The 115,343-nt window shown below is 70.5% G+C and carries 69 protein-coding genes, 1 tRNA gene and 2 pseudogenes (1 of these 72 only partly in view); 37 read left to right on the top strand and 35 right to left on the bottom strand.

The genetic code is table 11. From position 1 onward, the window contains the following. The 4 genes from ACFYXF_RS28485 to ACFYXF_RS28470 form a co-directional block, all read left to right on the top strand. Positions 1-373, top strand: the 3' portion of a protein-coding gene (locus ACFYXF_RS28485; protein ID WP_105973205.1) for a roadblock/LC7 domain-containing protein. The gene continues 29 nt to the left of window position 1, outside the view; the window shows 373 of its 402 coding nt (coding positions 30-402); the start codon falls outside the window, past its left edge; the stop codon is at positions 371-373. Further along, positions 370-750, top strand: coding sequence for a DUF742 domain-containing protein (locus ACFYXF_RS28480; protein WP_318323840.1), 381 nt, complete (start codon positions 370-372; stop codon positions 748-750). The genes ACFYXF_RS28485 and ACFYXF_RS28480 overlap by 4 nt, the downstream gene beginning before the upstream one ends. Beyond that, on the top strand, positions 725-1,318 hold the full coding sequence (locus ACFYXF_RS28475; RefSeq protein WP_389353613.1) for an ATP/GTP-binding protein: 594 nt from the start codon (positions 725-727) through the stop codon (positions 1,316-1,318). Before ACFYXF_RS28480 ends, ACFYXF_RS28475 begins: the two co-directional genes overlap by 26 nt. A 221-nt stretch (positions 1,319-1,539) precedes the next feature. Beyond that, the gene (locus ACFYXF_RS28470; RefSeq protein WP_389353920.1) at positions 1,540-2,862 is read left to right on the top strand and encodes a cytochrome P450; all 1,323 of its coding nucleotides are present in this window, start codon (positions 1,540-1,542) and stop codon (positions 2,860-2,862) included. A gap of 105 nt (positions 2,863-2,967) precedes the next feature. On the opposite strand, the gene ACFYXF_RS28465 is transcribed toward ACFYXF_RS28470, so the two are convergent. After that, complete coding sequence (locus tag ACFYXF_RS28465) at positions 2,968-3,600, bottom strand: TetR/AcrR family transcriptional regulator (RefSeq protein ID WP_389353612.1); 633 nt, start codon at positions 3,598-3,600, stop codon at positions 2,968-2,970. A gap of 95 nt (positions 3,601-3,695) precedes the next feature. On the opposite strand from ACFYXF_RS28465, the gene ACFYXF_RS28460 reads away from it, so the two are divergent. Further along, complete coding sequence (locus ACFYXF_RS28460) at positions 3,696-4,727, top strand: medium chain dehydrogenase/reductase family protein (protein ID WP_389353611.1); 1,032 nt, start codon at positions 3,696-3,698, stop codon at positions 4,725-4,727. On the opposite strand, the gene ACFYXF_RS28455 is transcribed toward ACFYXF_RS28460, so the two are convergent. Beyond that, positions 4,717-5,271, bottom strand: coding sequence for a PadR family transcriptional regulator (locus ACFYXF_RS28455; RefSeq protein WP_389353610.1), 555 nt, complete (start codon positions 5,269-5,271; stop codon positions 4,717-4,719). The genes ACFYXF_RS28460 and ACFYXF_RS28455 overlap by 11 nt on opposite strands. A 10-nt stretch (positions 5,272-5,281) precedes the next feature. Beyond that, a complete protein-coding gene (locus ACFYXF_RS28450) occupies positions 5,282-7,300 on the bottom strand; it encodes an FAD-dependent oxidoreductase (RefSeq protein ID WP_389353608.1) in 2,019 nt (672 codons plus the stop codon). Positions 7,301-7,596: 296 nt separating this feature from the next. Here ACFYXF_RS28450 and icmF point away from each other — a divergent pair, with 296 nt between their 5' ends. From icmF to ACFYXF_RS28420, 6 genes are all read left to right on the top strand, one after another. Continuing rightward, positions 7,597-10,824, top strand: coding sequence for a fused isobutyryl-CoA mutase/GTPase IcmF (gene icmF / locus ACFYXF_RS28445; protein WP_389353918.1), 3,228 nt, complete (start codon positions 7,597-7,599; stop codon positions 10,822-10,824). A gap of 123 nt (positions 10,825-10,947) precedes the next feature. Further along, positions 10,948-12,033: an S-(hydroxymethyl)mycothiol dehydrogenase gene (locus tag ACFYXF_RS28440; protein ID WP_389353606.1), complete on the top strand. Its 1,086-nt coding sequence runs from the start codon at positions 10,948-10,950 to the stop codon at positions 12,031-12,033. Next, a complete protein-coding gene (locus tag ACFYXF_RS28435; RefSeq protein WP_389353604.1) occupies positions 12,033-12,680 on the top strand; it encodes an MBL fold metallo-hydrolase in 648 nt (215 codons plus the stop codon). Before ACFYXF_RS28440 ends, ACFYXF_RS28435 begins: the two co-directional genes overlap by 1 nt. 260 nt (positions 12,681-12,940) lie before the next feature. Beyond that, entirely contained in the window at positions 12,941-13,303 is a 363-nt protein-coding gene (locus tag ACFYXF_RS28430) for a bifunctional 3-phenylpropionate/cinnamic acid dioxygenase ferredoxin subunit (protein ID WP_389353602.1), read from the top strand. Next, positions 13,300-14,466, top strand: a complete 1,167-nt coding sequence (locus ACFYXF_RS28425; RefSeq protein ID WP_389353600.1) for an NAD(P)/FAD-dependent oxidoreductase — start codon at positions 13,300-13,302, stop codon at positions 14,464-14,466. Before ACFYXF_RS28430 ends, ACFYXF_RS28425 begins: the two co-directional genes overlap by 4 nt. 133 nt (positions 14,467-14,599) lie before the next feature. Next, a complete protein-coding gene (locus tag ACFYXF_RS28420; RefSeq protein ID WP_389353599.1) occupies positions 14,600-15,721 on the top strand; it encodes an aromatic ring-hydroxylating dioxygenase subunit alpha in 1,122 nt (373 codons plus the stop codon). A 75-nt stretch (positions 15,722-15,796) separates the two neighbouring features. Here the strand turns inward: ACFYXF_RS28420 and ACFYXF_RS28415 are convergent, their stop codons facing one another. After that, entirely contained in the window at positions 15,797-16,543 is a 747-nt protein-coding gene (locus tag ACFYXF_RS28415) for an IclR family transcriptional regulator (RefSeq protein ID WP_389353916.1), read from the bottom strand. Between the two features lie 201 nt (positions 16,544-16,744). Between ACFYXF_RS28415 and betA the strand changes: the two genes are divergently transcribed. The 3 genes and pseudogenes from betA to ACFYXF_RS28400 form a co-directional block, all read left to right on the top strand. After that, positions 16,745-18,418, top strand: a complete 1,674-nt coding sequence (gene betA, locus ACFYXF_RS28410; RefSeq protein ID WP_389353598.1) for a choline dehydrogenase — start codon at positions 16,745-16,747, stop codon at positions 18,416-18,418. Positions 18,419-18,421: 3 nt separating this feature from the next. After that, a complete protein-coding gene (locus tag ACFYXF_RS28405; RefSeq protein ID WP_389353596.1) occupies positions 18,422-19,267 on the top strand; it encodes a 5,10-methylenetetrahydrofolate reductase in 846 nt (281 codons plus the stop codon). Further along, positions 19,224-19,378, top strand: a pseudogene (locus tag ACFYXF_RS28400) (cobyrinic acid a,c-diamide synthase); the annotation flags it as partial. The gene ACFYXF_RS28405 and the pseudogene ACFYXF_RS28400, both read left to right, overlap by 44 nt. A gap of 288 nt (positions 19,379-19,666) precedes the next feature. On the opposite strand, the gene purU reads toward ACFYXF_RS28400, so the two are convergent. Continuing rightward, on the bottom strand, positions 19,667-20,548 hold the full coding sequence (gene purU / locus ACFYXF_RS28395; protein WP_389353594.1) for a formyltetrahydrofolate deformylase: 882 nt from the start codon (positions 20,546-20,548) through the stop codon (positions 19,667-19,669). A 242-nt stretch (positions 20,549-20,790) separates the two neighbouring features. On the opposite strand from purU, the gene ACFYXF_RS28390 reads away from it, so the two are divergent. The 8 genes from ACFYXF_RS28390 to ACFYXF_RS28355 all read left to right on the top strand — a co-directional run bounded on the left by ACFYXF_RS28390 (position 20,791) and on the right by ACFYXF_RS28355 (position 34,376). Beyond that, the gene (locus ACFYXF_RS28390; RefSeq protein WP_389353592.1) at positions 20,791-22,263 is read left to right on the top strand and encodes an aldehyde dehydrogenase family protein; all 1,473 of its coding nucleotides are present in this window, start codon (positions 20,791-20,793) and stop codon (positions 22,261-22,263) included. 20 nt (positions 22,264-22,283) lie between these two features. Next, the gene (locus ACFYXF_RS28385; protein ID WP_358803244.1) at positions 22,284-23,396 is read left to right on the top strand and encodes a glycine betaine/L-proline ABC transporter ATP-binding protein; all 1,113 of its coding nucleotides are present in this window, start codon (positions 22,284-22,286) and stop codon (positions 23,394-23,396) included. Then, positions 23,393-25,411, top strand: a complete 2,019-nt coding sequence (locus tag ACFYXF_RS28380) for an ABC transporter permease (protein WP_389353590.1) — start codon at positions 23,393-23,395, stop codon at positions 25,409-25,411. The genes ACFYXF_RS28385 and ACFYXF_RS28380 overlap by 4 nt, the downstream gene beginning before the upstream one ends. A gap of 13 nt (positions 25,412-25,424) precedes the next feature. Beyond that, positions 25,425-26,408, top strand: coding sequence for an ABC transporter substrate-binding protein (locus ACFYXF_RS28375; protein WP_389353588.1), 984 nt, complete (start codon positions 25,425-25,427; stop codon positions 26,406-26,408). Between the two features lie 385 nt (positions 26,409-26,793). Next, positions 26,794-29,241 (top strand): FAD-dependent oxidoreductase, encoded by a 2,448-nt coding sequence (locus ACFYXF_RS28370; protein WP_389353586.1) that lies wholly within the window; start codon positions 26,794-26,796, stop codon positions 29,239-29,241. A gap of 40 nt (positions 29,242-29,281) precedes the next feature. Next, the gene (locus ACFYXF_RS28365; protein ID WP_389353584.1) at positions 29,282-30,514 is read left to right on the top strand and encodes a sarcosine oxidase subunit beta family protein; all 1,233 of its coding nucleotides are present in this window, start codon (positions 29,282-29,284) and stop codon (positions 30,512-30,514) included. Positions 30,515-30,538: 24 nt separating this feature from the next. Continuing rightward, entirely contained in the window at positions 30,539-33,775 is a 3,237-nt protein-coding gene (locus ACFYXF_RS28360) for a sarcosine oxidase subunit alpha family protein (protein ID WP_389353582.1), read from the top strand. Then, entirely contained in the window at positions 33,768-34,376 is a 609-nt protein-coding gene (locus ACFYXF_RS28355; RefSeq protein WP_389353580.1) for a sarcosine oxidase subunit gamma, read from the top strand. The genes ACFYXF_RS28360 and ACFYXF_RS28355 overlap by 8 nt, the downstream gene beginning before the upstream one ends. 263 nt (positions 34,377-34,639) lie before the next feature. On the opposite strand, the gene ACFYXF_RS28350 is transcribed toward ACFYXF_RS28355, so the two are convergent. Both ACFYXF_RS28350 and ACFYXF_RS28345 read right to left on the bottom strand, forming a co-directional pair. After that, positions 34,640-34,723, bottom strand: a complete 84-nt coding sequence (locus ACFYXF_RS28350) for a hypothetical protein (RefSeq protein ID WP_389353914.1) — start codon at positions 34,721-34,723, stop codon at positions 34,640-34,642. A gap of 103 nt (positions 34,724-34,826) precedes the next feature. Further along, positions 34,827-34,937 (bottom strand): annotated as a pseudogene (locus tag ACFYXF_RS28345) (S-adenosylmethionine--2-demethylmenaquinone methyltransferase); the annotation flags it as partial. A 332-nt stretch (positions 34,938-35,269) separates the two neighbouring features. On the opposite strand from ACFYXF_RS28345, the gene ACFYXF_RS28340 reads away from it, so the two are divergent. From ACFYXF_RS28340 to ACFYXF_RS28330, 3 genes are all read left to right on the top strand, one after another. Next, positions 35,270-38,152 carry a glycosyl hydrolase 115 family protein gene (locus ACFYXF_RS28340; protein ID WP_389353912.1) on the top strand — a complete coding sequence of 961 codons (2,883 nt, stop codon included), beginning with the start codon at positions 35,270-35,272 and terminating at the stop codon, positions 38,150-38,152. 134 nt (positions 38,153-38,286) lie between these two features. After that, complete coding sequence (locus tag ACFYXF_RS28335) at positions 38,287-38,964, top strand: cinnamyl alcohol dehydrogenase (RefSeq protein WP_389353578.1); 678 nt, start codon at positions 38,287-38,289, stop codon at positions 38,962-38,964. Between the two features lie 7 nt (positions 38,965-38,971). Beyond that, positions 38,972-41,269, top strand: a complete 2,298-nt coding sequence (locus tag ACFYXF_RS28330; RefSeq protein ID WP_389353576.1) for a Tat pathway signal sequence domain protein — start codon at positions 38,972-38,974, stop codon at positions 41,267-41,269. Between the two features lie 98 nt (positions 41,270-41,367). Here the strand turns inward: ACFYXF_RS28330 and ACFYXF_RS28325 are convergent, their stop codons facing one another. The 11 genes from ACFYXF_RS28325 to eccD all read right to left on the bottom strand — a co-directional run bounded on the left by ACFYXF_RS28325 (position 41,368) and on the right by eccD (position 72,794). Then, the gene (locus tag ACFYXF_RS28325; RefSeq protein WP_389353574.1) at positions 41,368-42,489 is read right to left on the bottom strand and encodes a mannose-binding protein; all 1,122 of its coding nucleotides are present in this window, start codon (positions 42,487-42,489) and stop codon (positions 41,368-41,370) included. A gap of 200 nt (positions 42,490-42,689) precedes the next feature. Beyond that, complete coding sequence (locus tag ACFYXF_RS28320; protein WP_389353573.1) at positions 42,690-46,175, bottom strand: hypothetical protein; 3,486 nt, start codon at positions 46,173-46,175, stop codon at positions 42,690-42,692. 403 nt (positions 46,176-46,578) lie between these two features. After that, on the bottom strand, positions 46,579-64,110 hold the full coding sequence (locus ACFYXF_RS28315) for a hypothetical protein (protein WP_389353571.1): 17,532 nt from the start codon (positions 64,108-64,110) through the stop codon (positions 46,579-46,581). Then, complete coding sequence (locus ACFYXF_RS28310; protein WP_389353569.1) at positions 64,111-64,461, bottom strand: hypothetical protein; 351 nt, start codon at positions 64,459-64,461, stop codon at positions 64,111-64,113. A gap of 2 nt (positions 64,462-64,463) precedes the next feature. Then, a complete protein-coding gene (locus tag ACFYXF_RS28305; protein WP_389353567.1) occupies positions 64,464-64,922 on the bottom strand; it encodes a YbaB/EbfC family nucleoid-associated protein in 459 nt (152 codons plus the stop codon). Positions 64,923-65,031: 109 nt separating this feature from the next. After that, complete coding sequence (locus ACFYXF_RS28300; RefSeq protein ID WP_389353565.1) at positions 65,032-68,331, bottom strand: AAWKG family protein; 3,300 nt, start codon at positions 68,329-68,331, stop codon at positions 65,032-65,034. 79 nt (positions 68,332-68,410) lie between these two features. After that, positions 68,411-68,905: a type VII secretion system-associated protein gene (locus tag ACFYXF_RS28295; RefSeq protein WP_389353563.1), complete on the bottom strand. Its 495-nt coding sequence runs from the start codon at positions 68,903-68,905 to the stop codon at positions 68,411-68,413. A gap of 124 nt (positions 68,906-69,029) precedes the next feature. Then, entirely contained in the window at positions 69,030-69,353 is a 324-nt protein-coding gene (locus ACFYXF_RS28290; RefSeq protein WP_389353562.1) for a WXG100 family type VII secretion target, read from the bottom strand. Between the two features lie 51 nt (positions 69,354-69,404). Beyond that, positions 69,405-69,746, bottom strand: a complete 342-nt coding sequence (locus ACFYXF_RS28285) for a WXG100 family type VII secretion target (RefSeq protein ID WP_389353560.1) — start codon at positions 69,744-69,746, stop codon at positions 69,405-69,407. A gap of 162 nt (positions 69,747-69,908) precedes the next feature. Beyond that, positions 69,909-71,357 (bottom strand): type VII secretion protein EccB, encoded by a 1,449-nt coding sequence (gene eccB / locus ACFYXF_RS28280; protein ID WP_389353558.1) that lies wholly within the window; start codon positions 71,355-71,357, stop codon positions 69,909-69,911. Positions 71,358-71,393: 36 nt separating this feature from the next. After that, positions 71,394-72,794: a type VII secretion integral membrane protein EccD gene (gene eccD, locus ACFYXF_RS28275; RefSeq protein ID WP_389353557.1), complete on the bottom strand. Its 1,401-nt coding sequence runs from the start codon at positions 72,792-72,794 to the stop codon at positions 71,394-71,396. A 262-nt stretch (positions 72,795-73,056) separates the two neighbouring features. Here eccD and eccCa point away from each other — a divergent pair, with 262 nt between their 5' ends. Beyond that, on the top strand, positions 73,057-77,031 hold the full coding sequence (gene eccCa / locus ACFYXF_RS28270) for a type VII secretion protein EccCa (RefSeq protein ID WP_389353910.1): 3,975 nt from the start codon (positions 73,057-73,059) through the stop codon (positions 77,029-77,031). Positions 77,032-77,962: 931 nt separating this feature from the next. Here the strand turns inward: eccCa and ACFYXF_RS28265 are convergent. Next, complete coding sequence (locus ACFYXF_RS28265) at positions 77,963-79,138, bottom strand: S8 family serine peptidase (RefSeq protein ID WP_389353554.1); 1,176 nt, start codon at positions 79,136-79,138, stop codon at positions 77,963-77,965. A gap of 179 nt (positions 79,139-79,317) precedes the next feature. Between ACFYXF_RS28265 and ACFYXF_RS28260 the strand changes: the two genes are divergently transcribed. Further along, positions 79,318-82,611, top strand: coding sequence for a right-handed parallel beta-helix repeat-containing protein (locus tag ACFYXF_RS28260; protein WP_389353552.1), 3,294 nt, complete (start codon positions 79,318-79,320; stop codon positions 82,609-82,611). Between the two features lie 542 nt (positions 82,612-83,153). Here the strand turns inward: ACFYXF_RS28260 and ACFYXF_RS28255 are convergent. Beyond that, complete coding sequence (locus tag ACFYXF_RS28255; protein WP_389353550.1) at positions 83,154-85,067, bottom strand: TerD family protein; 1,914 nt, start codon at positions 85,065-85,067, stop codon at positions 83,154-83,156. A gap of 125 nt (positions 85,068-85,192) precedes the next feature. Here ACFYXF_RS28255 and ACFYXF_RS28250 point away from each other — a divergent pair, with 125 nt between their 5' ends. Continuing rightward, positions 85,193-85,489, top strand: a complete 297-nt coding sequence (locus ACFYXF_RS28250; RefSeq protein ID WP_389353548.1) for a hypothetical protein — start codon at positions 85,193-85,195, stop codon at positions 85,487-85,489. After that, entirely contained in the window at positions 85,486-86,262 is a 777-nt protein-coding gene (locus ACFYXF_RS28245) for a hypothetical protein (protein ID WP_389353547.1), read from the top strand. Before ACFYXF_RS28250 ends, ACFYXF_RS28245 begins: the two co-directional genes overlap by 4 nt. An 87-nt stretch (positions 86,263-86,349) precedes the next feature. Here ACFYXF_RS28245 and ACFYXF_RS28240 read toward each other — a convergent pair. Continuing rightward, positions 86,350-86,422 (bottom strand) — tRNA-Arg (locus ACFYXF_RS28240). Between the two features lie 324 nt (positions 86,423-86,746). Between ACFYXF_RS28240 and ACFYXF_RS28235 the strand changes: the two genes are divergently transcribed. From ACFYXF_RS28235 to ACFYXF_RS28205, 7 genes are all read left to right on the top strand, one after another. Then, positions 86,747-88,366 (top strand): dynamin family protein, encoded by a 1,620-nt coding sequence (locus tag ACFYXF_RS28235; protein ID WP_389353545.1) that lies wholly within the window; start codon positions 86,747-86,749, stop codon positions 88,364-88,366. Between the two features lie 5 nt (positions 88,367-88,371). Further along, positions 88,372-90,369, top strand: coding sequence for a GTPase (locus tag ACFYXF_RS28230; protein WP_389353543.1), 1,998 nt, complete (start codon positions 88,372-88,374; stop codon positions 90,367-90,369). A 305-nt stretch (positions 90,370-90,674) separates the two neighbouring features. Next, on the top strand, positions 90,675-91,154 hold the full coding sequence (locus tag ACFYXF_RS28225) for a single-stranded DNA-binding protein (protein WP_389353542.1): 480 nt from the start codon (positions 90,675-90,677) through the stop codon (positions 91,152-91,154). Positions 91,155-91,389: 235 nt separating this feature from the next. Beyond that, positions 91,390-92,814 carry a Cys-Gln thioester bond-forming surface protein gene (locus ACFYXF_RS28220; RefSeq protein WP_389353540.1) on the top strand — a complete coding sequence of 475 codons (1,425 nt, stop codon included), beginning with the start codon at positions 91,390-91,392 and terminating at the stop codon, positions 92,812-92,814. A 191-nt stretch (positions 92,815-93,005) separates the two neighbouring features. Continuing rightward, on the top strand, positions 93,006-94,670 hold the full coding sequence (gene ettA / locus ACFYXF_RS28215; RefSeq protein WP_389353539.1) for an energy-dependent translational throttle protein EttA: 1,665 nt from the start codon (positions 93,006-93,008) through the stop codon (positions 94,668-94,670). A 2-nt stretch (positions 94,671-94,672) separates the two neighbouring features. Beyond that, positions 94,673-95,098 carry an acyl-CoA thioesterase gene (locus tag ACFYXF_RS28210; protein WP_389353538.1) on the top strand — a complete coding sequence of 142 codons (426 nt, stop codon included), beginning with the start codon at positions 94,673-94,675 and terminating at the stop codon, positions 95,096-95,098. Further along, entirely contained in the window at positions 95,095-95,775 is a 681-nt protein-coding gene (locus ACFYXF_RS28205; protein ID WP_389353536.1) for a hypothetical protein, read from the top strand. The genes ACFYXF_RS28210 and ACFYXF_RS28205 overlap by 4 nt, the downstream gene beginning before the upstream one ends. A gap of 16 nt (positions 95,776-95,791) precedes the next feature. Here ACFYXF_RS28205 and ACFYXF_RS28200 read toward each other — a convergent pair whose 3' ends face one another. Next, complete coding sequence (locus ACFYXF_RS28200; RefSeq protein WP_369033295.1) at positions 95,792-96,196, bottom strand: globin; 405 nt, start codon at positions 96,194-96,196, stop codon at positions 95,792-95,794. A 114-nt stretch (positions 96,197-96,310) separates the two neighbouring features. Here ACFYXF_RS28200 and ACFYXF_RS28195 point away from each other — a divergent pair, with 114 nt between their 5' ends. Continuing rightward, a complete protein-coding gene (locus ACFYXF_RS28195; RefSeq protein ID WP_389353534.1) occupies positions 96,311-97,306 on the top strand; it encodes a methyltransferase domain-containing protein in 996 nt (331 codons plus the stop codon). 16 nt (positions 97,307-97,322) lie between these two features. Here ACFYXF_RS28195 and ACFYXF_RS28190 read toward each other — a convergent pair whose 3' ends face one another. The 13 genes from ACFYXF_RS28190 to ACFYXF_RS28130 all read right to left on the bottom strand — a co-directional run bounded on the left by ACFYXF_RS28190 (position 97,323) and on the right by ACFYXF_RS28130 (position 115,048). Further along, positions 97,323-98,636 carry an FHA domain-containing protein gene (locus tag ACFYXF_RS28190; RefSeq protein ID WP_389353532.1) on the bottom strand — a complete coding sequence of 438 codons (1,314 nt, stop codon included), beginning with the start codon at positions 98,634-98,636 and terminating at the stop codon, positions 97,323-97,325. 41 nt (positions 98,637-98,677) lie between these two features. After that, complete coding sequence (locus ACFYXF_RS28185; protein WP_389353531.1) at positions 98,678-100,024, bottom strand: VWA domain-containing protein; 1,347 nt, start codon at positions 100,022-100,024, stop codon at positions 98,678-98,680. Between the two features lie 103 nt (positions 100,025-100,127). Next, on the bottom strand, positions 100,128-101,495 hold the full coding sequence (locus tag ACFYXF_RS28180; RefSeq protein WP_389353529.1) for a protein phosphatase 2C domain-containing protein: 1,368 nt from the start codon (positions 101,493-101,495) through the stop codon (positions 100,128-100,130). After that, positions 101,496-104,036, bottom strand: a complete 2,541-nt coding sequence (locus ACFYXF_RS28175; RefSeq protein WP_389353528.1) for a tetratricopeptide repeat protein — start codon at positions 104,034-104,036, stop codon at positions 101,496-101,498. Then, on the bottom strand, positions 104,036-105,361 hold the full coding sequence (locus ACFYXF_RS28170) for a hypothetical protein (protein WP_389353526.1): 1,326 nt from the start codon (positions 105,359-105,361) through the stop codon (positions 104,036-104,038). The genes ACFYXF_RS28175 and ACFYXF_RS28170 overlap by 1 nt, the downstream gene beginning before the upstream one ends. Positions 105,362-105,412: 51 nt before the next feature. Continuing rightward, entirely contained in the window at positions 105,413-106,387 is a 975-nt protein-coding gene (locus ACFYXF_RS28165; protein WP_389353908.1) for a glutamate ABC transporter substrate-binding protein, read from the bottom strand. A 196-nt stretch (positions 106,388-106,583) separates the two neighbouring features. Then, positions 106,584-108,065: a hypothetical protein gene (locus ACFYXF_RS28160; RefSeq protein WP_389353524.1), complete on the bottom strand. Its 1,482-nt coding sequence runs from the start codon at positions 108,063-108,065 to the stop codon at positions 106,584-106,586. 250 nt (positions 108,066-108,315) lie between these two features. After that, positions 108,316-109,287 carry an N-acetylglucosamine kinase gene (locus ACFYXF_RS28155; RefSeq protein ID WP_389353522.1) on the bottom strand — a complete coding sequence of 324 codons (972 nt, stop codon included), beginning with the start codon at positions 109,285-109,287 and terminating at the stop codon, positions 108,316-108,318. After that, a complete protein-coding gene (locus ACFYXF_RS28150; RefSeq protein WP_389353520.1) occupies positions 109,278-110,543 on the bottom strand; it encodes a 6-phospho-beta-glucosidase in 1,266 nt (421 codons plus the stop codon). Before ACFYXF_RS28150 ends, ACFYXF_RS28155 begins: the two co-directional genes overlap by 10 nt. Positions 110,544-110,550: 7 nt before the next feature. Beyond that, positions 110,551-111,444: a carbohydrate ABC transporter permease gene (locus ACFYXF_RS28145; protein ID WP_389353518.1), complete on the bottom strand. Its 894-nt coding sequence runs from the start codon at positions 111,442-111,444 to the stop codon at positions 110,551-110,553. A 1-nt stretch (position 111,445) separates the two neighbouring features. Next, positions 111,446-112,390 carry a carbohydrate ABC transporter permease gene (locus ACFYXF_RS28140; RefSeq protein WP_369033284.1) on the bottom strand — a complete coding sequence of 315 codons (945 nt, stop codon included), beginning with the start codon at positions 112,388-112,390 and terminating at the stop codon, positions 111,446-111,448. Between the two features lie 2 nt (positions 112,391-112,392). Beyond that, positions 112,393-113,736 (bottom strand): ABC transporter substrate-binding protein, encoded by a 1,344-nt coding sequence (locus ACFYXF_RS28135; RefSeq protein WP_389353516.1) that lies wholly within the window; start codon positions 113,734-113,736, stop codon positions 112,393-112,395. Between the two features lie 100 nt (positions 113,737-113,836). Continuing rightward, positions 113,837-115,048 (bottom strand): ROK family transcriptional regulator, encoded by a 1,212-nt coding sequence (locus ACFYXF_RS28130; protein WP_389353514.1) that lies wholly within the window; start codon positions 115,046-115,048, stop codon positions 113,837-113,839. Positions 115,049-115,343: the final 295 nt, after the last annotated feature.

The raw sequence follows: 115,343 nt of genomic DNA, 5'->3' as shown, positions 1-115,343 counted from the left end.
CGATGTGCTGCAAGTGCGCGGCGCCCGTCACGCGATCCTCGTCTCGGCCGACGGCCTCCTGCTGGAGCGGTCCAGTGACATCGAGCGCGACGAGGCGGAGACCAACGCCGCCGCGATGAGCTCGATGCAGTCCCTCAGCCGGGCCGTCGCCCCCTTCGTCGGCTCCGGACGCGGTCTGTGGAAGCAGACCCTGATCGAGTACGACGGCGGCTGGATCTTCCTGATAGCCGCGGGCAGCGGCGCCTACCTCGCCGTGTCGGCCGCGCTGGACGTCGACATGGAGGCCATGTCCTTCCGGATGCAGCAGCAGGTGGGCGCGCTCGGCAAGGCGATGACCACCCCGCCGCGTCAGAACGCCGGTGCGGACGCATGAACGCCCACGGCGAGGAAGCTCCGGTCACGGTCACCAGCGACTTCGTCCGCTCGTACGTCATCACGGGCGGACGGCGGCTGCCGACCGCCGATGACCTGTCCCTGCACACCCTGGTCACCCTGGCCCCCGACCGGGAGGTGCCGCTCGGCGCCAGCCCCGAGGTCCGGGCCATCTGGGACCTGTGCGGCGGCGGCTACCTCTCCGTCGCGGAGGTCGCCGCGCACCTGACGCTCCCGGTGGGCGTCGCCCGTCTCCTGCTGACCGATTTATTCGAACAAGGTCATCTCCTGCGCCGTGCCGCGCCCCCACGCGCCCAGTCCGTCGACAGAGGAATCATCGAAAAGGTGCTGCATGGACTCGAATCCCTCTACGGCTGAGACGATCTACGTCTCAGACGCGGTGACCACCACCGCGAAGATCCTTGTCGTAGGGCACTTCGCGGTGGGCAAGACCACGTACATCGGTTCGCTGTCGGAGATCACCCCGCTGCGCACCGAGGAGAAGATGACCCAGGCGTCCGCCCACGTGGACGATCTGAAGGGTGCCCCGGACAAGGTGACGACCACGGTCGCGCTGGACTTCGGCCGGCTCACACTGAGCGACGAACTGGTGCTGTACCTCTTCGGTACGCCCGGTCAGCAGCGCTTCATGCAGCTGTGGGAGGACATGGCCCGCGGCGCGCTCGGAGCCCTGCTCCTGGTCGACCCGTCCCGGCTGGCCGAAACGTTTCCGGTGATCGACCTGGTCGAGAAGTACGGCCTGGAGTACGCCATCGCCGTCAACACCTTCGACCCGCAGGGCGGCGAGTTCGACGAGGACGAGATCCGCGAGGCCCTCGACCTGCTGCCCGACACCCCGGTCGTCTACTGCGACGCCCGGGACCAGACGTCGTCGGCGAGGGCACTGATCGCCCTCGTGCAGCACCTGCTCGCCCGCGCGGCCTGAGCCCCGGTCCCCCTCCCGTCCGGCCCCTGCCCGCACAAGGGGCCCGGACACGGGGCCCGGGCAGGGACGTCAGGGCAGGGGCCCGGACCGTTCGGACCAGGGCCCCGCACAAGGTTTTTCCTCACCTCCGTCCCCCGCCCCCGAGGCGCGGGGAACCCAAAGGAACCTCCATGGACATACAGCACGCGGGTGCCACGTCGAGCGCTCCCGCCAGATGCCCCATGCACGGCGCCGACTTCGCCGCCGATCCGCAGGGCATCTACGACAAGTTGCGCGCCCACGGCCCGGCCGCACCGGTCGAGCTCGCACCGGGCGTGGACGCCACGCTCGTCGTCCAGCACGAGATGGCCCTCAGGGTGCTCCAGAACACCACCCTGTTCGCCCGTGACTCGCGCCGCTGGGCCGCCCTGAACGAGGGCCGGATCTCCCTCGACAGCCCCGTCCTGCCGATGATGATGTACCGGCCCAACGTCCTGTTCACGGACGGCGCGGTGCATCTGCGGCTGCGCAAGGCCGTCACCGAGAGCCTCGCCAAGCTGAACATCAGCCGGATCCGGCGGGACGTCGAGCCCATCGCCGACTATCTGATCGACCAGTTCAGCGAGCGGGGCCGGGCCGACCTCCTCAACGACTACGCCAAGCTGATCCCGCTGCTGCTGTTCAACAAGATGTTCGGCTGCCCGGCCGACATCGGCGACCGCCTCAACACCGGTATGTCCGCCATGTTCGACAGCCAGGACGATGCCATCAAGGGCATCGAGATCGTCGCCACCTGCCTCCAGGAGCTGATCACGCTCAAGCGCCGCGAGCCCGGCGACGACGTGACCTCCTGGCTGATCCAGCACTCGGCGGGCCTCAACGACGAGGAACTCCGGGACCAGCTGATCGTGCTGATGGGCGCGGGCCTTGAGCCCCAGCGCAACCTCATCGCCAGCTCCCTGCTCCTGCTGCTGTCCGACGACAGCCGCTCGGAGCGCGGCAGCGGCATGCTGGTCGAGGAAGCCATCGACCATGTGCTGTGGAACAACCCGCCCATCGCCAACTACGCGACGCACTACCCCTTGCAGGACGTCGACCTCGGCGGCGTCCCGGTCGACGCGAACACCCCGGTCGTCATCAGCTTCGCCGCCGCCAACAGCGACCCGTCCCTCAACGAGGCCCGGCAGATGGCCAGCAAGGGCGCCCACCTGGCCTTCGGCGCGGGTCCGCACGCCTGCCCCGCCAAGGACCCGGCCCTGGTCATCGCGCTCACGGCGATCGAGAAGATCCTCAACGCGCTGCCCGACCTGACCCTCTCGGTCCCGCAGGACAGCCTGCTGTGGCGACCCGGCCCCTTCCACCGCGCGCTCGCCTCGCTGCCGGTGCGGTTCAGCCCGACGCCGGCCACCCGGGTCGCGGCGGCCATGCGCAACCAGGCCCCGATGCCCGCGGCGACGGACCCGGCACACCGTCCGGCCCCGCAGCCGGCGGCGGCTCCGGCGGCCCGTCAGGAACAGCGCAAGAAGGGATTCTGGAGCTCCTTCCTCGATGTCTTCCGGCTCTGAGGCCCAACCGCCCACTCACTTAGGCCGGTTGGGCCGACCGGCGCGAGCGCCCTGTGACCGAGGTTCCCCCTCGGGCACAGGGCGCTCTGCCGTTCCCGCCCGTCCTCAGGCGAGCAGTTCGTCCACCTCGGCCGCGAACAGCAGGGCCGGGTCGAACTCCATCCCGGTGAAGTGGCCGGCGAGTTCCAGGGACAGGACGCCGTGCAGCCGGGTCCAGCAGGCCAGGGCCCGGCGCAGGGCCGCGGGCGGTGCGGGGTGGCCGGCCGCCCACTTCCGGTGGTCCTCGATATGGGCGTCGAACGGGGTCCCGGGGCCGGCGGGGGGCAGTGCGGCGCAGGCGTCGAGCAGAGTCGCCATGATCTCGGACGCGATCCCGGTGATGTCGTCGGGCGCGTGGTAGCCGGGCACGGGCGTGCCGTACACGAGGAAGTACCGATGGGGGTCGGCCAGTGCCCACTCGCGCAGGGCGTGGGCGAGCACGGTCAGGTCGGGGCCGGGCTCGGCGGCCGTACGGAGGGCGTCGGCGAGGCTTCGGTACGCGTCCCTGATCAGCTCGGTGATCAGCTCGTCGCGGCCGGCGAAGTACCGGTAGAGCGCGGGTCCGCTCATGCCCATCTGCTTGGCGACGGCGTTGAGGGAGAGCGCGGACGCGCCCGCCGCGGCGATCTGCTCCCACGCCCGTTCCTTGATCTCCGTACGCACCTGGGCGCGGTATCGCTCGCGCGGGGTCTCGGTCATGGTTAGAGGTTATCACTCAAGTTATTGACACTCGCACTCGTCGAGTTATAGCTTCTAACCAACGCGACAACAGGAAACTGGTCATGGAGGCCGTCATGGGCACAGAAGAACTCGTCGAGGTCGTTCTGCCGGGCAAGGTGGAGCCGGAAGGGCTGGAGGTCCGGCACGGAGCCGTGCCCACCGCCGGTCCCGGGCAGGTCGTGGTCCGGATGGAGGCGACCGGCGTCTCCTTCGCCGAGCAGCAGATGCGCCGCGGCCGGTACTACGACCAGCCGGCGTTCCCCTTCGTGCCCGGTTACGACCTTGTCGGCACCGTCATCGCCACCGGCGAGGGCGTCGGGCCGGACCTGGCCGGCACCCGGGTGGCCGCGCTGCTCAAGGTCGGCGGCTGGGCCAGTCATGTGCTCGTCGACGCGGCCGACGTGGTGCCGGTGCCCGACGGGATCGGCGCGGCGGAGGCGGAGACGGTGGTGCTCAACGGCATCACCGCCTGGCAGATGCTGCACCGCAAGGCCCGGGTCCGCGCCGGGCAGACCGTCCTGGTGCACGGTGCCAACGGCGGCGTCGGCACGGTCCTGGTCCAGCTCGCCCACGCGGCCGGCGCGAAGGTGATCGGTACGGCGTCCGTACGGCACCACGACGCGCTGCGGGAGCGGGGCGTCGTCCCCGTCGACTACCGCGCCGGGGATGTCGCCGCCCGGGTCCGTGAACTCGCCCCCGGGGGAGTGGATGCCGTCTTCGACCACGTCGGCGGACGCAGCGTGACCGACTCCTGGCGCCTCCTCGCACCCGGCGGCACGCTCGTCTCGTACGGCAGCGCCTCCACCCGGGACGCCGAGGGCTCCAAGCAGTGGCCGGTGCTCAAGCTGCTCGGCCGGGTGTGGGTGTGGAACGCGCTGCCCAACCGCCGCCGCGCCTACTTCTACAACGTCTGGGCCGGGAAGGCCCTGGCCCCGAACCGATTCCGGGCCCGGCTGCGCGCCGACCTCGCCCAGGTCCTCGCCGCCCTCCGCAGCGGCGACGTGACCGCCCAGGTCGCCGCCCGGCTGCCCCTCGTCCGCGCCGCCGACGCGATGCGGCTCGCCGAGTCGGGGACGGTCACCGGGAAGGTCGTGCTCACTCCGTAGGGCGGTCGCCGGGCAGTTCCGCGAACTCCGTCAGGGCGTGCGTGAGCCACTGGGTCCAGAAGGTCTCCAGGTCGATGCCCGCGCGCAGGACCAGGTGCTGGAGCCGGTCCTGGGGGTCGGCCGTACCGGGTGGGAAGTCCCGCTTCTCGATCTCCTGATATTCCGTCAGTTGTCGCTGGTGCAGGGCGAGATGGCGGCGCAGGTCGGTCTCGATGCCCTCCGTGCCGACGACCGCCGAGGCACGCAGGCGCAGCAGCAGGGTGTCGCGGTACGGCTTGGGGTCCTGGGGTGCGGCGGTCCAGCGGGCCAGTTCGGCGCGGCCCGCGGGGAGGACCTCGTAGCTCTTCTTCTGGCCGCGGGTCGGCTGCTCGGCGGGCAGGGCGCGGATGTGCCCGTCGGCCTCCAGTCTGCCCAGCTCGCGGTAGATCTGCTGATGTGTCGCCGACCAGAAATAGCCGATCGACCTGTCGAACCGGCGCGTCAACTCCAGCCCCGAGGACGGTTTTTCGAGCAGGGCGGTGAGGATCGCGTGCGGGAGGGACATGCCACGGCTCCTAGAGGGTCGCTGCCAGTTCGGTGCCCTGCTTGATGGCGCGTTTGGCGTCCAGCTCGGCGGCCACGTCGGCGCCGCCGATCAGGTGCACGCTGTGTCCGGCGGCCAGCAGGTCGTCGTACAGGTCTCGGCGCGGGTCCTGGCCGGTGCACAGGACGACGGTGTCGACCGGGAGGACGGTGCTGGTGCCGTCGACGGTGACGTGGAGTCCGGCGTCGTCGATACGGTCGTACCGGACGCCCGGGGTCATGGTGACACCCCGGTGCTTGAGTTCGGCGCGGTGGATCCAGCCGGTGGTCTTTCCGAGGCCCGCGCCGACCTTGGTGGTCTTGCGCTGGAGCAGGTGGACGGTGCGCGACGGGGCGGTCCGCTCGGGGGCGGTGAGGCCGCCGGGGGTGCGGTGGTCCATGTCGACGCCCCAGGCGCGGAAGTACGCCGCCGGGTCCTCGTGCGTCTTGTCGCCGGTGTCGGTGAGGTACTCGGCGACGTCGAAGCCGATACCGCCGGCGCCGAGGATCGCGACGCGGTCACCGACAGGGGCGTTGTCGCGCAGGACCTCCAGGTAGCCGACGACGCTGGGGTGGTCGACGCCGGGGATGTCGGGGGTGCGGGGGGTTACGCCGGTGGCCACCACGACCTCGTCGTAGTCCGCCGTCAAGTCGTCTGCGGTCGCTCGGGTGTTGAGGCGTACGTCCACGGCGTGGGCGTCGAGCTGGTGGCGGAAGTAGCGGATCGTCTCGTCGAACTCCTGCTTGCCGGGGACCTTGCGGGCGACGTTCAGCTGGCCGCCTATCTCGGGGGCGGCGTCGAAGAGGGTGACCTGGTGGCCGCGTTCGGCGGCGGAGACGGCGCAGGCGAGTCCGGCGGGTCCGGCACCGACGACCGCAATTCGCTTGCGTCGCCTGGTCGGTGAGAGGACCAGTTCTGTTTCGTGGCAGGCGCGCGGGTTGACCAGGCAGGAGGTGATCTGCCCGCTGAAGGTGTGGTCCAGGCAGGCCTGGTTGCAGCCGATGCAGGTGTTGATCGCCTCGGGTGTCCCGGCGGCGGCCTTGTTCACGAAGTCCGGGTCGGCGAGCATCGGGCGGGCCACGGAGATCATGTCCGCGCACCCTTCGGCGAGCAACTGCTCGGCCAGGTCAGGGGTGTTGATGCGGTTGGTGGTGACGAGGGGGATGCCGACCTCGCCCATGAGCCTCTTCGTCACCCAGGTGTACGCGCCGCGTGGCACCGAGGTGGCGATGGTGGGGATACGGGCCTCGTGCCAGCCGATGCCGGTGTTGATGATCGTGGCTCCGGCCTCCTCGACCGCCTTGGCGAGTGTGATCACCTCGTCGAGGGTGGAGCCGCCTGGGACCAGGTCCAGCATCGACAGGCGGTAGATCAGGATGAAGTCCTCGCCCACGGCCTCGCGTACTCGGCGGACGATCTCGACCGGGAAGCGCATGCGGTTCTCGTAGGAGCCGCCCCAGCGGTCGGTGCGGTGGTTGGTCCGGGGGGCGATGAACTCGTTGATGAGGTAGCCCTCGGAGCCCATGATCTCCACGCCGTCGTAGCCGGCGCGGCGGGCGAGGACGGCGGTGCGGGTGTAGTCGTCGATGGTCTGTTCGATCTCGGCGTCGGTGAGTTCGTGTGGGGGGAAGGGGCTGATCGGGGCCTGGAGGGGGCTGGGGGCCGCGAGGTTCTGGTGGTAGGCGTATCGGCCGAAGTGGAGGATCTGGAGCGCGATCTTTCCGCCCTCGCGGTGTACGGCGGTGGTGATGGCTCGGTGTTGTTCGGCTTCGGTGTCGGTGGTGAGTTTGGCTCCGCCTTCGTAGGGGCGGCCGGCGTCGTTGGGGGCTATGCCGCCGGTGACGATGAGGGCGACGCCGCCTCGGGCTCGGGTGGCGTAGAACTCGGCCATGCGGGTGAAGCCGTTTTCGGCTTCTTCCAGGCCGATGTGCATGGAGCCCATGAGGATGCGGTTGGGGAGGGTGGTGAAGCCGAGGTCCAGGGGGGTCAGGAGGTGGGGGTATGGGCTCATGGGGGCCTCCGGGGGTGGGGTTGGGTCTGTTCTTTTGTAGGGGACGTGGGGGTGGTTTTGCAACTAGTTGCATAATGGCGTGCGGCACATGGGGGTGGTTTTTTCGCCCCCGCCGCCCCTACCCGTTCCCATCCTCTGGGGGCTGCGCCCCCAGACCCCCCTTTCGGCCTGGACGGCCTCGTCCTCAAGCGTCGGACGGGCTGAAAGGGGCTGTGGGGTGCGTCACCTCGCCCATTTACTTGGACGTCCTAGTATCCTGATTACTAGGACGTCCAAGTAAATGGGAAGGCATGACCGTGAACGATCTCCACCGTCCCGTGCACCCCGTCCGGCTGGTCACCGCCTCGGCGCTGTTCGACGGGCATGACGCCTCGATCAACATCATGCGGCGGATCTTCCAGTCCCAGGGCGCCGAGGTGATCCACCTGGGGCACAACCGGTCGGTGCGGGAGGTCGTGGACGCGGCGCTCGAAGAGGATGCGCACGGTGTCGCCGTGTCGTCCTATCAGGGCGGGCATGTGGAGTACTTCGAGTACCTCGTCGAGTCGTTGCGGGGGCAGGGGGCCGAGCACATCCAGGTCGTGGGTGGTGGGGGCGGCGTCATCGTGCCCGACGAGATCGCTCGGCTGCGGCGGAGCGGTGTCACCATCTTCTCGCCCGAGGACGGGCAGCGGATGGGGCTTGCCGGGATGGTCAACTCGGTCGTCAAGGACTGTGATTTCGATCTTTGGGACAGTAAGGCCGTCGATGCCGCCGCCGTGCTCACCGGTGATCGGTTCGCCATCGCCCGTGCCATCACCGGTGCCGAGCTGGGCAAGCTGCCCGACGAGCTGCTGGAGCAGGTGCGTGCCGCCGCTGCCGCTCGGGTCACGCCCGTTCTCGGGATTACTGGTACAGGTGGCTCCGGGAAGTCCTCGCTCACCGACGAACTCGTACGGCGGTTCCGTGTCGACCAGCAGGACAAGCTGCGGATCGCTGTGATCGCCGTTGACCCCACCCGGCGTCGGGGTGGCGGGGCGTTGCTCGGCGACCGGATTCGGATGAACTCCCTGGACGGCAGCCGGGTCTTCTTCCGGAGTCTGGCCACGCGTGGGAGTCGTGAGCTGCCCGAGCATCTGTCCGACGTGATTGATGTGATCAAGGCCGCCGGGTTCGATCTCGTGATCGTGGAGACGCCCGGTATCGGCCAGGGCGACGCGGCGATCGTGCCGTACGTCGACACCTCCATGTATGTGATGACGCCCGAGTTCGGCGCCGCCTCGCAGCTGGAGAAGATCGACATGCTCGACTTCGCCGATGTCGTGGCTATTAATAAGTTCGAGCGGCGTGGTGCCAAGGACGCTATGCGCGATGTGGGGCGTCAGCTTGTGCGGAACCGCGAGGCGTTCGGGAAGAAGCCCGAGGACATGCCGGTGTTCGGCACCTCCGCCGCCACCTTCAACGACGACGGGGTCACCGCGCTCTACCAGCATCTGAAGGCCGATCTGGGTGAGCGGGGGCTGCCCCTGTCCGACGGTGCTCTGGCACCGGTCGCCGTGCGGTACTCCTCCGGTATCCGGCGGGTCGTGCCCGCCGAGCGGGTGCGCTATCTCGCCGAGATCACCGAGGCGGTGCGCGCCTATCACGCAGGGACGGAGACGCTTGCCGACGCGGCCCGGCGCGTGCAGCGGCTGGACGCCGTCCGGGGTGAGCTGGTCGAGGCCGGGGCCGAGGTGCAGGGTGTCGAGTCGTTGCTCGCCGACGCCTGCCGGGGGCTGCCGCACGACATCAGCGACCAGATCCGGGACTGGCCCGCCGTCGTGGCCTCGTACTCCGGTGACGAGCAGGTCGTGAAGGTGCGGGACCGGGAGATCCGTACCCAGCTGAACCGTGAGTCGCTCTCCGGTAACAAGATCCCCCGGGTCGCGCTGCCCGCCTTCACCGATCACGGGGAGCTGGTGCGGTTCTGGCGGCGGGAGAACCTGCCCGGGCTCTTCCCGTTCACCGCCGGGGTGTTCCCCTTCAAGCGTGACGGCGAGGACCCGGCGCGGATGTTCGCGGGGGAGGGCGATCCGTTCCGTACGAACCGGCGCTTCAAGCTGCTCTCCGAGGGGCAGTCGGCCACCCGGCTGTCCACCGCGTTCGACTCCGTCACCCTCTACGGCCGTGACCCCGACGAACGCCCCGACATCTACGGCAAGGTCGGTACGTCCGGGGTCTCCGTGGCCACCCTCGACGACATGAAGGCGCTCTACGACGGGTTCGACCTCGTCGCTCCCACCACCTCCGTGTCCATGACGATCAACGGGCCCGCGCCGACCGTCCTCGCCTTCTTCCTCAACACCGTCATCGATCAGCAGATTGAGAAGTTCGCTGTTGCGGAGGGGCGTCAGCCGTCGGCGGAGGAGGTTGCCGAGTTGCGGGCGCATGCCCTCGCGAACGTGCGCGGCACCGTGCAGGCCGACATTCTCAAGGAGGACCAGGGGCAGAACACCTGTCTCTTCTCCACCGAGTTCTCGCTGCGGATGATGGCCGACATCCAGGAGTGGTTCATCGAGCAGAAGGTCCGCAACTTCTACTCCGTGTCCATCTCCGGCTACCACATCGCCGAGGCCGGGGCGAACCCGATCAGCCAGCTCGCCTTCACCCTCGCCAACGGGTTCACGTACGTCGAGGCCTATCTGGCGAGGGGTATGCGCATCGACGACTTCGCCCCCAATCTGTCCTTCTTCTTCTCCAACGGGATGGATCCGGAGTACTCCGTGCTGGGGCGGGTGGCGCGGCGGATCTGGGCCGTCGCGATGAGGGAGCGGTACGGGGCCAACGAGCGCAGCCAGAAGCTGAAGTACCACGTCCAGACCTCGGGCCGCTCCCTGCACGCCCAGGAGATGGACTTCAACGACATCCGCACCACCCTCCAGGGGCTCATCGCCATTTACGACAACGCCAACTCCCTGCACACCAACGCCTACGACGAGGCCGTCACCACCCCGTCCGAGGAGTCCGTGCGGCGGGCGCTCGCCATCCAGCTGATCATCAACCGGGAGTGGGGGCTCGCCATGAACGAGAACCCGCTCCAGGGGTCGTTCATCATCGACCAGCTCACCGATCTGGTCGAGGAGGCCGTGCTCGCCGAGTTCGATCGCATCAACGAGCGGGGTGGTGTGCTGGGCGCGATGGAGACGGGGTACCAGCGCGGGCGCATCCAGGACGAGTCGATGCTGTACGAGCAGCGCAAGCACGACGGCTCGCTGCCGATCATCGGGGTCAACACCTTCCGTCGGCCCGGCGGCGAGGGCACGCCCCACGAGGTCGAGCTGGCCCGCGCCACGGAGACGGAGAAGGAGTCCCAGCTCACGCGCGTCCACGACTTCCAGAACGCGCACGGAGCGGAGGCCGCGCAGGCGCTCGCCCGGCTGAAGGAGGCCGCGGTGGGCGGCGAGAACGCCTTCGAGGCGCTGATGGCCGCCGCCAGGGTGTGCACGCTCCGCCAGGTCACCGAGGCGTTCTTCGAGATCGGCGGGCAGTACCGGAGGAACGTCTGAGGAGCGGCTGGGGAACCTCCAGCATTCTTGACCGCTGCTTGGCGCTCCACGATGCTGTGTTGCGGCACATGAGATGTGTGCCGCAATGAGCAACATCGAGGTTGTACCAGCCGAGGAGTGGCCATGACTCATCAGGTCCGTGCTGTCGTCGCCCGGGGGAAGGGCGCCCCCGTCAGCCTGGAGACGATCCTCGTGCCGGATCCCGGTCCGGGCGAGGCGCTGGTGCAGATCCAGGCCTGCGGGGTCTGCCACACCGACCTGCACTACCGCGAGGGCGGGATCAACGACGACTTCCCCTTCCTGCTCGGGCATGAGGCGGCGGGCGTCGTGGAGTCGGTCGGGGAGGGCGTCACGGACGTCGCCCCCGGTGACTTCGTGATCCTCAACTGGCGTGCTGTCTGCGGGAGTTGTCGCGCCTGTCTGCGCGGGCGCCCGTGGTACTGCTTCAACACGCACAACGCCAAGCAGAAGATGACCCTCACCGACGGGACGGAACTCTCCCCGGCGCTCGGTATCGGTGCCTTCGCCGAGAAGACTCTTGTCGCGGCCGGGCAGTGCACCAAGGTCGACCCCGCCGCCTCGGCCGCTGTCGCCGGGCTGCTGGGGTGCGGGGTCATGGCCGGTATCGGTGCCGCCATCAACACCGGCAACGTGGGGCGCGGTGACACGGTCGCCGTCATCGGCTGTGGTGGGGTCGGGGACGCTGCGGTCGTCGGGGCCAACCTCGCCGGTGCCGCGAAGATCATCGCCGTCGACATCGACGACCGGAAGCTCGCCACCGCCCGCACGCTGGGGGCCACCCACACGGTCAACTCCAAGGAGACCGACGCCGTCGAGGCGATCCAGGAACTGACCGGCGGCTTCGGCGCCGACGTCGTCATCGAGGCGGTCGGCCGGCCGGAGACGTACAAGCAGGCCTTCTACGCCCGTGACCTCGCGGGGACTGTTGTGCTGGTCGGGGTGCCGACGCCGGAGATGAAGCTGGAGCTTCCGCTGATCGACGTCTTCGGGCGTGGCGGCTCGCTGAAGTCGTCCTGGTACGGGGACTGCCTGCCCTCCCGTGACTTCCCGATGCTCATCGACCTTCACCTCCAGGGTCGCCTCCCGCTGGACGCCTTCGTGACCGAGACCATCGCGCTCGACGACGTCGAGAAGGCGTTCGAGCGGATGCACGGCGGCGACGTGCTGCGTTCCGTGGTGGTGCTGTGATGGCCGCGCGAGTCCAGCAGCCCGCCCGGATCGAGCGGCTCGTCACCTCGGGCACGTTCTCGCTCGACGGCGGTACCTGGGACGTCGACAACAACGTGTGGATCGTCGGCGACGACCACGAGGCGATCGTCATCGACGCCGCTCATGACGCCGACGCCATCGCGGTGGCTCTCGGTGGCCGTACGCTCCGGGCCGTCGTGTGCACGCACGCCCACAACGACCACATCGACGCGGCCCCCGCACTCGCCGCGCTCACCGGCGCCCCGATCCTGCTCCACGGCGACGACCTGCCGCTGTGGAAGCAGACCCACCCGGACCGCGCGCCCGACGGCGAGCTGGCCGACGGTCAGGTCCTCGCCGTGGCCGGGGTCGAGCTGACCGTGCTGCACACGCCCGGTCATGCGCCGGGCGCGGTCTGCCTGTACGCGCCCGCCCTGACCGCCCTCTTCAGCGGTGACACCCTGTTCGCGGGCGGTCCGGGGGCGACGGGACGGTCGTACAGCCATTTCCCGACCATCGTCGACTCGATCCGGGACCGGCTGCTGACCCTGCCGGGCGACACGGTCGTATACACCGGGCACGGAGATACGACCACCGTCGCCGCCGAGGCGCCGCACCTCCAGGAGTGGATCGACCGCGGTTTCTGACCGCACGGCCCGTCCGACGATCCGTACTCCCCGCCCCCTGGGGTCCATTGCTGCCCGATGTCCGTCTGAGCTGCGCCGACGCGCTCGTTTCGGCATCGGGCTCGCTTGGTTTCAGGTTGTGCAATGTGAGGAGTGTTGTCCATTGCGCAACTCGTGAGTTGGCTCATCCCGGTCCCTGGACTTCTTGACAAGGGTTCTGGGCGCCCTCAAACTGACGTTGCGCTTACCGCAATCCGTTTCGCTATACGCACCGAGGTGTCATGATGATTCCCGCGTGCCGTCTCGCGGATCTCCCGCGAGGTGAGGCCTTCCGGCTCGACATCGATCCGCCCGTCTCGGTGTTCCACACCGACGACGGCGAGGTCTTCGCCATCGACGACACCTGCACCCACCAGGATGCCTCGCTCGCCGACGGCTGGCTGGAGGGCTGCGAGGTGGAATGCCCGCTGCACGCCTCCAAGTTCGACCTGCGCACCGGCGCGGTGGACTCCCCGCCGGCCAAGCTGCCGGTGCGGACCCACGAGGTCGTCGTCGAGGACGGCATGATCTACGTACGGGTGTCCACGGACGCCCCCAACCTGCCGCCGTGCGTCGCGTCCCGGCTCGCCGGGGGTCCCGCGTGAGGACAGTGGCCGTGGTGGGCGCCTCGCTGGCCGGACTGTCGGCGGCGCGCTCCCTCCGGAAGCAGGGCTACGACGGACGGCTGGTCGTCATCGGCGACGAGGCGCACCGCCCGTACGACAGACCGCCGTTGTCCAAGGAGTTCCTGGCCGGAACCCTCGGCGAGGCGGACCTCGGGCTGGAGACGGACGGCGAGGACCTCGGCGCGGAGTGGCTGCTCGGCACCCGCGCCACCGGCCTCGACCGCACCGACCGGTCCGTCCGCCTCGCCGACGGCCGGGCGGTGCGCGCCGACGGCATCGTCATCGCGACCGGCGCCGCCGCCCGCACCCTGCCCGGCGCCGAGGGCCTCACCGGCGTGCACACCCTGCGCACCCTCGACGACGCCCGCGCCCTGCGCGACGAACTGGCCCGCGGTGGACGCCTGGTGGTGATCGGCGGCGGCTTCATCGGCGCGGAGGTCGCCTCCACGGCGTACGCCCTCGGGCTCGACGTCACCGTCATCGAGGCCGCCCCGACACCGCTGGCCGGTCCCCTGGGCGAGACCATGGGCGCCGTCGTCTCCGGCCTCCACGCCGACCACGGCGTACGGCTGTTGTGCGGGGTGGGAGTGAAGGGGCTCAGCGGGGAGCGGCAGGTGGATGCTGTTCTGCTGGACGACGGGCGCAGTGTTCCCGCCGACATCGTCGTCGTCGGGGTGGGGGCGCGGCCGTGTGTCGAGTGGCTTGAGGGGTCCGGGGTCGTTCTCGACAACGGGGTCAAGTGCGGGGCGGACGGGCGTAGCAGTCTGGCGGGAGTTGTGGCAGTTGGTGACTGTGCCAACTGGTACGACCCGCGGGCCGGCGTTCATCGGCGGGTCGAGCACTGGACCGGGGCGGTGGAACGGCCTGCTGCGGCGGTGGCGGTGTTGTTGGCGGGTGGGGCGGTGGAGTCGGGGGTGCCTCGGCCGCCCTATTTCTGGTCGGATCAGTACGGGGTGAAGATTCAGTTCGCCGGGTTCGCGGGTGTCGCTGACAGTGTGACGGTTGAGGAAGGGGCTGTTGGTGACCGTAATGTCCTTGCCGTTTATCGGCGGGGTGGGGAGCCGGTGGCTGTGCTGGGGATGAATCAGCCTCGGTTGTTTGTGCGGTGGCGCAAGCAGTTGGCTCTGCCGGTTGTGCGGTGAATTTGGCTGCGGGCCGGTGGGGGCTTGTCGCGCAGTTCCCCGCGCCCCTGTCGGGTGCGCCCCTGGCGGGGCGCTACCCGACATCACGTTGACCGAACTTTTGTGATCACTACGTTTCTCCGAGGAGTGCCCTGTGACCTCGACCAGTCTGCCCGACAGTCTGATCGCCACCCTCCCCGGCTCCTCCTATACGGACGCGGGGATCTTCGCGCAGGAGCAGGAGCGCATATTCGAGACCATGTGGTTCTGTGTCGCGCGTGCGTCCGAGCTGGCGAAGCCCGGTGCGTTCCGGACCGTCGACGTGGGCCGCGAGAGCATCCTCGTGACGCGGGCGCGGGACAACTCGATCCGCGCCTACTTCAACGTGTGCCGGCATCGGGGTGCCAAGCTGTGCACCGAGGAGACCGGCGAGGTCAAGCGGGCCTTCCAGTGTCCGTACCACGCCTGGACGTACGGCCTCGACGGCAAGCTCGTCGCCGCGCCCAACCTGACCAAGATGCCGGACGTCGGGCGTACCGAGTACGGCCTGGTGAGTGTGGCCGTGCGGGAGTGGCTCGGCTATGTCTGGGTCTGTCTCGCGGAGAACCCGCCCTCCTTCGAGGAGGACGTGATCGGCGAGGTCATCGGCCGGCTCGGTGACGTCGAGTCGATCGAGCACTACGACATCGACAACCTCTCGGTCGGCAAGCGGATCGTCTATGACGTGAAGGCCAACTGGAAGCTCATCATCGAGAACTTCATGGAGTGCTACCACTGCGCCACGATCCACCCCGAACTCACCGAGGTGCTCCCCGAGTTCGCCGACGGCTACGCCGCCCAGTACTACGTCGGCCACGGCGCCGAGTTCGGCGGGGAGGTCCAGGGGTTCACGATCGACGGCTCCGAGGGGCTGGACCGCATCCCGGGCGTCGCCGAGGAGCAGGACCGCCGCTACTACGCGATCACCGTCAAACCGCAGGTCTTCATCAACCTCGTACCCGACCATGTGATCTTCCACCGTATGTACCCGGTGGCCGCCGACCGCACGATCGTCGAGTGCGACTGGCTCTACCTCCCGCACGTCGTCGAGAGCGGCAAGGACGTCAGCCGGTCCGTGGAACTCTTCGACCGCGTCAACCGCCAGGACTTCGAGGCCTGCGAACGCACCCAGCCAGGGATGAGTTCCCGGCTCTATGCGAAGGGTGGCGTGCTGGTGCCGAGCGAGCACCACATCGGCGCGTTCCACGACTGGGTCAACGAACGGCTCGTTCAGTAGAGGGGCGCGGGCATCGGCTTTCAGGGGCGCGGGGAACTGCGCGACAAGCCCCCACCGGGCCCGCAGCCAGCAAACTCACCCCAGATACCCCATACGGTGACTGATCTCCGCAGCCCCCTTCACCAGCAGCGGCGCCAACTCATGCAACCGCTCCGTGGTGAACCGATACGACGGCCCCGACGCACTCACCGCCGCGACAACCACCCCGTCCCGGTCCCGGATCGGCGCAGCCATCGCGTGCAGGCCGACCTCCAGCTCCTCCTGCGTCCACGCATACCCCCGCTCCCGAGCCTCCGCAAGATCCTTCTCCAGCTTCGACTTCGCCGTGATCGTGTGCGGGGTGACCTTCTTCAGGCCCGCCCCGTTCAGCAACGCGCCCCGCTCCTTCGCGGGCAGGTGGGCCAGCAGGATCTTGCCGCTGGACGTGGCGTGCAGCGGGGTCAGCTGGCCGACCCAGTTGTACGCGCTGACCGCTCCGGGGCCGCGTGCCTCGAACAGGTTGACGGCGTAGTGCTCCTGAAGCACGGCGATGTTGACGGTCTCGCCGATCTCCTCGGCGAGCTGCTCGCAGACCGGGCGGCCCTGCTGGGTGATGTCGATACTCCCCGTGACCGCACCCGCCAGCCGCACGATGCCGAAGCCGAGGCGGTACTTGCCGCGCTCGCCCGCCTGCTCCACCAGACCACGCGCCTCCAGCGCGCCTAGCAGCCGGAACGCGGTCGATTTGTGAACATCGATCTCGGCAGCGACCTCGCTGACGCCTGCCTCGCCGCGTTGGGCGAGGATCTCCAGAACGCTGATCGCGCGGTCGACCGACTGCACTCCGCCGGCCGGTGAATTGGACGTTTCGGTGTCTGTGCTGTGGTTGCTCACAACGAAACTATACGCGCAGTAAAAAACGCCCCTTCCGGTAACAGCTACGAAACCAAGACCTTGCATGTTGCGTGTCCCGCAACCTGGTGCGTATAGCGCTACTGGATTAGCATGCGTCGCGTATCTACGGCGCGAGCGAGACGAGAGATCATGGCTCCCCTGCAATACGACTTCGTCATCGTCGGCGGCGGATCGGCCGGCAGCGCACTGGCCAACAGGCTCTCGGCGGATCCGGCGAACCGGGTACTGGTCCTGGAGGCCGGCCGGTCCGACTACCCGTGGGACGTCTTCATCCAGATGCCCGCGGCCCTGACCTATCCCATCGGCAGCCGCTTCTACGACTGGAAGTACGAGTCCGAGCCCGAACCCCACATGGGCGGCCGGCGCATCTACCACGCGCGCGGCAAGGTCCTCGGCGGCTCCAGCAGCATCAACGGCATGATCTTCCAGCGCGGAAACCCCATGGACTACGAGCGCTGGGCGGCCGACCCCGGCATGGAGAAGTGGGACTACGCGCACTGTCTTCCCTACTTCCGGCGCATGGAGAACTGTCTCGCCGCCGACCCCGACGACGAGTTCCGCGGCCACGACGGCCCCCTCGTCCTCGAACGCGGCCCGGCCACCAACCCCCTCTTCGGCGCCTTCCTCAAGGCCACAGTGGAGGCGGGGTACCCGGCGACGGACGACGTCAACGGATACCGGCAGGAGGGCTTCGCCAAGTTCGACCGGAACGTCCACCGGGGACGCCGGCTGTCGGCGTCCAAGGCCTACCTCAAGCCCGTCCGCAAGCGGCCCAACCTCACCGTGAAGACGCGTGCGCTGGTCACCCGTGTCCTCTTCGAGGGCAAGAAGGCCGTCGGCGTCGAGTACCAGCGTGGCAAGGGGGCGCCCCAGCAGGTCCGCGCCAAGGAGGTCATCCTCTGCGGCGGCGCGATCAACTCCCCGCAGCTGCTCCAGCTGTCGGGAGTCGGCAACGCCGAGGAGCTGAGCGCCCTGGGCGTCGACGTCGTCCACGACCTTCCGGGCGTCGGCGAGAACATGCAGGACCACCTGGAGGTGTACGTCCAGTACGCCTGCAAGCAGCCGGTGTCCATGCAGCCGTACATGGCGAAGTGGCGCGCCCCCTTCATCGGGCTCCAGTGGCTGTTCCGCAAGGGGCCCGCCGCCACGAACCACTTCGAGGCCGGGGGCTTCGCCCGCAGCAACGAGGACGTCGACTACCCCAACCTGATGTTCCACTTCCTGCCCATCGCGGTCCGTTACGACGGCTCCTCACCGGCCGGCGGTCACGGATACCAGGTGCACGTGGGCCCCATGTACTCCGACGCCATCGGCTCGGTGAAGATCAAGAGCAAGGACCCGCGCGAACATCCCGCGCTGCGCTTCAACTACCTCTCCACCGAGCAGGACCGGCGTGAGTGGGTCGAGGCGATCCGGGTGGCGCGCAGGCTGCTCAACCAGCCCGCGATGGCCCCGTACAACGACGGGGAGGTCTCGCCCGGGCCCCAGGTGGAGACCGACGAGCAGATCCTCGACTGGGTCGCCAAGGAGGGCGAGACGGCTCTGCATCCGTCCTGCACCTGCAAGATGGGGCCCGCGGCGGACGAGATGGCGGTCGTCGACCCGGAGAGCCTGCGGGTGCACGGGGTGGAGGGGCTGCGGGTCGTGGACGCGTCGGTGATGCCGTACGTCACCAACGGGAACATCTACGCGCCGGTGATGATGATCGCCGAGAAGGCCGCCGATCTGATCCTCGGCAAGCAGCCGCTGCCAGCTTCGGAGGCGGCGTATTACCGCCTCCGTGACGAAGAGCAGGCCGGGTAGACGTTGGCCGCGTCTGGGCTTCGAGGGCTCCGGGAGCTGCTGGAGCGCGTCCGGTACGAGGTGCTGCCCGCCAAGGCCACCGAGGACAAGGTTCTGGCCCATGTTCCGCGCGAGGTCGTCGTCACGGTGACGGCCTCGCCGGTCAAGGGGCTGGAACCGACCCTCGACCTGGCCGGGCGGCTGGCGGGGCACGGCTATCGCGTCGTCCCGCATGTGCCGGCCCGGCTACTGCGGGACGACACGCATCTGAAGGACGTCGTCGACCGGCTGCGCGAGGTGGGGGTCGACGACGTCTTCGTGCCGGCGGGGGACTCGGATCCGCCGGCCGGGGTGTACGAGGGTGCGCTGCCGGTGCTGCGGCGGCTGGGCGAGCTGGGCAGGCCGTTCACGCATGTCGGCGTGACCGGGTACCCCGAGAGCCATCCGCTCATCCACGACGACGTCACCATCCAGGCGATGTGGGACAAGCGGGAGCATGCGACGTACATCGTGAGCAATCTGTGCTTCGACGCGCGCGTGCTGGGGGAGTGGGTGGGTCGTATACGGCGGCGGGATGTGTCCCTGCCGGTGTACGTGGGTGTCGCCGGGCCTGTGGAGCGGGCGAAGCTGCTGTCCATGGCGACGAAGATCGGGGTGGGGGAGTCGACGCGGTTTCTGGCTCGGCATCCGGCGTGGTTTCTGCGGTTCGCGGCGCCTGGGGGGTATGTGCCGGAGCGGTTGCTGTCGCGGGTGGAGGGGGTGCTGGGGGAGCCTGGTGCGGGGGTGGCGGGGTTGCACGTGTTCACGTTCAACCAGGTCGCGGAGACGGAGAGGTGGCGCTGCGCGCTGCTTGAGCGGTTGGGGGGCTGAGGCGTTTGTCTCGCCCCCGCCGCCCCTACCCGTCCCATCCTTCTGGGGGCTGCGCCCCCAGACCCCCACTGTCGGCCTGAACGGCCTCGTCCTCAAACGCCGGACGGGCTGGAATGCCTGGGCTGGGCTGAATGATCAAGCCCCGACGGCCACACCTCCAGCGACGGCCAGCGCCATCCAGCCCGGTCGGCACCTTCCAGCCGCGGCTGGCACCACCCAGCCCGTCCGGCGTTTGAGGACGAGCGCGTTCAGCGCGACTCTCCCACCCACCCGCACGCATCTCCACTCAGCCCGTCCGGCGTTTGAGGACAAGGCCCGTTCAGGGCCGTAGGGGGGTCTGGGGGCGCAGCCCCCAGGGATGGGAATGGGTAGGGGCGGCGGGGGCGAGGAAAGGCTGGTTCAGCGGAAGACCACCGTCCTGTTTCCCTCCACCATCACCCTGCTCTCGCTGTGCCATTTCACCGCGTGGGCGAGTACCTGCGCCTCCACGTCCCGGCCCACCGTCACCAGCTCCCCGGGATCCAGCGAGTGGTCCACCCGGACCACGTCCTGCTCGATGATCTGGCCCTCGTCCAGCTCGGGCGTGACGTAATGCGCCGTCGCGCCTACGAGTTTCACGCCACGGTCGTACGCCTGCTCGTACGGGCGCGCGCCCTTGAAGCTCGGCAGGAAGGAGTGGTGGATGTTGATCGCCATGCCCTCCAGCTCCTTGCACAGGTCGTCGGAGAGGACCTGCATATAGCGGGCCAGGACCACCAGGTCGACTTCCAGTTCGCGAACCAGCTCCAGCAGCCTCGCCTCCGCCTCCGGCTTCGTCTCCCTCGTCACCGGGATGTGGTGGAAGGGGACTCCGTAACTCTCCGCCAGGCCCTCGAAGTCGCGGTGGTTCGAGACGATCGCCGGGATCTCGATGTTCAGGCCGCCCGTGCGGCGGCGGAACAGGAGGTCGTTCAGGCAGTGGCCGAACTTCGACACCATGATCAGGGTGCGGGTCGGCGTCGACGCTTCCCGCAGGGTCCAGGAGATGCCGTACGCCTCCGCGACCGGACCGAATCGGTAACGCAGATTTTCCAGGTCCGCGTTTGGATCGGAAACATCGAAGTGGACCCTCATGAAGAAACGGCCCTGCAGTCGATCATCGAACTGCTGGCTCTCCAGGATGTTTCCCGAGTTACGGACGAGAAAGCCGCTCACGGCGTGCACCAGCCCCGAGCTGTCGGGGCACGAGAGGGTGAGGACGTACTCGCTGCCGGTCTGCGGTCGAGGGAACTTAGGGGACACGTCGGCCTCCGTCGGTGCGTATTGCACAACATGGTGAGCGATACGCAACATGGTCGGCTCGGTGGCCGGTCGCGTCAAGGGCGGTCGGGCGCGTGTGAGTACAGTCGCGCGCGCAACCGTCACGCATGTCGAAATCGTCATCCGCCAACTACTTGACGTATGTCTGCACATTCGCCAAGGTGTTCCACCACAAGCAATTGGGTGCACGATGCGCAACGAATTCCTGCGGAAAGGCTTGGCGCGTGGCAGACCTGTATGTGGACGGTGAATGGCGGGAGCCGGTGGCCGGCGGCCGTCGGGAAATCCGATGTCCCGCCGACGGCAGGCTTGCCGCGACCGTCTCGGAGGGGACCCGTCCCGACACCGAGGCCGCGATCGGCGCCGCCCGCCGCGCCTTCGACACAGGACCCTGGCCGCGTACCCCCGAACGGGAGCGCGGCGCGCTGCTGCTGCGCACCGCCGACATCATCGAGCGCGACGCCAAGGAGTTCGCCCGCGCCGAGTCCCTCGACACCGGCAAGCGGCTGGTGGAGAGCGAGTACGACATCGCCGATGTCGTTTCGTGTTTTCGGCACTACGGCGGGATCGGGGGCACGGACGCCGGGCGGGTCATCGACACCGGGCGCGACGATGCCGTAAGCAGAGTGGTGTACGAACCCGTCGGTGTGTGCGGCCTCATCACCCCCTGGAACTACCCCCTCCTGCAAGCCAGTTGGAAAGTTGCTCCGGCCCTTCTCGCCGGTAACACCTTCGTCCTCAAGCCCAGTGAGTTGACCCCCTCCACCTCCATCCTGCTCGTGCGGGCGCTCGCCGAGGCCGGGCTTCCCGCCGGGGTCGCCAACCTCGTCCTGGGGGCCGGGCCCGAGGTCGGGGCGCCGCTCTCCGAGCATCCCGCCGTCGACATGGTGTCTTTCACCGGCGGCCTGGAGACCGGGAAACGGATCATGGCCACCGCCGCCGCGGGCGTTAAGAAGGTGGCCCTGGAGCTCGGCGGGAAGAACCCCAACGTCGTGTTCGCCGACGCCGACTTCGAGACGGCCGTGGACTTCGCCCTCACGGCCGTCTTTCTGCACTCCGGGCAGGTCTGTTCCGCCGGGGCCCGGCTCATCGTCGAGGACTCCATCCACGATCGGTTCGTGGGTGAGGTGGTGCGGCGGGCCGCGCAGATTCGGCTTGGTGGGCCCTTTGATCCTGACGCCGAGACCGGGGCTCTGATCTCCGCCCAGCATCTTGAGAAGGTCGAGGCGTACGTCGCCGCCGGGCTCGCCGAGGGGGCCGTGCTGCGGTGCGGGGGTGCGCGGCCGGACGATCCCGCCCTCGCCGACGGGCACTACTACCCGCCCACCGTCCTCGACGAGTGCACGCAGGACATGCGGGTCGTGCACGAGGAGTCCTTCGGGCCCGTGCTCACCGTGGAGCGGTTCAGCGGCGACGAGGACGATGCCGTACGCATCGCCAACGACACCGAGTACGGGCTCGCGGGGGCCGTGTGGACACAGGATGCCGGGAAGGCCCAGCGGGTCGCCCGGCGGCTGCGGCACGGCACCGTGTGGATCAACGACTACCACCCCTATGTGCCGCAGGCGGAATGGGGTGGCTTCGGGCACTCGGGCGTGGGCCGGGAACTGGGACCGTCCGGCCTGGACGAGTACCGAGAGCCCAAGCACATCTGGCAGAACATCCAACCCCGGCCGCAGCACTGGTTCCGCGGCTGAACGCCGAAAAGAGGTCGATCGTGACCCCAGTACAGACCGAGGTGCCGCAGCGGCGCGGCACACCCCAGGACTCGGACGGCACGCCGGTCATCTCCGTGCGCGGCCTGTGGAAGGTGTTCGGACCGAAGGCAGACCGGGTGCCGGAGTCGGAGGAGCTGTGCGGGCTCACCCGACGCGAGCTGATGGACCGTACGGGATGCACCGCCGCCGTACGGGACGTGCACTTCGACGTGTCCCCCGGCGAGGTGTTCGTCGTCATGGGTCTGTCCGGGTCCGGGAAGTCGACCCTCGTGCGATGTCTCACCCGGCTGATCGAACCCACCGCCGGGGAGATCGTCTTCGAGGGCGAGAACATCCGGGACGCCGACGACAAGCGGCTGCGCGAGCTGCGTCGGCAGAAGTTCTCCATGGTCTTCCAGCACTTCGGACTGCTGCCTCACCGGCGGGTCGTCGACAACGTCGGCTTCGGGCTCGAGATACGTGGCATGGGTCGGGCCGAGCGCATGAAGCGGGCGCTTGAGGTTGTTGAGCTTGTCGGTCTCTCCGGGTACGAGAACTCCTACCCCGACCAGCTCTCCGGTGGTATGCAGCAACGCGTGGGCCTGGCACGGGCGTTGGCGGGCGACCCGGACGTCCTCTTCTTCGACGAGCCGTTCTCGGCCCTCGACCCGCTGATCCGGCGGGACATGCAGAACGAGGTCATCCGGCTGCACCACGAGGTCGGCAAGACCATGGTCTTCATCACCCACGATCTGTCCGAGGCCCTCAAGCTGGGCGACCGCATCCTCATCATGCGCGACGGCAAGATGGTCCAGTGCGGGACGGGTGACGAGCTGGTGGGTGCCCCGGCCGACGACTACGTGCGCGAGTTCGTCAAGGACGTGCCGCGTGCCGATGTCCTCACCCTGCGCTGGATCATGCGCCCGCCGGCCGACGGCGACGCCCTCGACGGGCCCGAACTCGGGCCCGACGTCGTCGTACGGGAGGCCACCCGGGCCGTCCTCGCCGCCGAGAAGCCGGTCAAGGTCGTCGAGAACGGCAAGCTGCTCGGCATCGTCGGCGACGAGGAGATCCTCGCCGTGGTCGCCGGAGGCGGGGATCTCCCGGTCCAGAAGGGCGGCGACGCGCGATGACCGTCGCCGTGGAGAAACCCCCGACGCCCGAGCCGCCCGGGCCCGAGGACGCCGTGCCCGAGGCCGCGCCCGTCGCCGCCGTACGGCAGGTCAGCCGGCGCATGGTGGTCGGCGCGATCCTCGTCGTCTGGCTGGTGCTGTTCGCCGTACTGCGCGGCACGAACACCCTGACGCTCGCGGCGGCCGACCTCACCGGGCTGCACCGCTGGCTGAACGACGTCAACGACTCGATCGGCGCCAACCGCAACTCCAACCCGCTCTTCCTCTACTTCTTCAACGAGATCCGCCTGGTCATCGACAACCTGGTGACCTTCGTCCAGCATCTGATCTCCCAGCCCTCCGACTCCCGGCCCCTGCCGCAGATCGGGTGGCTCGGGGTCGTCGGGATCGCCGGGTTCGTGTCCTGGGCGGTCGGCAACTGGCGGGTGGCGCTGCTGACCGTCGCCGGCTTCACCTTCTTCGGGCTCCAGGGCCTGTGGCAGGAGAGCATGGACACCCTGGCGCTGGTCCTGTGCGCGGTGTTCGTGGCGCTGCTGTTCGCGATCCCGCTGGGCGTGTGGGCGGGGCTGTCCGACCGGGGCAACCGGATCATGACGCCGTTCCTCGACTTCATGCAGACGATGCCCACCATGGTCTACCTCGCCCCGCTGACCCTGTTCTTCCTCATCGGCGGCGCCTCCGCGACCATCGCCACCGTCATCTACGCGGCCCCGCCGACGATCCGTATCACCGCGCACGCCATCCGGACCGTGCCGGAGACCACCGTCGAGGCGGCCGACTCGCTGGGCGCGACCCGCTGGCAGTCGCTGCTGAAGGTCCTGCTGCCGATGTCGAAGCGGACCGTCGTGATGGGCGTCAACCAGACCATCATGGCCGCCCTCGCCATGGTGACCATCGCCGCCCTGATCGACGCGCCCGGCCTCGGCAAGACCGTCATGCAGGCGCTCCAGTCGCTCGACGTGGGTACGGCCTTCAACGCGGGCCTCGCCATCGTCGTCATGGCCATCGTCCTGGACCGGGTCACGACCGCGGCGAGCGTACGGGAGGAGGCGGCCCGGCGCTCGGCGGGCCCGCTCCTCGCCCGGCGACGGCAGCTGGTGGTCGCGGGAGCGGCGGTCGCCGCGGTTCTCGTCTACCTCTCGCACACCTACGTATGGGCGGCGGAGTTCCCCGGCGAGGGCGATGTCGGCAGCTCCGTCGCGAGCGCCGCCGACACCGCGAGCACCTGGGTGCAGGACAACCTGTCCGGCCTCACCAACGCCTTCCGCGACGCCCTCACCAACGGTCTGCTCAACCCGTTCCAGTCACTGCTCACCGACTCGCCCTGGTGGCTCGTCGGCGCGGTCCTGATCGGGCTCGGCGTGGTGTTCGGCGGCTGGCGGGCGGGGGTGACCACGGCGGTGTGCGTCGGGCTGCTCCTGGCGACCGGTGTGTGGTCGGACAGCATGACGACACTGGCGTCCACGCTCGTGGCCACGGTCATGACGATGCTGCTGGCGGTGGTCGTGGGGGTGTGGATGGGGCGCAGTCCGCTCGCGGACCGGCTCATCCGGCCCACCCTCGACGCGGCACAGGTCATGCCGCCGTTCGTGTACCTCGTACCGTTCCTCGCGCTGTTCGGCGCGACCCGCTTCACGGCGATCGTCGCCGCGATCGTCTACGCGGCGCCCGTCGCCATGAAGATCATCGCGGACGGTATACGGAACGTCCCCGCGACCACCGTGGAGGCGGCCACCTCCGCCGGGTGCAACACCTGGCAGATCATCACCAAGGTCCAGCTGCCGATGGCACGCGGCGCCCTGACCCTCGCCACCAACCAGGGTCTGATCTACGTGCTGTCGATGGTTGTTGTGGGCGGCCTGGTAGGCGCGGGCGCCCTCGGCTACGACGTCGTGGCCGGCTTCTCGCAGGGGCAGCTGTACGGGAAGGGGCTGGCCGCGGGGCTGGCCATCGTCCTTCTCGGAGTCATGTTCGACCGGATCACTCAAGCAGCGGCGCGGCGTGCCGGGGCGTAAGGGAGCTACCACCATGGCAAGGCAAGCAACAAAGTGGAGAGTCGGCGCGGCCGGCGTAGTGGTGCTGGGCCTCGCCCTCACCGCCTGCGGTGGCGCGAAGGTCGGCGACAGCTCATCGGGCTCCGACACTTCTTCTTCCGGGTCCTCGGGCAAGTGCGGCACCTTCAACCTCGCGGTCAACCCGTGGGTCGGCTACGAGGCGAACGCGGCGGTCGTCGCGTACGTCGCGGAGAACGACCTCGGGTGCAAGGTCACCAAGAAGGACCTCAAGGAGGAGATCGCCTGGCAGGGGTTCGGGACGGGTGAGGTCGACGCCGTCATCGAGAACTGGGGCCACGACGACCTGAAGAAGAAGTACATCACCGACCAGAAGACGGCCGTCGAGGCCGGGGTGACCGGCAACGAAGGTCTGATCGGCTGGTACGTGCCGCCGTGGCTGGCCAAGGCGCACCCCGACATCACCGACTGGAACAACCTCGACAAGTACGCGGCGAAGTTCAAGACGTCGGAGTCGGGCGGCAAGGGGCAGCTTCTCGACGGTGACCCGTCGTTCGTCACGAACGACGAGGCGTTGGTGAAGAACCTGAAGCTGGACTTCAAGGTGGTGTACGCGGGGAGTGAGACGGCGCTCATCCAGGCCTTCCGCAAGGCGGAGAAGGACAAGGAATGGGTGATCGGCTACTTCTACGAGCCGCAGTGGTTCATGGCCGAGGTGCCGCTGGTGAAGGTCAAGCTGCCGGAGTACACGGCGGGTTGTGACGCGGACGCGGAGAAGGTCGCGTGCGACTACCCCGTGTACAAGCTGGACAAGATCGTCAGCGCGAAGTTCGCGAAGTCGGGGAGCCCGGCGTACGACCTGGTGAAGAACTTCACCTGGACGAACGACGATCAGAACACCGTGGCGAAGTACATAGCCGAGGACAAGATGACGCCGGAGGCGGCGGCGAAGAAGTGGGTCGACGCGAACCGGGCGAAGGTGGACGCCTGGATCAAGTAGGTCCTGAGGTCGGGTTGAACATGACTGCCCGGTGGGCGGGGCACGCACGCGTGCGCCGTCTGCCGGGCATTGGTGTGTTTTCGCCCCCGCCGCCCTTACCCGTTCCCATCCTCGGGGGCGCTGCCCCCGAACCCCCTTTGTCCTCAAACGCTGGACGGGCTGGGTAGTCAGCCCGTCCGGCGTTTGAGGACAAGGCCCGTTCAGGGCCGTAGCGGGGGTCTGGGGGTGCAGCCCCCAGGGATGGGACGGGTAGGGGCGGCGGGGGCGAAACAAACCCCTTCTCCTGGCTTTCGGAGCCTCTTGACACCTACCTGCACGGAAGGCACATTGAGTTGCGCAACCTGAATCATGTTGCGTAGACAGCAACTGAACCGGAGGTGCGGCGATGGCGGGACCCCGAGTGGTCATCATCGGAGCGGGCGTCGTTGGCGCGGCACTCGCGGACGAGATCTCCGCACGAGGCTGGACCGAAGTGACCGTGGTCGACCAGGGACCGCTCCCCGCCACCGGGGGGTCGTCGTCCCACGCCCCGGGTCTGGTCTTCCAGACGAACTCGTCCAAGACGATGACCGAACTGGCCCGCTACACCGTCGAGAAGTTCTGCTCCCTCGACGTAGACGGCAAGCCCTGCTTCCTCCAGGTCGGCGGCCTGGAAGTCGCCACCACCCCCGAACGCCTCACCGAACTCCACCGCCGCCACGGCTGGATCACCGCCTGGGGCATCGAGGCGCGTCTGCTGACCGCCGACGAGTGTGTCGAGCAGCACCCGCTCGTCAACCCCGACCGCGTCCTGGGCGGCCTCCTCGTCCCCACCGACGGCCTCGCCAAAGCGGTCCTCGCCGTCGAGGCCCAGATCCGCCGCGCCACCGAACGCGGCGTGACCTTCCTGCCCCGCCACGAGGTACTCGACGTTCAGCAGGCCGGTGGTCAGGTCACGGGTGTCGTCACCGACCAGGGTGAAATCCCTGCCGACATCGTCGTGTGCTGCGCCGGTATCTGGGGTCCGAAGATCGCCCGTATGGTCGGGCTGAATCTCCCCCTCACTCCCCTCGCGCATCAACTCGCCTGGACCGGGCCGGTACCGGCGTTGGCAGGCCAGACGGAGGAGGCGGTCCGGCCGATCCTGCGTCACCAGGACGCCGACCTCTACTACCGCGACCGCTTCGACGCCATCGGCATCGGCTACTACGGCCACCGCCCGATGCCGATCACCGCCGACGAGATCCTCTCCTTCGACGAGGCGGACACGGCCGGGGGAATGCCCTCGGTGCTGAAGTTCACCGAGGACGACTTCGAGCCCGCCTGGACGGAAACCCAGTCGCTCCTCCCCGCCACCAAGGACGCGAAGGTCGAGGAGGGCATCAACGGCCTGTTCTCCTTCACCACCGACAACTTCCCCCTCCTCGGCGAGTCCCCGGACGTCAAGGGCTTCTGGGTCGCGGAGGCGGTCTGGGTCACCCACTCCGCGGGCGTCGGCCGTGCCGTCGCCGAGCTGCTGGTCGACGGCCACTGCTCCTCCTTCGACCTGCACGAGTGCGACCTCAACCGCTTCGAACCGCACCAGCTGTCCCCGGAGTACGTCCTGGCCCGCGACTGCCAGAACTTCGTGGAGGTGTACGACATCCTCCACCCCCTCCAGCCGTCCGGGCACCCCCGCCCGATCCGCACCAGCCCCTTCCACACCCGCCAGCGCGAACTGGGCGCCTTCTTCCTGGAGGCGAACGGCTGGGAGCGCCCGCAGTGGTACGAGGCCAACGCGGGCCTGGTGACGGGCCGTTCCGTGCCCACCCCGAACGACTGGGCGGCCCAGTACTGGTCCCCGATCGTCGGAGCCGAGGCCCAGGCGACCCGCGAGACGGTCGCGATGTACGACATGACGGCCCTCAAGCGCCTGGAGGTCACCGGCCCCGGCGCCGCCGACTTCCTGGAGGGCCTGACCACCAGCAAGGTGGCCAAGTCGGTCGGCTCGGTCACGTACACGCTGCTCCTGGACCACGACGGCGGCATCCGCAGCGACATCACGGTCGCCCGCCTCGCCCGTGACCTCTTCCAGGTCGGCGCCAACGGCAACCTGGACCTCGACTGGTTCACCCGCCACCTCCCGGCCGACGGCACGGTCCAGGTCCGCGACATCACCCCGGGTACGTGCTGTGTCGGCCTGTGGGGCCCGCTGGCCCGCAAGGTCCTCCAGCCCCTGACGGACGAGGACTTCTCGAACGACGGCCTGAAGTATTTCCGCGCCAAGCGCGCCTACATCGGCAGCGTCCCGGTGACGGCGATGCGTCTGTCGTACGTCGGCGAACTCGGCTGGGAGCTGTACACGACCGCCGACCAGGGCCAGAAACTCTGGGACACCCTCTGGCAGGCGGCACAGCCCCTGGGCGGCATCGTGGCGGGCCGCGGCGCCTTCAACAGCCTCCGCCTGGAGAAGGGGTACCGCTCCTTCGGCACCGACATGACGTACGAGCACGACCCGTACGAGGCCGGCGTCGGCTTCGCCGTCAAGCTCGACAAGGGCGAATTCATCGGCAAGGCGGCCCTGGAACGCCGTAAGACCGATGTACGACGGAAGCTGACCTGCCTGACCATCGAGGACCCGCGACAGGTGGTCATGGGCAAGGAGCCGGTGTACGAGGGGGAGCGGGCCGTCGGCTATGTGACGAGCGCCGCGTACGGCTACACGATCGGCAAGGGCATCGCGTATGCGTGGTTGCCCGTCGAACTGGCCGCCCCCGGCACGGTGTTGCACATCGGCTACTTCGACGAGCGCGTCGAGGCGGTGGTCGCCGAAGAGCCCCTGTTCGACCCGACGATGTCCCGCCTCCGGGGCTAGGCCCCAGTCCACTCATGGCAGCAGAAGACGGAGACGCGCGATGAGCCCCCGTACACCCGGCGCCGAACTGCCGGAGCACCCCGACTGGCTGTGGCGGACGCCCGAGCCGAAGCGCAGCTATGACGTCGTCATCGTGGGCGGCGGTGGGCACGGTCTCGCCACGGCTCACTATCTGGCGAAGAACCACGGCATCACGAATGTCGCCGTGCTGGAGAAGGGCTGGCTGGCGGGCGGCAACATGGCCCGCAACACCACGATCATCCGCTCGAACTACCTGTGGGACGAGAGCGCGGGGATCTACGAGCACGCGCTGAAGCTGTGGGAGGGACTGGAGGAGGAGCTGGACTACCCCATCCTCTTCTCGCAGCGAGGCGTGCTGAACCTGGCCCACAGCCTCCAGGACGTCCGCGACAGCGTGCGCCGGGTCGAGGCGAACCGCCTCAACGGCGTGGACGCCGAATGGCTCGACGAACGGCAGGTCAAGGAGGTCTGCCCGATCGTCAACATCTCACCGGACGTGCGCTATCCGGTGATGGGCGGTACGTATCAGCCCCGCGCCGGGATCGCGAAGCACGACCACGTGGCGTGGGGGCTGGCCCGCTCGGCGGACGCGGCGGGCATCGACATCATCCAGAACTGCGAGGTCACGGGTCTGGACGTGGTCGGGGGGAGGGTGGTCGGGGTCCAGACGACTCTGGGTCCGATCGCGGCGGGCAAGGTGGCACTGTGCTCGGCGGGCCACACCTCGGTCCTGGCGGCGATGGCGGGCATCGAACTCCCGCTCCAGAGCCACCCGTTGCAGGCCCTGGTCTCCGAACTGCTGGAGCCGGTGCATCCGACGGTGGTGATGTCCAACGCGGTGCACGTGTACGTCAGCCAGGCGCACAAGGGCGAGTTGGTGATGGGTGCGGGCATCGACTCGTACAACTCCTATACGCAGCGCGGCGCGTTCCACATCATCGAGGAGCAGATGTCGGCGGCCCTGGAGCTGTTCCCGGTGTTCGCGCGGGCGCATGTGCTGCGCACGTGGGGCGGCATCGTGGACGTGAGCCCGGACGCGTCGCCGATCGTCGGCCTGACCCCGGTGGACAACCTGTACCTGAACTGCGGCTGGGGAACGGGCGGTTTCAAGGCCACCCCGGGTGTCGGCTGGGTCTACGCCCACACGATCGCCCACGACACGCCCCACCCGCTCAACGCCCCCTTCTCGCTCGACCGTTTCACCACCGGCGCGCTCGTCGACGAGCACGGCGCGGCCGCGGTGGCCCACTAGGGATCCTCAAGGGAGCCGAACGACATGCTGCTCATCCCCTGCCCGTGGTGCGGGCCCCGCGACGAGGCCGAGTTCCACTACGGCGGCCAGGCCCACGTCCCCTACCCGGAGAACCCGTCGGCCCTGACCGACGAGGAGTGGGCCCGGTACCTGTTCTTCCGCGCCAACCCGAAGGGCCCGTTCGCCGAACGCTGGACCCACTCGGCGGGCTGCCGCAGGTGGTTCAACGCCGTTCGGGACACGGGGACAAACGAGATCCTGGCGGTGTACAGGGCGGGGGAGGACCGTCCAGCAGCTCCGGTACCTGTCGAGGCAGGGGGCGCGTTTTCAGCCCGTCCGGCGTTTGAGGACGAGGCCCCTTCAGGGCCGACCGGGGGCCTGGGGGCAGAGCCCCCAGAAATTTCGGGAAGGGGTGGGGTGGGGGAGAAGAACCAGCCGTTCAGACTCCCGACCCGAGGCCGAACCAACCACGAAAACCCCCTCACCTTCACCTTCGACGGCACCGAATACCAGGGCTGCAAAGGCGACACCCTCGCCTCCGCCCTCCTCGCCAACGGCATCATCCACACTGGCACCAGCATCAAACTCGGCCGCCCCCGAGGCATCTTCTCTGCCGGCCCGGAGGAACCCAACGCGGTCATCCAGATCGAGGCCCCGTTCCCCGAACCGATGCTCCCCGCCACCACGGTGGAGCTGTACGACGGCCTGGTCGCGACCAGCCTCCCCGGCCAGGGCCGCCTCGCCGCCACCCCCGACCCCGCCCGCTACGACGCCGTACACGCCCACTGCGACGTACTGATCGTCGGTGCGGGCCCCGCAGGCCTCGCAGCGGCGGCGACCGCCGCCCGCACCGGCGCCCGGGTGATCCTCGCGGACGACCGCCCGCAGCCGGGCGGCAGCCTCCTGGGCACGGGTGAGCACCTCGACTGGGTGGACGAGACAGTCACCCACCTCGAAACGGCCCCCGACGTACGCGTCCTGCCCCGCACCACCGTCTTCGGCTACTACGACGACAACCACCTCCTCGCCGTCGAACGCCGTACCAACCACCTGGGCGCGGCCGCCCCCGCGAACGTCTCCCGCGAGCGCGTCTGGCGTATCCGAGCCCGCCGCGTCGTCCTCGCGACCGGCGCCCACGAACGCTCGCTGGCCTTCGCGGACAACGACCGCCCCGGCGTGATGCTCGCCGCCTCGGCGCGTACGTACGTCAACCGCCACGGCGTTCTGCCCGGCCGCAGGGCGGTCGTGTTCACCACGAACGACAGCGCGTACGCGGCGGCACTGGACCTCGCCGCAGCTGGTGCGGACGTACCGGCGATAGTCGACACCCGCACCGACCCGGGCGAGTGGGCGGACCGTGCGAGGTCGGCCGGCATCGAGGTGCTGGCCGGATACGCGGTCGTAGGCACGGAGGGCGACGCGCGCCTGACGGCCGTAACGGTCGCCCCGTACGGAGAGTCCGACGGAGAACTCACCGGAGGACAGCGGGAGTTCGCCGCCGACCTCCTCCTCGTCTCCGGCGGCTGGAACCCGGTGGCCCACCTGTTCAGCCAGGCCGGCGGCAAGCTCCGCCACGACGACGCGCTCGGCACCTTCGTCCCCGACAGCTGTCGGCAGGCCGTCGATGTCGCGGGCAGCGCGACCGGCGTCCTGGATCTGCCGACGGTCCTCGCCCAGGGCGTGGCCGCCGCGTCCCGGGCGGTCGAGGCGGAGGGCTACACGCCCCGGGAACCGAACCTCCCCACCCCGGCCGTGGAACCCCACACCCCGCCCATGCACGTGTACGCGATCCCGGACGCCTCCGACACCCGCTCGTTCGTCGACCTCCAGCGTGATGTCACCGTCGACGACCTGGCCCGCGCGACCGGCGCCGGTATGCGCTCGGTCGAGCACACCAAGCGCTACACGACAGCCGGTACCGCCAACGACCAGGGCAAGACGTCCGGGCTGCTGGCCAGCGGCATCGTCGCCGCACTGCTCGGCGTCGACATCTCGGCGCTCGGCACGACCACGTTCCGGCCGCCGTACACGCCCGTCTCCTTCGCCGCCCTCGCGGGCCGCGACCGGGGCGCGCTGCACGACCCGATCCGGACGACCGCCCTGCACTCCTGGCATGTCGAGCAGGGCGCGCTGTTCGAGAACGTCGGCCAGTGGAAGCGCCCCTGGTACTACCCGCAGCCCGGCGAGGACATGGAGGCCGCCGTCCTGCGCGAGTGCGCCGCCGCTCGCGACAGCGTGGCCTTCATGGACGCCTCCACGCTCGGCAAGATCGACGTACAGGGCCCGGACGCGGGTGTCTTCCTCGACCTGCTCTACACCAACATGATGAGCACCCTGAAGGTCGGCATGATCCGCTACGGCGTGATGTGCCGCCCGGACGGCATGGTCTTCGACGACGGTACGGTCATCCGCCTCGCCCAGGACCGCTTCCTGGTCACCACGACGACGGGCAACGCCGCCGCCGTACTGGACTGGATGGAGGAGTGGTCCCAGACCGAGTGGCCGGACCTGCGCGTCCACTGCACGTCGGTGACCGAGCAGTGGGCCACGGTGGCTCTCGTCGGCCCGCGCTCCCGGGATGTGCTGGGTTCCCTCGCACCCCAACTGGCTGTCGCCAACGACGACTTCCCCTTCATGGCCTGGCGCGAGACCCCCGTCGCGGGCATCGACGCACGCGTGTGCCGGATCAGCTTCTCCGGCGAACTGGCCTACGAGATCAACGTGTCACCGTGGGAGGCCCGCGCCCTCTGGGAGGCGCTGTACGAGGCCGGCGCCCCGTACGGCATCACGCCCTACGGCACCGAGACCATGCACGTCCTGCGCGCCGAGAAGGGCTACCCGATCATCGGCCAGGACACCGACGGCACGGTAACTCCGCAGGATCTCGGCATGAGTTGGGTGGTGTCGAAGAAGAAGCCCGACTTCATCGGCAAGCGGTCGTACGCCCGTGCCGACGCCGTCCGTCCCGACCGCAAGCACCTGGTGGGCCTGCTCCCGGACGACCCCGGCACGTTCCTCCCCGAGGGCACCCAACTGGTCGCCGACAGCGTGCTGCCCGCGCCGCCCGTCCCGATGCTCGGCCATGTCACCTCCAGCTACCGCAGCGCCGCCCTGGGCCGGACCTTCGCCCTCGCCCTGATCAAGGGCGGCCGGGAACGCGTGGGTGAACGCCTGTACGCCCCCGTCGGTGACCGGCTGGTCCCGGTGACCGTCGCGAGCCCCGTCCTCTACGACCCCGAGGGAGCCCGCCGAGATGGCTGACACCACCACCCTGCTCCGCAGCCCCGTGTCCCCTTTGTCCGACGCGGCCGACCGTCTCGCCGCCGCGACCCGCACCTCCGGGGGCGCGGTCCGGCTGGCCGAACTCCCCTTCCTGGCCCAGCTGAACGTGCGCCTCGACGCCAAGGGAGCGGCGGCGGACGCCGTCGGCCTTGCGCTGGGCGTCCCGCTGCCCGTCACCCCCAACACCGCTGTCCGGGCAGGGGAATTGGTCGCCCTGTGGCTCGGCCCCGACGAGTGGCTGCTGGTGGGCCCGCCCGGCGCCGAACGGGACCTGGAAGGCCGTATCCGGGAGGCGGCCGGGGACGAACCGGTGTCCGTCACCGACGTCTCCGCCCAGCGCACCACCCTCCTCGTCACGGGCCCGAGCGCCCGCGACCTCCTGGCCCACGGCTGCGCCCTCGACCTGCACCCGCGCGCCTTCGGCCCCGGCCACTGCGCCCAGACGACCCTCGGCCGCACCCAGGTCGTCCTGGTCGCCCGGGACGAACCCAGGGCCGGCTTCTGGGTCCTGGTCCGCTCGTCCTTCGCCGGCTATCTGACGGACTGGCTGCTGGACGCGGCGACGGAGTACATCGCCTGACGGTCGGGCCGGGGTGCGTCGCTTGCCGGTCGGGCGGGAGTGGATTGCCTGTCGGTCGGGCCGGAGTGCGTCGCCTGACGCTCAGGCCGCAGTGCGCCTCCCGCCTGTCGGGCCGGAATGCGCCTCCCGCCGGTCGGGCGGGAGTGGATTGCCTGTCGGTCGGGCGGGAGTGCGTCGCCTGACGCTCAGGCCGCAGTGCGCCTCCCGCCTGTCGGGCCGGAATGCACCGCCCGCCGGTCGGGCCGGAGTGCATTGCCCGCCGGTCAGGCCTTCGGCAGCAGTACGATCCCGTCCTGGTCGGCGTGCAGGATGTCGCCGGGGCCGAAGGTGACCCCGCCGAACGTCACGGGTACGTCGACCGCGCCCGCGCCCCGCCTTCGCGCTCTTGCGCGGGTTGGTGCCCAGCGCCTGCACCGCGCCGAGCTCGATCCCGGCCAGGACGGCGCTGTCTCGGACGGCGCCGCGGATCACCACGCCGGCCCAGCCGTTCTCCCGCGCCCGCCCGGCCATCAGGTCCCCGACGAGCGCGGTGCGCAGCGAGGCCCCGCCGTCGACGACCACGACACAGCCCTCGCCGGGGGTGCGGAGCAGCTCGTGCAGCAGGGCGTTGTCCTCGGTTCACGGACGTCGATCGTCTGGACGTCCGGGCGAGGCCTGTCCTAGGGTGCAAGGCGTATAGCAAGCGCTTTCTGACCTGACCTGGCCTGGCTCGGCTTGGCCACCCCACACTCACACGCTCAGCTCCGTGACCGGCTGCGCGAAGAGCCGAAGCGGGGCGCCGGGCGGAAAGGGAGCGTCTCGTGCCGCACCACGAACCCCGGAACCGGTCGCAGCAACCACAACCGCCGCAAGCCCCGTCCCTGCCATGGACCCGCAAGTCGTTCCTGCGGGGCCTGGCCGCCGCCGGAGCGACCCCGCTGCTCCCCGGGCTGCTTCCCGCAACCGCCCACGCCGCGCCCCCTGATCTCACCGGCAGACCCGAATTCCCGTTGGTTCAGGGCGGGTTGGCCACCGATGTCTACGTGGACGCGGCCGACGACCCCGCCGTAATCCGCGCGGCCGGTGACCTTCAGGCGGACGTCGAACGGGTCACCGGCATCCGCCCCCAGCTGGTCCACGCCCTGCCCCAGCAGGTGCCGCACCTCGTCGTGATCGGCACGATCGGCGCGAGCCCGGTCATCGACGGACTCATCGCCCAGGGTCGACTCAACGTCTCCCGGGTGAAGGGGAGTTGGGAGGCGTCGGTCACTCAGGTGGTCGACCGTCCGCTCCCCGGGGTGGACCGCGCCCTGGTGATCGCGGGCAGCGACCGGCGCGGCACGGTCTACGGGATCTACGACACCTCGGAACGCATCGGCGTCTCCCCTTGGTACTGGTGGGCGGACGTACCGGTGGAGCACCGCGACGAGGTGACCGTGCCGACGGGCCCCTTCGTCCGCCGTGAGCCCTCGGTCCGCTACCGGGGCATCTTCGTCAACGACGAGCAGAACCTGACCACTTGGTCCCACCGCACCCAGGAGCCGGACAAGAACATCGGCCCCGAGACGTACAAGCGCGTCTTCGAACTGCTCCTCCGCCTCAAGGCCAACTACCTCTGGCCGGCCATGCATCCGTACTCCGACTTCTTCAACAAGCACCGGGAGAACCCCGAACTCGCCGAGCAGTACGGGATAGTCGTCGGCTCCAGCCACCCCGAGGCGCTGCTGCGCAACGGCGTCCACGAATGGGACCCGTGGGCGGCCGAGCACCGGAACGCCGACGGCACCCTGCCGGTGTACGACTACACGGTGAACCCCGGTGTCATCTCGGACTACTGGAGAGCCCGGGCCCGCCAGAACGCCTCGTACGAGAGCAGCTGGACGCTCGGGATGCGCGGTCTGCACGACACGGCGCTGGAGACGAAGTACGCCACGACGATCCCCGAGAAGGTCGTGGTGATGAACGACATCATCGCCGACCAGCGCCGCATCCTGACCGAGGAGGTCGGCCAGGCTGCCGAACCGCAGATCTTCATCCCGTACAAGGAGGTGCTGGACCTCTACAACGCGGGCGTCCAGGTGCCCGACGACGTCACGCTCATCTGGCCGGACGACAACCACGGCAACATGCGCCAGCTGCCGAACGACACCGAGCGGCGGCGCGAAGGCGGCAACGGCATCTACTACCACCTGTCCTACTGGGGTCGCCCGAAGAGCTATCTGTGGCTGGACACCACCCAACTCGCCAAGGTCTGGCAGGAGTTGCGCCGGGTGTACGAGCACGGTGCCGACCGTATGTGGATCTTCAACGTGGGGGACGTCAAGTCGATCGAGACCGGGCTGTCCTTCGCCATGGATGTCGCCTGGGACGTGGACAGGTGGGGCGCGGACGACGTGGAGGGATTCCTGGTCGAGTGGGCGGGGCGGCAGTTCGGGCGTCGGCACGGTCGCGAGATCGCCGCGATCCGTACCGAGTACTACCGCCTCGCCGCCGAACTGCGGCCGGAGTTCATCGCCAAGGGGCTGGTCTCGGTGGTCCACCACGGTGACGAGGCGGGGCGCCGGACGGACGCCTACGCCCAACTCCTCGAACGGGCCCGGACCTTGGGCGCCAAGCTGCCCGAGGCCTACTGGGACGCCTACTTCGAGCTGGTCGAATACCCGGTGCACGGCGCCTACTTGATGAACCTGAAGTACTACTGGGCGGACCGCAACGCCCTCGCGCTCCGTCAGGGACGCGGCGCCGGGACCAACCACTTCGCGGACCTGGCCGAGGCGGCGCACGCGACCGAGGTGGCGCTCACCAAGCGCTACAACACCGAGGTCGCGGGCGGGAAATGGGACGGGATCATCAACCCGTACCCCTCGCAGATCCCGAAGGCGCCGGGCCGCCCGGCCGTCAGCAGGGTCGCTCGGCAGGAGACGTCCGGGCTGGGGGTGGCGTCCGAGGGCAACGAGACGGGGACGGCCCGTCCGCTGTCCTTCTTCTCCGGCACCCGGGACCGCCGCTTCGTGGACGTCTTCAACACCGGCTTTCTGGCGGTGAGTTGGACCGCCGAGGTCAGCCACCCCTGGGTCCTGCTGAGCGAGTCGGGCGGTTCCCTCACCGAACAGACCAGGGTGTGGGTGGAGATCGACTGGGACCGGGTGCCCGAGGGGACCTACGACGCGACGGTCACGGTGAGCGGGACCGACGCCGGGCAGCGTGTCGACGTACCGCTGAGTGTGCGCAACGACGGTGAACGGGCCCGCCGTTGGGATCGCGGGTACGTCGAGGCGCACGGGTACGTCTCGATCGACGCCGTGCACACCGACCGCCGGGTGGCTCGCGGCGGGGCCCGCTGGCGTACCGTGCGCGGGCTGGGCCGGCGTACCGGCGCGGTGGAGGCGGTGCCGTCGACGGCGGCGCCGGTCACCGCCGAATTCGCAGCGCGGGCAACGGAGTTGAGGTACCGGGTGCGTTTCAGCAGTACCGGCACCTTTCCGGTGACCCTCTTCCGGCTGCCGTCGCTCGACGAGCGGGGCCATCGACGGGTCGCCGTGTCTCTCGACGACCAGCCGGTGACGGTTCTGTCGGGGCAGTCCGTCGCCACGGGCAACCGGGGGGACGCCTGGGCCCGCAATGTGGAGGACGGCGTGGAGAGACTGACCGCGACCGTGGCGGTTGCCGAAGCCGGTGAGCACGTCCTCCGGGTCTTCATGGTCGACGCGGGGATCGCCGTCGACCAGATCGTCATCGACACGGGCGGACTGCCGGTCAGTTATCTGGCTCCGCCGGAGAGTTATCGGCCCGCCTAGGTAACGGTGTACATCGGATCTATCTTCAGCTTGACGTGAGCGTTGACGCCCATCTGGGCCAGTTCTAGGCTCGTCCGAAAGATAGATCCGATGAATCTCCATCCCTGGACCGTTACTGGAAGGGCTGATTTGGCATGCCCATGACTCCATCGAGGCGCACGATTCTGGCAGCCGGAGGCTTACTCGCCGGAGGCACCGCCTGGCTGACTCCCCAGGCGGCGGCCGCGGCCGCCGCCGCGTCCCCCACGGACGGCTGGACGAAGACGGCCTTCACCTACGGCATGCAGAAGCCGTGGAACCTGGCCCTGAGCGACCGGTACAGCAACAGCGGCGGCGTCCACCGCATGTGGGTCTACGACACCGACGAGCCCATGTCCGAGGGCAGTTCCACCGACCCGCGCACCGAGATGCGCTGGCGCCAGGAGTACACGTCGGGCCGCCACATGTGGGACGCCGACGTGTATCTCCCGTCCGGCACGAACGGCGCGACCTTCGTGCAGATCCTCCGTGTGATCCACCCCGAGGGCACCCCGGCAACGGACTTCATGCTCAACGCGTACAGCGGGAGCGGCGGCACGGTACGGGCGTACGACAGCACGGTCCTGAAGACCAACGCGTACGACACGTGGTTCAACGTCAAAATCGCGCACGACGCGTCGGCGGGCAGCGTGAACGTCTATTTCGACGACCAGTTGGTCCTCACGAGGGACGACCGGGGCCCCGCCACCCGGCACTTCAAGAACGGCGTCTACCACCACGGCACCGGACGGGCCGAGGCCCGCTTCCGCAACATCACGTACTGGACGCGGTGATCCGGCGATGACCTCCAGAAGAGCGGTCATCGGATCGGCGCTGGCCGGGACAACGGCCGTGGCCCTGCCGGGAGTTGCCCAGGCAGCTGATGGCGAGGGTGTCACCACCCGTCCCTCGGGCGGCCGTTGGAAGCTCCGCAACCGTATGGACTCGGACGCCGCCTGGGCGGGCTTCCTGCGCCGGCAGGATCTGCTCTGGCGCAGGGTGCCCACTCTGTGGCACGAGGGCCCGTTCCTCGGGGACGGGCGGCTGGGCAGCATGGTGTACAAGGAGCCGGGCGCGAACGCGATCCGCTTCACCGTCCAGCACGGCGAAGTCCAGGACCACCGCCCGGAGTTCGGCAGCGGCTGGGGCACCTGCCGTCTCCCCGTGGGACATCTGACCCTGGACCCGGTCGGCACCATCACCGCCGTGGACTGGCGCCTGAGCCTCTGGAACGCCGAACTGACCGGCACGATCACCACGGACAAGGGCACGTTGACCCTCGCCGCCCTCATCCACGACGGTGTCCTCGCCGCCCGTGTCACGGCGTCCGGCGACGAGGAGGTCCACTGGACGTTCCACCCGGAGGAGGCCATCAGCCCCCGGAAGATCAGCGAGGCCCCACCGGCGGCATACGTTCCCAACCCGCCTTGGACGACCGGGTCGACGGGCGACGGCATCGAGCAGGTTCTCCAGCCCCTCACGGGAGGCGGCCAGACGGCGACGGCGTACCGCCACTCGGACTCGCACGACACCCTCCTCCTCACGGTCGCCCACAGCCACCCGTCCGACACCAGGGCGGGGGAGGAGTCGCTCAGGAAGATCCGCCGTGCCGGGCCCGGTTACGCGGCTCTCCGCGCCCCGAACGCCCGCTGGTGGCACACGTACTACCGCAAGAGTTTCGTCTCGTTCCCCGACGAGCGGCTGCAGAGCTTCCACTGGATCCAGCTCTACAAGGTCGCGTCGGCCAGCCGTGCGGGCGGCCCGCCGATGGCCACCTGCGGACCCTGGCTGGAGCCCACGCCCTGGCCGGCGGTGTGGTGGAACCTCAACATCCAGCTGGAGTACTGGCTCATCCACGGCTCCAATCACCTGGAACTCGACGCGCTGGCGACGACCGTCCGCCAGAACCAGGAACAACTGACCGCCAACGTGCCCGCCGCGTACCGCTCGGACAGTTCCGGAGTGGGCCGCAGCTCCGACATGTTCGCCAACCGGAACGTCGGCACACCGGGCAGCGGCGCCGAAGTCGGCGATCTGACCTGGGCGTTGCACAACGTGTGGCTGAGCTACCGCCACAGCATGGACGAGAAGCTGCTGCGGGACACGCTCTACCCCCTCCTCCGCCGGGCGATCAACTACTACCTGCACTTCCTCCAGCCAGGGGACGACGGCAAGCTGCACCTCCCGTCGACGCTCTCCCCGGAGTACCCGGTGATCCCCCCGAAGGACACCAACTACGACCTGGCGCTGATCCGTTGGGGCTGCACCGCGCTCCTGGAGGCGGCGGAGCGCCTGGGCGTCAACGACCCCCTCGCCCCCCGCTGGCAGGAGACCCTGGCCAGGCTGACGCCGTACCCGGTGGACGACAACGGCTACATGATCGGCGCGGACACCCCGTACGCGCAGTCCCATCGCCACTACTCGCACCTGCTGATGGTCTACCCGCTGTACCTGGTCAACTGGGACCAGCCGGAACACCGCGAGCTGATCGAGAAGTCGGTGGTCCACTGGCACGCGCTGACCGGCTCCCACCGCGGCTACAGCTACACGGGCGCCGCGTCGCTGTACGCGATGATGGGCCGCGGTGACACGGCCCTGACCTATCTGAAGAAGTTCTTCGACACCAGCACGCGCTACCCGTGCCGGGCCAACACCCACTACACGGAGGCCGGCCCGGTCATCGAGACCCCTCTCTCGGCCTCCCAGTCCCTGCACGACATGCTCTGCCAGAGCTGGGGCGACGTCATACGGGTCTTCCCCGCCGTCCCGCCCACCTGGCCGGACGTCACCCTCCACGACTTCCGCACCCAGGGCGCCTTCCTGATCAGCGCGGCCCGTACGGCGGGCATCACGCGGTTCATCCGCGTCCGAAGCCTCGCGGGCGAGCCGCTGCGTCTGCGGCACGACCTGACCGGCGGTCCGGTGCGGGCGGTGCTGGACGACGGCACCCGGGCCCGTACGAAGGTGTCGGAGGACGGCACGCTCACCATCGAACTGGCCAAGGGGCGGGAGGTGCTGCTGTACGCGGGGGAGCGGCCCGACCTCGTGATAGGGCCGGTGGGGCTGGGGGAGCGGGGGGAGGCCTGGGGCCTGCTGTAGACGCGCCCCCCGCCCCCGTTCATGCCGCGAGCCCTGCCCGACCGGTGTCGGTCGTCGGGCAGGGCTCGTACGGCTGCGGTACGTGTGGGGGTGGACGGTCAGGTGGACCAGACCACGGTGCCCTTGTCCACGATGACGACCTTGCCGTCGGTGCGCAGGACCAGCTTCGCGCCCGGGTGCGTGTAGGTGTTGGAGGCCCACACGGCTCGGTTGTCACCGTTGTAGACGACGAGGTTGCCGTCCTCCTGGAAGACGGTCCTGTGGTTCTGGCCGAACATCATGCTCGCCCACAGCGCCTTGTTCTTCTCGTTGTAGACGACGAGGTTGCCGTCCGCCTGCTGGACCAGTTTGATCCGGTTCGTGGTCCAGGACTCACCGACGGAGAGCGTGCTGGGAGCGGAGACGGACGTCTGCGTCCACACCGGCGCCTTGGGCGGGTCCGCCTTCTTCGTCGCCTTGGGCGTGCTCGCCTTCTTGGTCGCCTTGGCCGTCGTCGACTTCTTGCTGCTGGTGGACGGCTTGGGCTGCGACTTCTGGGGTGCGGCGGGCGTCGTGCGGGGCGGGGCCGAGGTCTTGGTCTCCTTCGGGCTCGGGGGAGCCGAGGGGCGCTCGGTGGTGTAGTCGTCCGGCGATTCGCTGGGTGCGTCCGCGCCCAGAACCGTGTCGGACTTGCCCTGGGACACGCTCTGCACGGTGTCGGACTTCTTGCCGTCGTCCTTTCCGCCCACCAGCAGGAGGGGAACGGCGATCAGCACGGCCCCGACGATGGCCGCCGCGGCCAGCATCGGCTTCTTCGGACGTCCGTCGTGGGCCGCGTGGGCGTCGTTCCTGGGCGGTGTCGCACCCGCTGCCGCCGCGATGGCGGCGGGCATGGCTCCCTCGGGGTCCTGGCCACGGGTGCTCGGCGCGGCGGCCCCGCTCTCGCCCGTGGTCCTGGCGGCACCGCTCACGGTGGTCGTCGCGGCCTCGCTGTCGGCCCCCTGGGCCTGGGGAGGCGCCGGGGCCGTGGAGGCGACGGCGGGTGCCTCCGGCTGTACGGCGGCCGGGGCGGGGGACGGGGACCGCTCGGGCGTGGTGGACTGCTCGGGCGTGGTGGACCGCTCGGGTGCGGTGGACTGCTCGGGCGTGGTGGACCGTTCCGGGGCCGTGGGCCGGCCGGCCGGGGTCAGCGCGCCTTCAGGGGGCTCCGAGGAGGCTGACAGGGCGACCGCCACCCGCACACGTGGTAATCCGTTTGCGGATCCGGGTGTCGCCCCGTCCCCCTCGTTTCGTGCGCCCATCCAGTCATTCCTCTCATCAAGAGAAGTCATTTATTCATCCAGTCACAAGATTTACCTTGGAGATGTCGTCCGGAGCAACTGGAGGTGTCCACGGGGTAATTGACATGTCCTGGGCCCACAACGGTTCCCTGGAGTCAGGGTCAGTACTGGCCGATCGGCCCCGAACACCGCTCCGACCACTCCCCGGGACCTGGTGACGTACGGTCGGTCAGCGCGTTCCGGAGTCGTTCCAGGGCCGTGTGGTCCGCGTCCTCCAGGACCCCGGACGTCGAGCCCATGTCGGGGAGCTGGCGGAGCAGGACCAGAGGGGTGCCGTCCTCGGTTCGTACGTCGAGGACCCTGAACGGGGTGCCGGGGGCGAACACGATCTCCTCGCCGGAGTCCAGCAGTTGCCGTACCCGGCGGCCGGTGATCGACCAGATCGCGTAGCCGACGCCCGCGACCCGGTCCTTCCCGGCCGCGTCCAGCGGCAGGCCGCTCAGCGGCGCCGGGTCCCGCAGCACGGTGCCCGGCCGCAGTTCGCCGTGGCCCACCGCACCGCCGGGTCCGCGGAGCACCGCGCCCCGGTACGACGGCAGCCGTCCGAGCCCGGAGGCCAGACAGGCGGCGTACGGCACCAGCCGGGGCTCGCCGTCCCGCAGCGACCGGGTCAACTCCCGGTGGTCCAGCGGCCCTTCGCCGTTCCTCAGATACATCCGTACGGCGATCAGATCGGCCCGCGCCGCCTCCTGCGCGGCCCCGCGCAACGCGGGCATCCCGGCGAGGGCCCGGTTCACGGCGGCGCTGTGCCGCTCCCAGGCGGCATCCGCCAGGGCGCGGAAGGAAGTGCGTTCCTCTTCTGTGCTCTGGTGGCGGGGGGATACCGGTACTGGGGGGAGGGGGTGTTGGGGTGCTGCGCTGGGTGCGGGTGCGGGTGCGGGTGCGGGCGAGGGTGTCGGGCGGTTGCCGGGGGGTGGGGTGGGCTTGCCGTTGCCTTCGAGGGGGGCGGTTCTGGGCGCGGGATCCGGTCGGGAGCCGCCGGCCGACGGCCCCAGGCGAGGCGGGGACGCGGCCGGGCGACTCTCCGGTGCCGGTGCCGGTGCCGGTGCCGGTGCCGGCGCCGCACCCGTGGTGAGGTGCGGGGCGACGGGCTCGGCCGGTTCCGGGCGGGTGGTGGGTGGTGCTGCGGGGTCGGGCTTCCGCTGGGCGGCGCTGCCTTCGGTGGGCTGCGCTGGCATGGCAGGAGCGCCGTCCGGGTTCCCCGTCGCGCCTGTTGTGCGGTGCGGGTCGGTGGGTTCGGCTGGGTTGGGTGTCGGGTGTGCTGCGGGTTCGTGCTCCGGCTGGGGAGCGGGGCTGTTGCCTCCGGTGAGCGGCGTGGGTACGGCGGGAGAGGCACCCGGGTCGGCCGTTGCGGCGGCGGTAGGGGGCTGGCCGCCGGGTTCGGCGGGGCGAATCGTGGGCGGTGCTGCGGGCTCGCGCTCGGGCCGGGGAGTGGGGTCGTTGCTGCCGGTGGTCGGCGCCCGGTGCGGGGTCGGTATGGCGGGAGGGCTCCCCGGGGTCGCCGTCGTACCCGTCGGCTCGGCCGGGTTCGGTTCCTGGCGCGCGGCGGGTTCGTGCCCCGGACGGGAGCCTGGACCGTCGCCCCCGGTGACCGGCGTCGGCGCGTCAGGAGCGCCACCCGGGTCGGCCGTTGCGGCGGCAGGGGTCCGGCCGTCGGGCTCGGCCGGGTGCGTGGTGGGTGGTGCTGTGGGGTCGTGTTCCGGCCGGGGAGCAGGGGCGTTGGTGCCGGTGGTCGGTGTGGCGGGAGTGCCGCTCGGGTTGCCCGTCGTGCCCGTCGTGCGGTGTGGGGCGGTGGGGTCGGCCGGGTTCCGTGCATGTTCGTGCTCTGGGCGTGAGCCTGGACGATCGCCTCCGGTGACCGGCGTCGGTGTGGCGGGAGTGCCGCTCGGGTTCGCCGTCGTGCCCGTCGTGCGGTGCGGGCTCGGCGCAGGTTCGTGCCCTGGACCGTCGCCTCCGGTGACCGGTGTCCGTGTGGCGGGGAGGCCAACCGGGGTCGTCGTCGTGCCCGTTGTGCGGTGTGGGTCGGCCTGGGCTGTGGGGCTGTTGCCTGGCGTGGGTCGTGTCGGTGTGGCAGGCAGGGCACCCGGGATCGCTGTCGCGGTGGCCGTAGGTGCTGCCTTGCCCTGGGGCGGCGTCGGAGTCGGCCCCGGTCGTACGGGGGTCTCTCCGCGCGGTGCCGGGCGCGGTGCCTGCGGCTTCGCGAAGCGGATGACGCGTAGGCCCTGGGCGGCGGCCAGGGCGCGGAGGGCTCGGCCGCCGTCGAGGGGGGTGGCGTGTACGTGGAGGGCGGCGCGCTCGCGTACGGCGGGGGCGAGGGTTTCGAGGAGGCGGGTCAGGACCGGCCACAGCGAGGAGTCGAGGCGCTCGCCGGGGCGGCCGATCTCGATGACCGGACCGTCGCCGCTCACCGGGTGGACACTGTTCGACGGCGGGGCACCATCCCGGGGGCCCACCCACAGCCCGGCCCTGGTCGCCGTGGCCAACCACCGGTCGGACAGCACGACCACACCGTTCTCGGCACCGCCGATCTCCTCCAGGGGCGGTGCCCAGTGCAGCAGCCGCGGCGGCGGGGCGTGGTCGGCGTCAGCGGAGGGCGGGCACACCGCGGCGTCCACGAACGGCACCCACACAGGCGCCCCGTCCGCACCGACCAGCACGGAACGGACACCGTACGAGCCCAGCGGCCCTTCGCCGGTGAACAGCGGCAGCCCCGTGGTCACCTCGACCTCGGCCTTCAGCATCCAGGCCACCGACTGGCCTAGCCGCAGCACATCGCGCCGCCCGCCCGGGGCGAGCCGGACCCGGGACCGTACCGCGGCCGGCAGGGCGATGAGCAGTTCGGCGACCTCGGACGCCGCGACATCCTCGCCCCACGGCACACCGACGACCACGGCCGGACGCTGGTGGTCGACCGGTATCGCGTGGAAGACATCCCCGGGCCGGGACGCGGTCGCCTCGGCCGGCCGGATCAGCAGGCCCGCCGGTATCTGGTCCACCACACAGCCGTCCGCCATCCTGGCGGGCACCCGATGCACCCCCGACTGCCAGTCGGGGGCCGGGGTGCGCGGACCCAACAGCTCCGGTTCCCCTCCGGGCGCGAACCGCCACCAGCCGGTGCCACCCGGCGGTACGAACACCGAGCCGCCCGGCACCACCAGCACCTGCCCGTCGGGAGCCTCGACCACCAGCTCCCAGGCGTCCGCGATACGACGGGCCAGCGCGGGCCGCTCCGGGCGGTCGTCCCCGGCACCGGCCATCACCAGACGTATGGACCGGGTGCCCTCCGCGCTGAGGGTGTCGAGCAGCTCGCTCAGCCGCGGCCACAGCGCCTCCGCCGCGCCGCCCGGGGCGGTGGCGACGATCGTGACGGTGCCGCTCTCCGAGTGCAGCGTGTGGGCCAGGTCGGCGACATCGACCGGCTCCAGGGTCTCGTCCGAGGCCGGACGCAGGAGGAGCAGGCCGTCGTGGTCCTCGACCAGGAGCCGCTCGGCGGGCTCGTCGGCCACCTCGCCCAGGGGCGCCGTCCGTCCCGTCGTCGTCGCCCGGTCACCACGGCGCCGGCCGAAGGCACCGCCCCAGCGGCTCACGCCCGGCTCCCGTCGGCCGAGGCCACCGCGGCACGCTTCCGTGCGCCGGTCGCCATGGCAAGTCCTCCAGAAGACAAGACGCGTACCACCCCTTCGAACCGTTCGTCACACACCCTCGTCGGTCGGCAGTCTGGTGCACAGACATCCGGCCGGAGGTCCCTCTCGGTGGCCCGAACGCGTGCGACACATGAATGGCACGTGACACGCGTGATCCTGGGGCGAGCGCCCCGGCGTCCGGCGGGAGGGCCAACACTACCTACCGTCAATGGACTTGGGCCGCGGCGGATCCGCCGGGTGGACCGGCGGACGGTTCGGGCTGAGCGGGCACGATGCGAACTCTCCTCTGTTCTCAGGTCTGTTCTCAGGTCTGTTCTCGGGGTTGCTCTCGGGGTTGCTCTCGGGGTCATGTGCGGTCGTTGCTCGGCAGCTCGCCCGGCTGCCCGACGAGATGGCCGTCACCGTCGGAGACGAGGAGGACGGGTGGCGCGCTCCCGGCGGGAAAAGCGGGATCGGCGACATCGCCGACGAACGTGACCTCGCCCTCCGAATCCACCATGGCCACCTTCGCGTCGAACAGGCGAGCGGCGATCGTCAGCAGCGCGTACAGCCGTGTCTCCGCGTCCGCGTAGGAGGGGTCCCCGAGCAGCACTTGGAGACGTTGAACGGGCGTCAGATCAGTGAGTGGCAGGGCATCACCGAGCAGGATCGCCTGGGTGCGCTGGGAGTTGTCGAGCAGCACCCCGAGTTCCTTGAGCCGCTCCACGGAAAGGCTCCGGCCTCCGGTCGGCGGTGGCGGCACGAGCACGGTGGGCACCTCGCCGTCCTCGACACCACGGACCAGCCGCTCGCGGAGGGCCCCCGCCGTGTCGATCCCCGCCTCCGCGAGCGCGGCGGGCGCGGCGAGGCGCAGTACGGACAACAGGGTGCCGGCGTCGTCCTCCGGCGCCGGGAGCAGCGTGAACGCGGTGCCGTCGAGTACGGCGGAGCGGGTCCCGGTGCGCCGGAAGCCGCGAGTGTCCTGGACCTCCTCGGCATCCGGAGCGCCCTGGGCGTCGGCGTCCGACTCCGCATCGCCGATGTCGTCCGGTTCGATCGGGGTGGTGGGGGGTGCGGCGTGCACGGTGGCCTCGGCGGCTTCGGCTTCGCGTTGCCGAAGAGGGGCCACCTGCTGCTGGATCAGGGTGTCGATGGCCGGCCTGCGCGCCTGGCGGGCGGTCTCGGCTGCGTCTGCCGCTGCCTGTGCGACTTCGGTGGCGGGTACTTGTCGTCTGGTGGTTATGAGTGTGGCGAAGTCCTTGGCGTTGCCGTGGCCGATGCCGATGTTGTGATGGGTGTGGTCGGCCATGACGGTGTCGACGTCTTGTGCGGTCCTGAAGTTGGCTGCTGCGCCGGTCCGCAGGCGCTCCTGGTGGATGAGCGCCGAGTCGCGGATCTGGTAGGCGCCGGTCTGTTGGTTGGGGGTGCCGAATCGTCCGGCGAAGGTCCAGTAGCTGTTCCAGGGGAGTGTGAACTCGACGACGACTTCGGTGTCGGAGGCTGCGTTCGCGTTGCTGAAGACGTGGGTGTGGGAGAGGGAGGTGGTGAAGAACTTCCGGTACTCGTCGCTGCGGTTGTAGGCCATGGCCGCGGTGATGCCGGCTGTGGCGGTTTTCGCGTCGAGGATCTGTGCGGCTTCTTGGGCCGTCATCTTCCGGTACAGCTTTGCCGGTTCGTTGCCGGTGCGAGGTATCATGGTCGGCTGTGCCGCCTGCTCGTCGCGGATGCGGACGAGTTCGTCGTGGAAGGTCCGCATGCGGCCGGCCAGTGAGTCGTGCATCGCCAGTTTGCCCGTGAGCACGGTCTGGCTGTCGGCGAAGACGTAGTAGCCGCTGTTGAAGTCGGCGGCGGTGGCGTCCGATTCGAAGAAGTCCGTGTACGCCTGGAAGTACGCCTCCATCGCATCGGCGGTGATCCGCTTCGCGGGGCCCGACGGAGCCCCATGCACCCCGGCAACCGAACCCGTTGCCAAGGTGACCTTCGAAGACGGCGCCACCGCATCAGCAGTGGACGTGGCCTCCCTGTCCACTCCCTCGATGCCGTCCATGAAGTCGCGGAAGGCTTCGTAGGTGGCGTTGTCCGCGCTCGTCGCGGCCACTGGGTTGGCCGGTGCGCTGTGTACGGCCTCGGGGTCGGGCCCGTACAGCCGTTCCAGCAGCGGTGCCAGGTCCGGCTCATGGGCCTGCACCCACTCGGCGCCGTTGTGCCGCAGGCGGCCCGTCGTCGCGTCCGCACCGTGGTTGGTCCCCAGGTACGTGTTGCTGAGCTGGGCGAAGAACTCGTACTCGTTGATGGAGGAGTAGTTGTCGGCGGTCCGACCTTTGAGGTCCTCGTTGATGTCGTCGGGCCACAGCACCTGCGGGCCCGGATCCCGCCCTTCCTCCAGCGCCTTTTGCCGGTCGGCTTCCTGGTCCTTCTTCGTGTCGTACGCGCGTTTGATGAGGTCGCGGTCGGTGTCGGTCAGGGCCTTGGTGTGGAGCAGGTGGGCGATCTCGTGGGTGGCGGTGGAGTAGCCCTCGGCCTGGTGCGGGGAGGGTCCCACCGAGGTGATCTCGCCCAGCAGGTTCTCCTCCGGCACCGCAGCGGTCAGCCCGCCCGTCGCGCCCCGCAGGTCGTCGAAGCCGCGTCCGGACTCCGCGTCCACGCGTCCGTGCAGGTGCGCGAAGGAACTCACCCGCGTCAGCGGTACGTCCTGCGGCAGTACGACCACCACCGCGCCCGACTCCAGCAGCTGCGCCGCAGCCTCCTTGTCCTGGAGCATCCGGGCGGTCTGGGCGTACGTCTCGTGCCGTGCCGACACGGGCCGCAGCACCTCGCCCGGCACGACCACCAGCAGCCTGGCGGCCACCTGGGCGAACTCCGGCGCAGGCAACTCCCGTACGCCGTCCACGAACGGGGCATGACCAGCCAGCCACCGCCGGTGCGCCGCAGGCAACAACTCCAGGGTCTGCGGCAACTCACCTGACGGCAGCGCGAGCAGACCCGCCACCAACGCCTCCGACCTCGGCGGCTCAGCCGGCTCCACCACCAACACCGGATCCCCATCCGGATCCAGACCCAGGTGCAGGTCCAACAGATCCGACCAGTTGTCGGATCTCTGCCCGGACACGGGTCCGGAGGGCGCGGGATGCGGTCCCGTACCGTCGGCCGCCGCGTCGCTGCCGTCGTAGTGGTTGACGCCGTTGTAGTAGATCTCGACGTTCCTGGCGGCGGTTCCGCCCTGCGGTCCGAGGCTGCTGACCACGCGGCGCTGCCCTGGTGCGAGGGTTCGCGCCACGTCGATCCGGACTCCGAAGGCATGGGCCGTGAGCGCCGGGAAGACCTCTCCGTACGCCGACTCCCAGCTCTGTGCCCAGTTCTGCACCGCGTTGAGAAGGCCGGCCAGTTCTTCGGTGGTGAGCGGTGCGGGGCTGGTCGCGTAGGCGAGTTCCAGCCGCTTGCGCAGTTCGCGGTCCGACAGGCTGTCCAGTCCGGCGGGATCGTTGATGCCGTGCCACCGGGCGAGCGCGACCAACTGGGCTGTGCGCTTCTTCTTCAGTTCGGCGCTGAACTCCTGCGTGGTCGACAGCCGGAGCTGGCCGATGACCTCGTGCGGCAACTGCCCGTTGCCCGTCGCGCGGACCAGGTAGTTCACGACGAAGTCCCGCATGGCCGCCGCCACGGGATCCGCCTGGTGGTGCCGGGGCAGGGTACCGGTGTGGGAGTACGCCTCCGCTCGTCGCCGGAGATCGCGACGTACACCGCCGGTGTCCGCCAGCCACTGGAAGGACCCGGGGTGGTCGCTTGCCAGGCCGGGCAGGCTGTTGCGGACATGCTGCGGATCACTGGCGAGGAACGCGTACAGCAGGCATTCGCCGTTGGACACGGTACGGAGGGGCCGGCCCCCGGCCGGGGGCAACAGGGAGCCGTCGGCCGAGGTCTGCTGGGAGGCCGTTTTGCCACCCGGCGTCTTCGACAGGGGCCCGGCCGCCGCCGACGCCGACGAGGACGAAGCGTGTGACTGCACGAGCGGGGGCGGCGGGGGCGGCAGGGGAGCCGTCAGCGACGCGGGAGGCGTCCCGGTCACCGCCGGAGGAACAGGCGGTTCCACGGGCGGGTCCGTCGGCTTTACGGGCGGGACTGGCGGTTCCACGGGCGGGTCCAGCGGCTTTACGGCTGGGTCCGTCGGCTTTACGGGCGGGACCGGCGGTTCCACCGGCGGATCCAACGGCTTCACAGGCGGGTCCGACGGCGCCACAGCCGTGTCCGTCGGCGCAGCAGTCGTCCCCGACTTCGGTGCTCCCACCACGCCCGGCCGAGGCGTCTGCGGTGGGCCGGGGCGGCGGGCCGGGGTGGCGGCCAGGGAGGAGAGGGGGACGCTCACCAGGCCCTCGCCCGAGGCCTGGTGTGCCGTGCCGAGTTGGTCGGCGAGGTCTGGCAGGTGTTGCTCGGCGTCGGTCTGGACGGCGGCCCGGTCGGTCTGGTCCTTGAGGGCGAGGACGATGTCCCGGTTGAGGGAGCGCAGCCGGTCCCGCACCGCGTCGCGGTCCTCGGTGGCCGTGGTGAGGTTCTCGGCGGCCGTGTCCAGGTGGGTCTTCGCCCCGGCCACCTCCGACGTCGCGTCCGCCAGGGTCTGTTCGAGGCCCGGCAGGCGGTCGGCGGCCGTCCGGGCCTTGGTCCGGGCGGCGGTGAGTTCGCCCTGGACGCGCACCTGGTCGGCGCGCAGGTCCGTCAGCTCCGCTCGGACGAGGGTGAGCCGCTCATCGGCCTTCCGGGCACGCTCCCGCGCTTCGCGGGCCCGCGTCTCGGGTACGGTGCCGGCCTCCTGACGTGCGATGTGTTCAAGGAAGGCGTCGGCGGCCCGTACCTCGCCGGCAGCGGCCACTTCCCGCTGCTGGACCTCCGCGATCCTGCCGGGCAGGGCGAGAAGCGCGGTGGACAGCTTGCGGACCTGGCCCTCCCAGTGGTCCCGTTGCGCCCGGCCGGAGGTGAGCGTCTCCCGCGCCTCGGTGAGTTCGGTCTCGGCGGTGTCGACGGCGGTTCGGGCGTCGGTGTGCTCGGTGGTGGCGGTGTCGAGGTCGTCCTGGGCGGTGGCGAGGGCGAGCCGGCTCTCGGCCTGCGGGCCGCGCAGGTCGCTCTCCCGCTGCCGTGCGTCGGCCTGCGCGAGGGCGGCGTCGGCGTGCGCGGTGATCCGGGCGGCGAGATCCGTCCAGGCGTCGGTGGTGTCCGCGTCGGTGCTGATCAGGCCGCCGGTGGGGTCGAACCGCCAGTGCCGCAGCCCGTCGTCCGTACGCAGCACCAGCTCGACGGGCCGGTCCGCGAGGACGGCGGTCCGGGAGGTCGCGTAGAGGGCACGGCCCAGGAGGGAGCCGTCGGGGTCGGGGCCCGGGGCGAGCCAGATCTGTGCGGCCGGGTCCTGTGGGTCGAGCCGGTCGGCCAGGGCCCGGGGCAGGTCGGTCAGCGGGTGCGTGGTCCAGTCCCGCAGGTCGGCCGCGGACTGGTCGGCGAGCATCGACCGCAGATCGTAGACCTGCGGGTCGGTACGGGCGTCGGTGATGCCGTAGCCGAGCACGTCCCGTTCGGACAGCCGCAGTTCGGCGCTGCCGGTCACATGCCGGGTGCCTCCGGGACCGGCCACCGTGATCACGACGTCGGTCATGGTCTCGTAGCTGCGGACCCCGCGCCCCTCCGCGGGCAGTGCGGTGCCGCCGGTCTTGAACCACTCCCGGCGGGTCGCGGCGCCCGCCGAGCCCTGGCCCGTGGTGATGGGCTGCTGGCCCAGCAGCGCCACTCCCACGCCGACGATGTTGCGGCCCTCGCCGCCCGCGTCGTAGGCGGCCTGCACGCCGACGCCGGTGGTGGTGCCGGTCGCCAGCGAGGTCGAGGCGGCCGTGGTGGGCAGGCGCAGCCGGTCGAGCGTCACATCCCCGGCGTCGGTGATGCGCCGGGGGTTGTGCAGCGTGATCTGCAGGCTCGGCGGGGTGCCGGAATCGGACTCCAGGGGGTAGGCGCCGGGCATGGTGTCGGTCAGGCCGGCGGCGGCGCGGGGCGCGTCGAGGCTGATCTTCCCGGCCTGGATGAGTTCGCCGATGCGTACGGCGGTGGCCTCGGCGGAGCTGGAGGCCTGCGACGACTGCCACTCGGACGCCAGCCGGGGCGCGACCGTGCCCAGGGCCTGGACCAGTTCCGGATAGCCGTTGAAGTGGAACACCGGGGTCGGCCCGGTGGGCACGATCCGCTGCCCGTCGGTGACGCGGCGCCCGTCGGCACCGGGGGGCGCCGTGGACGGGTGGACGGCCGAGACGGCGGCCGGGACCGGGGTCGCGGACTCCGGCGGGTCGGCCGCCTCACTGCCGGTGAAGCGCAGGGTGACCTCCGCGGGCACGGTCACCGTGCGGGCGGGCCGGCCGTACAGGGTCTGCCTCAGCCAGTCGGCGAGGCCGGTGTCCTCTTCGTACCAGGCCAGTACCCCGCCCTCGATGAGGCCGCCGGGGACGTCCAGCGGCCAGTCGGTGACGAGTTCGGAGCGGACCGAGGCCTCGTACTCGTACTCGACGTCGAAGTCGGCGGCGTTGTCGGTGCGCATCCAGAAGCGGTCCTCCGCCGAGGCGGTGACCTTGCTGGTGTCCGTGCGGACGCCGACGGCCGAGACCGCCGGGCCGGTGCGGTCGGTGCGGGCGTCGTCGGCGGGGCGCGGATAGCGGGTCGTGGGGTTGAAGACTCCGGTGTGCTGGCGGGTCTCCGACACGGCACTCGACGTGTTCGCCGGGGCGTGGATGTGCACCTGCTCCTGGCCGGTGCCCGCGCCCGCGGGCCTGCCGCGCACCGTGCGCAGCCCGGCGGTGTCCTGGACGGGCCTGGCCCGCAGGGTGACCTCGACGAGCCGGGCGCCGCCCTTGGCCACATGCCGGAAGTGGAAGCGCTGGACGCCGTGGGGTCCCCGGCCGGGCAGCGCGCGCAACGCGGTCGGCATGGTGATGTCGGCGATCCTGGCGTTGACACCGGGCAGGTAGGAGGCGCGGCCCGGCGTGGTGGAGCCGGGCGCCTCGCGTTCGATGAGGTCGGTCAGTTCGGAGCGCAGCCGGTCGCGCTGCTCGGCCCGGCCGTCGGGGCCGCCGCCGAGCTGCTTGACGGACAGGACACCGGCCAGGCCCGGTTCCCCGGTGCGGGCGAACCTGTCCGGCAGGGGCAGCGTCGGTTCGGGACGTTCGGGCGCGGTCAGACCGTCGACACCCGCCAACCAGGCCGCGTCGCGGGCCAGTTGAGGGTCGGTCAGCAGGAACTGCGCCGCGCGCGGCAGCTCCACGGCCACGGTGACCGGCTCGGCACTGGTGAGACCGAGGGCGTTGCCGACCAGATTGCGCCGCCCATGACGGATCGTCATGAGGATGGTCGCGCCGCTGCGGACGCGGTGCTGGGTGCCGCTCTCGGTCGGCGTCCGCGTCACACCCGTACTCGCCCCGAGGGTGTGGGTGTCGTCCGTACGGTGGGTGAACGCGTACCGGCCGGAGGGGTTGAACAGGGCGGAGGGCTCGGGTTTGGGTGCGCCGTCGGGGACCTTCGCGGGCCGCTGCTGGGTCATGGCGGCGACGGCGCCCCCGTGACTCCGGCTGGTGGTGGTCTGCTGGGTGGCGGTGTCCGTGGCGCCGACGTCCGTCTCCAGATACTGCTTGGCGCTGTGGAGATGCTCCGGGTCGTGCAGGAAGCCCTGGAGCTCCACCGAGAACTCGTGGTCGGCGCCAAGGCCGGGCAGGGTCAGGCCCTCGATGACGTAGCCGCCCTTGAAGATCTGGTGGGCGCGTCCGACGAGGTTGGCGGGGCTGAGCGCGGTCCGCAGCGCCTCGGTGGCCGGTGTGCTCTGGTCGGTGACGTCCGCGCCGGTCAGTGCCTCGGACATCCAGTCCCTGGCGGGCGCGGTGGCCGAGGCCACCTTGCCGGGCACATAGGAGGCGACGGTGTCCCACGCCTGGTCGAGCAGGCCCTTCTCGGGGTGACCGGGGTAGGTGTTGGTGACGGCCTGTCCGAAGGCGTCGATCAGTGCGGCCGAGCCGCGTATGCCGTCCATGATCGCGTCGTCGGGCAGCCGGACGACACCGGGCAGCGGGTTGCCGTCCGCGCCGGTCATGGCCAGCCTCGCCCGGTCGTCGGCATCCGCGAGGCGGACACTGTGCCCCGGCGGCGTCTCCCGCTCCTGCCCCGGCTCGACCGTGCGGTGATGCGGAACGAGGAGGGTGATGCTCCCGCCGACACTGCGTACGACGGGACGCTCGGGCTCGGCGGGGCGCTCGATGTCGGCGGGAGCCTCGGCGGACACCTCGTCGTCGGGGTGACGCCCGGGGTCGGCGAAGCGCACGGCCGGCTCCGTGCCCGGCCCTTCGTAGAGGTCGAGCGCGAGCTGCGCCGGGACCTCGAAGACCTCGGCGGCCTGTCCGCTGCCGATGAAGAACTGGTCCTGGTTGATCCCGGCGCCGACCGTGGAGGTGTGGGCGGTCGCCTGCGCGTAGGTGTAGTCGCCGCTGCCGCCGAGCGACCACGGCCGGTCGTCCCCGACCGGTCCCGCCACGCCTCCGCCGAAACCGGCCTGCCAGCCGTAGCCGTAGCCGGTCGACTCGGTGCCGCCGACGCTGAACGAGGAGATGCCCATGTTCTGCACATCGGGCAGCGTCCGGCGGTGCCGGGTCCCGCTGTCGGCGCCGGTGTCCCGGAAGGCGGACAGCCGCAGTTGGACGCGGCGCGTGCCACCGGTCCGCGACGGCCGGTCGAACCACAGGGCCTGGCCGCCGTCCAGCATGGAGTCGACCGAGGCCCGCAGTCCCACCTCGGACCTGGCCTGCTCGAACCGCCGCAGGTTCATCAGCTGGGCCTTGGCCGTCTCCTCGTCGAACAGGGTGCCGGGCGTCGGCTCGGCCGGCGGGAGGAAGCCCCGTTCGCGCAGCCACGACTCGGCCCGCTCGAAAAGCGGTTCGGTGCCCGTCACGGCCAGCGGGGCGGCGGACATGCCCAGGTTCTGCAGGTTCTCCAGTTCGTCGGGCAGCTCCCGCAGGCCCTCGCCGGGGGCGTGCTCCTGTCCCAGCGCGTCGGCCTTGCTGAGGATCCGCAGCTGCATGCCCTCGTCCCAGGGCCCGAAGTCATGGGACGTACTGCCACCGCGCGCCCGGATCAGGGTGACCCGGTGGGTGACCCTGACCGGGCCCAGGAGATGGCTGCGGTTGCTGCGCACGGAGTGGGTCATGCTGGCGGAACCGCCCGCGGCGAGCGCGGAGTTGGTCTGGAACCTCGCACCGGCCTTGCCGACGAAACTCCCGGACACCACCGACGTGGCCCCGGCATGCCCCCGGGAACGGTCCCCGGTGAACGCCGGGCCGACGCTGCCGTCAAGGGCGACACCGCTGGTCAGCTTGGCCGAGCTGTCCACCTTGACCGTCTGGGTGACATGCGCCTCCAGGTTGATCTTCCCGTCGAGCGACCGATGGGCAGGCTGCACCGGCTCCACCTCGGTGGTGAGCTTCAGCATCCCGATCGTGTTGCCGTCGCCGTCCAGCAGCACCGGTGAGAACACCCCCCGGCCGCGCTGCAACGGCAGCGTGCCCCGCAGGACCTGCTCGGACAGGAACGTCTCGAGTTCCCTGACCGAGGACTCGGACAGCGTCGCCAGCTCGGTGGCGAAGCTCTGCCGCACCTCCGACAGCAGCCGCCCCGGCTCCTTGACCGTGTCCACACCCCACACCGGCCCGTCGTCGAGCCCCGCGGGCTCCGGCAGCTCACCCTCGTGGTCGACCGCGAGATGCTCCGGGAACCAGACGGTGACCGGCCCGTGCGACTGCGGCGCGCTCCAGTTCACCGGCGGCGCGAGCGGGGGCGAATCCAGCCGCACCTCCCATTCCCCGGTGAACTCGAAGGGCTGCGACAGCTCGTTGCTGCGCTGCGCGGTCATCGTCTGCACCACGTTGGTGACGGTGGTCGACGACGAGAACTGGTTGTGCGTCAGCGTCAGGGACAGCGCGGTGTCGATCGCCCGCACCGGACCGGCCGCCGCGATCGGGAACGAACCGGACCAGGGCACGGGCACCGCGCGGATCGTCCCCGACGCGACCGTGCCCGACGACTCCTGCGTGCCCTGCGCGCGCCGCTCCACGCGGCCCTCGGGGTCCGTGACGCTGTTCGCGCCGTAGCGCTCCGAGCGGACCGGATCGCGCAGCGCGAGGCGCACATCGACCGTGCGCTCCCGGCCCTCGTGGACCACGGTGACGCTCAGACCACCACTGCTGCGCAGATACGGCAGCTCCCGCGCCAGCTCCTCCGCGCTGAGCCGGTCCCGCAACTGGACCAGCACCGGGTGGTCGTCGGCCACGGGCCGGGCGATGCCCAGCGCGGTCATGACCTGGCCGTGCAGCCCGGCGACCACCTCGGCGGGCAGCGGCTCGACATGGACCAGACCGACGTTGCCGTCGTGCTCCGCACCGTAGTTCCGGACGTAGACGGAGGGCGGCGTGGTCCAGATGCCCGACGCCTTGTCCGTCGAGGTGGTGGGGAGCACGGGGGGTGCGGCGTGCACGGAGGCTTCGGCTTCGCGTTGCCGCAGGGGGGCGATCTGCCGCTGGATGAGTGTGTCGACGGCAGGCCTACGAGCCTGACGGGCGTCCTCCGCCGCGTCCGCCGCCGCCTGTGCCACCTCGGCGGCGGGTACCTGCCGTCTGGCGGTCACGAGTGCGGCGAAGTCCTTGGCGTTGCCGTGGCCGATGCCGATGTTGTGGTGGGTGTGGTCGGCCATGACGGTGTCGACGTCCTGTGCGGACCTGAAGTTGGCTGCCGCGCCGGTCCGCAGCCGCTCCTGGTGGATGAGTGCCGAATCACGGATCTGGTAGGCGCCGGCCTGCTGGTTCGGTGTGCCGAATCGTCCGGCGAAGGCCCAGTAGCTGTTCCACGGCAGCGTGAACTCCACGACGACTTCGGTGTCCGATGCCGCGTTCGCGTTGCTGAAGACGTGGGTGTGGGAGAGGGAGGTGGTGAAGAACTTCCGGTACTCGTCGCTGCGGTTGTACGCCATCGCGCTGGCGATACCGGCAGCAGGCGTCTTCGCGTCGAGGATCTGTGCGGCTTCCTCGGCGGACATCTTCCGGTAGAGCTTGGCCGGTTCGCTGCCGGTGCGCGGAATCACCGTCGGCTGTGCTGCCTGTTCGTCGCGGATGCGGACGAGTTCGTCGTGGAAGGTGCGCATGCGGCCGGCCAGTGAGTCGTGCATCGCCAGTTTGCCGGTCAGTACGGTCTGGCTGTCCGCGAACACGTAGTAGCCACTGTTGAAGTCCGCGGCGGTGGCGTCCGACTCGAAGAAGTCCGTGTACGCCTGGAAGTACGCCTCCATCGCATCGGCAGTGATCCGCTTCGCGGGGCCGCCCGAGGGAGCCGCGTGCACCCCGGTGACCGGATCCGCCGAGGATGAGACGGACGTCGTTGCTGCCTGGGGCATTGCCGCTGAACCCGTTACGGGCTCAGGGGTTCCCTCGATGCCGTCCATGAAGTCGCGGAAGGCTTCGTAGGTGGCGTTGTCCGCGCTCGTCGCGGCCACTGGGTTGGCCGGTGCGCTGTGTACGGCCTCGGGGTCGGGCCCGTACAGCCGTTCCAGCAGCGGTGCCAGGTCCGGCTCATGGGCCTGCACCCACTCGGCGCCGTTGTGCCGCAGGCGGCCCGTCGTCGCGTCCGCACCGTGGTTGGTCCCCAGGTACGTGTTGCTGAGCTGGGCGAAGAACTCGTACTCGTTGATGGAGGAGTAGTTGTCGGCGGTCCGACCTTTGAGGTCCTCGTTGATGTCGTCGGGCCACAGCACCTGCGGGCCCGGCTCCCGCCCTTCCTCCAGCGCCTTTTGCCGGTCGGCTTCCTGGTCCTTCTTCGTGTCGTACACGCGTTTGATGAGGTCGCGGTCGGCGTCGGTCAGGGCGGCCGTGTGCAGCAGGTGCGCGATCTCGTGCGTGGCGGTCGAGTAGCCCTCCGCCTGATGCGGGGAGGGTCCCACCGAGGTGATCTCGCCCAGCAGGTTCTCCTCCGGCACCGCAGCGGTCAGCCCGCCCGTCGCGCCCCGCAGGTCGTCGAAGCCGCGTCCGGACTCCGCGTCCACGCGTCCGTGCAGGTGCGCGAAGGAACTCACCCGCGTCAGTGGCACGTCCTGCGGCAGTACGACCACCACCGCGCCCGACTCCAGCAGCTGCGCCGCAGCGTTCTTGTCCTGGAGCATCCGGGCGGTCTGGGCGTACGTCTCGTGCCGTGCCGACACGGGCCGCAGCACCTCACCCGGCACGACCACCAGCAGCCTGGCGGCCACCTGGGCGAACTCCGGCGCAGGCAAATTCCGTACGCCGTCCACGAACGGGGCATGACCAGCCAGCCACCGCCGATGCGCCGCAGGCAACAACTCCAGCGTCTGGGGCAACTGCTCTGACGGCAGCGCGAGCAGACCCGCCACCAACACGTCCGACCTCGGCGGCTCAGCCGGATCCACCACCGACACCGGATCCACATCCGGATCCAGACCCAGTTCCAGATCCAACAGATCTGACCAGTCGGCAGGTGCCACCTCGTCCAGCGTCGCCAGGTAGTCGCCGAACGGCTCGCCGTGCACCGAGGTGCGCTGCTGTGCCGCGTCCAGTTTCTGCTGGACCAGTTCGTGTGCGAGCCGTACGCGTTCCAGCCGCGCGGTCTCCCGGGCGTCCCGCGCCGCCTGTGCCACCTCGTCCGCCGGCACCTCCCGCATATCGGTGATCAGCGCGGCGAACTGCTTCCTGTTGCCATGGCCGATACCGACGTTGTGGTGCGTCAGATCCGCTCTGACGGCGTCGACGTCCTCCTTGGTCCTGAAGTTCGCCGCCGCGCCGGTGCGCAGTTGTTCCTGGTGGATCAGTGCCGAATCCCGGACACGATAGGCGCCGTCCTGCTGGTTCGGGGTGCCGTGGTTCCCGACGAAATTCCAGTAACCGTCCCACGGGAGCGTGAACTCGACGACTTTCTCCGAGTCCGACGCCGCGTTGGCGTTCTCGAAGACACTGGTGTGGGACAGGGACGTGGTGAAGAACTTCCGGTATTCGTCGCTGCGGTTGTACGCCATGGCATCGGCGACACCGGCCTTCGCGTCCTTCGCGTTGAGAAAGACGTCGGACTCGGCCTCCGCCATCTTCCGGTACAACCGCATGGGTTCACGATCGGTGTGCGGAATCACCGTCGGGTGCGTCGCCTGGTCCGCTTCGACGGCCAGCAACTGGTCGTGGAACTTCGCCATCTGCGGCAACAGTTTCTGATGCCGGGCCAGATTCTGATCCAGGACGCCCTGTTCGTCGAGGAACGCGTAGTACACGCTGTCGAAGTCCCGGGCGCCCTGACCCGAGAAGAGGTAATCCGCGTACCCGCGGTAGAACGCGGCTGTCACCTCGGGCGTCATCTTCTTCGCGGGCGCGGGCGCGGGCGCCGGTGCCTCCCCCGAGGTGGACGACTCCCCTGCGACGGGCGGCGACGCCAGCAGCCGTGGCCCGGCCGTCGTCGTCGGGTTCGCGGCCGGGCGGCTCAGCGGCAGGGCGAGGAGGCCGTCGTCCGAGTCGGTGTCGGAGTCGGAGTCGCTGTCGGAGTCGTCCGCGGTCGGCCCGACCGGGGCGCTCTGGAACGCGATCTCGTCGCCGGGGAACGCGTTCTCCTCAGGACGTGCGCCGTCCCCGGTGGAAACGGTGGAAACGGTGGAAACGGGACTGAAGGCGCGCGGGGGAGATGCGGAGCGGTCCGACGTGTCTGCCATGAGAGTTCCGGCGGCGGGGCCGAGACCGAGGGTCTCCGCCAGGATCTCGGCCATCCGGGGTACGGAATAGCCGCCCTGGAAGAGTGACGCGAGCAGAGGGGTTACGACAGGCCGGAAACCCTGCTCCAAAAGGAACTTGTGCAGCAGGAGATGGACGTTGACGCGCCGGTTCGCGTCATGGAACGGGTGAATCACCTGAAGCGTGCGAATGGTGCGGGAGATGGCGGCGAGCTTGTCCATGGGCGTGACGGCACGCCCGATCTCGTCGTAATAGCGGTCGAAGGCCATGTCGACGAGTTGCTGGACCTCTCCCATCTTGTAGTTGGTCTGCAGGAGCGGCTTCCCCGTGGAAAAGGTCTCCACCGCTGTGATGGGGTTCGCACGGGCGTTGACAGCCTTGCCCTGAGCCCAGAAAGCCGCATCCAGTTTGGTGACGAGTTGCCGTCCGCCCAGCGTTTCCGACAGCAGATCTTCGCTCAGGTCGGTGTTGCGCAGCGGGAAACTCGTGGGCTGACCGCCCGACCAGCCGGGCTTCTTCGTCAGGTGCTCGACGGCGAGATTGTGCAGTGCCAGATAGGAAGCCGCGTCCATCCGGTGGGCGACGCCGTCCGGGTTGTCCAGGAAGGCGCGGTACGCCTTGACCATCCCCAGCCGGAAACCCGGTGACTGTTCACGGTCGTACGCCTGACCCGGATCGCCCGGATAGGCCATCTGGACCCGGGCGTGGTCCCGGGGGTCGATGAACAGCTTCCACCAGTCGGCCTCGGGCAAATGGTCGGCGAGTGTCTGGTGGTCGCCGTCGGCCGGGAGGAAGTCCCGCTCGGGATCGAACACGGCCAGCTCCGGGCCCCCCGGCCCGCCCACGGTCGGCACACTCCGGGCCGCCCCGGGAGCCTCCCCGCCCACCTGACCGACGGAGAGGCCGACGGAGGCGCCGGCGGGTTCGGGCCCACGGCGCACCGGCATGGCGAACAACTCGTCGTCCGAGTCGTCGTCCGAGTCCGAGTCCGAGTCCGAGTCCGTGCCCGGGGCCGCCTGCGCCTGCCCCCAGCCGGCCGAGGACTCCACGGGCGGACGCCGTACCGGCATGGCGAACAGCCCGTCGTCCGAGTCGTCCCCGGAGTCGTCGTCCCGGGAGTCCGCCGCCGGAGCGGGAGCCCACTGGGCGGACGTCGGGATCGCGACGGGCCTGCCCGGCGCGCCACCCCGGAGACGAGGGCGCAGGCCCAGGTCGTGGCGGAGACGGTCGGCGAGACCGGCGGCCTCCTCCGGGGTGCCGCCGGCCACCAGGAGGTCGGCGACCTGGCGTACGGCGTCCCGGTACTCCTGGCCCGCGTGGCGGGAGTCGGCGAGCACCGGGTGCAGTTCGAGCGGCAGCACCAGGCCGGTGGCCGAACCCCAGGCACGGGAGGCCACGCCCTTGGCGGTGTCGGGCACGGTGTCCGCGAAGTCCGTGTAGGCGTCCGCCCAGATCCGCCGGGTGGCGTTCGCGGCCACGACATCAAGGGACTTCGGCCATGGACCGGGGCTGAGCATCGCCGTGCTGACCTGACCGACGGTGACGACGCCGCCGTCGGCGCCGAGTTCGGCGAGATCCTCCTCGGAGAGATCCGCGGGGAGGTCGGCGGGGGTCACCTGCTCGGCGATCCACTGGCGTTGGTCCGGGTCGCGGCGCACCACGGGGGTGATGTCGGAGTGCGGGCTGTTGTCGACCGCGTACGGATCGACCCCGAGCGCCTGCAACCGGCCCTCGCTCTGCGTCAGTTGCTGCCGGGCCTGCTCCGCGTCGGCGGTGGCCTCCACCAGGGCGGCATTGTCGCCGCTGCCTCCACGGTTCGTCTCCGCACGGTGCTGAAGTGCCTCGACGCGGTGGACGGCGTCGACGAAGGTGCGCACCGCGTCGGCGTGGTCGTCACGCGCGGTGGTGATGTCCTCCGGGAGCGCCGAGGGGTCCGAGAAGTCCGGGAACGAGGTCGGCGACGCGACCTCGTCGACCCTGCCCTTGCCCTTGCCGGTGTCGCCGTTGTCGCTGTCGGCGTCCAACTCGTCCAGCTCGTCCAGCTCGTCGGTGCTTCCGTAGCCGCTGTCCGTGTCGCTGTCGTCGTACACGACGTCCGAGGACGTACGGAGTCCCGGGGAAGCGGCACTCGGCGTGGCCGGCGCGGGTGCGGGAGTCTGGGTGCCGGGTGGGGCGGTGTCCAGCTGCTCCGAACTGTCGGGACCGACGGCGTCATCCGCGGTGTCGGTGATCTCAGGGTTCTCAGCGCCGTCGACGAGGTCGGCGTCGCCGGAGACGTCCGACTGCTCCGGCCGGTTCGACTGACCCTGCTGACCGGACTGCCCCTGCTGACCGGACTGGCCCGGCTGCTGCGACGCCCCCGGTGAGCCCTGCGCGCCCTGGCCGTTCGACGCGCCCTGCGGGCCCCCCGACGTACTCACCGGAGCAGGCGGAGCGATGCTCTCGGAGCCGGACGCCAGATCCCCGTCGGCGTCGGTCAGCGCGCCGTCACGGACGATCTCCTGGTCCGCGTTACCGCCCGTACCACCCGCACCGGTCCCCCTCGGCACCGTGGACTGGTTGAGGTCGTCCGTCGCGTCCGGCGTGGTGGACACCCCGTCGGGGTTGAGCACGGCGTCCATGTCCACGTCGAGGTCGGGCGTGATCGTGCCGTTGACCTCGTAGTCCACCACGGACGACGAGTCGGAGGTGCGCGGCGGAGCGAAGGACGGCGTCGTCGACCCTGTCGGCGAGTTGAGCGACGGCGAGTTGAAGGACGGAGTCGTAATGGGCGAAGGCGAGTTGAGGGACGGGTCCGACAAGGACGGGTCGTACGGAGACGGGTCGTACAGGGACGTGTCCGACGTCGACAGGTCCGACGTGACGTCCGGGATCGAGTTCACCGGCGTGCTCTGCGTCGGCGTAACGATTCCGCTGTTCCCCACGACGGGCCCCGGCGACGTCGTCGTCAGCGGTGCCGGAGTCACCGGACCCGGGGTGAAGAGGGACGTGTTGCCGAACCCGGCGGTCCCGGGGCCCGTACCCGTCGTCGTGCTCGAAGGACCGGGGGAGACCGTCGACTTGCTGCTGCCGGAGCCCCCTCCGCTGCTCAGCGGGCCGTCGGTGGGCAGGTTATTGATCTGGTCGGGGGAGAGGTTGGTGTCGGCGAACCACTTGTTGTACGCGTACAGCCCCGCCCCGCCGGCCGCGAGCCCCGCGCCGAGGTCGAAGACCGCGCTGGAGCCGCCGCCGACGAACGTCTCCCACTTGAATTCCCAGTTGCCCTCGAACGCGCCGTTGATGATGTATTCGGCGAGCCCCTCGCTGGCGCCCCCGATGACGAAGGCGCCGGCGATTTCCCCGGGCCCGTTCTTCAGGCCCTTGAACAGCAACGTGTCCGGATTGAACTTGAACTTCGTGAGGACGTCGTCCATGTAGTTCTTGAAGATGTTCTTGAACGGCTTGAAGAACTGCTCGAATATCCCCATGAACGCGCCGGTGAGCGCACCGAAGGCGGCGGCCTTTCCGACGTCGGCCCAGTCGATGCCGTCGGGCTTGCGGCCGCCGTCGTTCAGACCGATCTGGGCCAGCCGGACCGCGAGGGTCTGGATGGCCTCCTCCACCGCCTCCGTCAGGGTCGGCATCAGGTGGGTCATCCGCAGCAGCCGGTCGACGATCATCAGGATCGCGAACCTGCTCCTGGCCCTGGCCAGGAACATCTCCGACACGGACGCACCGCCCGTGAAGGCCATCAGGGCCGTCAGGATCGCCAGTTCGGCGATCAGCATGATGATCTCGGCGATGATCTCCCATTTGGACGCCTGGACCTTCTGGGAGAGGTCGATCTGGTTGTCGGCGAGATCGTCGAGCTGATCGAGGAGACGCTGTACGGGATCGTTCCCGTAGCCGTCGCCGATCAGCATGGTGAGGCCCTGGATGTACTGCTCGGCGACGTCCGGCGGGAGGGAGTCCCGCGCCTTGACGATGGTCTCGCGCGCGTTCTGCCTGAGGCCGATCAGGGACTGCTGAAAGGCGAGGTAGAGATTGCGGCTGCCCCACAGCAGATTCTCCCTGGCCTGCAAGGGCTGCTCACCCAGCAGGACAAAGAGCATCTTCCGGACGTCCGGAGGGAAATTGATCTCCTCCACTTAGCGCTTCTCGCCGCCTTGCGAGTCCAGCTTCGAGTGCTGCTGCTGGATCAGGTCGCTGGCGCCCTCCTGGGTGCCCACGATGTTGCGGCGGTTGCCGAAGATCGCCGACTCCAGCCCCACGAAGGCATCCTCGAAGGCCCTGATCGCCGAGAGGCACATTTCGTTGTTCGCCTCGTACCGGGGGTGGGTCTCACTGTAGAACTCGTCCGAATATCCGTTCAGGCCACGGTAGTTGGCCTGGTCGGCGATGAAGTCGTCACCGATCTTCCGCGCGTGCGCCGGCAGCCCACCGACCTCGTTGCCGCTCTGCTGCAGCCCCGCCGGATTCGCCTCGAACCTGCCTGACATGACTACCGTCCCCTCGGCAAGGTGTCGTCCGTGTCCTCGTGGATCTCGTCGCGCAGCCGGTCCCGGGACGGCCGTCCGTAACCGCTGCCGCCCTCCGGGTCGATCGCGGAGCCGAACATCCGGTCCCAGTCGAGGTCGATGCCCGAGCCGGCGCCCTCGCGCTGGGTGAGCGGCGCGAACGTGTCCATGACCTTGCGCGCCATCTGGGCCCGTCCCTCCTGCACGGCCTCCAGGATGGAGGTCGCCAGCTGCGGGCCGGGCATGTTGCGGTACTTGCCGTCCAGGAACCTCAGCCCGGTCAGCTCGCCCTGCGGACCGACCGTGATCTCCACCACGCGGTCCCGGGACCGCACGGTCGCCGTGGCCCGGCTGAGTTCGCTCTCCGCCTGGGCGACGGCCTCCTGCACGGCGGTCAGCTCGGCCATCGCCGCGGCCAGCTTCCGCTCCATCGACTCGCTCAACGGGCACCTCCCTGCTCGACAGCGGACATCCCGACACCGGACATCCCGACAGCGGTCATCTCGGCAATGGTCATCCGATACGGGGCCACGCGGCCCCGGGTCCTCCGGTTCACCGGCCGATCACGGCGGGCGCGCCCCCTTCGTCCGTTCCCCACACGTCGTCGTCCTCCGGCTCCCACGCGTCGCGGGCCCGGTCGCCGCTCTGCGTCTGGGTCTGCCCGGGTCCGCCGGGGCCGCCCGCCCCAGGGAGGAACGGGGTGCTGCCGGCGGTGGTGGGACCGCTCGCCGCCACCCGTACCTCGTCGTCGGCGTAACCTCCGGGATTGGGGCGTACGCCCGCCCTCGTACGACGGTTGCTGACCACATCGCCGTCGAACACGTTACGGACGCGCTCGCCGTTCTCCCCGCCGGCCCCGCCACCGCCCATACCGCCGCCCATGCCACCGCCCATCGGCATGCCGCCACCGGGCGACCCGCTGCTGCTCGCGGCGTTGCTCGCCACGTCCGAGCCGCTGGTGCTGAGACCCGGGAAGGGCCCGGCGTTCAGGAGCTGACGGGTGGGGCTCTGCTGGGCCCCCGACGAGGAGCCGTAGTCCAGCGGCGACTGGTAGGGGGAACCGTCGTACAGCTCCTCCTCGTACGAGCCGTAGTCGCCGTACGAAGGGCTGTTGAAGGAAGGGGTGTTGACGGAGGGCAGGCTGAGGTTGCCGTTGAGGTTGCCGGACGCCGTCGTGCCGTTCGGGTGGGTGATCGTGGTGGTGCCGGTGTCCGGGTCGACGGTCTGGACGGTGCCGTCCGGGTACTGCGTGACCACGTTGCCCTGCGGGTCCAGGTGGGTGGAGCTGCCGTCCGGATTGGTCAGCAGATCACCGGAGTTGAGCGGACCGGAGATGGTGGAGCCGTCGGGCCGGGTCACGGTCGAGGTGTGGGTGAGCGGGTCGATCGTCGTCGAGCTGCCGTCCGGGTACTCGGTGACCACACGGCCGTCCGAGTCGATATGGGTCTCGCCGCCGCCGGGAACGTTCAGCTCACCGTCGTTGAGGGAGCCGCCACCGAGGTCCAGCACACTGTCGTCGACCGGGCCGCTGATGTCGGTGGGCGACAGCTGGGACAGGTCGCCGTTGTTGAGGACGGACCGCCGTTCGGCCTCGTACTTGGCCTCCGCCTCGGCCTGCTTGGCCTCCTGCTCGGCACGGAGCCGGTCGGCCTTGGCCTCCTGCTCGGCCTGCTTCGCCTCGGCTTCCTTTTCCTTCTGTTCCTGCTTGGCTTCCTGCTCGGCTTCCTTGGCCTCGGCCTTGGCCTCCGCGGCAGCCTGCTTCTGCTCCTGCTCGGCCTCCTTCGCCTCCTGCTTGGCCTCCTGCTCGGCGCGGATCTGGTCGGCCTTGGCCTCCTGCTCGGCCTGCTTCGCCTCGGCCTCTTTCTCCTTCTGTTCCTGCTTGGCCTCTTGCTCGGCTTCCTTCGCCTCTTGCTTGGCTTCCTGTTCGGCCTGCTTGGCTTCCTGCTTGGCCTCTTGTTCGGCCTGCTTCGCCTCGGCCTCGGCCTCCTTCTCGGCCTGCTCCTTGCGCTGCCGCTCCTGCTCGGCCTTGGCCTGGTTCATCTGCGTTATCTGGAGCTGCTCCTGACGCGCCTGCGCCTCAGCCTGCTTCTGCTCGGCCTCCTTCTCCTTGGCCTCCTGCTTGGCTTCCTGTTCTGCCTGCTTCGCCTCGGCCTCGGCCTCTTTCTGTTCCTGCTTCGCCTCCTGCTCGGTACGGATCTGGTCGGCCTTGGCCTCCGCGGCGGCCTGCTTGGCCTCCGCCTCCTTCTCCTTCTGCTCCTGCTCGGCCTTTGCCTCGGCCTCCTTGGCCTCCTGCTTCGCCTCTGCGGCGGCCTGCTTTGCCTCGGCCTCCTTCTCCTTCTGCTCAGCCTTGGCTTCGGCCTCTTTCTCCTTCTGCTCCGCCTTGGCCTCGGCTTCCTTCGCCTTGGCTTCGGCCTCCGCCTTCTCCCTCTTGCGCTCCTCCTCGGCCTTGATGGCCTGTTCCTTCTGCCACTGCATGAACTCTTCTTGCTTCTTGGCCGCCGCAGCGGCGGCCGCGGCGGCTTCCTCCGCCGCCTTGTTCGCCTTCTCCTCGGCGATCTCGGACTTGTCCTCGGTGTATCCCTCCTTGAGGGTGTCACCGGTACGGGACTTGACCGAGCCGAGATCGAAGTTCGCGTTGCTCCAGGCGTCACGCAGGGAGTTCAGTGCGGAGACGGCCACTTTCTCCAGCCGGTCCTCGACGGACTTCTGCCAGAGCAGGATCGCCTGGTTCCCGATGTTCGCCCAGGTGCTGAGGTCCTTCAGCGGACCGAAGTCCTTGCCCGTCCAGTCGGCCGGCAGATTGTGCCCGCCGGCGAGCACGGCCTGGTGGCTGAAGTTCGCTTCCGCCTCATAGGTCGTGTAGACGGAGTCACCCAGGACCTCGACGTCATAGGTGATCTTCGTGATGTTGTGGTCCCACGCGTAATCGGTGATCGACGACAGGATCTTGTGCAGGTGCACCAAGGGGTTGCCGTCTTCCCACTCCCAGCTCGCCCATTCCCGCTGCAGATCACCGACGGCCGTCTGAAGGGCCGTCTTGGCGTCCCGGATCTCGTTGCCCTGCTTGGAGTAGTAGGTCCCGTTGGGGCTCATGTCCTCCGCGTAGTCGGTGTACATCTTGTTGAGCTTGTCGATGAGATCCCAGAAGACACCCGCCGCCTGGCCGCGCCAGGCTTCGTTCTCCTCGGTGCCGAGCCTGCCCTGCCACTCCTCGACCTTCTTCTGCTGGTCGATGAAGAACTTCGCCACCCGGTCGAACGAGCCCGCCACCACGTCGAAGTTCGCCAGGGTGACGGAACTGCCGTTGGGAACGGGCTCGCCGCCGAACGAGAATCCGTGGGTGCCCTCGGGGTCCCACAGCAACGCCTCCAGGGCGCGCCCGGAGCCGTAGCTGTAACGGTTCAGCGGCCGGGTGTCCCAGGTGGGCTTCCCGTCCATTCCCAGGTGGTTGTTGATGTGGCTGGTGAACGTCCCGCCCTCCGTCACACCACCGGTCAGCTCACCGTCCTTCTCACTGTGGTCCCCGAGCAGCGTGATACGCGCCTTGTGGTACGAGACCGTCGACCCCTCCCCGCCGCTGGCGGTGTAGAACGGGATGACGAAGTCAGTGTTGTTGATCTTGTACCCGGCGTTCTCGGACAGCCAGTTGTAGTCCTCCGTGTCGACGTAGTCCACGGAGTCCATGTCCGAGATCTCCACCTTCATCAGTGGGATGCCCTCGTTGCCGACCAGCGTGTCGAAAAGCCCGTCCCTGGCCGGCACGGGATAGCCGGTGAGGAACTTGACCGCCTCGGACCACACGTCATTGGTGGCGGTGAGATCGTTGGTGACTTTGCTGGGGTCAAGCGCCATGGCGGGGGGCCTTTTCGGGAGAAGGACTCAGGGTCCGGTGAGCGAGGGCGATGGCCACGCACACGGCGCGGCGGCACGGTCAGTCGTCGTTGTCCTCGGACGAACCGGGGCCCTCGGACAGGATGCTGTCCACGTCCTCGAAGAAGTTGACGAACTTCTTGCCGTCGATCTTGTCCATGTTCTCGTCCTGGGTCTTGAACATGTCCTTGATGGTCGCCTCCAGGTCGTCCTCGATCTCCTCGAAGAGCTCTCCCTGGTGCGTGATGATCGCCGTGACCTGTTCGACCAGCTCGGCCAGTTTCGTCGCGACGTTCCCGCCGTTGGTCCGGCCGCCGGTCTCCGTCGCCATCGTGCCGATCGCGAGCGGCTTCACCTGCCCGTCCAGGAAGCCGACAGCCGTCCCGCCACCCTCCGCCACGAGGTCGAACACCGCCGGCACCGCCCGCGAGTCGATCGGGGATTCGCCCTCGCCTTTCAGGGCGCTGATCGCAGTCCTGAACGGGCCGATGTCGTCCGTGAGGAAGGCCTGCAGCCACGCCTTGTTCAGATTGACCGTGGGAGTGTTCTCCGCCATTCCGTACTCCTCCTGCTCCTGCGTCCGTCAGGTCCCGCCCCGCGTCGAGGGGCACGAAAGGAACGGCCGTCCGCGGAATGCGCACGCGGACGGCCGCCTGGGTGGGCGTGCCGCCCTCATGGGGTCAGGCGCCGCCGATGCGCACGCTCTCCCAGAGCTGCGTCAGGGACTTCTCGCTGTACTGGTAGCTGTCGGACACCTCGTTCAGCAGGGCCGAGTTCTCGCCGAGGATCCGCTCCATCTCGGCGACGGCGTTGTTCCACGCCGCCTGCTTCTCGCCGTACACGTTCTTGTCGTCACCCTCCCAGGTCTCCTTGAGCTGCTGGAGCTCGGCGTCCAGGTTGGTGAGGATGCTGTCGATCGCCTTGGTCTGCTGGACCATGTCGTCGGCGGCGTTGTTCATGTGGGAGTAGTCGACGTAGATGAGTCCGTCGGTGAAGTCGGGCATGGCTGTCCTTGTCTTGAGGCGGTCGGGTCAGGGGTGGGGGGAGTGCGCCTGCTAGCCGCGCAGAGCCTCGAAGATGGCCTCGGACCGGCTGTACGCCTCCTGGATGGCCTGGTTGGACGAACCCTGCTGCTGGCCCTGGGACTTGAGCGTCTCGTTCAGCGTGTCGATCATGTTCTGCAGGTTGTTCGAGATGACCTCGGCCTGCTGGTCCCAGCGCTCCAGGAGCTTCTGGAACGCGCCACCGTCGCTGCCGGAGTAGCCGGAGGAGAGGTTGTGCTTCATGTTCTCGACGTCCTGGCGGCACTTCTGGACACCCGTGAAGGCCTGCTCCAGCGCGGTGACGCCGTTCTTGGTCGCATCCGCCTGTGACTGCTGCTTACCTGTAGGTGCCATGGATCCGCGCCTCCTGGGATTCTAGTGGTTCAAGTGAGCCTAGACATGCGTGAGTTGATCCATCAATGATGGACGTCACCTCTGCCCGTCCGGTTCGGTGGTTTGGGCAATTCGGCCTGAGAATTAACGTCGCGGACGCCTGGCGCTTACGACGACGGGCGATTACGACGCCTCGCAGCGCGGTGCCGTCGTGCCGCTCTCGCCCACCACAGCGGCCTCCGCGCTGAGATCGGGACCGGTCGGCAGCATCGCCAGCAGCGGCGAGGGGAGTCCGTTCGCCTGGCCCTCCGAGTAGCCGAGCGCGGACAGCGCCTTCGCCGTCCCCACCCGGTACTTCATCCCGGTGTCCGTCACCAGGTAGAGCGTGCCGCCCACCTGGCTGCCGCCCGCCCCGAGCGCCCGCACCAGGGCCCCGCCGCCGGGCCGTACGGTGATCCGGGCGACCGGCAGACAGGCCGGCGTCAGCCCCTCCGGCGGTGCCTGCGCGGCCGGGCCCAGTGCCGCCGCCGTCTCGATGGCCACGCTGACCCGGGGTCCCTCCGCGCTGGTCGTGATCCGTACGCAGGCGGTCGTGTCCTCGTCGATGCCGACCACCTCGGGCGGTGCCTGGGGCAGGTCCGGGTTCTGCGCCGCCTCGCTCGTGCCCGGCGTGAGCCGGCCGTTCAGGGCGTCCGCGCCCAGCACGGCGACCTGCGCGGGCCCGCCGTCGTACACCTTCTCCTGGGTGTCCGGGTCGCCGAGCAGCAGTGCGGCCCCGGTGGCGGTGAGCGGGGTCAGTCCCGTGCTCTCCAGCAGGTAGTAACGCTCGGCGGTGCCGGGCACGGCGACCCGGAACACCTGGCCGAGCCGGGTGCGCAGGCCGCCCAGCGAGGGTCCGGCCGCGCCCTTGTCCTGCACCTGCTGAGGGGCCAGATCGGGGCCGGACGGCAGGGAGTTGAGGAACGCCGCCGACACCGCCGTACGCGGAGTGGAACCGTAGCCGAGGGCCTCGCGGGCGTTGGACGCGTCGTCCAGGCGCAGTTTGCTGCCCCGCCACACCAGATAGTCGGCCTTGTCGGGGCCGGTCACCAGCAGCGCCCGGGTGGTGGGCAGGCCCGATGCGGTGGCCTCCCGGCCCACCGCGAGGGTGGTGCCGGTCGAACCGGAGGCGGTGCCCGAACACACCTGCCACGGGCCGGTGTCCAGGTCCCCGCCGCCGGGCAGCGCGTCGGGCGCGCCGTCGATGCCGACCGGTGCTCCGTGCGGTGTGTCGCGCAGCGACGCGGAACCGACCGTGACCACCTTCATGTCGGCGCCCATCAGCAGCCGCGCGGAGGAGTAGTTCCGCACCGGCCGCAGCCGGCCGTCCAGATAGAGATAGCGGGAGCCGGTCTCCTTGTTGACCACCAGGGTCCCGGTCGCCTGCCAGGAGTCCTTGGTGCCCGGCTTGAGCAGACCGAGGACGAACGCCCCGGCCGAGATCAGCACGGCGATCACCACACCGATGACCACCCCCCGGTTGGTCCGGCCCTGCGGGCTCTCCGGGGCGTCCGGGTCCGCCCGCAGCATGCTTGAGGTCAGCCGCCCCATGACGAACATGTGCGCCTGGACCTGATCGCGTTTGGACTGCATGACAGCGTTATCCCTTTCGGATCAGCCGTTTTCGAATCAGCCGTTGAGGGAGCGCAGCGCGCCGTACACACCGAGCACCCACAGGCTGAGCGGCAGCAGGCTGATCGCCATGGCCGAGTGGAGGATCTCGCCGATCCGCCCCCAGTACGGCACGAGCCGCCGTCCGGGCACGGTCCAGGAGGCGATGGCGAGACCCGCCGTGGCCGCCAGCAGACCCGCCGCGCTCACCAGCCGCATCCCCGGCGAGGACTGCGGAACGGCGACGACGACCAGCGCCAGCAGACCCGCCACGCCCGGAACCACCAGCGACAGCCGCTGCCAGACGTTCCCCAGGCCCCGCGCGTGCAGCAGGAGCAGCAGGGACAGCACCACGGCCATGATCGTCTCGGGCAGGTCGTCCTCCCGGGCCAGCACCGCCAGACAGGCCCCGGTGACCACGCCCACCGCCCCGTACAGCGAGGTCATCCAGCCGTCGGCGAGCACGGCACGGGAGGCCACCGTGGCGGTGGGGTGCGGCTCGATGCCCTCCTGCAACTGCTGGGCGTTGGTGGGCAGCGGCGGCATCCGCATCCCCGACATCCGGAACGACAGGGTCGGGACGAACGCCCCGAGGACCACGGCCGCGACCGCGAGGATCCCGGCGACATGCACCGGCGGCAGATCCGCCGCGAGCATCAGCACCGCCGCCAGCGCCCCGAACACACAGACCACGGTGAGACCGAGGAACAGCGCCGCGTACGAGGCCACGACCGCCAGCGCGAGCACCGCGCCGCCCGCCCCGGCCGCGGTCGCCGCGAGCAGCCGCGAGCCCAGCACCTCGTACAGCTCCGGGCCCTTCAGCTCCCCGCCCGGCAGCAGCCAGCCGGCCAGCGCCAGATACGGCCCCACCATGAAGCCGAGCGCGGCGCCGGCGCCCGCGTCGCCGACCGCCCGGCTCGCCGCGCCGGCGCCCGCGAGCAGCAGCAGCCCGGCCGCCGTGGCGAACACCGCGCGGGGTGCGGCGGGGCCGCCCGGCAGCGCGACCAGCAGGATGCCGGCCGCGAGCACCGCGAGAGCCGTCCCGAGCAGCAGCCACCGGCTCGCCCGGGGGCTCCAGCCGTAGGGCCGCTCCCGCATGGTGGTGGCGATGCCGTCCACCAGGTCGTCCAGGTGCACCTCGGGCAGCGCCTCGGCACGGGGCCGCAGGAAGAGCGTCTCGCCGTCCCTGAGGTCGTACGAGTCCAGGGTGCGTTCCTCGTCCAGCGGCTCGCCGCCGAGCCGCTGGAGCACCCAGCCGCCGTGGTCGATCCCGGCCTCTTCGAGGTCGTCGCCGCCGTAGCCGAGGACCGCGGGCAGCAGATCCGCGACGGGCACGTCGGCGGGCACGGCCAGATCCATGGTCTTGGCCGGGGCTCGTACCGTGAGTCGGCACAGCTCCGCCATCTGTGTGTCAGTCATCGGGCTTGCTCACGCTTCTCTGAAGGTGCTTTCCGTGTCCTGGACCGGAACGCCGAATGACATTCCGTCAAATACCGCGCCCGGCCGGTTCTCTGGCGAATTCGCCGTGCAGGACCGGTCGTTGGCGGCCGATGTGACGATCGTAGTATCAGGTGCACCGTGGGGCCGCAGCCGCCACCGGGACAGCGTCGCCGGTGCGGGCCGACCCGCCGCAAGCCCCCTCAAGCCGCCGTAAGTCCCCCGAAGGAGAAGCTCCTTGAGTGTGGTCCTGTTCCGCCGCCCGGCCCGGCGCCGAGGCCCGGAGATGCCCGACGGGGAGCTGAACCTCCAGGAGCCGCCCGCGCTCCCCGAGGTGGTGCCCGACTCCTCCGCCGTGTGGACGTACCTCCCCATGGCGATGATGTCCGTGTCCATGATGTTCATGTTCATGCGACCCGGAATGACCCGCGGCAGCGGCGGATTCATCTATCTCGCCCTCGGTGTGATGGTGGTCGCGGCCGCGGCGATGATCGTCGGCCAGGCCATGCGCCGCAGTAGCGAACGCAAACAGCGGCTCAAGGGCGAACGGCGCGACTACCTGCGCTATCTCGGCCAGATCCGGCGCAAGGTGCGCGGCGCCGTCGTCGACCAGCAGCGCGCGCTGGCCTGGCGGCACCCCGAACCCGCCGCCCTCTGGTCGATGGTCGGCACCACCCGGCTGTGGGAACGCCGCCCGCGCGACGAGGACTTCGGCGAGGTCCGGGTCGCCGTCGGCGAACAGAAGCTCGGCCTGAAGCTCACCCCGACGTCCACCAGCCCCGTCGAGGACCTGGAACCGCTCGCCGCACACGCCCTGCGCAGCTTCATCCGCGCCTACGCGACCGTGCCAGGCCAGCCCATCGCGATCTATCTGCGGGCCTGGGCCCGGGTGCTGTTCCGGGGCGACGAGGAGCGGATCCGGGCCGTGGCCCGCGCGATCCTCGCCCAACTGGCCACCTTCCACTCGCCGGACGACCTGTGGATCGCGCTGTGCGTGTCCGACGAACGCCGCGCGGACTGGGAGTGGACCAAGTGGCTCCCGCACGCCCTGCATCCGCACGAGACCGACGGCGCCGGACCCGCCCGGATGACGTTCTCGGCCTTCGGCGAGCTGATGGACTCGCTCGGCGCCGAGTTCGAGGAGCGGCCCCAGTTCGACCCGGACGCCCTGCCCGGCCGGGAGGAGCCGTTCACCGTGATCGTCGTGGACGGCGTCACCGTACCGACCGGACACCGGCTGGAGGGACCCGGCTTCCGCAACACCGTCGTCCTGGACCTGTCCGGCGCGCTCGCCTGGCGGCCCGGCCGGGTCACGCTCCGCTTCGACGTCACCGACGACGCCTTCGGGCTGGTGCGCACCGACCGGGACCGCAAGGAGCAGACCACCGTCCTGGGCCGCCCCGACGGCCTCGGTGTGGTCGGCGTGACGGGCCTGGCCCGCCGGATCGCCCCCTACCGCATGGGCCTGGGCACCGGCGTGGACGCCGCGGAACCGCTGGCCACGAACGTCGAACTGACCACCCTGCTCGGCATCCCCGACCTGCACCGCCACGAACCCGCCAGGCTCTGGCAGCAGCACACCGGAGCCGCCAGGCTGCGGGTGCCCATCGCCGTCGGCGTGGACGGCCGGCCGGTGGAGTTGGACATCAAGGAGTCCGCGCAGGGCGGCACCGGACCGCACGGCATGCTCATCGGCGCCACCGGCTCCGGCAAGAGCGAACTGCTGCGCACCCTGGTCCTGTCCCTCGCCCTCACCAACTCCTCGGAGACGCTGAACTTCGTCCTCGTCGACTTCAAGGGCGGCGCGACCTTCCTCGGTCTCGACGAACTCCCGCACACCTCCGCCGTGATCACCAACCTCGCCGGTGAGGCCGCGCTGGTCTCCCGTATGCAGGACGCCCTGCACGGCGAGTTGATGCGCCGTCAGGAACTGCTGCGGGCCGCGGGCAACTACACCTCGGCGCTCGACTACGAGAAGGCGCGCACCTCCGGAGTGCCGCTGCAGCCGCTGCCCAGCCTGTTCGTGGTCGTCGACGAGTTCAGCGAACTGCTCGCCGCGCACCGCGAGTTCATGGAGCTGTTCGTGATGATCGGCCGCCTCGGCCGCTCCCTCGGCGTCCACCTCCTGCTCGCCTCGCAGCGCCTCGACGAGGGCCGCATGCACGCGCTGGAGAGCCACCTGTCCTACCGGGTCGGTCTGCGGACGTTCTCCGCGATGGAGAGCCGAGGAGTCCTCGGAGTCCCCGACGCCTACCAGTTGCCGCCGCAGCCCGGCAGCGGCTTCCTCAAGTCCGGGGTGGAGGAGCTGACCCGCTTCCGCGCCGCGTACGTCTCCGGCGCGTACGAGAAGCGGGGCGGCGGCGCCCATCAGGTACGGGTGGCCAGCCAGACCGTGCCGTGGACCACGAGCCATGTCGTGCCCCGGCAACTGCCCGCCCCCGACCCGACCGCCGAGACGGAGGAGAGCGGCGACACGCTGCTGTCCGTGGCCGTGGAACGGCTGCGCGACGCGGGCCCGCCGGCCCACCAGGTGTGGCTTCCCCCGCTGGATCTGCCGGCCACCCTCGACCAGGTGCTGCCGCCGCTCACCCCGGACCCCGAACTGGGCCTCACGGCGGTCGACTGGGCGGGCCGAGGACGCCTGACCATCCCCATCGGCATCGTCGACAAGCCCTTCGAGCAGCTGCGCGACCTGCTCACCCTCGACCTGTCCGGCGCGGGCGGCCACATCGCGATCGCGGGCGGTCCGCAGAGCGGCAAGTCCACGATGGTCCGCACGATCCTGACCTCGCTCGCGCTCACCCACACCCCGCGCGAAGTGCAGTTCTACTGCCTCGACTTCGGCGGCGGAACCCTGGCGGGCCTCGCCGGACTGCCCCACATGAGTGGCGTAGCGGCCCGCCTGGACACCGAGCGGGTGAGCCGGACAGTCGCCGAGGTCACGTCATTGCTGGCGGCCCGGGAACGCTTCTTCCTCGCCGAGGGCATCGACTCCATGGCGACGTTCCGGCGCCGCCGGGCCGCCGGGGAGTTCCCCGACGAGCAGCACGGTGACGTGTTCCTGGTGATCGACGGCTGGTCCACGGTGCGCCAGGACTTCGACAAGTACATTCAGACCTTCGGCGCGATCGCGGCGCGCGGCCTCAACTACGGCATCCACCTGATCGTCACCACCGCCCGCTGGGTGGAACTGACCTCGGCGGTCCGAGACCAGGCGGCCACCCACCTCGAACTGAGGATGGGCGACCCGATGGACTCCGAGATCGACATGCGGCGCGCCAAGAGCGTGCCCCGGATGCCCGGCCGTGGCCTGACCCGGGACACCAAGCTCCACTACCTCACCGCGCTGCCCCGGATCGACGGGGTGGAGTCGGCGGAGGACCTCACGGACGGGGTCGCGGAGTTGGTGGCGGCGGTGCGGGAGAGCTGGTTCGGCCCGGCAGCCCCGGCGGTCCGCATGCTGCCCACGCACCTGCCGGTCGCAGACCTCCCCGCACCCGAAGCACCGGCGGGCGGCGGATTCCGCATGGCGATAGGCCTGGAGGAGCAGGAACTCTCCACGGTGTGGCACGACTTCACGGAAACCCCGCACCTGATAGTCGTAGGCGACACAGAAAGCGGCAAAACCAACATGTTGCGCATGGCGGCCAAGGCGGTAATGGACCGCTACTCGCCGGCCGAGGCCCGCATCATGGTCGTCGACTACCGACGCGAGTTGGTGGAGGCAGTCCCGGACGAGTACCGCCTGGGCCACGCCGTCTCCATCGACGCCCTCAAGGACCTGGTCGCGGGCGCGGCCCGAGCGGTCGCCTCCCGCCTCCCCGGCCAGGAGATCACCCCGTCCCGGATGCGACGGGCCGACTGGTGGAACGGCCCCCGCCTGTTCATCCTGGTCGACGACTACGACATGGTCGGCACGGGCCCCATGAACGCCCCCTTCGACCCCCTCCTGGGCCACCTGGCCCTCGGCTGGGAGGTCGGCGTCCACGTGATCCTCGCCCGCTCGGCGGCAGGCGCCAGCCGAGGAATGGGCGAAAGCCTGGTCCGCCGCATGCAGGAGGTGAACACCCCGCTGATCCTGCTCTCCTGCCCCCCGTCGGAGGGCTTCATCACGGGCTCCCTGAAGGGCCGCAACCTCCCCCCGGGCAGGGGCACACGGGTGACACGCCGCAACTCGACACAGGTGCAGACTGCGGTGCTGGGGGACGCGGAAGAGTAGCCAGGGGGAGCGGATCTCTGGGGCGGCCCTCGTCGAGGGCCGCCCCTTGCCGCCCACAACCGACGACGCGGCGACCGTTCCGGTCACGGCCCCTGTCCCGAAGGGGCCCGAGGGCTGCCACGGGGCGGGTTGCGGGCGTGGCCCTCGCGGAGGGTCGCGAGCGCAGGTCAGACGCGGCCGGACCACTACGGCGGACGACACCCACCCCGGTGCCTTCCCGGGACTCGGGCACGGCATGGGCGGTCCACGCAACTCCCGGTGACCGCGCGGCCCCGGTCCGGCGGGGCCGAAGGGCGCGGTGATCCGGCCGGTGGGGACGGTGACGACCGCCCCCGTCCGGCGGGGCCGAAGGGCGCGGTGATCCGGCCGGTGGGGACGGTGACGACCGCCCCCGTCCGGCGGGGGCCGAAATCCTGGGCGGGGCCTGCGTCCGTGGAGCGACCACCGCCAGGGTGGCTGCCAGCAGCGCCCCCGTTCCCCGGCCGCCCCTGTCCGGCGGGGCCGAAGGGCGCGGTGATCCGGCCGACGGGGGCTATGACGACCGCCCCGTCCGGCCGGGGCCCAAGGCCTCAGCGGGTCAGTCGGCCGGGCGCCGGTCCCGCCTCCGTGGGACGACCACCGCCAGGGTGGCTGCCAGTAGAACCCCTGTCCCCGCCGCCCCCGTCCGACGGGCCTGAAGGCTTGGGCGGGTCAGCCAGCGGGCCGCCGGCCCCGGGCCTGCCTCCGTGGAGCGATCACCGCCTGGGTGGCTGCCAGCAGCGCCCCCGTTCCCGCCGCCCCCGTCTGACGGGGCCGAAGGCTTGGGTGGGTCAGCCGGCGGGCCATCGGCCCGGGCCCGCCCCCGCGGGACGACCACCGCCAGGGTGGCCGTCAGTGGTGGCGCCCCCGCTCCCGCCGCCTCCACCCACCGGGAACCGAAGGCCTCAGCAGGTCAGCCCGCCGGGCGCCAGCCCCGGGCCCGCCCCCGCGGAACGATCACCGCCAAGGCCGCCACCAGCAGCAGTACCCCCGCTCCCGCCGCCGCCACGACCAGCGCCCGTCGGCGTGGCTCGGCCGACACCGCCGCCGGGACCACGGCCTTTGCGGGCCGGGGTGTCGCGCCCGGCGTCTCCGCCAGTACGGCCGTGAGCGCCGCGTACGGGTCCAGGCGGGGCGGTGCGGCCGGGTACGCGGCCTCCGTCAGTTGGCGGGAGACCTGCGTCGCCGACATCTCCGGGTGGCGTGATCGCACCAGCGCCGCCGCCCCCGCAGTGTGTGCGGCGGCGAGCGAGGCGCCTGAGCCGATGAAGTGTCCGTCCCCCCGGGGCCCGATGCCGACCACGGCGTCGCCGGGGGCGGCGAGGTCCGCGCCGGAGATCGACGGCGCGTTGTCCGGACGGCCGCCGTCGGGGCCGTAGTCGGTCACGGCCAGTACGCCGGGTGCCGCGGCGGGCCAGTACCAGGGCTCCGGGGCCACCAGGTCCCCCGTGGCCGAGTCCTTGGGCAGCGCGTCGGGGGCGAGCGGCGCGACGACCAGGGCGTCCTTGCCGCTCGCGTACGCGACCGCGCTCGTCAGCTCCGACTTGCCGCCCGCGAGCGCCACCCCGACGTAGACGACCGAGGCACCGGCGTCCGCGGCCTCCCGTATCCCCGCGGCGACCCGGGCCACCGAGGCGTTGCCGCGCTCGTCCGTGCCCCGTACGGCCAGGATCCGGGCCCGCGGCGCCAGCCCGGCGGCGCCCCCGTCCGCCGTACCCGCCGCCGCGATCAGACCCGCCGCGAACGTACCGTGCCCCACACAGTCCACGCCCGCGCCCCCGAGCGCGGTCACCCGCCCGGACAGCCCGGGGACGCCCGTACCCACCCCGGTGTCCACCACCGCGACCGTGACCCCCGCGCCCTGGGAGAGCGTCAGGGACCGGGTGTTCCCCAGCGCCGCCAGCGCCCAGGGCTGCCCACTGGCATGTTCGGCGGAAGCCGCGACGCAGGGCTCGTCCGCCCCCAGCACGGACCGTACGGCGGGCAGCCCCACGGAGTCGGCGGCCGCGGGAACGGCGGCCGACGAGGCCACGAGCAGGGCGGCGGCAACCGTCGGCCCACGGAAGCGCTGAGTACGAGCAGCACGCATGGCGCGATCCTAGGTGCCGGAGCTGACGGCGAGGCGGACGGGGTCACGACGTGAACTCCCTTGACGCTCCTGGAAGATGGCGGCCCCGGTCCCGTAGCCTGCACGCGTGCGCACGTCCGTACGACCGTACCCGGAAGGGAGACGCGCGGCGGCGGCACCACAACGAGGAGGATCGACGCGTGTCACGGCAGTTGCTCAGGGTCAGCTCGGACCAACCGGACAGCTTCCGGACGATCGGTGAGGCCCTGGAGAAGGCACGCACCGGAGCGGTGATCCGGGTCCAGCCCGGTCGCTACGCCGAGAACCTGACCGTCCGGACCCGCGTCACCATCGTCGCCGACGGCGAGCCGGGCAGCGTCGAGATCTGCCCGCGCCGGGGCACCGCGGTCGTCCTCGTCGCCGACGCGGTCATGCTCACCGACCTGACCCTGCGCGGCGGCAGCGAGGACCTCCCGGTGGTCGACGCACCGCGCGGCCAGGTCGCCATGGACGGCTGCACGGTCGTCGGCTCGGGCTGGACCGCCGTACTGGCCCGCGAATCCGGCTCCCTGGCCATGCGCGACTGCCGGATCAGCAACCCCAAGGGCGCCGGAGTCGTGGACGCCGCGTCCACCGGCAGCATCGTCGAGGGCTGCCTCATCGAGAACACCGGCACGTCCTCCGTCGTCATCGGCGAGGACGCCCGTACGACCGTGCGCGATTGCCGGCTGCGGGACGCCCGCGCCAACGGCGTCCTGGCCAGCGGCACCGCACAGGGCCTGGTCGAGGACTGCGACATCTCCGCCACCGACAAGCCCGCCATCGCCCTGGAGGGCAGCAGCTCCACCCGGATCACCCGCACCACGGTCCACGACACCTCGGTCGGCGTCTACATCACCAGCAGCTCCCGCCCGGTCCTGGAGCAGGTCGCCGTCCTCGACACCTCCGGCCCCGGCATCATGCTCGCCGACAACGCCGACCCCGAACTGCTGCGCTGCCGCACCGCACGCACCAAGGGCAGCGGCCTCGCCGTCACCGAACGCTCCCGGGGCACCTTCAGGGACTGCGAGTTCGACAACGCCGCCGCGCCCGCGATCCGCGTGATCGGATCCAGCGCCCCCACCCTCATCGGCACGGCCGTACGCGACTGCGCCGACAAGAACTGCGCCGTCCTGCTGGAGGACGAGTCGTCGCCGGAGTTCGACGGACTGGTCGTCTCGGACGCCGCCGCCGTCGGCATCCGTATCCGTACCGGCGCCAACCCACTGGTGTTCCGCGCCCGGATCAGCGACCCCGGCGGCCACGGCATCGAGGTCGTCGAGGACGGGCGCGGGCGCCTGGAGAACTGCGAGATCGACCGCGCGGGCGGCGCCGCACTCCGCATCGCCTCCGGCGGCAGACCCGAAGTCCGCGACACGGTCATGCGCGAGGCCACCGACAACACCGTCTCCGTCGGCCCGGAGGGCAACGGCACCCTCCGGGACTGCCGGATGGAGTCCGGCAGGGCCTCCGGCGTCGTCGTCGAGAAGGACGGCCAACTGTCCCTGCTGCGCACCCACGTCATGGACTGCGGCGCACACGGCGTACTGGTGTCCAACGGCGCCCGGGCCACCCTCACCGGCTCCCAGATCACCGGCAGCGTCGGCGACGGCATCCGCGTCGACAGCTCCGAGCCGGTCACCGTGACCGGCTGCACCGTACGCGACAACCGCGGCGCGGGCCTCAAGCAGTCCCGCGCGAGCGAGCGGCTCACCGTCGAGGACCTGAACAGCGCGGGCAACGCGGCACCGGACGCCTGGGGCGACACAATCGCCCCCGACGCGGCGTCGGCCTCGGCGAACGGCGAGAAGGGCGGCAAGACCCCCGAAGGCCCGCTGGCCGAACTGGAGTCCCTGGTCGGCCTCGCCGACGTCAAGCACCAGGTACGGACCCTCGTCAACGTCAACCAGCTCGCCCAGCGCCGCGCCCAACTCGGCATGCCCGTCCCGCCGATGAGCCGCCACCTGGTCTTCTCGGGCCCGCCCGGCACCGGCAAGACCACCGTGGCCCGCCTCTACGGCGGCATCCTCGCCGAACTGGGCGTGCTGCGCTCCGGACACCTCGTCGAGGTCTCCCGCGCCGACCTCGTCGCCCAGGTCATCGGCGGTACGGCGATCAAGACCATGGAGGCGTTCAACGACGCCCTCGGCGGGGTGCTGTTCGTCGACGAGGCGTACACCCTGCTGTCCGACGGCAAGGGCTCCGGCGTCGACTTCGGCCGGGAGGCGGTCGACACGCTGCTGAAGCTGATGGAGGACCACAGGGACGAGGTCGTGGTCATAGCCGCCGGCTACACGGACGAAATGGGCGCGTTCCTCAGCTCCAACCCGGGCCTGGCCTCCCGCTTCACCCGGACCGTGGAGTTCGCCAACTACTCGGTCGAGGAACTGGTCACCATCACCGAGAACATGTGCGCGGGCCACCGCTACGAACTGGACCCCAGCACCCTGGACGCGCTCGCCCGGCACTACGAACGCATGCCGCGTGACGCCACGTTCGGCAACGGCCGCGCCGCCCGCAAGGTGTTCGAGGAGATGATCGACCGCCAGGCGCACCGCCTCAGCACCATGCCCAACCCGGCCGAGAGCGACCTGACCCTGCTGCTGCCCGAGGACGTCGCCGACGACTCCGCCGCCAAGGCCGACGGCGGCCCCGGCGCCGAGGAACTCCTCGCCGACCTGCACGCCATGGTCGGCCTGACCGCCGTCAAGAACGAGGTGACGGCCCTGGTCAACCTGCTGACGGCCACCCGCCAACGCCAGGCGGCAGGCCTCCCGACCCCCAAGATCAGCCAGCACCTGATCTTCTCCGGCCCGCCCGGCACCGGCAAGACCACCGTCGCCCGCCTCTACGCGGACCTGCTGCGCTCCCTCGGCGTCCTGCCCAAGGGCCAGCTCGTCGAGGTCGCCCGCGCCGACCTGGTGGGCCGCTACGTGGGCCACACGGCGCAGCTCACCAAGGACGCGTTCGAACAGGCGATGGGCGGCGTGCTGTTCATCGACGAGGCGTACACGCTCACGCCCGAGGGCGCGGGCTCCGACTTCGGCCGGGAGGCGGTCGACACCCTCCTGAAGCTGATGGAGGACCACAGGGACGAGGTCGTGGTCATAGCCGCCGGCTACACCCACGAAATGGCCCGCTTCCTGGCCTCGAACCCGGGCCTGGCCTCCCGCTTCTCCCGAACGGTGCACTTCGAGAACTACACCACGGACGAACTCCTCGACATCCTCGCCCGCACCGCCACCGGCTACGGCTACGACTGCACCCCCGAAGCCCTCACCGACCTCCGCACCTACGTGGACGCCCTGCCCCGCGACCGCTCCTTCGGCAACGCCCGCACGGCCCGCCAGATCCTGGAAACGATGATGACCCGCCAGGCCGGCCGCATAGGCGCCCTCCCGGCCCCCGGCCTGGACGACCTCCGCATGCTCCTCCCGGAGGACCTCCCCCGCTGACCGAGGCGCCCGGAGACAGCGAAAAGCCCGCCGCGAGAGATCTTGTGGCGGGCTGGAATGAGTCTGCGAGCTTCTGACCTGTGCGGATGAGCGGAGCCGTGGGACTGGCGGGCGAATTTCCAACGTTCTCGGGAAGCAGAGGCCGTACTGGCCCTCATGGTGAGGGCGCCCACCGAGACAACCAGGTTTCCGCAGGCTGCGCCCGCAGGGCATCACTCACTGCGGTTCATGCGCTGCACGAAATCGGCGCGGGCGAGCCCCGGCCATAGGCGAGTCCTGGAGAGAGTTCACTGCTGAGTGTTGGCGGTCGCGGGCGTCGGCCGCGGCTGCCGTCTGCGTGGCGACTCAACAGGTTTGCGCATCTGCCCCCGCTGCGCACCCACACCTCCCGGCGCACGTGCTCGACCGACCTTCCGCCCGCACCGCGTGCCCTCCCCTGACCGTCCACGACACCTGTTCTGCAGCGCACCGAAGGCCCGCATCGACTGCCCGCCGGGCCTGATCCAGGGGATCCACAGAACTCCGCCTCCGGCCACCGTCGTTCAGTCGGCGATGGCGACCCCGTATCCGCGTGCGAGGGTGTCGAGGTCGTGGTCGTAGCCCTGGCCGACGGCACGCATACGCCAGACCGGGCCCCTGCGGTAGATCTCCGCGAGCAGCATGGTGCGTTCGGTGGTGGCAGCGTCCAGGGTGGCCCGGGCGAGAGGTGCCCCGCTGTCGCCGGGGGCGGCGCCGATCTGGATCGCGCCGACCGTTCCGAAGGTGACGATGCCGTCGATGGCCGCGGCGACGACGACCTTGCGGGTCGCGGGCGGCAGAGATGCCAGGTCGAGGGCGATGGTCTGTTCGGCGGGGCCGCCGGTCAGTAGCCGTACCGTCCCCGCGGGGCTCTCCGGAGCTCCGTAGAAGATGAAGTCCTCGTCGAAGGTGACCTGTTCGTCCTCGTCGAGGATGAAGGCGACGACATCGATCTCGCAGTCGGACCGCGGGGCCCAGCCGACGGTGACATGCCACTCCGGCGCGGGTCTGCCGTGCGGCATGGGCAGGTCGATGACGCCGCCCCTCGGCATCACGTGCGGCTCCCAGGGGCGGGGAGGAGCCGACACGCCCTGGTCCGTGGCGGTCGGAGCGGTGAGCCAGTGGAGGTCGTGCACGGGGAGCCCAAGGGCGGTGATGCGACCCATGCGCCGGTCACCCTCCCCTCCCGGTAGGAGCACGACGTCGGTGACACTGGCGGACAGATTGACCGCCGCGGACCCGCCGAGCTCGACGACACGGGTACGAGCCGCCGCGGCATCGGCATGTGCACCACCGAGCACCAGCACGCGACGCACCGCCAGTGGCTTGGCCAAGGTGCGGGTTGAGGGCTCCGGTTGGCGCGGAGTGGGTACGGACACGCCAGGGGCGCTCGTGGGAAGGGCCGCTGTTTCAGGGACAGGGGTGCCAGAACTTGTGGCGGACACCGGCTCCATGGGCCCGACGACTGGTTCTGCTTCGGGCTCAGCCACCGGGGCGATCTTGACGGTTGTCGCCTCATGCGCTGTCCCCGGCTCTACGGCGGCCAGCAGCCCCAGGAAGGTGAGCTCGTCGATGACCGGCACGCCTTCGGCCAGTGCCCGTCGGGCCTTTGCCGAACCGGACGCCGGTTCGTTGGTGACCAGCACGCTGGTGTGCCGGCTGACGGAGGTCACCATGTTCAGTCCGGCGGCAACCGCCCGCCCGACCAGCTCCGCCCGGGCATGGGCGGTCTCCCCGGTGATCGCGACCTTCATCCCTTGCCGGAGCGGCCCGTCGGGAGTCAGCCGTCCCGGATTGCGGTAGGCGCAGGGCGTCTTCGGCGGCTTCGGGGTGAACTGCGATTCCGCCCGTGGCGGGCAGCTCACCAGCGGCAGGGGCAGGTCGAGCCGCGCTGCCTCGCGCAGGGTCGCTCGCAGGATTCCGGCGAGCACCCGGGTGTCGTCCAGTGCATCGTGCGCACGCTGCTGGGGGACGCCGTAGTGGGCGGCGAGGGTGCCGAGCTTCATGTCGTCCGTCGGCGGATCCACTTGCCGATTCAGAGCCAGGGTGCACAGCCGCTGCGACACCGGCAGCCACAGCCGCGCACGGGCGAACTCGCTGGCCAGGAAGTCGTAGTCGAACTGGGCGTTGTGGGCGACGAGGATCCGGTCCTGGAGCATCGCGCCGATCCGCCCGGCGACCTGGTCGAAGGTCGGCGCGTCCCGCAGCCGCTCGACGGTCAGCCCGTGCACGTGCACCGGCCCCGGATCGCACCCCGGATTGAGCAGTGTCGAGAACTCACCGGTCTGCTCACCGTCCGGACCGATCGTGATCACCGCGACGGACAGCACCCGGTCCCGCCGGGCCATGAGCCCCGAGGTCTCCACATCGACCAGGGCCCAGTCGTAGGCGTAGTCGCCCGTGGCGGGCACGTCCAAGAAGGATGAGGCGAGACTCATGGCGCCAAGGATGATCCGACATAAGAGCCCCCTTCAACCTGAATGCCGATTTGCCCCCTCTGGAAGGCCGCGGCGAGGCGGTCGTCTCGGTAGCGCACCACGACTCCTTGAGGTATTTAGGTACTATGGCCATGGAGGTGTTGACGATGACGACGGCCGCGAAGTCGGTACGCCAGTCCCCGCTGAAGGTGGACCCGGCGACGGACAAATTGATCAGCCAGGGCGCTCATTTCCTCGGGTTGACGAAGAAAGACCTGGTGGCCGAGGCGGTCCGGGTATATCTGGAGCAGCGCCGTGAGGATTTGCGGTCCGGGATGGTGGAGGCGCTCAGTGTGCTGGACGGCTCGCTGAAATCGGATGTGATGCTGCTGACCGGGCTGACCGCGGAGGAGATCGACGCGGTCGGGGGAATCGAGGAATGAGCGGACCCGGCCCGCTGCGCCCGGCCCGCCCGACGCTCCGCTGCCTGCGTGAGGATCTGGGCCTCGCGGTGCCACCGGTCACGGCACCGCTGGACGAGATCGACCACCCGGTACTGGCCAAGGCGTCCGAGCAGTTCGCGGACGAGGACGGCAAGCACGAACGCATCCGGTCCGTGGACGACCAGGTGCTGTTCAAGGTCAAGGTGCAGCGCTGGCGCGGCGCGGTATGGCTGGACGCCGACCTGCCGTGGCTGGTCGCGGCGGGCCGACGCGAGGACGGCTCGGGCGATGACTTCTATGCGGCCCTGGAAGCAGACGGTCGCGCCGCCCGGGCTCGCTACAACGCGGAACATTCCGATGGACTGAAGACCGCGACGTACACCGCTCGCCTCCTGCCCGCACGCGAGGACCATGTCCGGTACCGCGCCGAGGCTGGTGTCCGCTTCGTGCGCCGTCTGCGGGCGACTCTGCTGGACCTGGCGCACGCCACGCTGCGCGACGGCCGTGAGCACACGCGCGAGTTCGACACCTTCACCCTTGGCCTCCAGGTGCGTGCGGACGACGGCCACGAGACCTACCTCGCCCTCCGGATCACCGGCTCCGTACCGCCGAACCTGACCGTGCTGATCCTGCGCAACGTCCCCGGCTGCGAGGCTGACGGCTGGTATCCGGAGTACGCCCTGCCCGAGCGGGACCTGCTCCCGGCCGAACAGGCTTGGTCCAACCTCATGGATCCACGCGCGGCCGCCCAGGTGCTGGACGAGGAGCGGTAGGACAGTCGAGGCGCTTGCCCTCGCGGTGATGTGCATCCGGACAAGAAAGAACCCCTCGCGCGTTTCCGCGGGGGGAGAGGGTGTGTGCGCCCCCGGCAGGACTCGAACCTGCGGCCAAGCGCTTAGAAGGCGCCTGCTCTATCCACTGAGCTACGGGGGCCGGGTGTGGTGGCCTCGGTCGCGGGTGGGCCCGGGTGCGGGCTGGTCCTTGACGTTGCCGGGGACAAGGATAGGGCTCCCGGGTCCTTGTCCTGGTTGCTTCGCCTCCGTGGCTCAATGTGGAGGTTCAGTGAAGCGGTCCTGATAATCGCAGGCAGGTACGAATCGTGCACCGATTTTGGCGTCCCGCGCATCGGGTGTTGTGCACTCGTTATGCCTGGACTATGCCTACGTCCCAGTCATCCCTTCCGTCCCTTGTGTTCCGTCGGCGCGCAGACATGCCCATATGCTTCAGAATTCCCCTAAAATTGGGCATTCTTCGCATGTGGTGACCTTGGACGTACGGCCTCAGCTGCTCGACGCACTCTCCGCCCTTCGCGACCGTGTCGCCGCCGCACGCTTCCCGCTGCCCCTGGCGGGGGCTCCACGCGCGCGTGCCAACCGCGACGAACTGCTCGCGCAACTCGACGACTACTTGGTGCCCCGCCTAAGGGAACCTGAAGCGCCCTTGCTCGCCGTTGTGGGCGGGTCCACCGGGGCCGGGAAGTCGACCCTCGTCAACTCCCTTGTGGGACGCCGGGTCAGCGAGGCCGGCGTACTGCGGCCCACGACCCGGACACCGGTCCTGGTCTGCCATCCCGAGGACCATCACTGGTTCAGCGGCATGCGCGTACTGCCCGACCTCACGCGCGTGTGGGTGCCCCAACAGGAGCCGGGACGCGACCCCGACGACGATCTGCTGCTCCCCGGCGAGGACGGGTCCCGGGTGCTGCGCGTCGAGACCGCCGACAGCATGCCGCGCGGACTCGCCCTCCTCGACGCCCCCGACATCGACTCCCTGGTCGCCGACAACCGTGTCCTCGCCGCCGAACTGATCTGCGCCGCCGACATCTGGATCATGGTCACCACGGCCGCCCGGTACGCCGACGCCGTCCCCTGGCACCTCCTGCGCACCGCCAAGGACTACCAGGCCACCCTCGTCACCGTCCTCGACCGGGTGCCCCACCAGGTGGTGTCCGAGGTGTCCCGGCAGTACGGCGCCCTCCTCACCAAGTCCGGCCTCGGCGACGTCCCCCGCTTCACCGTGCCCGAACTGCCCGAATCCGCCGGGGGTGGTGGGCTGCTTCCGGCCACCGCGGTGGCACCGCTGCGCGCCTGGCTCACCCAGCAGGCGCAGGACCCGGCCAGCCGCCAACAGGCCATGGCCCGTACGGCGTACGGCGTCCTGGACTCCCTCAAGTCCCGCATGCCCGAACTGGCGGGCGCGGCCGCCGCGCAGTACTCGGCCGCCCTGCGGCTCACCGCGGCTGTCGACGGGGCCTACGACAGCGAGCACGCGCGCGTACGGGGGCGGTTGCAGGCCGGTGCCGTGCTCGCCGGGGACGCGCTGAAGCGGTGGCGCGCCTTCCCGCTCGACTGCACCGCGGGCGAACTCCTCGACGCCCTCGTGGAGAGCCTCTGCGCCCTCCTGCTCTGCTCCGTCACCGCCGCCGACGAACGCGTCGACGACGCCTGGCGCCGCGAACCCGCCGCGGGCGCCCCGGAACTGACGGCCCCCGACCCGTCCCAGGAGAGCGTCGAACACCGTATCGGGATGGCCGTACGACGGTGGCGGCGCGAGCTGGAGGAGTACGCCGAGGAGGAGCTGCGCGCCCTCGACCGCGGTGTCGCCCCGGACGTCGAGGCGGTCGCCGCGCTCGTCGCCACCGCGCTGCTGGGCGGCCGACGGGCCCGGTCCGCCGGTGAGGGCCTCGCCGAACGCATCGGCGCCCACGGCGCCCTGCGGCTGCGCGACCGCGGCGGACGGCTGCTCGCCGACCACCTGGACCGGGTCATGCACACCGAACGCGAGCGCCGCCTCGCCCCGCTCGACGCCCTCGACGTCCATCCGGAGCCCCAGGCCGAACTCATCGCCGCGCTGTCCGTACTGCAGAAGGAGAGGTGACCGCGGTGACCGCCGTCACTGACCACGACCACCACGACGCCTCGGGGACCGGGGCCACGGAGCCCACCGAACCGACCGACCCGCCGCCCTCGGCCGAGAACACGCCTCCACAGGAGGAGCTCTCCGACGGCGACCAGGCCGAGGAGCAGGAGCGGGAGCGGGAGCAGGAGAAGGCAGAGGAGCCGCAGGGCAAGGAGGAGGAGAAGAAGGAGGACGGTGACGGCGGGGCGCCCGAAAACGACACCCCCAGGGAGGCACCTTCCGCCCCCAGGGAACCCCGCACCGAAACCGAGCCCTCCGGCGCCTGGGACGACGGACTCATCGCCCGCCGCGTCTCCGAGACCGACCATCCCGCGCGCGAGACGGTCGTCGAGCCCCGGATCACCGCCACCCCCCAGCCCGTGATGCCCCTGGCGTACGACGGACAGCTGCGCTCCCGGCTCGACGCGCTCCGCGAACTCGTGGGGCTGTCCCGTACCCGCCTCGACAGCAGAACCCTCGCCGAGGCCGGCCGGGTCCTCGACGAGGCGGCGGCCCGGCGCAGGCTCTCCGGACAGCACACCGTCGTCGCCATCGCCGGCGCCACCGGCAGCGGCAAGTCCCAGCTGTTCAACACCCTCGCCGGAGTACCCATTTCGGAGACCGGGGTACGCCGCCCCACCACCGCCGCACCCATCGCGTGCAGCTGGAGCGACGGCGCCGCCACCCTCCTCGACCGCCTCGGCATCCCGGGACGGCTGCGCCGGCGCCCCCTGCAGAGCGCGGAGGCGGAGGCGCAGCTGCGCGGCCTCGTCCTCGTCGACCTGCCCGACCACGACTCGGCGGCAGTCCAGCACCGCGAACAGGTGGACCGCGTCCTGGCGCTCGTCGACGCGGTCATCTGGGTGGTCGACCCGGAGAAGTACGCGGACGCCGTGCTCCACGAGCGCTATCTGCGGCCCATGGCCGGGCACGCGGAGGTCATGTTCGTCGTCCTCAACCAGGTGGACCGCCTCCCCGGGGAAGCCGCCCACCAGGTCCTCGACGACCTGCGGCGCCTGCTCGACGACGACGGCATCGCCCTGGGGGAGTACGGCGAACCGGGCGCCACCGTCATGGCGCTGTCCGCGCTCACCGGGGACGGCATCGGCGAACTGCGCGAGGCGCTCGGGCAGTTCGTGGGCGAACGCGGGGCCGCGGCCCGCCGGATCTCGGCCGACCTCGACGCCGCCGCCTGGGAGCTGCGGCCCGTGTACGCCACCGGACGGCGCACCGGGCTGAGCGAACGGGCCCGGGACGAGTTCGCCGACCGGCTCGCCGACGCCGTGGGCGCCACCGCCGCAGGACAGGCCGCCGAACGCGCCTGGCTGCGCAACGCCAACCGGGCCTGCGGCACCCCGTGGCTGCGGCTGTGGCGCTGGTACCAGGACCGCCGGGAACCCTCCACGGGCCGCTTCGCGGTACGCGCGCAGCCGGACGAGGAGGCCACGGCCCGCCAGCGGGTCGAACAGGCGGTGCGTACGGTCGCGGAGCGGGCGTCGGCCGGGCTGCCCGCGCCGTGGGCGCTGGCGGTGCGCGAGGCGGCCGTACGCGGCTCCCAAGGCCTGCCGGAGGCGCTGGACGAGCTGGCGGCCCGGGCAGGGACGCCCTCGGGACGACCGCCCCGGCCCGGCTGGTGGCCGGTGGCCGTACTGGCGCAGGCATCCATGACGCTCCTTCAGATCGTCGGCGGGCTGTGGCTGATGGGCCAGATCGTCGGCGTCATGGCGCCGAACCTGGGCGTGCCGGTGCTGCTGATGTCGGTGGGCATCGTCGGCGGCCCGGGCGTGGAGTGGAGCTGCAAACTGGCGGCTCGCGGCCCTGCCCGCCGGTACGGCCTGGAGGCGGAACGCCGGCTGCGAGAAGCGGCGGCGGGCTGCGGCAGGGCCCGGGTCCTGGATCCGGTGGCGGCCGAACTGCTGCGGTACCGCGAGGTGCGGGAGCAGTACGGGCGGGTGACGGGGGCTCGGGCGGTGGTCGGGTGAGCATGGAAACCAGATGGAAACCAGCAGGTCAAACCAGGTGAACCCCGGAGGAGTGAGGCGAGGGAGGGAAGTGGATCACTCGGTCGGGTGACGGAGTTTTCCACAACCGGCCGGTAGTCCACAGCGCTCAGCGGGCTCGGCCCGGCGGATGCATTCTGGCTTCGCGGCGATCACGACGGACGCGATCGACGCGAGGCGGTGACCGGAGACGTAAGCGGTCGCCGTGCCGGAAGCAGCCGTACGGGACGGGCCCGTACGGGTATCCGCCCGGCGCGAGTGCGCCGGGACCGGGAGGGGTGGTCCGCATGAACGAGACGATGGTGTGCGTGGTGGGGAACGTGGCGACGCAGCCGGTCTACCGCGATCTGGCGTCGGGCGCGTCGGCGAGGTTCAGGGTCGCGGTGACCGCGCGCTACCTGGACCGCGAGAAGAACGCGTGGACGGACGGACACACCAACTTCTTCACGGTGTGGGCGAACCGGGCGCTCGCGACGAACGTCGGGGCGTCCCTGACGCTGGGCGAACCGGTCATCGTGCAGGGCCGGTTGAAGGTGCGCACGGAGGTGCGCGACGGGCAGACCTGGACGTCGGCGGAGATCGACGCCGTGGCGATCGGCCACGACCTCGCGCGGGGCACATCGGCGTTCCGGCGCTCGGCGGGCCCGCTCAAGGGCGAGGCAGGGGCGCCGTCCCGTCCGGAACCCAGCTGGGAGACGCCGGTGGCCGACGAGGACGGCGCGGGGGCAGGGGCTCAACAGCGGCGAGAACCGGCGGCGGTGACGTGACATCAGGCCGGGGTCGGTGTGGGCGCCGTCCGAACTGAGGCTTATCGGTGAACTGACCGGCACGCGGATGATCTTGGCGATAACGATTCCGAGTCGGATCGGTTATCCGATGACCGGACTGGGAAGTGCGGTCCGCCCACGTCCCTAGGATGCCGGGCATAGCTCAGGGGGCTCCTGATGCTGCTGGCGGGACCGCACCCCCCACGTCAACGAGCCCTGTTCGAAAGGGAATCCTGTGTTTTCTTCGTTCTCCGCGCTGTCCGGGCGCGGGCGAGCGGCGGCGGCTCGGCTCGCCGCCGTGACGATGGTGTCCGGTCTCGCCGTCACCGGTGCGCTGGTCGGCGCCGGTACGGCCGTCGCCGACGGGACTCCGCAGCAGCAGGGCGGGGCGACCGCCACCATAGGCGGGCTGAAGACGTACGGCGCGGCAGTGGTCCACGGGGACGACGGGGACGAGCAGATCTCCGCGGGCCTGTTCGAGATGTCCGTCGACAACGGCGGCATGCTGCAGACGTACTGCGTCGACCTGCACAACCCGACACAGAAGGACGCCAAGTACCAGGAGACCTCCTGGAGCGGCACATCTCTGGGCGGCAACAAGGACGCGGGCAGGATCCGCTGGATCCTGCAGAACTCCTACCCGCAGGTGAACGACCTCGCGGCGCTGGCCGACCGGGCGGGCGCGGCCGGCCTCACCGAGCAGGACGCGGCGGCGGGCACCCAGGTGGCCATCTGGCGCTACTCGGACGGCGCGGACGTGGACGCGGTGGACCCGGCGGCCGAGAAGCTCGCGGACTACCTGGAGAAGAGCGCGGAGAACCTCGCGGAACCGGAGGCCTCGCTGACCCTCGACCCGCCCGCGGTCTCCGGCCACCCCGGCGAGCGGCTCGGACCGGTCACAGTGCACACCGACGCGGACAGCGTCACGGTGATACCGCCCGCCGACGCCGCGACGAGCGGGGTCCGGGTCGTCGACCAGGACGGCAAGGCGGTCACGTCCGCGGTCGACGGCGGCCAGGTCTTCTTCGAGGTGCCCGAGGACGCGCTGGATGGTTCGGCCGCCCTGAGCATCCAGGCCTCGACCAGCGTGCCGGTCGGCCGTGCCTTCACCTCCGACAGCAGGAGCCAGACCCAGATCCTCGCCGGCTCCAGCGAGTCCACGGTCTCCGCCACGGCCACCGCGAACTGGGCGGCGACGGGTCCGGTCCCCGCGCTGTCCGCACGGAAGAACTGCGCCAAAAGCGGTGTGGACATCACGGCCGCCAACAAGGGCGACGAGGCGTTCACCTTCCAGCTGATGGGCTTCGAGCACACCATCGGGGCCGGGGAGTCGCGCACGGTGACGATCCCCCTGCAGGAGGACCAGCCGTACGACTTCACGATCCAGGGGCCGAACGGCTTCGAGCAGCGGTTCGCGGGCGTCCTCGACTGCGAGACCCAGGGCGCCGCGAGCGGCGACTCGGTCCAGACGCTCAGCGAACCCAGCCCGGCCCTGGCGGGCGACGACACCACCGCCGGGGGCGTCAACCTGGCCGAGACCGGCGGTTCCAGCGCGACGCCGATGATCGCGGGCATAGCGATCGTCCTGCTGGTGATCGGCGGCGGAGTGGTCCTCCTCGTAGGCAAGAAGGAGCCCCACGGAACAGGCCCCCGCGAGTGAACGCGAGCGACACCGCACCTTGACAACTCAACAGTGTGTGACCGCACGGTGACCCACTGACTCCAGCGGCCCCGGCCCGCCCTCCAGGCGCCCGGGGCCGCTGACGTACTCGTTTCCCCGCAAGGGTGGCCGTACGGCAAGATGGGGTGTAACCCACCACTGCCAGATTTCAAGCTGCCGGACGGTTTCTCTTGGCTGAGTTCATTTACACCATGCGCAAGACGCGTAAGGCACACGGCGACAAGGTCATCCTTGACGACGTGACGCTGAGCTTCCTGCCCGGCGCGAAGATCGGTGTGGTCGGCCCGAACGGTGCCGGTAAGTCCACCGTTCTCAAGATCATGGCGGGCCTGGAGCAGCCGTCGAACGGCGATGCCTTCCTGTCGCCCGGGTACACGGTCGGCATGCTCCTCCAGGAGCCGCCCCTCGACGAGTCCAAGACCGTCCTGCAGAACGTCCAGGACGGCGCCGCCGAGATCATGGGCAAGCTCAGGCGCTTCAACGAGGTCGCCGAACTCATGGCGACCGACTACTCGGACGCGCTCCTCGACGAGATGGGCAAGCTCCAGGAGGACCTGGACCACGCCAACGCGTGGGACCTGGACACCCAGCTGGAGCAGGCCATGGACGCCCTGGGCTGCCCGCCCGGCGACTGGCCCGTCACCAACCTCTCCGGTGGTGAGCGCCGCCGCGTGGCGCTGTGCAAGCTGCTCCTGGAGGCCCCCGACCTGCTGCTCCTCGACGAGCCCACCAACCACCTGGACGCCGAGTCCGTGCAGTGGCTGGAGCAGCACCTCGCCAAGTACCCCGGCACCGTCGTCGCCGTGACCCACGACAGGTACTTCCTGGACAACGTGGCCGGCTGGATCCTGGAGCTCGACCGCGGTCGCGCCATCGGCTACGAGGGCAACTACTCGACGTACCTGGAGAGCAAGGCCTCCCGTCTCAAGGTCGAGGGCCAGAAGGACGCCAAGCGTGCGAAGCGTCTGAAGGAAGAACTCGAGTGGGTGCGGTCCAACGCCAAGGGGCGTCAGGTCAAGTCCAAGGCCCGTCTCGCCCGTTACGAGGAGATGGCCGCCGAGGCGGACAAGATGCGGAAGCTGGACTTCGACGAGATCCAGATCCCGCCGGGCCCGCGGCTGGGCTCGATCGTCGTCGAGGTCACCAACCTCACCAAGGCCTTCGGCGACAAGGTCCTCATCGACGACCTGTCGTTCACGCTGCCGCGCAACGGCATCGTCGGCGTCATCGGTCCCAACGGCGCCGGCAAGACGACCCTGTTCAAGATGATCCAGGGCTTCGAGACCCCGGACTCCGGTTCGATCAAGGTCGGCGAGACCGTCAAGATCTCGTACGTCGACCAGAGCCGCGAGAACATCGACCCGAAGAAGACCCTGTGGGCCGTCGTCTCGGACGAGCTGGACTACATCAACGTCGGCCAGGTCGAGATGCCGTCCCGCGCCTACGTCTCCGCGTTCGGGTTCAAGGGCCCGGACCAGCAGAAGCCGGCCGGTGTCCTCTCCGGCGGTGAGCGCAACCGCCTCAACCTCGCGCTCACCCTCAAGCAGGGCGGCAACCTGCTGCTCCTCGACGAGCCGACGAACGACCTCGACGTCGAGACCCTGTCCTCGCTGGAGAACGCGCTGCTCGAGTTCCCGGGTGCCGCGGTGGTCGTCTCCCACGACCGGTGGTTCCTCGACCGGGTGGCGACGCACATCCTCGCCTACGAGGGCGAGTCCAAGTGGTTCTGGTTCGAGGGCAACTTCGAGTCCTACGAGAAGAACAAGATCGAGCGGCTCGGTGCCGACGCCGCCCGCCCGCACCGCGCCACCTACAAGAAGCTGACCCGGGGCTGATCTTGCGGCACATCTACCGCTGCCCGCTGCGCTGGGCGGACATGGACGCGTACGGCCACGTCAACAACGTGGTCTTCCTCCGCTATCTGGAGGAAGCCCGTATCGACTTCCTGTTCCGCCCGGACAAGGACTTCCAGCAGGGGTCGGTGGTGGCACGCCACGAGATCGACTACAAACGGCAGTTGGTCCACCGGCACACGCCTGTGGACATCGAGCTGTGGGTCACGGAGATAAGAGCGGCGTCGTTCACGCTCACCTACGAGGTCAAGGACGAGGACAAGGTGTACGTCCAGGCCTCGACGGTCGTCGTGCCGTTCGACTTCGCGACCCAGCGTCCGCGCCGCATCACCTCCGAGGAGCGGGAGTTCCTGGAGGAGTACCTGCACGAGGACGACGAGGACGACGAGGGCGGGGCCGTCGCCGCATGACGGTCCTGCACCTCGCCGACGAGGGAGAGGCGGCCGACCTCGCCGCCTTCCTCGGCCGGCTGCTGCACTACGACCGTGGAGCGGCGGTGCGCCTCCAGGCGCACGGCACCGCGCTCGCCGTGTTCGGACGGCCCCCGTCCTTCGAGGTCCTCGCGATCCGGGCGGCCCGCCTCGCCAAGCCGTACGAGAACGGCCTGGACGCCGCCCTCGACGTCACCGTGTCGGCCGGTGAACTCCTGGAGTCGGTGGACGAGTCCGCCGCCACCCTCACCGTCCCCGCCGCCGTGACCGGCCCGCCGTGGGCCGGGGTACTGCCCCCGCGCGGCGGCTGGCGACCGGAGCCCGGTCTGCCCGCACCAGACGCGCTGCGGGCGATGGTCGCCGCGGCGGTCGCCGAATTCCGGTCCCGTACGGGGGAGTTGGCGCCGGAGCTGCGTACCCGCCCCGAACTCGACCGGATCGGGCGGGAGATCTGGACCCGGACGGTCGGCGACACCCACCTGCCGGTACGCGCCGTCCACGCGGCCCAGTCCCTGGGCTTCCTGCGACCGGAGTCCTCCGGTGACACACCGCTCGCGCTCGTCGCCTCCGGGGCCTGGCTGCGGCTGCGCACCCCGTACGGGTCGATCGCCGTACGCAGGGCCGGGCTCGGGTCGCTGGACGTCACCGTCCGCTGAGACCCTGGCCCGCTGGTCAGCCCTCCGTGTTCACCATCGAGGCCGCCGCGTACGTCAGGTAGTTCCACAGCGTCCGCTCGTGCTCCTCGGACAGGCCGAGTTCCTCGACGGCGACCCGCATGTGCTTCAGCCACGCGTCGTGCGCGGCCCGGTCGACGGCGAAGGGGGCGTGACGCATCCGCAGCCGGGGGTGGCCGCGGTTCTCGCTGTACGTCGTGGGGCCGCCCCAGTACTGGATCAGGAACAGCGTGAACCGCTCCTCGGCCGGGCCCAGGTCCTCCTCCGGATACATGGGCCGCAGCAGCGGGTCCTCGGCGACACCCTCGTAGAACCGGTGCACAAGGCGCCGGAAGGTCTCCTCGCCGCCGACCTGCTCGTAGAAGGTCTGCTCCTGAAGCGTGCCGCGCGGAATCTCTTTCACCTCACCATGGTCTCAGACGGGGAGACCGAGGACTCAAGGCTTAGGACCTCCCCGAATCCGTCTCGGCCGGTATCGGCGCTCGCGTCCCGGCCCGGGGCGCAGGACAGTGGACGTATGAGCGCGCACGCTCTCCACGAGGGCAGGGACAAGGACCTGGACGACCTCGCCGCCATGGCGCGGGCCGAACTCGTGCGGCTGATCGGGGCGAGCGGGGCCTGGGACCGCGACCCGGTCTGGCGGGAGGCGTTCGAGGCGGTGCCCAGGCATCTGTTCGTGCCGTACTACTACGCCGGTGCCGTGACCGGGCAGCAGCGGTTGTGGGGCGAGAGCCCGGACCGGCGTACGCGTGAGCGCTGGGTGCGCGGCGCCTACGCGGACTCGCCGCTCGCGACCCGGATGCGCGACGGCGAGCTGCTCTCCTCCAGCAGCCAGCCCTCCCTCATGGCCATGATGCTTGCCGAGCTGCGGGTCGAGGACGGGCACCACGTCCTGGAGATCGGCGCCGGCACGGGGTACAACGCGGCGCTGCTCGCGCACCGTCTCGGCGACGCGTTCGTCACGACGGTGGATCTGGAGCCGGAGATCACCGAGTCGGCCCGACGGCATCTGGCCGCCGCCGGGTACCACCCGGTCGTCGTCACCGGCGACGGCGCCCGTGGAGTGCCCGAGCGGGCCCCCTTCGACCGGATCATCGCGACCTGCACGCTCACCTCGGTCCCGCGCGCCTGGCTAGCCCAGTGCCGCCCCGGCGCCCGCATCCTGACCCCGTTCGCCACCGGCCTGGCCGCCCTCGCGGTCCACGACGCCGAACATGCCGAGGGCCGCTTCCTGCACACGTCCGCCTACTTCGTGCCGCTGCGGGGCGCAACCCGGCCGGAGCCCGACATCCCGCACCTGGGCGCGCTTCCGCGCCGGACGCGCGAGCACGAGCTGTTCCGGTTCCTGCTGGCGCTCACCCGGGGCAGCCTGGACCCGCAGGAGGCGTACGCGCTGTGGGAGCGCGAGGACAGGCCGGTGCGGGAGCGGTACGGGATCACCGTGAGCGGCGACCGGGAGTGGGCCTGGCTGGACGAACCCACGGGTCCGTACGCCTGGCCCCTCCCCGACTGACCGCCGGCAGGTGGCCCTATCCCCGGCGGATCGTGATCGTCGTCCACGCGCCCACGTGCACCCGGTCGCCGTCCTGCAGCGGTACGGGGACGAAGGGCTGGATGGGCTCCTCGGAGCCGTTGACCGTCGTACCGTTCGTCGAGTTCTGGTCGACGATCGCCCAGCTGCCGTCGGGCTGCTGGACCAGTACGGCGTGCTGGTGCGAGACGCCCGGGTCCTCCGGCGGCACCGCCAGGTCGATGTCCGGGGACTCGCCCGTGGAGTGGCGGCGGCGGCCGATCGTGATCTGGTTGCCGGTGAGCGCGCGCTGCTGCTCCGGCGAGTACGCGGGCAGGTTGAGGCCCGCGGCCTCGGGTCCTGAGCGCTGCATCATCGCCATGAAGTAATCGCGGTCCGGGCCGATCGTCGCGCTCCAGGACAGCGGCTGCTGCTGGCCGTAGCCACCGCCGGGTCCGGGCGGGGCCTGGGTCGAGCCGGGCTGCGGATAGCCGTAGCCACCGCCCTGCTGCTGCGGAGGCGGTCCGCCCGGGCCGCCGGACGGCGGGGAGATCACCCAGTCGTCGTCACCGCCGAAGCCGCCGCCGGGGCCGTTCTGCGGGCCACCGCGTCGGCCCGTCTCCTGCGGGAACGCGGGCGGACCGGACGGCTGGAAGGCCTGCGGAGGGCCTCCGGGGCCGCTACCGGGCGGCGGGTAGCCCTGCTGCCCGCCGGACGTGGGAGGCGGGTATCCCTGCGATCCACCGAAGCCCTGCGGGCCGCCGGGCGAGGTGCCACCAGGACCGCCACCGGGCGCGCCGGGTGTGGGACCGGGCGGCGGGGGGACCGGGCGGGACGGGTCGCCGCCGAAGGGCGGGATCGGCTCGGCGGGGCGGTTCATCTGCGACGGACGCGAGCTCTGGTAGTCGTAGCCGTCACCACCGCCGCCGTAGGACGGCCCGGGCGGCGGGGGCTGGTACCGCTGGCCGGGGCCCGCGCCTCCGGGACCCCCGCCGAAGCCCTGGCCGGGGCCCGGCGCCGGCGGGCGCGGGGCGGCCGGGGTGTACGAGGTCGCCGTGTTCGTCAGGAAGTTCCACCGGCACTCCTCGCAGAACGGAGCGCCCCCCTCACGCGGGGTACGGCACTGCGGGCACAGCTCCTGCTCGGCGTCCGGTACGGCGGACAGATGCGAGCGGCTGCCGGGCGCACCGGTGGCGGAGCCCGGCGGCGGGTAGCCGTAACCGGGCGCCGGGGGTGGCGGCGGGGGCGGGGGCACGGCACCGGCCATGCGGTGACCGCAGACCTCGCACCAGTCGTCGGAACCCGACTGGTGTCCGTTCGGGCAGGTCGGCATGTCGGCGCTTCCCCCTCTCCTCTTCGCTACGTTTTGTGTTGCTACTTCTTTACACGAACAGTCTTTGTGGACCGTGTTTCGAGTGTCATCTCGTCGGCCTCTTCGACCTTCGCCTTCAGTCGCACAGTACCTGCCGCGGCGTCGACCACGTCCACCACCTTCGCAAGCAGTTTCGCAGTATCCGCGTTTCCGGAGGCGCTGGCGAGCTGAACGGCCCGTCCCAGCTTGGCCGTTGCGCCGTCGACATCACCCGCTTTGCGGGCATCAAGCCCCTGCTGGATGACTTGTGCCAGTTCCGCCTGACCTGTGTAGTGCGCGACCTGGGGGTTGATCGACGTCGAGGCCACCATGTCGTCGGTCCACACGGCCCGTACGAGGCCCTGTGCGCCGAGGTTCTGGGCGCCGCCGTCGGGCTGCGGGATCACCAGGGAGACCCGGGCGGCCAGCATCTCCTGGCCGAGGTTCGCGGAGGGCACCTCGACGCACACGTGGTAGTCGCGCGACTCGTCGCCCCAGGAACCGGTGGGGTAGTCACCGGCCCGCGGACCCGCCTCCGAGCGGCGGTCGGTCAGCTCCTCGACGGTGGGCGCGACCTGCTTGACGAACTTGATCTCCGTGCCGACCGGGGTCCACAGCCGCAGGGCGACGTCCGCGACCTCCTTGCCCATGGCCGTCTCCATCATCTGCGTGAAGTCGGCGGAGAGGCCGGCCGGGTCGGCGACGATGTCGGCGGTGCCGAGGAGCGCGGAGGCGATCCCGGTGACCTCCTTGACCTCCCAGTCGGTGCCCACGCCCCGCGCGTCACAGGTGAAGCGGCCGGCGCAGGAGTCCAGGGCGGCCTTCAGGTCCTCGGCGGACTCGTGCTCGTTGCGGCCGTCGGTGAGCACGATGCCGTGCCGGATGGCGACGTCCACCGAGGACAGGAGACGGTCGGCGAGGCGCAGCCAGGTGCCGATGGCCGTGCCGCCGCCCGCGCTCAGCCGGCGCAGCGCCTGCTTGGCCTGCTCGCGGGTGGTCGCGTCGGCGACCGCGAGCCGCCCGCTGCCCGGATAGACCTCCTTGGCGAGGTGCGTGCCGCCGATCACCGCGAAGTGCACCCCGTCGCGCACGGCGTCGATCGCGGCGGACGTCGCCTCCCGGGCGCCCCGCATCTTGGTCGGCGGGTAGTCCATGGAGCCGGAGCAGTCGACCATGATCGCCACGGCCGCGTCCGGGCCCTGGCCGGGCGAGTACAGGTGAGGTGCCGCGACAGCGGTGCCGACCGTGCCGCCGCCGGTCGCGGTGACCGTCACGATCGCGCTGACCTCACGGCCGCCCTCGGGCAGGTACTCGTTCTGGTACACGTCCACCGAGAACTGCGGCACGTTCGACTTCGAGAAATTGGCCATGCGTGCTTCGCTCCCCCTCGAAAACCCCACACCTGTGGAGCAGTGACTGTATTGCGGACCAGTCCCCTCCGGTCCTTCCGAGGCCACCCCCGTGTCAGTGCCCTCAGGCCGATCCTGCCCCCGGCAACGGGGCGGGGAACGGCACGACGGCCACTGTTACGTTGTCGTGGCCCCCGCCGTCCAGCGCGTGGCCGACCAGGACCCGGGCGGCGTGCAGCGGGCGCGCGGCGGCGTCCGGCGGGAGAATCTCGGCCAGCTCCTCCGCCGCCTCCGCGTAGTTCCACAGTCCGTCCGTGCACACCACCACTACACCTGGCCGGTCGGGCTTGAAGGAAGCGGTGTGCGGCTCCAGTTCGTACGCGTCCGCGCCGAGCCAGCCCGTGATGGCGTGGGCGCGCTCGTCGGCGTACGCCTCCGCCTCGTTCATCAGGCCCGCGGCGACCATCTGCGCGGCCCACGAGTCGTCCTCGGTGAGGCGGGCGGGGGCGGCGGAGCGGTCCAGCGGGACCCAGTAGGCGCGGCTGTCGCCGACCCAGCCGACGACCAGCAGCGTCGGGGTGACGACGGAGCCCACCAGGGTGCAGGCCGGGGAGTTCTGGTGCGGGGTGTGCTCGCGGGCCCCGCCGGGCTCGTCCGCGAGAGCGTTCACGGCGTGTGAGGCGGCGATGATCGCGTCGTGCATCGCCTGCTGCGGGTGGGTGCCCTGGGGCAGGGCCGCCATCAGGGAGTCCCCGGCCGCCCGGGACGCGGCGAGCGAGGCCTCGTCGGGGCGGGTCGCCGAGGAGACGCCGTCGCAGACGATCGCGACCAGCGCGGGCGCACGGTCGGGCAGCGTGGTGTGGGAGATCGCGTACGCGTCCTCGTTGCGGTGGTGGCGCAGACCGCGGTCGGTGACCGCGGCGAGCGGGCCGACCTCGTCCTCCATGTGGTCGCGCTCGCGCGGCTGGGCGTGCCCGCAGTTCTCGCAGTACCCGTCGAGGTCGACGCGGCCCGCCCGGCAGGCCACGCACACCTTCGTGCCGGCCGGAGGCGTCGAGGCCCCGGCCGCGCGCGGGGCGGGCGCCTGGAGCGGGTACTCGTCGGGCTCACCGCCGGTCCGTCGGTCGAACCGGACGCCGGTGGCCGGGGAGACCGGCGAGCCCGTGGGCGGCGGAACGCCGGGCAGCGGTGGGAGCGGGATCTCGCCCGAGTCGGTGCCCGGGAGGTCGGTCGCCAGGTGCACCGGCGCCGGGGTGCCGGTGCTGCTGGTCTCGGGGGCGCGGGGCCAGTCCACGGAAGCGGCCTCCGGAGGCGGGAGCTGAGCGGCGGCGAGCGCGCCGCTCAGGGTGAGGGTGGGGGAGTCACCGGGGCGCGGGGGCACGGCCGACAGGTCGTACCCGCACGCGCCGCAGAACCGGTCGCCGGATTCGAGGGGCTCCTCGCAACTCGGGCACCGGGACAGGGCGGTGGGCTGGGGCATCTGGGACATCAACTACACCCACGTCCGGGGGCGGTAACGGTTGGCTCGTTCCACCAGGTCGATCCTCTCCTCGCCGCCCTGCGCGAGCCGGGCCAGCGTCCGGTACGAACGCTCAAGGCCGAAGCGCAGGCCACGCTCGTCCAGGTCGCTGCCGAGCAGCACCCGCCCCCCGACGGCCGGAGGGGCGGAAGCCTGGTCCTGGGAGAGTATCCAGTCCAGCGCGCAGCCGAGGACTTCCGTCGACAGCCGCTCCCGCCGGACCGCGTCCAGACCGTATCCGCCGAGCGCCTCCACCTGCCCGGCGGACGCGATCAGATCGTCCAGGAACGGTGCGTCGGCGGGTGCGGCCGTCCGCTGCCGCAGCCGTGCCCGTACGGCCGCCACCCGGGCCGCCGTGTAGTGGATCGACGCCTCCGGGACCGACTCCAGCGTCTTCACGGCGCTACGGCGGTCGCCCGCCGCCAACTGGACGCGGGCCAGGCCGAACGCGGCGCTCACATAGCTCGGGTCGGTCGTCCACACCAGCCGGTAGTACTCGGCGGCGTTGTCGAGCTGCCCGAGCACCTCCGCGCACAGCCCGAGGGCCAGCTTGGGCGGACTCTCGCCCGGGAAGGCGTCGTAGATCGCGTCGAAGGACAGCGCGGCGCCCTCGTGATCGCCCGTCACCAGCGAGGCCACGCCCTGGTACCAGACGACCCGCCAGTCGTCGGGCCGCTCCTCCTCCAGCTTGACCAGCGACTCCAGGGCGGTCGCCGAGTCGCCGTTCTCCAGCTGGGCCCGGACCTGCCGCAGCCGGGTCTCGGTCGACTGCGCCGGGACCACCGCGAGGGCCGCGATCAGCTCACCGGCCGCCGAGGCCATCAGCCCCGCCAGGAAGCCCGCGTTGGGGTCGGTCGGGTCGACGCGGGGCACGGGCAGCGCGAGCGCGGCGGCACCGGCGTCGACGGCCTTGACGAGCCGCGGGGTGCCGGTGAGCGCCCTCGTGGTGCCACCGAGGGCGGGAGCGGCCGGCGCCGAGGACTTCCGGCCCGGCGTCACCACCCGCGCCCCCAGCCGCGACACGTCCCCGTCGAGCGCCCCGAACAGCTCCGAGTCCGTGACCTTCAGCTCGGGCCCGAACAGCGTCGACAGCGCGGGCCTGGACCGCCCCGTCTGGAGCGACACCACCTCGCGCAGTACGCCCGTCAGCTGCTCCGCCATCTCCTGCGCGGACGCGAACCGGCGGGCCGGGTCGGGGTCGGTGGCGCGGACCAGGAGCCGGTAGAACGACTCGTACTGGCGGAAGACCTCGATGTGGTCGGGGTCGGGCAGGGAGTCCACGAACACGTTCGTGTAGCCCTGGAAGTCGAACGTCATCACGGCGAGCGTCCGCGCGACCGTGTACAGGTCGGACGCGACCGACGGGCCGACCTCCGCGACCTCCGGCGCCTGGTAGCCGACCGTGCCGTAGATGGCCGACTCGTCGTCGTCCATCCTGCGGACGGCGCCCATGTCGATCAGCTTCAGCTGGTCCTCGGTCTGGATCGCGTTGTCGACCTTGAAGTCGCAGTACAACAGGTTGCGACTGTGCAGATGACCGAGCGCTTCGAGCGCCTCGATGCCGTACGCGCACGCCTGTTCCACCGGCAGCGGGTCCCGCTTGCCGGCCGGGGTGCGGCGGTCGTTGGCGATCTCCTTCAGCGACTTGCCGCCGACGTACTCCATGACGATGTAGCCGTCGAGCGAGCCCGTGCGCTGGTCGAGGTGCTCCACGAAGTTGTAGATCCGCACGATGTTGGCGTGCTCGATCTCCGCGAGGAAGCGCCGCTCGGAGATCGCGGCGGCCATCGCGTCCTGGTCGCCGGTGTCCAGCAGGCCCTTGAGGACCACCCAGCGGTCGGACACGGCCCGGTCCACGGCGAGATAGACCCAGCCGAGGCCGCCGTGCGCCAGACAGCCCACCACCTCGTACTGGCCGCGCACGATGTCACCGGCCTCGAGCTTCGGCACGAACGAATAAGGGTGCCCGCACTTCGTGCAGAACCCCTCCGTGCGCCCCGGCCGGCCCTCGCCGCGCGCCCGCCCCACCGGCGCCCCGCAGTCGGAGCGCGAGCAGAACCGCTTGCGTTCGGGAACCTCGGGGTTCTCCAGCACCATCGCGCGCGGGTCGGGCCGCGGCACACCCGGCACCTCGACCAGACCCACACCGAGCCGCCCGCGCCCGGAGGACCCGGCGGTCGACCCCGAGCTGCGCACCGACACCGAACGGCCCGTCGACTTCCCCGACAGGGCCCGCGACAGCCGCCCGGAGACCGAGCGGCGGGACTGCGAGGAGCGAGAGGTACGGGAGGAGGCGCGGGAACTCGACGAGGACGAACTGCCGCGCCCGGAGCCCCGTTTGCCGCTCCCGGTGACCCCGGTGGGCGGTGAACCGACCATGCCGGTGGCCGACACGACCGGTGCGAGTCCGCACGTGTCGCAGTACAGCTCGCCGCCGCCCATGTCCTCGTAACTGCCCTCGCACTCGGGCCGCTGGCACTTCCGCTGCTCCGCCCCGGTCTCCGTCTCGCTCATCAGTAGTCCCCCCTCCGGTCACTGGGCCCGGCCTGGCCGGGCACCCGCGGGCCGCCGAAGAACTCGGCGGCGGCCTGCTGGTAACGCAGCACGGCCTGCTCCGCGACCCGCAGGTCGCAGGGCGCGCTCCACAGCATGCGGCGCGCCGCGTCGTACCGCTCGATCAGAAGCGGGTCCTCCGCGAGGCCGTGCCTGGCCACCTTCGCCTTGTACGCGTCGAGCCGCCCGCGCAGCTCCGCGCGGACCGCCAGCGGCTGGGTGACCGCCGTCAACGACTCGCGGGCGCGCATCAGTTCGTCCTCCGCCTTCGCCTCCAGCGACTCCAGGAGCGGCGAGAGCCGGTGCCACTGGGCGTGTCTGCGGTACTCGGCGGCCGTCGACAGCTGCTCCTGCAACGCCGTCGGCGGGCCACTGACGGCCGGTACCTCCGACGCGGCGATCTTCGCCAGCACCTCACCGCGCGCGCTGCGCGCCTCGGCGAGTGTGCGGTCCGCGCGGGACAGCAGGTCGCGCAGCTTCACGAGCCGCGCCTCCGCGTCCTGGCGGACCGTCAGCACGGCGTCGATCTCCCGGCGGACGTCCTCCAGGGCGCGCGCCTCACGGTCGTACACCGTGGTGTCCGGACGGCCGCCGCCGGGCGCCGAACTGCCCTGTGCGGGCAGCCAGAACGCCAGCGGGTCGGAGATCACCCGCTCGCGCAGGGCGGTCAGCGTGCGCGTGATGCGCTCCAGGTCGTCGCCCGCCGGGTGCTCGCCGGGGCGTACGCCCACGGAGTGCGCCAGCTGGCGGGTGCGCTGCAGCTCCGCGGCCAGTAAATCTATCCGCGCGGGCAGGGCCGACCAGACCGTGTCGGCGGTGACGACCATGTCCAGCGAGGTCGCGTACAGCTCGTTCATCCGCTCGACCAGGGCGGCCAGCGAGTACGCCTGGCTGAGCCTGCCGGTGCCGTGCAGGGTGGGCGCGTTGGCCGTCGCCGTCGCGCTGCCGGCGACCGTGACGCACTCGCCGCGCAGCAGCTCCGTCAGCTCCACCAGGTCCTCGCGGCTGGACCAGCGGCGGCGCGAACGGATCCCACGGGCGGAGCGCAACGCGTCCGAGTACGCGTCGAAGTACGCCCACAGCAGCGTGATCGACGCCTCCGCGGACGTCCAGCGCTCCTTGGTCGTGCCGGTCAGCTCGGCGCCTTCGAGGAGTCTGCGGCCCGCGTGGTCCTGGAGGGCGAGGAGCGAGGTCTCGATCGCCTCGTGCTCCGCGCCGAGCCGCGCCAGCGCACGGTCCACCTCGTCCCGGTCCATCACCGGCCCGGTGGCTCCCGTGACGCCCATCGATCACCTCGACTAGTCGGCCCTGCGGTCAGTTGGTTGGTTGGTGAACCTTCACTTGTAACGTGGCTTCGGCGGGTCCGCCGACTGCGAGTCACTGCCCAGCGTGGGCAGCAGCCACTTGTTGTACGACTTCTGCCAGCTGCCGTCCGCGATGTACTGCTCCAGTATGCGATTGACCCGTGCCGCCAGGTCGGTCGCGCCCTGCTTCACCGCCACGCCGTAGTACTCCTTGGTGAACGTGGCGCCCTTCAGTTCCACCGTCGGGTCCTGGGCCGCCTGGCTCGCGGCGAGCGCGCCGTCGGTCACCACGGCGTCCACCAGGCCGAGTTGGAGCCGGACGAGGCAGTCGAGCTGGTTGGGGACCTTGGTACTGATGTCGGCGGAGGCGGCCGGAACCTTCTTCGCGGCCTGGTCCGCCTCCAGCTTCTCCAGCGCCGTGGAGCCCTTCGCCGAGCAGATCCGCTTGCCGGCGAGCGTCTTGTCGTACCCCTTGATCGTGGAACTCTTGGGCGCGAGGACCTGCTGGCCGGTGAGGAAGTACGGGGCGGAGAACGCCACGTCGTTCAGCCGGGCACAGCTGATCGTCATCGTGCGGACGATCATGTCGACGCGGCCGGCCTTGATCGCCGGGATGCGCTGGTTGGTCGGGATGGCCTTGAACTGGACCGCGTCCTCGTCGCCGAGGATGTCCTTCGCGATCCGGTGGACCAGGTCGATGTCGAAGCCCTCCAGCTCCGCCGCCCTGCCGCCGTTCGGATCGCGGTAGCCCCAGCGGTAGCTGTTCTGGTCGACGCCGACGATCAGCTTGCGGTCCTCGCCCTTGCGGGCCTTGATCGCCTCGATCGTCTTTCCGTCCAGGTCGGACGGGGGCGGGCTCTGGTCCTGCGCGTTCACGCAGTCCTCCGCCTTCGCCTGGATGCCCTCGGCGACGCCCTGGCCGCCGGTGCCCGTACTGCCGTCGCCGGACGACTGGGTCAGCGGGAGCAGCAGCGCGAAGGCCACCGCGAGGGCGCAGACGGCCGCCATCGCCCCCACACCGCCCCAGCCCCGCAGGCCTGCCCTCAGGGTCCGGAGACCGGCCAGCAGGAACTGGAGACCGGTGCGCGGACCCCGCAGAAGCCACTGTGCGTACATCGTCACGCCCCCTCTCATCGCCCGAACTTCCTTGCCGCCGCACTCCCTTGTACTGCGTCGTACCGCATCTCTACCGCTTCGGACCGCATCAGCGGTACTCCGACAGCCTGCGCCCGATGCCGAGCACCGCGCCCGCCGCCCCCAGCACGGCCAGGGCACCGGCGCCCACCGGGAGGCCGGTCATCGCGTCCCGGCCGTTCCCGGCCGCCTGCTGGAACTCCGTCTCCTCGTGCCCGATCGCCGTCTTCAGCGCCCTGTCGACGTTGTCGAAGCACTCGCCGGTCGGCTTGTCGCTCTTGCCGCCTATGACCTTGGCGAGCGCCAGCTGGAAGTCACCCGACCTGTACGCCGCCTGCGCCGTCTTGTGGCGGCTCTCCCACTCCTCCATGCCGCCGACGGCCGTGGTGACCGGCTTCTTGCCCGCCGCGTCGTCGGCGAGCCGCTCGGCCTCGGCGAGGCCCTTGCCGAGCGTGCTCATGTCGCCGTTGAAGTCGTTGTCGTAGGCGTCGACGATCTCGCCGCTCTTCAGCTCGGTCGTCTCCGCGCCGCGCGCCACCAGCGTCAGGTTCTCGTTGCCGCGTGCCTTCAGGGAGGCGATCCGGGCGTCGTGCAGGACGTTCAGCGAACGGATGCCGTGGTCGTAGGAGTCGTTGAGGCCCGAGCGGGCGAAGCTCTGTCCGGCGACCAGCCACAGCAGGACGATCGTCGCGGTGGCCGTCGCCGCCACCAGACCGTGGTTCAGCACCCGGTTCGTCCGCCGGTAGTTGCGCCGCTGGGCCCAGACCAGGGCGCCGAGCACGACGACGCCGAGCCCGATCGCCGCCCATGGGTACGAGGTCGCGTCCGCGTAGTCGGAGCGCAGCCGCTGGTTCTCCCTGGCGTAGAGCTTCTCCGCCTCGGGGAGCATCTCGTCCTGCATCTTCTCGTTGGCCAGGCGCAGATACGAGCCGCCGACCGGGTAACCCAGCCGGTTGTTGGCGCGGGCCCGCTCGATGTAGCCCGTGTACTCCGTCAGCAGCTCGTTGAGCTTGCCGATGGTCGTCGCCGACGGGGAGTCCGGCTCGGAGTTGGTCGCCGCGCTGGAGAGCTTGGCGGCGGCGTTGCGGATGTCCCGCTGGTAGCGCTCGCGGGAGTCCGCCGTCTCGTCACCGCCGGCCAGGAAGCCGCTGGAGGCTGCGGTGTTGGCGTCGGCGAGGGAGCTGTAGATGTCCGCGGCGGCGGAGCTGAGGGGCTGGCTGTTGTGCAGCACGTCGTCGGCGGCGGACGAACGGTCCGTCATCTGCCAGGCGGTGACGGCGCCGAACGCCACGACGAGCGCGGCGAGCAGGGCGCCGATGATGCGCAGCCGCCCCGGCTCGGTGGTCGCGGCGGCCCGCAGCTGGTCGACGCCCTCGGCGAAGGCGGTACGGCGCGGCGGCTGGGGGGCGCCGGGGGCCGGACCCGCGCCCGCCTGCGCCGGGACGGCGGGCGGGGACGTGGCGGCGGTCGTGCCGGTCGTGCCCACTGTGCCGGGCGAGTTGGGCGCCGGTGGTGCCGCACTGCTCGTGGATGTCACTGTGACCTCCCCCATGGTCATCCGTCACCGCCAGTATCGCCCCCGGCACTGACAATCCGCACCGGGCTTCACTGGATCTTGATCGGATCGCAGTGCGGCCGCGTTGTGTTGCAGTGCGGAGGCGTTGTGCGGGGGCGCGCTGTCCTGCATTCGGACATACCCGCGCTCCCCGCACCACCCCTCTGCCCATGAATACGCCGCCGGAATCTGTTCGGTTCCCGTACGAAGGGGGTCAGACCTCGTATCAGGCCTGGTGTCAGTCCTCTCAGCCCTCGTAGAAGCTCCGTACGCGCGCGTGCACCTCCGCCGGGGCGTTCGTGTGGTCGAGGCCCAGCAGCGCCGCGCCCAGCACCGGCCGTGCCGTGACCACCCGCGCGACCGCCTTGGGCGCACGCGCGGCCAGCAGTTCGGTGATGCGGTCCGTCAACCGGGCGTGCTGGGCGGCCAGTACACCGCCGCCGAGCAGAACCGGCGTCTCCTCTTCGAGGAGACCGAGGCGGTCGAGCGCGACCGTGGCCATGGCGACCACCTCCTCGGCCAGCCGGTCCACCAGTGCGCACGCCACCGGGTCACCGTCCGCCGCGGTGGCGAACAGCACCGGCGTCAGCTCGTGCCGCCGCGCGTCGTCGACGTGCCCCAGGTGCAGGGCCTCGATCAGCGCGTACATGGAGGTGAGCCCGAAGTGGGCGGGCAGGGCTGTGAGCAGCGCCGTCGGACCGCCCCGCCCGTCCTCCGCCCGTGCCGCGTGCCACATGGCCTCCTCCGCCAGGCCCCAACCGCCGCCCCAGTCCCCGGAGATGCGCCCGAGCGCCGGGAACCGGGCGGTGCGGCCGTCCGGGGTCATCCCCACGCAGTTGATGCCGGCGCCGCAGACGACGGCGACCCCGCGCGGCTCGGTGATCCCGGCCCGCAGGATCGCGAAGGTGTCGTTGCGCACGTCGACACTCGCGCCCCACGCGCGCGCGTGCAGCGCGGCCGTGAACTGCCGTTCCTCCACGGGGAAGTCGGCGTTCGCGAGACACGCCGAGACCCGGTCGACGGAGGTGACCCCGGCGGCGGTGAAGGCCTCGTCGACGGCGGTGGCCAGTCCGGAGACGGCCACGTCGAGGCCGTCGGCCGGCGGCCGGAACCCCCCGCCGCGCGCCGTGGCCAGCACCTCCCCGTCGGCGGCGACCACCGCCACGTCGGTCTTGCTGTTGCCGGCGTCGACGGCGAGGACGTGTGCGGTCATGCCCACGCGAGATGCTCCCGGTTGTGCGCGATCAGGGTGTCGGTCAGGGTCTCCGCGTAGTCGTACTGTCCGACCAGCGGATGGGCGAGAAGAGCCCGGAAGACCCGGTTCCGCCCGCCGTGCAGAGCGGCTTCCAGGGCCAGTTCCTCATAGGCGGTGACATTGGCGATCAGCCCCGCGTACAGCGGGTCGACCGGCTCGACAGCCAGCGGAGTCGCCCCCTTCGGGCCCACCGCCGCCTGGGTCTCGATCACCGCGTCGTCCGGCAGGAAGGGCAGTGTCCCCTTGTTGTACGTGTTCACCACCTGGTAGGGACTGCCGCCCCCGCCCAGCAGCGACGCGGCGAGGTCCACCGCCGCCTCCGAGTAGAAGGCGCCGCCGCGCTTGGCGAGCAGCTCCGGCTTCTCGTCCAGCGCCGGATCGCCGTACATGCGCAGCAGTTCCGCCTCCATCGCCGCGACCTCGGCCGCCCGGGAGGGCTTGGTGCGTAGTTCCCGTACGACGTTGTCGTGGGCGTAGTAGTAGCGCAGGTAGTAGGACGGGACCGTCTCCAGGCTGTCCAGGACATGGAGCGGAAGACGGAGGTCGTCGGCGATGGCGTCGCCGTGTTCCGCCAGGAGCCGGGGGAGGACGTCCTCGCCCTCGGGGCCGCCCAGGCGGACGCCCGTCTCCCAGGTGAGGTGGTTGAGGCCCACGTGCTCCAGGTGGACGTCGGCGGCGGTCACCCCCAGCAGCGCGGCGAACTTCCGCTGGAAGCCGATCGCCACGTTGCACAGGCCGACCGCCTTGTGGCCGGCCTCCAGGAGGGCGCGGGTGACGATGCCCACCGGGTTGGTGAAGTCGATGATCCAGGCGTCCGGGTTGGTGCGCCGGACGCGCTCGGCGATGTCCAGGACCACGGGGACCGTGCGCAGCGCCTTGGCGAGGCCGCCCGCGCCGGTGGTCTCCTGGCCGACGCAGCCGCACTCCAGGGGCCAGGTCTCGTCCTGCTGCCGTGCGGCCTGGCCGCCGACGCGCAGTTGCAGCAGCACGGCGTCGGCGCCCTCGACGCCCTTGTCCAGGTCACTGGTTGTGACGATCCGCCCGGGGTGCCCCTGCTTGGCGAAGATGCGCCGGGCCAGCCCGCCGACCAGCTCCAGCCGGTCGGCGGCCGGGTCGACGAGCACCAGCTCCTCTATGGGCAGGGTGTCCCGCAACCTGGCGAAACCGTCGATGAGTTCGGGGGTGTAGGTCGAACCGCCGCCGACCACGGTGAGTTTCATGTGTGGATCAACCCTTTACGCCAGTCAGAGTGACGCCTTCGACGAACGCCTTCTGCGCGAAGAAGAACACGAGGATCACGGGGGCCATGACCAGCACGGTGGCCGCCATGGTGAGGTTCCAGTCGGTGTGGTGGGCGCCCTTGAAGGACTCCAGGCCGTAACTCAGCGTCCAGGCACCCGGGTTCTCCGAGGCGTAGATCTGCGGGCCGAAGTAGTCGTTCCAGGCGTTGAAGAACTGGAAGAGGGCGACGGCGGCGATACCGGGCTTGGCCATCGGGAGGATGACCTTCAGCAGGGTGCGCAGATCGCCGCAGCCGTCCACCTTCGCCGCGTCCACGTACTCGTTGGGGATGGTCGTCAGGAACTGGCGCAGCAGGAAGATGGAGAACGCGTCCCCGAACGCCAGCGGGATGATCATTGGCCACAGCGTGCCGGACAGGTCCAGCTGCTTCGCCCAGAACAGGTACATCGGGATGACGACCACCTGCGGCGGCAGCATCATCATCGAGATCACCAGCATGAGCGTCAGATTCCGGCCCCGGAAGCGGAACTTGGCCAGCGCGTAGGCCACGGGGACCGAGGAGACGACCACCAGGACGGTGCCCAGTCCGGCGTAGATGAGCGTGTTCTTCCACCAGGTGAGGAAGCCGGGGGTGTCGAAGACCTTCTTGTAGTTGGCCCATTCCCAGGTGTGCGGGATCAGGTCCCGGCTGAGTGCCTGCGAGTCGCTCATCAGCGAGGTCAGGAACACGAACACGAAGGGCAGGGTGAAGAAGAGGGCCGCCGCGACGCCGAGGGAGTGGACCGCGATCCATTCCAGGAGTGCCTTGCGGCGGGCCGTGCGCTCGGCGGGCGAGGCGGCGACCTTCAACTCCACCGGCCGTTCCAGTAGTTGGGCCATGTCAGTCACCTGCCTGGATGAGACCGCCCCGGCGCCGCATCAACAGCGCGGTGAACGCCATCGACAGGGCGAACAGGACCAGGGCGACGACACAGGCGGAGCCGTAGTCGAAGCGCTGGAAGCCGAGGTTGTAGACGAGTTGGGGGAGGGTGAGCGTGGAGTGCTCGGGGTAGCCGGGCTGGAACATGGTGCCCGCGCCCTGGATCACGCCCGAGGCGACCTTCCCGGCGACGAGTGGCTGCGTGTAGTACTGCATCGCCCCGATGACGCCGGTGACGACGGCGAACATGATGATCGGCGAGATGTTCGGCAGCGTCACGAACCGGAACCGCTGCAACGGTGTCGCGCCGTCCAGTTCCGCCGCCTCGTACTGCTCCTTCGGTACGTCGAGCAGCGCTGCCATGAAGATCACCATCAGGTCGCCGATGCCCCACAGGGCCAGCATCGTGAGCGCCGGCTTCGACCAGGTGGGGTCGTTGAACCAGCCCGGGGCCGGGATGCCGATCTTCTCCAGGATGGAGTTGACCGGTCCCGTACCGGGGTTGAGGAGGAAGGCGAACGCCATGGTCGCGGCGACCGGCGGGGCGAGGTAGGGCAGGTAGAAGAGGGTGCGGAAGACGCCCGTACCCGTCTTGATCTTGGTGATGAGCAGACCGATCCCGAGTCCGAACAGGACGCGCAGGGTCACCATGATCACGACCAGCCACAGGGTGTTGCGCAGGGCGGGCCAGAAGAAGGGGTAGGACTCGAAGACGTACGTCCAGTTCTTCGTCCCGACCCAGGTCGGCGGCTTGAAGCCGTCGTAGTGCATGAACGAGAAGTAGACCGTCGAGATCATCGGGTACGCGAAGAAGACCGAGAAGCCGATCAGCCAGGGCGAGAGGAAGGCGAGGGTGCGCAGCCTCTCGCGCCGGTGCTTCGCCCGCAGGGTGTAGGTGGCGGCCATGGTTACTTCGCCTGCGCGATGTCCGTGTCGATCTGCGCCGCCGCCTTCTTCAGGCCCGCCTTCAGGTCGGTGACCTTGCCGCTCTCGTAGTCGTAGCCGAGCTCCTGGATGGTGGTGAGGTAGACGCCGCCGTTGATCGAGGCCGGCGAGGTGGTCGAGTTGGGGTTCGCGGCGATGTCGAGGAAGGTCTTGAAGCGCGGGTCGTACTTCAGCTTCGGGGACTTCAGCGCCGCGAGCGTGGAGGGCACGTTGTGGATGGCGTTGGAGAAGCCGACCACCGCGTCCGTGTCCGTGGTGATGTACTTGACCAGCTCCCAGGCCGCGTTCTGCTTCTGGCTGGTGGCGGCGATACCGGCGATGGTGCCGGTGATGTAGCCCTTGCCGTACTGGTCGGCCTGGTCGTCGGGCACGGGCAGCGGGGCGACGCCGATCTCGAAGTCGGGCTTGGCGTCCAGCGCCATGCCGAGGCGCCACTCGCCGTCGAGCTGCATGGCCACCTGGCCGGTCTGGAAGGGGTGCTTGGGGCCCCACTCGTCACCGAGGCCGGCCCGGTACTTCTCCAGCTTCTTGAAGCCGCCGAGGTCGTCGACGAGCTTCTTCTGCAGGGTCATGGCGTCGGAGACGGCCGGGTCGGTGGCGACCGTCGACTTGCCGCTCTTGTCGAAGTACGTCGGCCCGAACTGGCCCATGTAGTGCTCGGTGGTCGTCTCCCAGCCGTGGTAGTTCGGCATGAAGCCGAGCTGGGAGTAGGTGTCGCCCTTGGTGATCGTCAGCTTCTTGGCGTCGGCCTCGAACTCGGACCAGGTCTTGGGCGGGCTGGTGATCCCGGCCTTCTCGAAGGCGGTCTTGTTGTAGTAGAGGCCGTACGCGTCGCCGAGCAGCGGTACGGCGCAGCGGTCGCCGTCGTACTGGGTGTACTCGCTCATCGCCTTCGGGAAGGTGGTCGCCGGGTCGATGCCCGACTTCTCGAAGAGCGGGTTGAGGTCGACCAGCGCGCCCGACGAACAGAACTTGCCGACGCCGTTGGTGGTGAACGACGAGATCACGTCGGGTGCCTTGCTGCCGCCCGCGCGCAGTGCCTGGTTGATCTTGTCGTCGGTCATGTTGCCGACGATGTTCACGTGGATGTTCGGGTGGGCCTTCTCGAAGCCGGCGATCAGCGCCTTCACACCCGCGACCTCGTTCGGCGCGCTCCAGGCGTGCCAGAAGGTGATGGTCGTCTCCTTCGAGGCGTCGTCGGAGGCGCCAGACGCCGAGTCTGTCTGGCCCGTACAGGCCGTGGCGAGGAGGGCTGTCGAGGCGGAAACGGCGAGAGCGACGGCGACTTTTCTTGACATTCCGGGCATGGCGAGTTCTCCCAGGGAAGGGCGTGGCAGGGCAGGGGACTTGAGGGTGATGAGGGGAGGAGCTGAGAGGGGGGAGTCAGGGGGGTGCTAGGAGGTGTGTTCAGCGCGAGGTGTCGAAGACCTCGTCGCGGGTGGTCGCCAGGGCGCTTTCCAACGCGCCCCGCAACACGGGGTGTTCGCGTACGTCGCCCACGACCAGCCGGGGCCGGGCCGCGGCCAGCTCCTCCAGTTCGGCCTGGACCAGACCGCGCAGGAGTTCGCCGCCCGAGGTGAGGGAGGCGCCGCTGAGGACGACGAGTTCGGGGTCGAGGACGGAGACGAGCGAGGCCAGACCGGTGGCCAGGCCCGTCGCGTACGTTTCGAGGAGCCGCCGGTGGGGGCCCGCGTCGATCTCGGCGGCCTGGGCGACGAGGGCGGCGGCGACCTCGGCGTACGGGCCGTCGGGTACGGGGACGATGCCCAGCTCGCGGGCGAGCCTGGGGATGATCTGGGAACCGGCCAGCTCCTGGTAGCCGCCGCTGCCGGTCCTGCTGACCTGCCGGACGAGGGGTGTGCCCGGCACGGGCAGGAAACCGACCTCGCCGGCGCCGCCGGTCCAGCCGCGGTGCAGCCGGCCGCCGAGGACGAGCGCGGCACCGAGTCCGCCCTCGTTCCAGAGCAGTACGAAGTCGCCGTGGCCCCTCGCCGCACCGAGCCGCTGTTCGGCGATGGCGACGAGGTTCACGTCGTTCTCGTACTCCACCGGCATCGGCAGCGCGGCGGCGAGTTCGTCGAGGAGGGCCGGGGAGTGCCAGCCCGGGAGGTGGGAGGCATAGCGCAGCCGGCCGGTGCCCGGGTCGAAGGCGCCCGGCGTCCCGATGACGAGCCGCCGGACGTCGTCCCGGGCCAGCCCCGCCGCCTTGACGGCACCGTCCAGGGCCTCGGTGACCTGCTGGACGACGGGCCGGGCGGGGCGTTTGCCGGGGGTGGGCAGTTCGTACTCGCCGACGGTCCGGCCGGTGATGTCGGCGACGGCGGCGAGGACGCGTTCGGGGGTGACGTCGAGCCCGGCGGCGTACGCGGCGGTCGGATTGACCTCGTACAGCTGGGCGCTGGGGCCGGGTCGGCCCTCGCTGGTGCCGGTGGCCAGGACCAGACCGGCGGCCTCCAGACGGGCGAGGAGCTGTGAGGCGGTCGGCTTCGACAGACCGGTGAGGTTGCCGATCCGGGTGCGGGACAGGGGTCCGTACTCCAGGAGGAGGTCCAGGGCGGCCCGGTCGTTCATGGCGCGCAGGACGCGCGGGGTGCCTGGCGTGCCTGCGGTTCCTGCCATGGGGGTCTGCACCTGCCTTTCCGTTGCCCAAGTTTTTCACAGCGTGAATGACTGTTAGGAAGGTTTCCTATCGGATGGCAGGAAGGTAGGACCGGACCAAGGGAGACGTCAAGGGGGGAACCGGAAGGAAAACCGCGCGGAAACGGACTCGTTACCTGCGCATACGAAGAGGCGGTACGAAAGAGGCGGGGCCCCCGGATACGGGGGGCCCCCCCGTTGGGTACCCCGCGTCGGGTGGCGGCCCGCCGACCCGGCGGGCCGCGCCGCGCCCCGCGGGGGCGCCGCCCCCCCCCGG

Source organism: Streptomyces sp. NPDC002680, assembly GCF_042889145.1.
Taxonomy (GTDB): domain Bacteria; phylum Actinomycetota; class Actinomycetes; order Streptomycetales; family Streptomycetaceae; genus Streptomyces; species Streptomyces adonidis.
This window is presented reverse-complemented; position numbering and strand designations above follow the sequence as displayed.

What these genes read in the sequence shown, in the direction of transcription:
- ACFYXF_RS28460 (WP_389353611.1), top strand. Translation starts at nt 3,696, where the DNA reads ATGGGCACAGAAGAACTCGTCGAGGTCGTTCTGCCGGGCAAGGTGGAG.
- ACFYXF_RS28265 (WP_389353554.1), bottom strand. Translation starts at nt 79,138, where the DNA reads ATGCGTGCTGCTCGTACTCAGCGCTTCCGTGGGCCGACGGTTGCCGCC.
- ACFYXF_RS28480 (WP_318323840.1), top strand. Translation starts at nt 370, where the DNA reads ATGAACGCCCACGGCGAGGAAGCTCCGGTCACGGTCACCAGCGACTTC.
- ACFYXF_RS28295 (WP_389353563.1), bottom strand. Translation starts at nt 68,905, where the DNA reads ATGGCGGAGAACACTCCCACGGTCAATCTGAACAAGGCGTGGCTGCAG.
- ACFYXF_RS28140 (WP_369033284.1), bottom strand. Translation starts at nt 112,390, where the DNA reads ATGGCCGCCACCTACACCCTGCGGGCGAAGCACCGGCGCGAGAGGCTG.
- eccB (WP_389353558.1), bottom strand. Translation starts at nt 71,357, where the DNA reads ATGCAGTCCAAACGCGATCAGGTCCAGGCGCACATGTTCGTCATGGGG.
- ACFYXF_RS28185 (WP_389353531.1), bottom strand. Translation starts at nt 100,024, where the DNA reads ATGGCCAATTTCTCGAAGTCGAACGTGCCGCAGTTCTCGGTGGACGTG.
- ACFYXF_RS28435 (WP_389353604.1), top strand. Translation starts at nt 12,033, where the DNA reads ATGGCCGCGCGAGTCCAGCAGCCCGCCCGGATCGAGCGGCTCGTCACC.
- ACFYXF_RS28165 (WP_389353908.1), bottom strand. Translation starts at nt 106,387, where the DNA reads ATGGCGGCCGTCTGCGCCCTCGCGGTGGCCTTCGCGCTGCTGCTCCCG.
- ACFYXF_RS28470 (WP_389353920.1), top strand. Translation starts at nt 1,540, where the DNA reads ATGCACGGCGCCGACTTCGCCGCCGATCCGCAGGGCATCTACGACAAG.
- ACFYXF_RS28455 (WP_389353610.1), bottom strand. Translation starts at nt 5,271, where the DNA reads ATGTCCCTCCCGCACGCGATCCTCACCGCCCTGCTCGAAAAACCGTCC.
- ACFYXF_RS28370 (WP_389353586.1), top strand. Translation starts at nt 26,794, where the DNA reads ATGGCGGGACCCCGAGTGGTCATCATCGGAGCGGGCGTCGTTGGCGCG.
- ACFYXF_RS28355 (WP_389353580.1), top strand. Translation starts at nt 33,768, where the DNA reads ATGGCTGACACCACCACCCTGCTCCGCAGCCCCGTGTCCCCTTTGTCC.
- ACFYXF_RS28300 (WP_389353565.1), bottom strand. Translation starts at nt 68,331, where the DNA reads ATGGCGCTTGACCCCAGCAAAGTCACCAACGATCTCACCGCCACCAAT.
- ACFYXF_RS28380 (WP_389353590.1), top strand. Translation starts at nt 23,393, where the DNA reads ATGACCGTCGCCGTGGAGAAACCCCCGACGCCCGAGCCGCCCGGGCCC.
- ACFYXF_RS28330 (WP_389353576.1), top strand. Translation starts at nt 38,972, where the DNA reads ATGACCTCCAGAAGAGCGGTCATCGGATCGGCGCTGGCCGGGACAACG.
- ACFYXF_RS28465 (WP_389353612.1), bottom strand. Translation starts at nt 3,600, where the DNA reads ATGACCGAGACCCCGCGCGAGCGATACCGCGCCCAGGTGCGTACGGAG.
- ACFYXF_RS28170 (WP_389353526.1), bottom strand. Translation starts at nt 105,361, where the DNA reads ATGGGCGTCACGGGAGCCACCGGGCCGGTGATGGACCGGGACGAGGTG.
- ACFYXF_RS28360 (WP_389353582.1), top strand. Translation starts at nt 30,539, where the DNA reads ATGCTGCTCATCCCCTGCCCGTGGTGCGGGCCCCGCGACGAGGCCGAG.
- ACFYXF_RS28245 (WP_389353547.1), top strand. Translation starts at nt 85,486, where the DNA reads ATGAGCGGACCCGGCCCGCTGCGCCCGGCCCGCCCGACGCTCCGCTGC.
- ACFYXF_RS28130 (WP_389353514.1), bottom strand. Translation starts at nt 115,048, where the DNA reads ATGGCAGGAACCGCAGGCACGCCAGGCACCCCGCGCGTCCTGCGCGCC.
- ACFYXF_RS28175 (WP_389353528.1), bottom strand. Translation starts at nt 104,036, where the DNA reads ATGAGCGAGACGGAGACCGGGGCGGAGCAGCGGAAGTGCCAGCGGCCC.
- ACFYXF_RS28335 (WP_389353578.1), top strand. Translation starts at nt 38,287, where the DNA reads ATGCCCATGACTCCATCGAGGCGCACGATTCTGGCAGCCGGAGGCTTA.
- eccD (WP_389353557.1), bottom strand. Translation starts at nt 72,794, where the DNA reads ATGACTGACACACAGATGGCGGAGCTGTGCCGACTCACGGTACGAGCC.
- ACFYXF_RS28375 (WP_389353588.1), top strand. Translation starts at nt 25,425, where the DNA reads ATGGCAAGGCAAGCAACAAAGTGGAGAGTCGGCGCGGCCGGCGTAGTG.
- ACFYXF_RS28205 (WP_389353536.1), top strand. Translation starts at nt 95,095, where the DNA reads ATGACGGTCCTGCACCTCGCCGACGAGGGAGAGGCGGCCGACCTCGCC.
- ACFYXF_RS28135 (WP_389353516.1), bottom strand. Translation starts at nt 113,736, where the DNA reads ATGCCCGGAATGTCAAGAAAAGTCGCCGTCGCTCTCGCCGTTTCCGCC.
- ACFYXF_RS28430 (WP_389353602.1), top strand. Translation starts at nt 12,941, where the DNA reads ATGATGATTCCCGCGTGCCGTCTCGCGGATCTCCCGCGAGGTGAGGCC.
- ACFYXF_RS28365 (WP_389353584.1), top strand. Translation starts at nt 29,282, where the DNA reads ATGAGCCCCCGTACACCCGGCGCCGAACTGCCGGAGCACCCCGACTGG.
- ACFYXF_RS28250 (WP_389353548.1), top strand. Translation starts at nt 85,193, where the DNA reads ATGGCCATGGAGGTGTTGACGATGACGACGGCCGCGAAGTCGGTACGC.
- ACFYXF_RS28145 (WP_389353518.1), bottom strand. Translation starts at nt 111,444, where the DNA reads ATGGCCCAACTACTGGAACGGCCGGTGGAGTTGAAGGTCGCCGCCTCG.
- betA (WP_389353598.1), top strand. Translation starts at nt 16,745, where the DNA reads ATGGCTCCCCTGCAATACGACTTCGTCATCGTCGGCGGCGGATCGGCC.
- ACFYXF_RS28450 (WP_389353608.1), bottom strand. Translation starts at nt 7,300, where the DNA reads ATGAGCCCATACCCCCACCTCCTGACCCCCCTGGACCTCGGCTTCACC.
- ACFYXF_RS28255 (WP_389353550.1), bottom strand. Translation starts at nt 85,067, where the DNA reads ATGAGTCTCGCCTCATCCTTCTTGGACGTGCCCGCCACGGGCGACTAC.
- ACFYXF_RS28150 (WP_389353520.1), bottom strand. Translation starts at nt 110,543, where the DNA reads ATGAAACTCACCGTGGTCGGCGGCGGTTCGACCTACACCCCCGAACTC.
- ACFYXF_RS28440 (WP_389353606.1), top strand. Translation starts at nt 10,948, where the DNA reads ATGACTCATCAGGTCCGTGCTGTCGTCGCCCGGGGGAAGGGCGCCCCC.
- ACFYXF_RS28475 (WP_389353613.1), top strand. Translation starts at nt 725, where the DNA reads ATGGACTCGAATCCCTCTACGGCTGAGACGATCTACGTCTCAGACGCG.
- ACFYXF_RS28190 (WP_389353532.1), bottom strand. Translation starts at nt 98,636, where the DNA reads ATGCCGACCTGCCCGAACGGACACCAGTCGGGTTCCGACGACTGGTGC.
- ACFYXF_RS28290 (WP_389353562.1), bottom strand. Translation starts at nt 69,353, where the DNA reads ATGCCCGACTTCACCGACGGACTCATCTACGTCGACTACTCCCACATG.
- ACFYXF_RS28225 (WP_389353542.1), top strand. Translation starts at nt 90,675, where the DNA reads ATGAACGAGACGATGGTGTGCGTGGTGGGGAACGTGGCGACGCAGCCG.
- ACFYXF_RS28285 (WP_389353560.1), bottom strand. Translation starts at nt 69,746, where the DNA reads ATGGCACCTACAGGTAAGCAGCAGTCACAGGCGGATGCGACCAAGAAC.
- ACFYXF_RS28195 (WP_389353534.1), top strand. Translation starts at nt 96,311, where the DNA reads ATGAGCGCGCACGCTCTCCACGAGGGCAGGGACAAGGACCTGGACGAC.
- ACFYXF_RS28310 (WP_389353569.1), bottom strand. Translation starts at nt 64,461, where the DNA reads ATGTCAGGCAGGTTCGAGGCGAATCCGGCGGGGCTGCAGCAGAGCGGC.
- ACFYXF_RS28160 (WP_389353524.1), bottom strand. Translation starts at nt 108,065, where the DNA reads ATGGGGGAGGTCACAGTGACATCCACGAGCAGTGCGGCACCACCGGCG.